The organism is Chryseobacterium sp. SC28, from assembly GCF_003932955.1.
Classification (GTDB): domain Bacteria; phylum Bacteroidota; class Bacteroidia; order Flavobacteriales; family Weeksellaceae; genus Epilithonimonas.
Window position 1 is genome coordinate 1 of sequence record NZ_QOVY01000001.1, and the last position, 115,343, is coordinate 115,343.

Here is a 115,343-nt window from a genome sequence, read left to right on the forward strand (position 1 = left end):
TCTGATTTTCAGATAAATATACGAAAAATTATTTGAAAAACCAAATATAAAACCCTGAATTTCAGCAATTTAATGAAAATTATTTGAAATATTTTTTAATGCGTTTGGCCTGATTTCTTGAAGGAAAAATTTTTCCGACGAAAAAAAATTGCTACCTTTGCACACCCGTAAGGGAAAATTATGTTTAATCGTAAACGATAAATTGTGAATACATTAAGTTACAAAACAGTATCGGCAAACAAGGCTACAGCAAATAAAGAATGGGTTGTTGTGGACGCTGCTGAGCAACCGTTGGGAAGAATAGCTTCTACCGTTGCAAAGATTTTGAGAGGTAAGCACAAGACGAACTTCACACCTCACGCAGATTGCGGAGACAATGTGATCGTTTTGAATGCCGGGAAAGTGACCCTTTCCGGAAACAAGTGGGCAGATAAAACTTACATCTGGCATACAGGATATCCTGGTGGTCAGAAGTTTATGACGGCTGAGGAGCTTAAGAAAAAAGACGAACTGAAAGTTTTGGAAAGATCTATCAAAGGGATGCTTCCTAAGAACAGACTTGGTTCTGCTTTGTTCAAAAACCTTTATTTATATGAAGGAACAGAACACAAACACGAAGCGCAGCAGCCTAAAGTAATCAATCTAAACGAATTCAAATAATTAATATGTCTACAGTACACAAAATCGGAAGAAGAAAAACTTCTGTTGCAAGAGTTTTTGTTAAGCCGGGAACCGGCCTGATCAACATCAACGGCAAAGATGCTAAAACTTATTTCTGTACCGATGTTTTGGTTTACAAAGTGAATCAGCCATTTATGTTGACAGAAACCTTGGGTCAATATGATCTGAAGGTGAATGTTTTCGGAGGCGGAATTACCGGACAGGCCGAGGCTATCAGACTGGGAATTTCCCGAGCACTATGCGCCATCAACGAGGAATACCGATTGGTTCTGAAACCACACGGATTGCTTACCAGAGATGCAAGAATGGTCGAGAGAAAGAAATTCGGTCAGAAAAAAGCAAGAAAGAGATTCCAATTCTCAAAACGTTAAATTTCGAGATTCAAGACTTCAGACACCTTGGTGCTCGATTCTTGCTTCTATTTATCAACAAAAAATATTGCCCGTTACGTTTAGCATCCAAACCTTACTCCCATCTAAAGTAAGGTTGATTGCAGAAAAGCGGAAAGTAAACTAACAAAAAAAGAAAACATGGCAAAAGCAAATGTAAAAGACCTCCTAGAGGCTGGCGTACACTTCGGTCACATGACCAGAAAGTGGAATCCAAACATGGCTCCATACATCTTCATGGAGAAAAACGGTATTCACATCATCGATTTACATAAAACAGCAGTAAAACTGGACGAAGCTTGTGCAGCTTTGGAAAAATTAACTTCTGCAGGCAAAAAGGTTCTCTTTGTAGCAACTAAAAAGCAAGCCAAAGAAGTGGTAGCGAAGCACGCTACCGAACTTAACATGCCATATATTACAGAAAGATGGCCCGGCGGGATGCTTACAAATTTTGTCACCATCCGAAAAGCCGTCAAGAAAATGAATCAAATCGACAAAATGAAGAAAGATGGTACTTTCGAAACTTTGTCCAAAAAAGAAAGACTTCAGGTTGATCGTCAAAGAGCAAATCTTGAGAAAAACTTGGGTTCTATCGCAGATATGGTTCGTCTTCCTTCCGCCATTTTCGTGGTAGATATTATGAGAGAGCACATCGCAGTCACAGAAGCCAAAAAATTGGGCATCCCCGTCTTCGGAATCGTAGATACCAACTCGGATCCGAGACAAGTGGACTTTGTAATCCCGGGGAATGACGATGCTTCCAAATCGATTGATATGTTGCTGAGCGTGGTTTCGGACGCTATCAAAGAAGGCCTATCCCAAAGAAAAGCAGATAAAGAAAAATCCAAAGAAGAAGGCGAAAAAGTTTCTGCAGACGCAGATGCAGACTTCGATGCTGAATAAAATCAAAAGATTTTTTCTGAGAAATACAAAAGCGGTTTCAAATTTTTGAGACCGTTTTTTTGTATCCATACTGTGCGGCTTTTACGTTTTTTTCTGTTTTGCTTCTCCGGTAAAACTTAAATTCATTAATTTTAAAGTTCAAATTTAGAAGATGAAGATTTATACAAAAACAGGCGACAAAGGCGAGACCGGACTCTACGGAGGCGATAGAATATCCAAAGCCAGCGCAAGAGTCGAATCTTATGGCAACATCGATGAACTGAATGCGCACATTGGCGTTGCCAAATCTCATATTGCCGACGAAACGGTGATTGCCCAGCTTAAGAAAATCCAGTTTCACCTCTTCACCATTGGTTCGGAAGCATCCACACCGATTGACAAGTTATTTTTGGCCAACGGTAAAGCCAGATTGCCAATCCTAATTTCGGACAAAGAAATTGAAGAATTGGAAACTTGGATGGATGCGATGGAAGAACAACTGGAACCTTTGCAATATTTTATTTTGCCGGGTGGCGGGACAGCAGCAACTTTTCTTCACGTAGCCAGAACCGTTTGCCGACGTGCCGAAAGAAGCGTGGTTTTCCTCAGTCAATCGGAAGAAGTACGACCAGAATTAATCAAATATCTCAACCGTTTGTCGGATTATTTGTTCGTTTTGGCAAGATTTATGTGTAAACTTCAAAAAGAAACGGAGGAATATTGGATTCCGCGATTATAATTTGAAGACTTATAACATTAATTTTAAACTATACGACAATGAACAGATTATTTGCAACCTCATTATCATTCGTACTGGCATCGTCTGTCGTCCATCTATCTGCGCAGTACAAACAAGAAGAGTATCAAAAATATCCGGTACAGAAAATCTTCCCTAAAACAAAACTGGATTCAGCGGAAGCCAAAGCAGCAATTGCTGTGGGCGAAACCACGATAAAAGGAGTGGCTTTCACGAAACCAAAAACCATATACGGCTACAAAGCACCGCTTGCAGAACGCATCTACGCAAATCATATATTGATAGAACTTTTCCCGCTGACACCGTACTATCAAGAATGGTATAACCTGAAAAAAAATGAAGAAAACCTGAAGAAAAATAAAATCGTTTATATGGACAGAGCTGCATATAAATACCGCGTCACTTGCGAGACCAATTCTAAAGGCGAATTCACATTTCCTAAAATGAAACCCGGCAAGTATCTTATTGTAGGGACTTTGCCGTGGTACAATACAAAATCTTATGACCAATATACAGGAAGCGGATACGGAAACAATGGCTCGGTCACAGATTATTACCAAAGACAATATTACTCTACCACCCATAGCGATTTTTTGATGGAAGTCGTAGAAGTGCCGGCAGACAAGAAGGAAGTGAAAGTCAAGCTTAACTAAAGCGATAGATGAAAGCCCTTCTTTTCATCAACGGAGAACCACCAACAGCTCTTCCCGATCTGCCGCAATATGATCTGATTGCCTGCACAGACGGTGCTTTTCATTATTTGAAAAAGCTAAAGTTTCCTTTCGAGAAACTGACTTTTATTTCAGGAGATTTCGATTCTCACGACATAGAAGAAGAGATTCTTCAACAAGCTCGGAATGAAGATTTTGACATCCTCAAAACACCCGATCAGAACAAAACCGATTTTCACAAAGCCTTGGAACTCATGCTGGAAAAAGGTATAAAAAACGTGGATATTTTCGGCCCAAGTGGCGCGGAACAAGATCATTTTCTCGGAAACCTCAGCGTCGCTTTTTTCTTCAAAGACAAACTGAATATTCGCTTTTTTGATGCTTATTCATCTTACTATTTCATACCAAAGGAGTTCTCAATCTCTGGTGTCAAAGACAAAATGATTTCATTAATCCCTTTCCCTGTGGCAAAAAGCATCGAAACCAAAGGACTGAAATGGCCATTATACAACGAAGATCTGATACTTGGCGAAAGAATCGGAACCCGAAATGTTGCGGAGCATCTGGAAGTTTCGATCCAATATAAAGAAGGCGATTTGCTGATTTTTGTTGGTAAATAAAAAGATTTTCCAAAAGCAAAAAAGATTTCTCCAAAATACTTATCTTAATCCAATATTTAAACCGGTTCGACAAATTTTCAAGCTTTGCAACTTTGTGGTTTCACAATAATATTCGCATATTGACGGCAAAATACCGCATCGATTTTTTATGGATTTATTAACGTAGAAATCCACTTTTTTTAATCATTTTTGTACCCGTAAAACAAATTAACATTTTTTAGCCGAAAATGAAAATAAAATATTCTGAACTGATTGACCAAACCTTCTATTTCCCAACAGAAGAATTCGACGTGGAAGAAAATCATCTGAAATTTCACAATATCGATATGATGGAGGTGGTCGAAAAATTCGGGACACCGCTGAAATTCAATTATTTACCGAAGATATCTCAGAATATTGAAAGAGCAAAGTTCTGGTTCAAAGAAGCTTTTGAAAAGAACGATTACCGGAAAACTTACAGATATTGCTACTGCACGAAATCCAGCCATTTCGCCTTCGTATTAGAAGAGGCGCTGAAAAATGACATTAGTGTGGAAACCTCCTCTGCCTATGATATGGACATTGTAAAAGCCCTTTACAACAAAGGAAAAGTAGATAAAACCATTGAAGTAATCTGCAACGGCTTCAAAACCGACGATTATTTGGAAAAAATTTCGGATTTGATCAACAGCGGCTTCGAGAATATTACGCCCATTCTTGATAATTATCGAGAGCTTGATAAGCTGACAGAAAGCATCGACAGGACTTTCGACATAGGAATCAGAATCGCAGCAGAGGAAGAACCAAAATTTGAATTTTACACCTCCAGATTGGGAATTGGATACAAAGACATCATCCCATATTACAGCCAGAAAATTGCGGAACATCCCAATGCTCGGCTGAAAATGCTTCACTTTTTTATCAATACCGGCATCAAGGACACGGCTTATTATTGGAACGAGCTGTACAAATGTCTGCGGGTTTACGCACGCCTGAAAAAAATTGCGCCCGAAGTGGATTCGCTTAATATCGGCGGCGGCTTCCCCATCAAAACCTCGCTCAATTTCGATTACGACTATCAATATATGGTGAACGAAATTGTCTCTCAAATCAAAAAATTCTGCGAGGAAGAAGGCGTTGAAGAACCAAATATTTATACCGAATTCGGAAGTTTCACCGTGGGCGAAAGTGGTGGTCATCTTTATAAAATCATTTCTCAAAAACGCCAAAACGACAGGGAAAAATGGAATATGATTGATTCGTCTTTTATGACCACTTTGCCCGATACTTGGGCCATTTCCCGGCACTTCATAATGCTGCCGCTTAACCGATGGGAAGATTCTTACGAGCGGGTTTTCTTGGGCGGATTGACTTGTGATTCAGACGATTACTACAATTCTGAGCAGCACACGAATGCGATTTATCTGCCCGTTTACAACGATACAAAGCCAATGTATATCGGATTTTTCCATACTGGAGCTTATCAGGAGACGATTGGCGGTTACGGCGGCGTGCATCACTGTTTGATGCCCCAACCCAAACATATTTTGATAGACAAGGACAAAGACGGCAACTTCACCTATGAGCTGTTCCGCGAGGAGCAAAAGCCCGAAGATGTTTTGAAGCTGTTGGGATATTAAAATAGAATTAGATTTTATAGTTTCAAAATCATTCTTACTAAAAAACAATATCGACCTGAAATTTCAGGTCGAAAGAAGTATAATTTAATGCTTTATTATTGACGCAAATGATTTGATAAAATAACTTTCCTTCAATTATATGGCCTCAAAATAGTTATTTCTTCGTTATTTTCTCGCTCGTTTTGTTTCCATTGATATCGGTCATCATCAACAAATAGTTTCCGCCGGAGATGTTCGAAAGATTGAATTCTCTATCAGAAGCATTAAAACTTTTTATGATTTTGCCAGAGTAATCCACCAGTTTAATTTCTAAGAATTGTTTATCTGTATCGATTTTCAGATAGTCTGATGCAGGATTAGGATAAACCGTGATTTTGCTGGGTTTAAGGAGATTCTCTACGGTGAGTGATTTGTCTTTTACGATAACAATCTTTCCTGATGTAACCGATGTGCTGTAATTATAATTATAAGTTGTAAAAGCATAACATCCAGCTCCACAAGAGGTCATAGATTCCGTGGATCCAAAAACATTTGGAATAGGCGTGCTGTCTTTCAGGAGGAAGGTGTTTGGATTAAATCTTTTGAAAGTGATGGCATTCGTAGAATACTCATAACTTGCATACGCCACCGATTGGGTTGCAGAATCAAAAGCGTTGGCGCCTACTGTGTTGAGAAACTGACCCAGAAGAAATGGCGTTCCCGTAGAAGTATCCACCACTTTCCCGTCTGTAGAATATAAAAAGTTACTTTCTCTTATAAAATCAATACCAAAATCTGAAAAAAGATGAGCATAGACGGCTCCTTGCACCGCTCCGGAGGCTGTAACGTTAATTTTTCTTAAACCAAACTCAGTCGATTCGTTATTATAACCCCACAGTTGATTATTGCTTGCAAACTCGATTCTATTGCTGCCCGTATGATCTTGGGTCGTAGTTGGTCTTAGAACATCGTTGTCATAGATGGCCACCCCTTCGTGCTTTGGAGAAAAACCAATATTTCTTCTAGAAATAGCGATTGTATTGGGATTTCCCGGCATCACCTCCATATCTTCCACAAAAAAAGGTCCAAGAGAGGGATCTGCACCCAGCGAAAACTGCAAATTTAAAGACTTGCTTGCGATGTCCCATCGTCTTACCAATGATGCCGTTTCAAAACCCACATAAAGGTATTGGTTGTTATCAGAAATTGCCAAAACGCTTGGCTCGCTACCAATGAAGTAAGTACTTTCGAGCGTCTGTGTTACCGGATCTATGATACCAATGCTGTTTCCGTTAGCGCCATTTGCACTGGGAATGCTGGCATAGATTTTTTTTGCGTTAGAGTCGTATACCACTTGATTTGCAATAATGTCAAGTACTTTCACCTCTAATTGCGCATTGCAAAACGATGCCGAAAGAAGCGATAATAAAAAGAGAGATTTATTCATAAAATTTTTGGCAAAAATACATTTTTTCAGTTGTATTGAATGATACCAATTCAAAATTTTGTAAAATTTTTGTTCATTGTCAGAGCTATTTAAAATATAATCCAAAAAAAATGTCCCAATTTAGGGACACTTCTACTATTTTATTTCTATGACGAATTCTTCTTTCGGCGTTCTGTATTTTTTGAGGTTTACCAGCCAGTCTCCGCCGATGTCCCGATAACCTAAAGGGAGAATCACTACACTCTTCAAACCTTTTTCGGGAAGACCAAGGATTTCATCAAGTGCTTGATTGTCAAAGCCCTCCATTGGCGTCGCATCTACTTTTTGCTCCGCCGCTGCCGCTATGGCCATCCCGAAAGAGATGTAAGCTTGCTTTGCAGCGTGTGCTGCCTGCCATTCTTTGCTCAAGGGTTCGTACATGCTCCACAAGCTGTTTTTGTAATCATCCATCACGCTACTCGGAAGTCCTCTTTCTTGCGTTGTCTTCTCGAACACCTCACCGATTCTGCTGAGCGAATAGCCATCCCACGCTGCCCAGACCAAAAGATGAGAGCCATCGGTAAGCTGAGACTGGTTGTTGGCAATTGATTTTATTCGTTCCCGCAACTCTTTGTTGGTAATTACAAATACCTTATAAGGTTGCAAGCCCGAGGATGAAGGCGCCATTCTCGCCGCTTCCAAAATGTAATCTACTTTTTCTTGAGGAACGGGTTCGCCATTCATTTTTTTCGTAGCATAACGCCAGTTGAGGTCATCTATCAAACTCATTTTTTATATTTTTTTTAATTAGTGTTGCAAATTTAAGTCAAGAAAGTTTATTTTTGTAATAGACTTACAAAAAGTTATCATTACCCAACGGTAACTTATTTGACAATCAATTAATTGTAAAATAGACAATCATCATTTATTATCATAGGATAACTTGTGAATGCCTTAAAAAAATACAACCAATGAAGATTAAATGTTGCAAAACCAATCTGATGGCCGTTCACGATACAATGGACGTGCTGAAAGGCCGATGGAAAATCCAAATCATCGCGGCACTGTGCTATGACAAAATGAGATTTTCGGAGTTGCAAAAGGAGATCGACGGCATCTCTGCTAAGATGCTCAGTAGCGAACTAAAAGAATTGGAATTTAATCATTTGCTGAAGAGAACTGTACTGCAAACCCAGCCAATAACCGTAGAATATGAATTGACGGAGTATGGTCTTACTTTGAAGAAAGTCATCGAAACACTTGCCGACTGGGGCATAAAACACAGAAAGCAAATTGTCGGAGAAATAGCGGACAACTAAAACAAAATTTTAAGGCCGAAAGTTCAAACTTGGATCACACCGAGATTAAATTTTTCCGTTATCGGCGAATGATTGGCCGCCTCAATTCCCATACTGATCCATTTTCGGGTTTCCACAGGATTGATGATGGCATCCGTCCAAAGTCTTGCAGCAGCGTAGGTAGATTGCGTTTGGCGCGTGTAGTCTTTTAGTATTTTATCGAGAATTTCTTTCCGATCTTCTTCCGTAATCTCTTTCCCTTGCTTTTTAAGTGCAGATTCCTGAATCTGGAGAAGAACTTTTCCCGCTTGCGAACCGCCCATAACGGCAAGTTCTGCCCAAGGCCACGCGACAATTAATCGAGGATCGTAGGCCTTCCCGCACATCGCGTAATTCCCCGCACCATAGGAATTTCCCATAATCACCGTAAATTTCGGAACTACAGAATTGGAAACGGCATTTACCATTTTTGCCCCGTCTTTGATGATGCCGCCTTGCTCGGATTTGGATCCGACCATAAAGCCTGTGACGTCCTGCAGGAAGATCAATGGGATTTTCCGCTGGTTGCAATTGGCAATAAAACGGGTCGCTTTGTCCGCCGAATCCGAATAAATGACCCCGCCGAACTGTAACTCGCCGGTGCCGCTTTTTACCATTTTCCTTTGATTGGCAACGATTCCGACACTCCAGCCGTCCACCCGAGCATTGCAACAGATAATGCTTTTCCCGTAATCGGGCTTGTATTCCTCATATTCGGAATGGTCCACAAGACATTTGATAATTTCCAAGGTATCATATTGCTCGGACCGGTTGACAGGCATTATTCCGAAAATATTCTCGGGATTTTCTTTCGGAGGCGCACTTTCTATGCGGTCGAATCCGGCTTTTTCAAAATCGCCGAGAGACTTCATTATCTTTTTGATTCTGTCCAAGGCATCTTGGTCATTTTTTGCTTTATAATCGGTTACGCCGGAGATTTCGCAATGCGTGGTTGCGCCGCCAAGTGTTTCATTATCAATATTTTCGCCAATGGCAGCTTTTACCAGATAACTTCCTGCGAGGAAGATGCTTCCCGTTTTGTCCACAATGATCGCTTCGTCACTCATCGCCGGGAGATAAGCGCCGCCGGCAACGCAGCTTCCCATAATGGCCGAAATCTGAACAATTCCCAAGGCACTCATTTTGGCATTATTACGAAAAATCCGTCCGAACATTTCTTTATCCGGAAAAATCTCGTCCTGCATCGGTAAGAAAACTCCCGCTGAATCTACAAGATAGATGATTGGCAACCGGTTTTCCATCGCAATTTCCTGGGCGCGTAGATTCTTCTTCCCTGTGATTGGAAACCACGCTCCCGCTTTCACTGTTGCGTCGTTGGCCACCACAATGCACTGTCTGCCAGAAACATAACCCATCATCACCACCACGCCGCCGGCTGGGCATCCGCCGTGCTCTTCGTACATTTCATAACCCGCAAAAGCGCCAATTTCTATAGACGCAGTATTTTTATCAAAAAGATATTCCAATCTTTCTCGTGCCGTCATTTTCCCTTGATCGCGTTGTTTTTGCAGCGCCTTCTCGCCGCCACCCATCTTGATTTTTGACAAGATTTTTTTGAGGTCGGAATATTTTAGTTTGTTGATATCTTCTCTTTTATTGAACTCTATATCCATCGGATTTTCTTTGTTGTAAAGATAAAATATTTTAGATAATTAAAAGGGCGAAACAGTAATTTCTGATTTTTGAGGATTCCGGCACAATATATTGGCTTGCTTGCCGTTTAGAATTACGATAGAATAATTTTTTAGTTAGTTGATGTTATTTTTAATAAGTGCTTTGTCAATAATCCGTTCCGGCATCCTGAACGGATTTTTTGTTTTAGCATCAGTCCCAATATTGATTATCTGACTTCGGATCTGTCAGATTTTATCCTAATTTTGCCGCTGAAAAATCAATATTCCTAATGAAGAATTCTTATTTGCTGAGGCTGCATTTTATCGTATTTTTATGGGGCTTCACGGCGATTTTAGGAAAGCTGATTTCGGCCGATGCACAAGTTCTCGTTTTTTACCGAATGATGTTTGCGGCAATTTTTCTTTATCTGTATCTGAGATTGATAAAAAAAGAAAGCATCAAAGTGTCGAAAGTTTTGTTATTCCAGCTCATCGGTATTGGAACCATTATGGCCTTTCACTGGTTGTTCTTTTTCCACTCGATTAAGGTTTCAAACGTATCAATCGCTTTGTCTTGTCTGTCCTTATCCACCTTGTTTGCGGCGTTCGCAGAACCTTTGGTCTACCGCAGAAAGCCCGATTGGGTAGAGGTTATTATAGGTCTTATTATTGTAGTCTGTATGTCTTTGATTTTCAATGCGGAACTGAAGTATAAAGAAGGAATCTTCTACGGCATTTTGTGCGCTCTTTTTGGAACCATATTTTCAGTTCTTAACGGAAAAATGTTCGGCAAAACCAACTCTGGAAATATTATTTTTTATGAAATCGGCGGCGGATGCTTAGTAATCGGTTTGTTTTTGCTCCTGACGGGACAAATTTCTTCTGTAAGCGAAATAAGTTATGCCGATATTGCGTTAATATTACTGCTGGCTTCTGTATTTACCGCCTATCCAATGTTAGAAAGTGTCAAACTGATGAAGTTTATTTCTCCGTTTACCCTCATTCTGACGGTCAATCTCGAGCCGGTTTACGGGATTATCTTTGCTTTTTTTATCTTTGGAGCATCAGAACAGATGAGTCCCGTTTTTTATGGTGCTTCCCTCGTGATGATCGCCGCGATTGTCGTCAATGGAATAATCAAAGCGAGGAACAAAAAGAGGTGATTATTGCCGAAATAAAACCTCTGTAACCACACATTAATGAAAAGAATTTTATTTTTATCCATCATTATGTTATGCCCATTTTCTGACGCCCAGATCATCAGAAAATATTCCAACGAGTTCCTGAACATCGGTGCAGGAGCCCGAGGTCTTGCGATGGGAGGCGCTGTGGTTTCCAGTCAAGATGATGTCTATTCGCCGATGTGGAACCCGGCAGGACTGGTAAAGATCGACCGCGACTGGCAGCTGGCAGCGATGCACGCAGAATATTTCGAGTCTATCGCCAAGTACGACTACATTTCCTACGCCAAACCTTTGGATAATGACAACGGTGTTTTCGCCATTTCGGTCGTTAGATTAGGCGTCGATAATATCCTTAATACCACCCAACTTATTGATTCCGAAGGTAATATCGATTACGATAAAATCAGTTCTTTCTCTACGGCAGATTATGCTGCATTATTCTCGTACGGGTTTCATCCCAACGGCAATCAGAAATTAGATCTTGGTGCGACGGCGAAAGTCGTTTACAGAAATGTGGGAAAGTTTGCCAGCGGCTACGGATTTGGATTTGACCTCGGCGCAATTTATCACACCGATACCGATTGGAATCTCGGTTTTATGTTGCGAGATGCCACTACGACGGTCAACTTCTGGACTATTAATCAAAAGGAATTATCCGCCGTTGTGAATGGCGAAGAGTTCAACCCCGCACCCACGGACAAGATGGAAATCACGATGCCAAAACTGAACCTCGGAGTCAGCCGCATTTATGAGCTCAACCGGGATCTGAAACTGTTGCCCGAAGTAGGTCTTAATGTCGATTTTGCAAAAACAGCAGCCGTTATTTCCACCGATTTCGCGAGTATCACGCCTTATGCGGGTGGCGAATTGGTTTTCCAAGACATGATTTTCATTCGATTAGGGGTCAACAGATTCCAAACAGTTTCCGATATTGAAGACTTGAAGAGAAAAGTATCTTTCCAGCCCAGCGGCGGGATCGGAATCAAATATAAAGGCTTAACTTTGGACTATGCAATTACCAATTCCGGGATCGGCGGCTCCAATTTCTATTCCAACTTCTTTTCTTTGAAACTGGATATGCAAGGTTTTCGAAATTAAATAATTTAAAGTTTTATCATGAAAAAATTTTTCACTTTTTTATCGCTTATTTTGATAATAATCATCAAAAGTCAGACTGTATCCGATTACAAATACATCTTGATCCCCGCAGAGTTCAACGATTTTAAGGAAAATAGATCCTACGGACTGCGATCGATGATGCAAAAATCTTTGGCCGGAAAAAAATATACCGTCCTGTCTGAAACTAAAACCGATTGGCCTACAGAGGCGCTTACAAATCCTTGCACCGTTCTGACGGCAGACCTATCGAATGAAAAAAGCATGTTCCGAAACAAAATAATCCTACAGTTCAAAGATTGTAATAATCAAGTTCTTGTTACCGAGAAAGGCAGCAGTATGATTAAAGAATTTGAACCCGGATTTCAGGATGCTCTGAAGCAGGCATTGCTCAAAATTCCCGTCTCGAATCCCAAAGAACAAAGCGTCGGAATAGCACAGCAGAACAAGCCGGCAGTAGCAACGCAGACCTCGCAGGAATCTAAACCCAACGAAGCGGCCGCTCCCATAAAAGCGGCACAAAAATTCAGAAACGGAAACTCCAGTTTCCAAAAAATCCAGATAGACAGCAATCAGTTTATCTTGATAGATGGCGTGAGTTCGGTTCCATTTGCAAGCTTCCGAACGACTACAAAATCTGATGTTTTCCGAGTCAAACTAAGTTCCGGCGAATCGACCATCGGTTACTTTGAAAATGGAAATATCGTGATTGAAATGCCCAGAGCTAACGGAGAATATTCCAAAGATGTGTTCTTGGCTGATTGATTTCGTGTAAATTTGGAGGAGATACAAAAAATGGCCGGAACTGAGTTTCGACCATCTTTTTATGAAAAATCATTTGTTGGGCTGCGGTGTATATCGTAGATAAGGTTTCACGACTTTTACACCTTTGGGGAATTTTTTCTCGGCATCTTCCGGGGAGATAGCAGGCGGCACGATGACGTCATCGCCGTCTTTCCAATCCACCGGCGTTGCAATGCCATAATTGTCTACCAATTGCAAAGAATCTAAAACACGCAAGATTTCGGTAAAATTCCTTCCAGTAGAGGCCGGATAAGTAATTATCAATCTCACTTTTTTATTGGGATCGATGATTAGCAAAGATCTTACCGTCGCAGATGTGCTGGCATTCGGATGGATAAAGTCGTATAATTCGGAGATTTTTTTGTCCGGATCGGCGATGATTGGGAATTCTACATTTGTATTTTGCGTCTCATTAATATCCGAGATCCAACCTTTGTGACTCTCGACACCATCGACACTTAGTGCAAGGACTTTCGTATTTCTTTTGTCAAATTCCGGCTTCAGCTGGGACGTCTTTCCCAATTCTGTGGTACAAACCGGGGTATAATCTGCGGGGTGCGAGAACAAAATCCCCCAAGAATCCCCAAGATAATCGTAGAAATTAATCTTTCCAAGGCTGCTTTCTGCATCGAAATTAGGCGCTGTATCGCCAAGTTTAATAGACATAATTTTATTTTTTGTGGTTAATGGACAACAAATTTAAAAAATAAAAACTTTAATTCATACTATTTTAGTAGTATTTATTTTCAGTCGTGAAAAAAAAACCGCAGATTCGAGCGGTTTTCAAATTTATTTTTAATTGGAAGAATGATTAAAGTGTTTTTACTTTGCTGTCGTCAATATTATATTTCGCAATGATTTCTTCATAAGACATTTTGGAAAGGTCGGCAAGGTTGGTCGGTTTCCCGCCAAAAACCGCCGGCACCAGAACCACTCTGAATTTTTGATTGTTCAGGTATTGCGGTGTGGTACTTAGATCATAGGTTCCTCCGGCATAGATTAGAAAATCGAATTTGGTGAAATCAAAATCATAGTCTAATTCGCCCTCTGCAAGATACAAAGTTCGGGGAATCTGTTGCCATACGATGGCTCCGTTTGAGGTTCCGCTTTGTCGGAAAATGGTTACATAATCCTGATCTAATAAGGGTTGATTAAATTTCTGATAGTAATTCCATCCATCTGTGGTATTAAAAGAAAAATTGACATTGAGGTCATAAACTGTCGGATAATCCACTTGTACTTCGACATAATTATTGTCGTCATCGTCATTATCGCAACTAAAGGCAAACCAGCCGGCACAAACCAACAGCATAAGGGAAAAGAACTTTTTCATAAGTTTTAATTTATTTACATTATTATTACATTTACAAATTACAGACCACAAAAATAGTCATTTTCCAAGGATTCAATATCTTTATGGCAAGTTTCTAAGGGGAAAAATTTCTAAAAATTTAGATATCAAAAAAATGAAAAGGTTAAGCCTGCTTTTTATAATTCTCTTTTCGCAAAATTTCTTTTGCCAATATCAGCCAAAAAATCTATCTAAATCGGATCTCAAGAAAGCTGATGATTGGGTAGATCAAACCTACAATTCCCTTTCACAAGATGAAAAATTGGGTCAGCTTTTCATTGTGGCGCTGTACACCAACAAAGATGAAGCGCACATTAACCAAATCCGAAATATCGTTTTGAATGACAAAATTGGCGGTTTGATTTTGATGCAAGATGATGCCGAGCGGGAAATCAATTTGGTAAACGAGTTCCAGTCTAAATCAAAAGTACCGCTGATGATCGGGATGGATGCAGAATGGGGCGTGTTCCAAAGGATTGCAAAAGCGCACAAATATCCTTGGGCCATCACTTTGGGGGCAATTCAGGATAAAAATCTGATCTACGAGATGTCTTACAAAATTGCTGAAGATTGCCAAAGAATGGGCATCAATTGGGATTTTGCGCCCGTTGTAGACGTCAATACAAATCCCAACAACCCGATTATCGGGAATAGAAGTTTCGGGTCGGATGTCGATAATGTTGTGAATTCTGCTTTAGCTTATTCCAATGGTTTACAAGATCATCAAATTCTGGCCGCGATCAAGCATTTCCCGGGTCACGGCGACACGGACAAAGATTCTCATTTGGATTTGCCGGTGGTTTCTCACAATATTGAACGGCTGGAAAAAATTGAATTGGCGCCTTTCAAAGCGTTGATGAACAAAGGGATTGGCGGCGTAATGGTCGCGCATCTTTATGTTCCAAGTCTTGAAAATGAAAAAGGAATTCCGGCCTCGGTTTCCAAGAAAATTGTGACTGGACTTTTGAAAGAAAAATATGGTTTCAAGGGTTTGATTATTACCGATGCGCTTAATATGGGCGCTGTTGCCAATAAATTTCAGGCGGGTGAATTGGATGCGATGGCTTTCAAAGCCGGGAATGACATTATGTTGTTCTCGCAGGATGTTGCAACGGGCAAAAAGCTGATTCAGAAAGCGATCGACGACGGCGAAATTCCCCAAAAGAGAGTCGAAGAAAGCGTGAAAAAGATTCTTTTGACCAAATATTTTCTTGGTCTCGATAAATATTCCAATGTCAATCCGGAAAATATTAATGAGGATTTGAATAACGCTTCACATTCCGAAATCGTTCAGAAAATGTACGCCAACGCTTTGACTTTAATTAAAGATGATAAAAAATTGTTGCCGCTGGATTGCAGAGAAACTTACTATTATGTTCCTCTGGAAGAAGCCGATTACGTAACTTTTCTCTACCAATTGAATACAGGAACAACTGTAATTCTTAAAAAAGTTTCCGAAATTAATTCAATTCCGGCCAATTCAAAAGTGATTGTTGGATTTCACAAAGATAATTCCAGCGCTTACAAACCTTATAAAATTTCAGATTCAAGTAAAAAGATTCTATCAGATTTAAGCAAAAATCAAACTGTGATTCTGGACGTTTTCGGAAGTCCGTATGCTTTGAAAGATATTGATATTTCCACAGTTTCCACAGTCTTAGTTTCTTACGAAAATAATGACGATGCGATGAAAGCCACAGCCAACGCAGTTTTGGGGCGAACAAAAATCCGGGGAAGACTTCCGGTTTTGGTCAATGACAATTTGAAATATGGAATGGGAATGGATCTTGATGCAAAAAATTCATCAAATCAAACTGATAGAAAAAATAGTTCAGAAACCAAAAATTCTAAGGTCGTAATTGAGTAAATTTGAACCACAAAAGTCACAAAGTTTTAAGGATTTCAAAAATTGATTTAGTTAGATGATAACACATTCTTATTTGACCGATTTAACCTATAAAATAAATGGTGCTTCTTTAAGACGACATCAATATTCTTAAATAAATCTTTTGTCACTTTTGTGGTTAAAAAAATAAATATAAAAAATGAAAATAGGCATACTTTGTTACCCAACATACGGCGGAAGTGGGATTGTAGCAACGGAATTAGGAATGAGTCTGGCAGATAAAGGCTACGAAGTTCATTTCATAAGTTCGGCTTTGCCGGCTCGGTTGGACGTTACCAACCCGAACATTTTCTTCCATAAAGTGAATGTTCAGACATATCCGCTCTTCCAATATCAGCCTTACGATATTGCGTTGTCATCGATGATTTATCGCGTGGTCAATCTTTACAAACTCGATATTTTGCACGCACATTATGCGATTCCTTACGCTTACGCAGCGTTTACAGCGAAGCAAATGTTGAAGGCGGAACACAAAGATGTGCCTTTGGTAACGACGCTTCACGGGACAGATATTACTTTGGTTGGGCAACATCCGAGTTACAAACACGCGGTGGAATTCTCTATTAATCAAAGTGATGCGATCACTTCAGTTTCCGAAAGCCTAAAAAAAGACACGCTCCAGTTTTTCAATATTCAGAAAGAGATTCAGGTGATTACCAATTTTATTGACAATTCGGCTTTTGAAGATTGCAAAACTTGCCAAAGAGAACAATTTGCCGCCGATGACGAAAAAATCCTGATTCACGTTTCCAATCTCCGACCCGTCAAGCGAATTCAGGATGTGCTCCAGATTTTTAAAAATGTACAAAAAAAAGTAAAATCAAAACTGATTATCATCGGCGAAGGTCCCGAAATGGAGGAGATTTCTGAATTTATGCAGGATAATCCCGACCTTATTGGGAAGATCAAACTCCTCGGAAAAGTGAATGACCTTTATCGCATTTTACAACTTTCGGACGTCTTCCTTTTGCCTTCCGAGCAAGAAAGTTTTGGACTGGCAGCCTTGGAAGCTATGGCCGCAAAAACACCTGTGATCAGCAGTAACGCCGGCGGAATCCCGGAAGTTAATATCCAAGGCGAGACGGGTTTTTTGGCAGAAGTAGGGAATGTGGAAGCAATGTCCAATTACTGCATCAAGCTCCTGAGCGACGAAAATCTGCTGGCTCAGATGAAAAAAAATGCGAAAGCACGAGCCTTGAAATTTGACCTCAAAAATATCCTGCCGCTTTACATCAATATGTATGAAAATACGATCGCGAACTTTGAAGAAGCGAAGTTGATTGACGCTGGGAATTAAATTTATTTGGACAGCTTTATCTGTCTTCGACTCCCAAACCCAAGCGGTATGGTTCAACGAAGTCAAACTTTTTTGCCGACGATTTCATTTTAAATAGAAATTGTGTCGAAGCAAAAAAAATTTCCGATCAAGCCGGGCTGCGAGCAATTCGCTGTAAAGAAAGCATTTAACAATTAATTGAAATATTATTTTTTTCTTTGCTGAGTTTTACGCCTTTGCGATTCTTAAAAATATTTTCGACAATTAAAAAGAATCTTGGTGGACGTTGCGTTAAATTTTTGATTTAAATTCTAAGTTTTGGTGTTAAAGTATTCAAATATTTTTTATAACTTAACTCTTTCGAAGTCACGTACTTGAAAAGGTTTTTGTTTAACGAAAATCAAACACACCAATGAATGAAGAAATATTGCAATATCTCTGGAATTTTAAGAAGTTTAGGCGTTTGGATTTTGTTTCCGTGGATGGAAAGAATATCGAAGTCTTAGAGTTTGGCGAATGGAATAAGAATTCTGGACCGGATTTTCTGTTTGCTAAAATTAAAATTGACAACATCATTTTCGCCGGAAACATCGAGATTCACACCAAAGCTTCCGATTGGTTTTTCCACAACCATTCCGGAAATCCCGAGTTCGGCAATCTGATTCTTCACGTTGTTTACATCAATGATTGTGACATTCCGGAATTGGAAAACCAGCAGATTCCGACTTTGGAACTCAAGGATTATATTGATGAAACCTTGATTCAGAAACATCAGAATCTTTGCAAAGAACATTCGTTTATTCCCTGTGAAGATTTGTTTGACAAAGATAAAATTCCCTTGCTTTTCGAAGAAGAAGTTTTGCTCAAGAAGTTAGATTTCAAATCCGAATCTTTGGAATTGTCATTAAAGAAAAATCAAAATAATTACGAAGCGGTTCTGTTTCAGCAGCTGGCGTACACCTTCGGATTGAAAGTGAATGCCGAAATTTTTCTCCAATTAGGTGAAAGTTTGGACTTTTCTGTCATTCAAAAAATCAAACAAAACAAAACTCAGTTAGAAGCTTTATTTTTTGGGATTTGCAACTTCCTCGATGAGCCAAAAGATGAAATGATGACAGTCTGGAAACGCGAATTTGATTTTTTGAAAGTCAAATTTAATTTGGAGCAAGTTCCCGTCCATCCCAAATTCTCCAAACTTCGACCTCCAAACTTTCCCACCATTCGGCTGTCCCAATTGGCAAATCTCTATCATTCTCAGCCAAATTTATTTTCGAAAATTATTGCAGCGAAGAGCATTGATGATTTGTATTCTACTTTCGACGATATTTCTGCTTCGGAATATTGGGATCATCATTTTAATTTTGGGAAGATTTCTCCGGTTGAAAGTCAAAAATTATTGAGCAAAGATTTCATTGATTTAATCATTATTAATGCGATTTTACCGATGAAATATTTTTATCAGAAGAATCACAATCCGGAAGTCGTAGATGATATTTTTGAATTTTATAAACAGTTGAAACCCGAGAGGAATTCGCTTTTGGACGAATGGAAAAACTTAGGCGTAGAATTCCGAAATGCCCTGCAGACGCAGGCTTTTCTTTATCATTACAAAACTTTCTGCACTCAGAAAAAATGCTTAAATTGCGCTATCGGTTTTCAGCTTCTCAAAAGCGAAGCATAAAAATAAATAAAGATTACCAAGATTTTTGTAATGAAAGAGCCTCGATTTTTTAATAATCTGCGCCACAATATGGAAAGAGAATGGTTTGGCGTGCTCACCCGATACGGCACCAAGCTTGGAATCCCGGTTTCCAAACTACGTGTATTCTTCATTTATTCTACGTTTGCAACCGCCGGTATTTTTTTCTTGTTTTACCTTGGATTGGCATTTATGCTTTGGGTAAAAGACTGCATTATTACCAAGCGTCCTAGCGTTTTTGACTTGTAAAAAGCCGGTATAAAGCCTTTAAATCAAACCTATTTTTTTACGAATCAACCGGTTTCTCTAAAAGTACTCGTTTTATTGATGCCCGCTGGTCTCAGAATTCCATTTGAACTTCCAGCTTTTCGGCTATGAGTTGAGAAATTTTGGCTTTCAAAGCTTCGATGTCAATGTTTTGCATCGCATCATTGGCAAAAGCAAAAAGCAGCAACGCTCTGGCTTCTTTTTTAGAAATGCCCCTGGCTCTCAAATAAAACATAGCCTCTTCGTTCAGTTGCCCAACCGTACAGCCGTGCGAACATTTGACATCATCGGCAAAAATCTCAAGCTGAGGTTTGGTATCGATGCTGGCGCCTTCGTCCAGAAGAATGTTGTTATTTTGCTGATAAGCATTGGTTTTCTGCGCGTTTTTATTCACAAAAACTTTCCCGTTAAAAACGCCGTGGGATTTATCCTTGTAGATTCCTTTGTAATTCTGGTAAGATTCGCAGTTTGGCGTGTTGTGATGCACAGCCGTGTGGTGATCTACCAATTGGTCTTTCCCGATGATCGTGATACCGTTCATAAACGAATGGATATTTTCACCGTTGTGAATGAAATCCAAATTGTTACGAACCAATTTGCCACCGAAGGAGAAAGTGTTCACCGTCGTCAGGCTGTCCCTTTCCTGCTTCGCAAATGTGTGATCAATGAGGTAAGAAGTGTCGTTGTCATTCTGCAATTTGTGCCAATCGGTTTTTGCATTTTGCGCCGTGAAAATCTCTGTTACAGAATTGGTTAGGACGAAAGTCTCATCCAAGTTATGATGGCTCTCGATGATTTCTACTTTCGAGCCTTCTTCCACGATCAAGAGGTTCCTGGGGTTGTAAAAAGTATTTTCTTCCTGATTTTGAGACAGATAAAAAACGTGAATGGGTTTCTCAATCACGACATTTTTAGGAACTCTCAAGAAGAATCCGAATTGGCAGTAAGCAGAATTCAAGTTGGTGAAAGCCAGCTCTTTGTTGGCGATTTTGTTGAAATAATAATCAAAAACTTCCTTGTGAGCCGGATCGTTGAGAGCAAAATCAAAAGAAAGAAACTCAGCGTTTCCGATGGAGAGCTTAGAAAATTCTTTGTGAAGCTTTCCGTTGATGAAAACGATTCGGTCAAAATTTTCTTCACCCAGATGAAGTGCATCCAAATGCTCCCTCGAGATGTGATGCTCTTCTGTCGGGAAAAAATTGTAATTTTTTTCCGTAATCTCTTTCAAATTTGTGTATTTATATTCTTCGTCTTTTTTGGTTGGGAAGCCTTTCAAAGCGAAAACCTCAAGAGCGGTTTTTCTCTCTCTATCCAAAAATCGGTGATGAAGGGTTTCCAAAAAATCCGAATGTTGATTGATGATTTGGTCCAATAAAGCCATTGTAATGGTTTGATTTTGCATCTGTTAGAAGATTTATATTTAGTTTAAAAGCCAATCGTAGCCTTTTTCCTCCAGTTCCAGAGCCAGCGATTTGTCGCCTGTTTTAATTATTTTTCCATCTGCCAAAACGTGTACGAAATCGGGCTGAATGTAATTCAAAAGTCTTTGGTAATGCGTGATGAGAAGCACCGCATTGTTTTCATTTTTGAAATGGTTCACGCCATCTGCCACAATTCTCAAAGCATCGATGTCAAGACCGGAATCGGTCTCGTCCAGGATTGCCAACTTCGGGTTCAGCATCAGCATTTGGAAGATTTCGTTTCGTTTCTTCTCGCCTCCGGAAAAACCTTCGTTGAGTGAGCGCGAAAGGAAATCTTTTTTGATGCCCAGTTGTTCGGATTTTTCGCGGAACAATCGGAGCATTTCTTTAGTCCCCATATCTTCCAGTCCGTTTGCTTTTCTGGTTTCGTTTAGCGCTGCTTTGATGAAATTGGTAACGGAAACGCCGGGAATCTCCACCGGATATTGGAACGAGAGGAAAATGCCTTTGTGCGCCCGATCTTCCGGCGCATCTTCGGCGATATCTTGGCCTTCGAAAAGGATATTTCCTTCGGTGACTTCGTAATCTTCTTTCCCTGCGATGACAGAAGAAAGTGTTGATTTTCCGGCACCATTCGGTCCCATAATGGCGTGAACTTCGCCCGGTTTGACTTCCAGGTTGATTCCTTTTAATATTTCCGTGCCGTCTTCCAGCTTGGCGTGTAAGTTATTGATTTTTAACATTTTTTAATAATATAAATGATCCACTTTCCAGTTAATAGTTTAAAACATTAAGGATTTAAGCTTATGTTTTCCTGTTACTTCTTTATTAAGAAAATCAATAAATTGATTCAAATTAAGTTTTTTAAGTGTTTTATTTTTCCGAATTTCGAATGGTACAATTTTCACTCTGACAGTTTTGAAAAATATTCATTGACTAAAGGAATCATTGATTTGGTAATATTATCTGTATAAAAATTAATCAAAAGTCCTTGGGGTTTTTTCAAAATTTTCATATAAGTCATAAGTTGAGCCTGATGAACGGGTAATAATTTTTCAACAGTTTTGATCTCTATGATAATTGTGTCATTCACGAGCAAGTCCACTTTTAAGGGCGTTTCAAATTCTATTTTGTCGTAATGGATTTTGGTCGTCATTTGTTGTCGAACAATAAATCCATTTTTCTTTAATTCATAGGCCAAACAGATTTCGTAAACACTTTCCAATAATCCAGGTCCTAGTTCTTTATGAACCTTGATTGCGCACCCTACGATGTCATAAGAAAGTTGAGTTACTTCGGCTTTAGTCATATTTAATTTCCTTCAATAGAATTGATTTATCAATTCCTTAATTTTTTATGTTCAGAATTCTAATCAACTTAACTCCTTAATGTTTAATATAACTATTCCACACTGCCTTCAATAGAATTGATTTATCAATTCCTTAATTTTTTATGTTCAGAATTCTAAAATCCGCTTAACTCCTTAATGTTTAATATAACTATTCCACACTGCCTTCAATAGAATTGATTTATCAATTCCTTAATTTTTTATGTTCAGAATTCTAAAATCCGCTTAACTCCTTAATGTTTAACATAACTATTCCACACTGCCTTCAATAGAATTGATTTATCAATTCCTTAATTTTTTTAGTTCAGAATTCTAAAATCCGCTTAACTCCTTAATGTTTTATATAACTATTCCACACTGCCTTCAATAGAATTGATTTATCAATTCCTTAATTTTTTTAGTCCAGAATTCTAAAATGCGCTTAACTCCTTAATGTATAATATTATCCCACACTTCCTTCCAGCGAAATTTCCAATAATTTTTGAGCTTCAATGGCAAATTCCATCGGGAGCTTGTTCAATACTTCTCGACTGAAACCATTGACAATCAATGCGATAGCTCTTTCAGTATCAATGCCTCGCTGGTTGCAATAGAAAATCTGATCTTCCCCAATTTTCGAAGTGGTGGCCTCGTGTTCCAATTGTGCCGTCGGATCCTTGATCTCGATGTAAGGAAACGTATGTGCGCCGCATTCGTTGCCCATCAATAATGAGTCGCATTGCGAAAAATTACGCGCGCCTTTTGCCGTAGGCATTACTTTCACCAATCCGCGGTACGAATTATTGGATTTTCCGGCAGATATTCCTTTGGAAATAATAGTGGATCTTGTATTCTTTCCGATGTGAATCATTTTGGTTCCCGTATCTGCATATTGATGATTATTGGTAACTGCTATCGAATAAAATTCTCCGATAGAATTATCACCTTTCAAGATGCAAGACGGATATTTCCAGGTAACCGCAGAACCGGTTTCTACCTGAGTCCACGAGATTTTTGCATTTCTTTCGCAAAGCCCTCTCTTGGTCACGAAATTGAAAACGCCACCTATTCCTTCTTCATTGCCGGGATACCAATTCTGAACAGTCGAATATTTGATTTCAGCATCATCCAAAGCAATCAGTTCTACAACTGCGGCGTGCAGCTGATTCTCATCTCTCGAGGGCGCTGTGCAACCTTCCAAATACGAAACATAACTTCCTGTATCGGCAATCACCAAAGTTCTCTCGAACTGACCCGATCCCGACTGATTGATTCGGAAATACGTGGACAATTCCATCGGGCATCGCACGCCTTTCGGGATGTAGCAAAAACTGCCATCCGAAAAAACAGCGGAGTTGAGTGCCGCATAGAAATTATCGCCTCTCGGAACAACTTTCCCAAGATATTTCTTTACAAGGTCGGGATGATTTTTAATGGCTTCGGAGATGGAACAGAAGATAATCCCTTTTTCCATCAGGGTTGCTTGGAAAGTCGTTTTTACAGAGACAGAATCCATCACGATGTCTACAGCAACTCCGGAAAGTCTTTTTTGCTCCTCGATGTTGATTCCCAGTTTTGCAAATGTCGCCAGCAATTCCGGATCTACCTCGTCCAAACTTGCCAATTCCGGTTTCGCTTTTGGTGCCGCATAATATTTTATCGCTTGGAAATCCGGTTTTTCATACTTGACGTTGGCCCAAGTCGGTTCGGTCATTTTTTGCCAGATGCGGAAGGCTTCCAGGCGCCATTCCGTCATCCATTCGGGTTCTTCCTTCTTTGCAGAAATAGCGCGCACGATATCTTCATTCAGCCCCGTTGGGAAATCTTCGTACTCGATGTCCGTTTCCCAGCCAAATTCGTATTTTTTATTTTCGAGATCGACGCGTAAATCGTCTTCGGTATATTTTGCCATTTTATTTTTAACGCCAAATGCGCTAAGATTTTAAAATTTATTTCTTTTCTAAGTACAACAAGACTTAAGAAAAGCAAATGTTCTTGAAAATTTGATTCAGTTCATACTACAAACTAAAACTTTCGCCGCAACCACAAGTTCTGGCCGCGTTGGGATTATTGAAAACAAACCCTTTTCCATTCAGGCCGCCGGAATATTCGAGCGTAGTTCCCGCCAAGTACAGAATGGATTTTTTTTCCACGATCACCTTAAGGCCATTGTCTTCAAAGACTTGGTCGGTTTCGTTTTTTACATTGTCAAACTTGAGAACGTACTCCAAGCCGGAACATCCGCCGGATTTCACGCCTACTCTTATATAATCTGTTTCAGGGTTAAATCCTTCTTCGGTCATTAGCTGAGCCACTTTTGATTTTGCCTGATCGCTTACTTTTATCATTATTTTTATTTAGAATGATTTGAGAATACAAAAGTACGAACTAATTTCTGCAATTTCAAATCGACGCTATCTATTTTGATAATTTTTAAGGAGCTTCAATTATGGCTTTCTATGCTATGCTTTTAATGTTAAAATTGTGTCAAAAAAAACTAATTGCTGATTCTACTATTTCTAATAATTAACTTTGTCTGAATTTGCTCATCAAACCATCAGTTTTATATTATGAAGAAGTTATTTTTTCTGTTCGTTACCTTGTTTTGTTTTGGAAAAGTTATGAGCCAAACGGATCGCTACATTTACCAAACGGAGGTGAATCCGGACACAATCAATCTGGTAAATATGAAGGTAGAAACCACCTATCTGGATATCAAAGGCAATCAATCTCTGTTCATAAGCGAAAGTAAATTGCTACAAGATTCTTTGAGAACGGTTTTGAGACAACAGGAGAATACCGAGGTTAAAAAGTCAAAAAAGGACAAGTCTGCCTTCCCAAAGATGCCCAATGGAAAATCCATCCAGCCTACTTTTTTCGACTACTTCATTATCAAAAATTTGGAAGACAGATCTGTACAAATGGTAGAAAATATCGGCTCCAAACAAGTTTACTATCAGGAAGACAGAAAAATGGACTGGGATATTTCTCCCCAAACGGCGGAGTTTAATCATTATAAAGTTCAAAAAGCAACGATGACATTCGGTGGGAGAAATTGGACGGCGTGGTTTGCTCCTGAAATTAAAATCCCCGACGGACCATACAAATTCTTAGGGCTTCCCGGATTAATTTTGAAATTGGAAGACGACAAAGGCGACTACCGCTTCAGTTTTGTGAAGAAAATTACCATTCCTAATTCTTTTTCTGAAAGCATCAAACCGGATGCAAGAAAATCAACGAGAATTAATTTCCGAGGCGACAAGGCATCGGTAAGAATGGAAATGGTAAAAAATAAGGATTCCGAGATTAATTTTGACAGCTTCAACAGAATGAATCAGAGGAATGGCACGATGAATGGCGGATTTGGCGCACAACCCGGTATGAACGGTGGAATGCCCAACGACATAATCGGAGGCCAACCCAATCTGCAACCGGGGAATCCTTTGGAGCAATCGGTCGGCAAGAATGCCAATCTGATGAATATCGGGAATAGCAATCCAATCGAATTAAGCAATAAATAATCGAACTAAACAATAAATATGAATATGAAAATTTTAAAAATAATAAGCCTACTGGCGATGCCACTCGCAATGGCGCAACAAAGCACAAGATTTGTCTATCAAGTTACCGCAACTCCGGACTCTACCTCTGCGGAGAAAAAAACCGAGCTGGCCTACCTAGACACAGATGGAAAAAAATCTTTTTTCTACGCAGAAAATACTTTGAAAAGAGATTCGGTAATGGCAAGAATGCGAGCCACCAAAACTTTTGACAGAAGCCAAATGCAGAATCTGAGAAGCAATCTGCTATTTACCATCGAGAAAGACTTGACCAACCAAACTTTGGTGTACAAATCAAGAATCGGAAGAGATCAATATTCTTACAACGAAACGCCTGCCTTTGCTTGGAAAATATTGCCAGAAACCATGAAAATCGGGGATTACAATACCCAAAAAGCAGAGACGAAATATGGCGGAAGAACTTGGTACGCGTGGTTTACGCCACAAATTCCTTTGCAAGATGGACCGTACAAATTCGGCGGCTTGCCGGGACTGATTGTGAAAGCGCAGGATGCAAAAGGCGATTACTCATTTGACCTGATGCAGACCAAAAAAATTGCGGAAATCCAGCAGCCACAATCGCGAGGGCAATACATCACGATTCCAAAAAACAAATACACCGATCTGGAGAAGAAATTCCAGAAAGATCCGATGTCTTTTTTCAATGCGCAAGGTGGCGGAATTGCACCTCCGATGAGAATGTCGGGCGGAGGCGGTGCCGGCAGATCAGCGATAGATCCAAAGCAGATGCAGGAAATGCAGAAACGAATGGAAGCCGATATAAAAAGTAGGAACAACCCTATCGAACTGAAATAAACAAATCCGTTCCGAAAATGTCAGAGCGGATTTTTGTAATCGGTATTTTTCGTCTTTCGATTTTAATCGATATTTTTAACCGATAGGATTGCGTCCTATCCTTTAATAAGCCGTCCCTTCGGGACTTTTCTGGATTCGCATTAAGATAAATAAAGGACTGCCTATCCTTGTTCTTGGCTCAATTTAACCGAATTTTTAATCGATAGGATTGCATCCTACCCTTTAATAAACCGTCCCTTCGGGACTTTCTGGATTCGCATTTACGTAGATAAAGGACTGCATCCTATCCTTGTTCTTGGCTAAATTTAACCGATATTTTTAATCGATAGGATTGCGTCATATCCTTTAATAAGCCGTCCCTTCGGGACTTTCTGGATTCGCATTTAGATAAATAAAGGACTGCCTATCCTTGTTCTTGGCTCAATTTAACCGAATTTTTAATCGATAGGATTGCATCCTATCCTTTAATAAACCGTCCCTTCGGGACTTTCTGGATTCGCATTTACATAGATAAAGGACTGCATCCTGTCCTTGTTCTTGGCTCAACTTTTAACCGATAATTTTAATCGATAGGATTGCGTCCTATCCTTTAATAAACCGTCCCTTCGGGACTTTTCTGGATGCACTATCAAAAAACAAGATCATTTTTAAAGTTCAAGGGTTGCACTATGATTTTCTGATTTCCTTGACTTCCAAGATTTTTTGTTGATAATAATCTGCTTTTTCCGGATGTTTTTCGGAAAGCGCTTCATAGGCTTTGATGGCTTTGGAATAGAGTTTTTGCTCTACGTACAGTTTTGCCAGCGTCTCGGTCATCAGATGCGAGATGTCGTCCTTTTTCTCTTTTACAACAAAGTTGACCTCATCTTTCAGTTGTGATATTTTTGGGTTTTTCTCGATGAATTGGTCAATAATTTTTTCTTTTGCGACGGTTGTTTTTTCAGCGGGTTCTGCCGGTTTCTGTCGTTCTATTTTGAGCCAATTTTGCCACGTATTGATGAAAGACCCAACGTTGCTCTCTTCTTTCTGATTCGTTTTTTCTCCGATGGTAGGAATTTCTTTTTTTTGTTCTTTTTGAGAAATCGGGATTTCAGTTTTTGAGTTAGGAATTGATTTTTCCTTTTCAGTCGATTGGTCGATCAAGGCATCGGGCGTATTGTTGGAAAAAGACATTGGTCTCCAAGTAGAAGGTTGTTCTGAAACGGAAAGTAAATCATTCGCAACAGCTTTTTCGGATTTTGAGATTTCGAAAGTCTGTGTATTTTCGAAGGTGATTTTGTTTTTCTCATCTTCATTATCAGATGTTTCCGTAACTTTTGGCGCACGGTTTTGAGAAGTCGATGTCGGTTTTTCTTTGTCTGCAATTTCGGATTTTTTGCTTTCTTGTTTTGGCGGATTCAGATGATCCGAATGGTTTTTCGGAACCGAAAATTTGACTTGTGGCAGAAAATCATCGATGCTTGCAAAACTGATATCTGCCGAAGAATCTTCTTCAGGTACTTGTTTTTTGGTTTCTACTTCAGACATAGGATTTTCAGCGGCTTCTGAGATATTTTCAGCTTCGTTATTCTCGACAATTGTTTCTTCCGAACTGTTATCATCCGGAGCAATGAGATTTTCTTGATTTTCCAAATCATCTTTTATAGTAATGACGCCTAATTCCTTAGTGGTTTCTACGTCTATTTCGGCCAATTTTTCTTGGAGAAAGTTTTCTTCACCTTCGTAGAGCAAACGGTTTTTTTGACCATCGACGACGATAAATTCCGGTTTTGCTTCTGCTTCTTCGGTCGCAATAATTTTGCTGATATCGAATTTATTTAAAACAACCGATGCGTCTTCGACAGTTTTGGACTGGGTTTCCACTCTTTCGATGATATTTTCAGCCGTTGTTTGTTCATTAATTATTTGATTTTCATCTCCTTGCTCCAATTTTTGGTGAGAAGATTTTATTTCCTTAGCAGCTTTTTGTTCAGAATTGATGAACTGATATAGAATTTTTTTATCCGTAGTGTAGGCGGCGGTTACATAAAGGTTTTCTTTATAATTTTCCGGATGATAGCGATTGATCCCGTACAGATAAAGCGCGCGGATACTTTGCGCATACGGCATTTTTTCCGCCTCCGATTCCAAAATTTTCAGGTCAGATTCGGTGATGATTTTTGGATTTCTTAATAATTCTAAAACTCTAATATTCATACCTTTACCAGTTGGCCACGATGTCGTTATAAATTTTGTTGATGATTCTTTCGTTTACGATTTTGACCTGCGCTGTTTCGATGGTGTTGAGATCCAGATCACTGTTGAAAACGGCTTCGTCGCTGTAGGTTCTGTCGAAGTTCAGGGAGGGATCTATTTTGTTTTCGTAATGCACTTTTACGGTGATTGTGAGTTTATTTTGCATGGCTTCTATCGTAGTTCCCTGCGTGGTGGTAGTAGGACTACCAATGCTGGTGGGTGTGATGTTGTAATCCGTGATTTCGCCTTCTATCAGCAGATCGGGATTTTCTACGGCACCTTTCAGGGTTGTTCTTTGTAGGAATCGGTTTTGCAATGCTACGGTGAATTCCTGGCTCAAAGTTGGGAGATTGTTCGCCGCGTTATTCGGAAACGTGTTGATCTTCACGGTTTTCATCTCCGGACTGAGAGAGGATCCCGTGAAACTGTAACACGAACTTAGGAGACAAGAAACGAGCAAAAATCCAAAAGTTTTCAATGAAATTTTATTTTTTAACTTTTTCCAAACCATTATCTTCATACATAAAACTAATAAGTTGGCAACTCCCCTCCATTTTCGATTTGGGAAATACCATCTGCGAACGCAAAATATTGCGCGCAAAAAACAGATATAAAATTACCCTTCAGGAGTTCAAATCCTTGGCTGATATATTGGCTGAATTTGAAATCAACTTTTCTTGGTTTTAGCTGTACTCGCATTATTCTTCGAGATTATATTGTTTTATTTTTCTGTAAAGCGTTCTTTGCGAAATTCCCAATTCGTCCGCCGCTTTGTTTCTTCTGCCCTTGTGTTTTTCCAATGCTTTAATAATCAGCTCTTTTTCGTTATTTTGGAGCGACAAAGATTCCGGTTGACTTTCTTCAAGTTCGATATCTTCTACTTCGTTGTACTGGTCTTCATTTTCGGGAACCATCGTCGGATGATGAATCGGATTCCGATTATTTTCAAAATAAAGCAAAGAATTGGGACTTGCCGCCGCCGGAGTTTCCGGTGTATAAATCCGGTTGATCAGGTTTTTTTCCTGCAGACTTAGATCCGAATTACCTCTATTTTTTATCAGTTCCGAAGTTAAGGATTTTAAATCATTAATATCGTTTCGCATGTCAAAAAGGATTTTGTACATAATATCGCGTTCCGAACTGAAATCCGAGTTTTGCCCGTTTAATCCGTTTTTTTGCACCACAGCCGGCAGATTGGCGTTCATCGGGATATATTCTTCCAGTTTGGCAGCATTGACTTCCCGATTTTGCTCTACGACGGTCATCTGCTCTACCAAATTTCGGAGCTGGCGCACGTTTCCGGGGAACGGATAATTTTCTAAATATTGAACAGCATCATCGGTCAATTTCAGTTCCGGCATTCTGTATTTCTCGGCAAAATCTATTGCAAATTTTCGGAATAGCAGATGGATGTCGCCCTTTCTCTCCCGAAGTGGCGGCATATCGATCTGAACCGTGTTGAGACGATAATACAAATCTTCCCGAAAACGATTGTCTTGAATGGCTTTCATCATATTCACATTGGTTGCCGCCACGATTCTCACATTGGTTTTTTGAACCTGCGACGAGCCCACTTTCATAAACTCGCCACTTTCCAAGACTCTCAACAAACGAACTTGGGTCTGAAGTGGCAATTCACCAACTTCATCGAGGAAAATAGTTCCGCCATCTGCGACTTCGAAATAACCTTTTCGGGTAGAAGTTGCGCCTGTGAAAGCGCCTTTCTCGTGACCAAAAAGTTCGGAATCGATCGTTCCTTCCGGGATTGCGCCACAGTTTACGACGATGTAGGGCTGGTGTTTTCTTCTGGATTCTGCGTGGATGATTTTCGGGATAAACTCTTTCCCAACGCCACTTTCTCCCATTACTAAAACCGAAATATCGGTTGGTGCCACTTGGATTGCCTTTTCCAAAGCGCGGTTAAGCGCCGGGAAATTTCCGATAATTCCGAATCGTGCTTTTATGGATTGTAAGTCTGCCATATTAATTTTGATTTTAATGCTCAGAATTGCAATGAATTTGGTAACATCAAAAGAAAGTCTAATGATTTTCCGTCATCCAAAGTTTCATATTCCAAGCCAAATTGTCTTATATTTTTGATAATAATTTTGATGGTTTTGATAGTACATTTTTTCATTTTGCAGAAACCATGCTTCTGAAATTCACTGTAGAAATATCGGCCTCTTTCAATCGATCAAATTTGTCTTGAATATCTTGTACATTTTCAAGATACTTTTCGAAAAGTTGATTTTTGATGGATTGTAGGTTTTGCATTAAGGATAATAATTGAGTCTAATTTTCTTCTAAAATTTTAATAAAATCTTCTTGGGTCGGCAAAATCGTCAAGTATTTACTGGCGAAAATCTGTTCGTTATCTTCCGGTAATGTGTATTTTACCAAAGCTTCACTTTTATCCTGACAGAGAATAATACCGATCGTTTTGTTTTCATCTTCCAAACGAACTTCACGGTCGTAATAGTTGACATACATCTGCATTTGACCAATATCCTGATGTTTCAGCTCCCCAATTTTTAAATCGATTAAAACAAAACATTTCAGAATTCTGTTGTAAAAAACCAAATCTATTTTGAAATGTTTCTCGTCAAACGTAATTCGGTTTTGTCTTGCTACAAATGTAAAACCTGTTCCTAATTCCAAAAGAAAATGTTCTAATTTATCAATCAAACCGTTTTCCAAGTCGCTTTCGGAATAATTTGGCTTTTCCTGCAATCCAAGAAATTCTAAAATATAGGGATCTTTTATAACGTCCTTTGGTTTCTCAAAAACCTGTCCTTTTTCGGCAAGCCGAAGTATTTCTTCTTTATTTTTGCTTAAAGCCAATCGGGAATACAAGGCAGAATCGTACTGACGTTGCAATTCCCGCAAACTCCAATTGTTTTTAAATGATTCAATCTCGTAGAATTTTCTTTCATTCAAGTCTTTGATTCTCATCAATTTAAGATAATGAGACCAAGAAAGATTGAAATTATTATCCGAAGTTTTTGGGGTTTCTAATTTTAAATTTTCAGATTCAGCAGACAGTGTCTGACCTATTTTTTTGAATTCGTCAGAGGCCGTCTGACCAGTTGAGTACGACAAATAAAAAGATCTCATTTGTTTTAGATTGGTTTCGGAAAACCCTTTTCCAAACTTTTTCGTTAGATGAACTGCCAAATCTTTGAGTAAGGCTTTCCCATACTCTGCCCGGTTTTCGCCCTTTTGTTCATCTTCTACAATCATTCTTCCGATCTCAAAATAAGTCAGAACCATCGCCTGATTTACAGCAACAGCAACTTTTTTTCTGGCATTTTCCAATAAATCGGAAATGTTTTGAAGAAGTTCTTTTGATGGCAGATTGCTCATTGTTTTGTGAAATGAAGTTTGGATCTAAACCGTTTCCCCCAAAAGCGTTCCTTGCGTGTTGCCGTGAACGAAAACAGAGACCAAGTCGCCGATTTTCTGCCCATCCAATTTATCGAAAACGCAAACGGCATTTTGAGAATTTCGTCCTTTCCATTGGTTTTCATTCTTTTTGGAAGTGCCTTCAATCAAGATTTCGTGAACTCTGCCAACGTATTCTTGCATTCTTTTTCGAGAGAGTTCGCCCTGCAGCGCAATTACTTCTGATAACCGACGCTGCTTTACATCCGCCGGAATATCGTCTTCCAGTTTCTTGTGAGCCGGCGTTCCCGGCCGTTCGCTGTACGCAAACATATAGCCGTAATCGTACTCCACTTCTCTCATTAATGATAAAGTAAGTTGATGATCATCTTCCGTTTCGGTACAAAATCCGACGATCATATCGTGCGAAAACGAAATATCGGGAACGATTTCTTTTCCTTTTTTTATTAATTCCAAATATTCCTGACGCGTGTGCTGGCGATTCATCAACTGAAGAATCCTGTCGCTTCCGCTTTGAACGGGAAGATGCACGTATTTACAGATATTATCGTGCTTTGCAATCATTCGGAAAACCTCCTCCGTCATCTCGTGCGGATTGGACGTCGAGAATCTGATTCTCATTTTTGGAACTGCAACGGCTACCATATCAAGCAACTGCGCAAAATTAATAGCAGTCAGTTTCTGCATTTCTGAGGCTTTGGCAAAATCTTTTTTCGGTCCGCCGCCGTACCAAAGATAGGAATCGACGTTTTGGCCGAGAAGCGTGATTTCTTTGTAACCATTTTCCCAAAGACTTTTACATTCTTCAATAATCGAGTGCGGATCGCGACTTCTTTCACGACCTCTCGTAAATGGAACCACGCAAAACGTACACATATTATCGCAACCTCGGGTAATCGTCACAAAAGCCGTAACGCCATTTCCGCCCAAACGAACAGGATTAATATCGGCGTAAGTCTCTTCTTTTGAGAGGATTACATTAATGGCATCTCTACCGTCGTCGGTTTCTTTAAGAAGATTGGGCAGATCTCGATAAGCATCTGGACCTACCACCAAATCCACGAGTTGTTCCTCGTCTAAGAATTTGGTTTTCAACCTTTCTGCCATACAGCCGAGAACGCCAACCGTTATATTTGGGCGTTGTTTTTTTAGTTTTTTGAATTGTGCGAGGCGCATTCTCACCGTTTGCTCGGCTTTTTCGCGGATGGAGCAGGTATTTAATAAAATCAAATCGGCTTCTTCCACATTCAAAGTGGTATTGTAACCTTGCTCGCTGAGAATGGATGCCACAATCTCGGAATCGGAGAAGTTCATCTGGCAACCGTAGCTTTCCAGGAACAGTTTTTTGCCGTTCTCCGGTTTCTCTGCGATCGCCACAGCTTCGCCTTGTTTGGTTTCGTCTATATATTTTTCCTGCACTTTTGTAAGAAATTAGATTTTAAAAGTAAGATTTTTAGAATAAATTCTAAGGATAAGTTAGTTTGCAAAGATACAAAATATTGTGACAGAATGGCAGGATTATTAAAACTAAAAAAATAAATTATCCTGATTTGATTTTGTAAATTTGAATTTAATTTAAAAGAAAGATGAAGATAAAACTTAACCGTCTGAACGACGATTTTTTGTTCGAATGTACCAATGAGCAAGGAAATTCGATTTTATTAGACAATACTACTTTACCCGGCGCGAAAGGTGTTTCGCCCATGCAATCTTTACTCATGGCGGTTGCGGGATGTAGCGGAATCGACGTGGTTTCGATCCTGAAAAAGCAGCGCCAGCCAATAGATTCTTTTACTGCCGAAGTAGAAGGCGAAAGAGTTCAGGTAGATGAAGCTAAGCCATTCAAAACCATAAAAGTAAGTTTCTTCCTTCAGGGAAATATCGATCCGAAAAAAGCTAAGAAAGCGGCAGAATTATCTTTCGAAAAATATTGCTCGGTTTCCAAGACGCTGGCTCCCGACGTGGAAATTTCCTATGAAGTGAGCGTAAATGGTGAAGTTGTAGCGTAAAATTCAATAAAAAATCATATCAAATCTGATACGGTTTTCATTTTCATCATTCTATCTATTCTTCAACCTTGGCTGAATCAGCTTCGCCACCGTAGAAGTCCAGCCGGTCTGGTGGGAAGCGCCGACGCCCCGACCATTGTCGCCGTGGAAATATTCGAAAAACATAATGTAATCTTTAAAATAAGGATCTTTATTAAATTTATCCGCCTCACCATTGACTGCCCGATTTCCGTTTTCATCTTTTAGGAATATCTTGCATAGCCTGTCGCTGATGTCTCGGGAAACTTCTTCCAGATTCTTTTGAACGCCGCTTCCTTTGGGATATTCAATCTTAAAAGCATCACCAAAAAAGAAATGAAAACGTTGTAAACTCTCGACAATGAGGAAGTTAATCGGAAACCAAATCGGTCCGCGCCAGTTGCTGTTGCCACCAAACATCCGGCTGTCGCTCTCTGCTGGCGTGTAATAAACCACGTGCTCCTGGTCATGGACTGTAAATCTGAAAGGATTTTCTTCATACACCTTAGACAACGCCCGGATGCCGTAATCGCTAAGAAATTCGGTTTCATCCACCATTCTTGTCAAGACCTTTGTGAGCCTGGTTCTTCGCAGAATGCTGAGGAGACGCTTGTTGCCTTCGCCTTCTACATACCATTGCGAAACGAGTTTCGTGAGGTCTTGTTTGTTTTTCAGGATCCATTCCATCCTTTTTTTGAATGCGGGAAGTTTCTCCAGCATGCTGTGTTCCACCACTTCTACTGCAAACAGCGGTATCAGTCCCACAATGCTGCGGAGTCTGAGATTCACGCTATCTCCGTTCGAGAGCTGAAGCAAATCGTAGAAAAATCCATCTTCCTCATTCCAAAGACCCTGCTTCCCTTCTCCGATATTTTCCATAGCCTTAGCAATATAAAGGAAGTGCTCAAAAAATTTGATGGCCATATCTTCATAGACGGGATTATACGTTGCCAATTCCATCGCGATACGCATCATATTCAGCGCGTACATTGCCATCCAACTTGTTCCGTCGGCCTGTTCCAAATGTTCCCCTTCGCTGAACTCCATATTTCTATCGAACGCTCCGATATTATCGAGACCTAAGAATCCGCCTTCAAAAAGATTGTTCCCGTTGTAATCTTTTCGGTTGACCCACCACGTGAAATTCAATAATAATTTTTGGAAAACCCTTTCCAGGAAAGCCAAATCCGGTTTTCCATTATTTTTTTCATCGATTTTGAAAACCCTGAAAGTCGCCCACGCATGCACAGGCGGATTCACGTCGTCAAAATTCCATTCATAAGCCGGCATTTGCCCGTTCGGGTGCATATACCATTCTCGGGTGAGCGTCACCAATTGTTCTTTTGCAAATTCGGAATCTATCACGCAGAAACTCACGCAATGGAACGCCAGATCCCAAGTGGCGTACCACGGATATTCCCATTTGTCCGGTACCGAGATGATATCTTTGTTGTGAAGATGCTCCCAATCTCTGTTGCGTACGAATCCTTTCCTTTGGATCGGAAAATTGGGATCCCCTTTCAGCCATTTTCCGACATTATAATGATAAAACTGTTTGTTCCAAAGCAATCCGGCAAAAGCCTGCCGCTGCACGTTTTTCTCATCTTCGTTTTCTATGCCTTTTTGGATATTGGCGTAGAAATCGTCGGCTTCTTGCTTTCTGCGGTGGAAGATCTCTTCAAAATCGCCAAACGCATCTTCCATAATATGGGGAGACAAGCGAAACTCAAAACTCTTGTTGCCGTGTGCTTCGATGAGCGCTTCGCAATGTAGAGCAGCTTTGGTTCCCGTTTTTTGAGGATTGATGGTATCTAAACCTTTGGTAATATATTGGTTGATACCGTCCTTAAAGAAGCCGTCGGTTTTCGGAAGATTGAACAATCTTGCCCGATTGGTTTCATTCTCGCAGAACAATGCATCCACATTTCGGTTTCGCGAATATAATTTCTTGACGCTAAGGCTATTATGACGAATGTCGATCTCGCCTTGCTTGGAAAAACCGAGTTGTCCTTTGTAGTCATTATAGCCCCAAATCCAGTTGTTTCTGTACCAGACTGTCGGCAGAACCACGATTGGTGCCGGTTTGTCGCTGCGGTTGTGAACGTCTATCCGAACGAGGAAATCATCTTCGCCGGCCTTTGCATATTCAATAAAAATATCAAAATATTCATCCTTATCAAAAATCCCCGTATCGAAGAGCTCGTATTCGGGATCGGTTCTGGTTCGCAGACCATTTGTCTGGACAAGATCATCGTATGGGAACGCATTGATAGGATATTTATAAACCATCTTCATATAACTGTGAGACGGCGTGTTGTCTAAATAATAAAAAATCTCTTTGATATCTTCGCCGTGATTTCCCTGATAGTTGCTCAGTCCGAAAAAACGTTCTTTTATTCTGATGTCTTTTTTGTTCCAAAACGACAGTGCAAAACATATTTGTTGCTTGTCATCCGAGATGCCTGCGATGCCTTCCTCTGCCCAGCGGTAGGTCCAGGCTTCTGCAGTATCGTGCCCCGTAAATCCCCACGCATCGCCGTTGGTACTGTAGTCCTCCCGCACATTTCCCCATTGTCGATGGCTTACATAAGGCCCCCATTTCTTCCAACCAGGGCTCCTCAATTTTTCTTCCTCGGTCATATTGTTCTAATTATTTAAGAATAATCATCGTATTTTTATTTAGGAGCATCACGTTTCGACTTTTGTTCCACTTTTCCAACCCGCTGTCCACTATATCTTTTTTCTCCTCAGCCTAAATCCCTCTCCAAAAGAGAGGGACTTGCAGCCGCAAAAAAAAGGATGCCGTTCCCATCGGGGCTATGTTGACGTTTCGTCATTCTTTCAAGTTTTTAAAATTCCAAAAAACTCAAAACCATCAACCAAAAACCAAACTATCCGTTATCCGAAAAGCTTTCCAACGTCTTCATTCCGCCATCTACGTAGATGCTTGCTCCTGTAATGTAATCCGAATAATCACTCGCCAAAAATACGGCTAAATTTCCAATATCCTCCGGTTGCCCAATTCTGTCGTACGGAATCAGCGTCAGCAGGGATTTTAGAGATTTTTCATTATCCCAGGCTGCTTTGTTTATTGGGGTTTGGATGGCGCCGGGGCAGATATTATTCACCCGGATTTTTTGCTTTCCATATTCCTGAGCCAAGGTCTGCATCAGCATGCGTAGCGCGCCTTTGCTGGCGGCATAATTGGCGTGACCTGCCCAAGGAATTGTCTCGTGAACACTGCTGATATTGATGATTTTTCCCAAGGCTTTGGATTTCCCGTTCATTCCGCGTTTCAAAAATTCTCCGATGGCTTCCCTTGAGCAAAGAAATTGCCCGGTTAAGTTGACATCTATCACCTTTTGCCATTGTGCCAACGTCATATCGATAAATGCTGCATCTTGCTGCAGCCCTGCATTGTTTACCAAGATATCCACCGTTCCATATTTCTCAATGGTCTTTTGGAACATGTTCCGGACTTGGTCCTCCTTGCTCACATCACATTGGATGATAAAGCCTTCGCCGCCATTTTCCTCAATGGTTTTCAAAGTATCCTCAGCCTCCGGACGAGAGTGCTCCGACGAATGATTGACGATGATGATGGCGCCGGATTTTGCCAAACAGATGGCGATTCCTCTTCCAATGCCGCTGCTGGAACCGGTAACGATGGCCACTTGACGATTAAGATTGATTTCCATAAATTTATTTTTTAAAGAAAAATTTAGATGCAAATTCTGTACGCAAATTCTGTGGAAAATTAATATTAACAAATAATTATCTTAAAAACCCAGGTTTTCCGACATTTTAAATCTCTGATTTTTTGAAAATCAACCACAAAAGTATTCCTCTAAAATCACTTTAAACTTATGGAAATGATGTAAAAATCCAATAATTTATCTTTGAAATTTTTCTCAGCTTAAAAATATTTTACAAAAAATCAAAGGATAATAGGAAAAAAATGAATTATCTAAGCTATCTTTGCAATCAGAATTGTTCATTTACATCTTGAAAATGTTATCGAGAAAGGTGGAGAGATTAGACTCTGAGAAACCTTGGCAACCCTTCGGAAACGAAGAAGGTGCTAAATTCTATCCGCTCTGGCGGAAAAGATAACCCACATATATTCTACATTTTTCCCGTAGCATTTTCAATTTTTTTATCAAATCAAATTGGAAAATAAGTTACAACATCTTCAGACCCTACATTTCACGACAAAAACCGGAAAGGTTTACGATATTCCACTAAGTTATCAACTTTTTGGCAAGGCTTTACATTCTGCCCCCGTCGTGCTAATTAATCACGCTTTGACGGGAAATTCTGACGTTGCAGGGGATAATGGCTGGTGGAAAAGCTTGGTGGGAGACGGAAAGGTTATCGACACGGCTCGCGTGACGGTGATTTGTTTCAACATTCCCGGCAACGGCTTCGATGGGTTTTTCATCGACGATTACGAGAATTTTACCGTTGAAGACATCGCCAAAATTTTCTTGCAAGGTTTGAAACTTTTGAAAATTGACAAACTCTTTGCTTTGGTCGGCGGTTCTGTCGGCGGCTCTATCGGATGGGAAATGCTGGCTCTGGAAAATAATTTGGCGGAAAAATTCATCCCGATTGCTACGGATTTCAGGACTTCGGATTGGTTGCATTCGCAGTGTTTGGTTCAGAAATTTCTTTTGGAATCTAAAGAAAAACCCTTGGAAAAAGCCAGAATCCACGCCATGCTGTGCTACAGAACGCCGGAATCTATCAACACAAGATTCCGAAGAGAAAGAAATCCGGAAAAAAAAATCTTAAAATCACACGACTGGCTCAACTTCCACGGAAAGCGGCTGAGCGAAAGATTTACTTTGAAAGCTTACAAATTGGTCAATCAGTTGCTCATGAACATCCAAGGAAATGAAAATGATCTTGAAAAAATCAACGCCGAGATTCATTTGATCGCAGTAGATTCCGATCTTTTCTATCCGGCTTTCGAGATGAAAAATACTTATGATTTTTTACGACTTAAAAATAAAAATATCCATTATCACGAGATCAGATCTATCCACGGACACGACGCTTTCCTGATGGAATATGATCAACTGAATAATATTCTAAAACCAATCTTTGCAAGTATCGTAACGAAATCTTGGGAAGAAAATGAATCATAAAATTAATAAAAAACGGCGACAAAGTCGCGATAAAAATAAAAATGACTACAAATACCATTAACATATACAGAAACAAAGCCTTGGTAAACTTCGAAGGAAAGGACTTCCTGGGACAAATCGGCGTCGATTCCCGCATTTTCCAAACTTTGAATGGCGGCGGAATCAGCGTGGGCATCATTTCCCAGCAAGCCATCGAAAACGGAATTTCGATTTTGGTGGACGAAAGTGATGCGGAAAATGCCATAAACTTTTTAAAAAAAGAATTCGAAAAGGAAACCAAAGAAGGCCGCGTCACTAATATTTATAGCACAAACGATTTGACGGCCATCGGTTTCGTTTCGGATGATTACAACAAGATCTTGTCGCAGCTGCAATGCAACAAGATTTATCCCATATTGCTGAGCCAAATGGCCTCGGCAGGCAGAGTCAACATTGTGGTAACCGCCCACCAAACGGAAATCGCAAAAAACATCATCGAAACCGAAATCTACGGAAAGCCCAAAACCATCCATCTGGCATTGATCGGCCACGGAAATGTGGGCGGAACTTTGATTGAGCAAATCCTAGATTCTGCGCACGATATTTTGCTCAGAAAAAGCTTGGAACTCAAAATTGTTGCCATAGCCAATTCCAGAAAAATTGCTTTTAATCAAGCGGGTTTCGGAAGCGATTGGAGGCAGAAGATCAAATTTTCGAAAATAGAATCCAGCGTGGGAAAATTGATAGAGTTCGCCAACGAATACCAACTGGAAAACCTAATAATGGTGGACAACACCGCAAGCGCAGATTTTGTGAAAAACTATCCTTTTTTTGTAGAAAACGGTTTTGACGTCGTAAGTTCCAACAAGATATTCAACAGCCTACCCATTTCCCAATATCGCGACTTCCGAAAATTATTAGAAAAAAACAAAAAGAAATATCTCTACGAAACCAATGTGGGAGCGGGTCTGCCTTTGATTGACACGATTAAGCTGTTGCATCTCTCGGGCGAAAACATTACCCGGATCAAAGGTGTTTTTTCGGGAACTTTGAGCTACGTGTTCAATCATTTTTCTCTGCGAGACGACAAGTTTTCAGTCATTATCAAGGAAGCGATGGAAAAAGGCTTTACCGAACCCGATCCTCGCGAAGATCTTTCAGGAAATGATGTTGCCAGAAAATTGTTGATCCTCGCCAGAGAATTGGATTTGATTAACGAATTTCGGGATATTCGTATTCAGAATCTCGTTCCGCAACATCTATTTGAGCTCGATAAAAACGAATTCATTTCCAGATTAGAAGAATTAGATTCCGAATATCAAAGCATCAAAGAAAATCAGAAGCCAGACCATGTTTTGCGTTATGTGGGCGATTTGCACGGCAATCTTCAGGAAGAAAAAGGACAGTTGGATGTGAAATTGATTTCCGTTCCCGCCAATTCTGCTCTCGGACAGCTGAAGGGTTCTGATTCCATCTTCGAAATCTACACCGAGAGTTACGGCGAAAATCCGATCGTGATAATGGGAGCCGGAGCGGGAGCCAAAGTAACCGCCCGAGGCGTTTTCGGCGATATTTTAAGATTAAGCGAAACAAAATAACCGTATAGTTCCGTAGGAACGCCCGATTTAATAGCGTTGGAATTCATTCCAACGAAAAAAAATAAATATCGAAACGGCCGATTTAATAGCGTTGGAATTCATTCCAACGAAAAAAAAATAAATATCGGAACCAATTTAACAGCAATGGAATTCATTCCAACGAAAAAAAATAAATATCGAAACGGTCGATTTAATAGCAATGGAATTCATTCCAACGAAAAAAAATAAATATCGGAACCAATTTAACAGCAATGGAATTCATTCCAACGAACAAAATAAATATCGGAACGACCAATTTTAACAGCATTGGAATTCATTCCAACGAAAAAAAATAAATATCGAAACGGCCGATTTAATAGCGTTGGAATTCATTCCAACAAAAAAATTTAAACAATTCAAAATAATGGAAAATCAAAATTTCGAAACATTAGCCATCAGAACGCAAACTGAACGAACCCAGTTCGACGAGCATTCCACACCATTATTCCTCACTTCCAGCTTCGTCTTCGAAGATGCCGAAGATATGCGCGCCAGTTTTGCCGAAGAAAAAGACAAAAATCTCTACAGCCGATTCAGCAACCCCAATGTCACAGAATTCGTCGACAAAATCACGAAAATGGAAGGCGCCGAATCCGGTTACGCTTTTGCGACGGGAATGGCCGCAATATATTCCACATTGGCCAGCTTGCTCGATGCCGGCGACCATATCGTCAGCTGTCAGTCCGTTTTCGGTTCTACACACACTTTGTTCACGAAATATTTCCCCAAATGGAATATAGAAACCACCTACTTCAAAGCAGAAGACTCGGAAAATGTAGAACAATACATCCAACCAAATACCAAAATACTATTCTTAGAAACGCCGACCAACCCCGCGATCGAAGTTTTAGATTTAGAATTCTTCGGACAGATTGCCAGAAAACACAATCTCATTTTCGTTGTAGATAACTGCTTTGCGACGCCTTATCTGCAACAACCAATTAAATACGGCGCAGACATTGTCGTACATTCTGCAACGAAACTCATTGACGGGCAAGGCCGCGTTCTCGGTGGCGTTGCGGTGGGGAAAGCCGATTTGATTCGAGAAATTTATCTTTTTTCGAGAAACACAGGTCCCGCAATGTCGCCGTTCAATGCTTGGGTTTTGAGCAAGAGCTTGGAAACTTTGACAATTCGTGTAGAAAAACATTGTGAAAACGCCCTAAAAGTCGCCGAGTTTTTGGAAAATCACCCGAATGTGACGTTGGTAAAATACCCCTTCCTGAAATCTCATCCAAGCTACGAAATCGCCAAAAAACAAATGAAATTGGGCGGAAATATCGTCGCTTTCGAAGTCAAAGGCGGCATCGACGGCGGGCGCAACTTCCTCGACAAAATAAAGCTGTGTTCCCTCTCTTCGAATCTGGGCGACACCCGTACGATTGTCACGCATCCCGCTTCTACAACGCATTCCAAGCTTTCCGAAGATGAGAGAAACGAGGTAGGGATCACCGCCGGATTGGTGCGCTGCTCCGTCGGATTAGAAAATATTGACGACATTCTCAACGATTTGAGACAAGCTTTAGACTAAGTCATCCTGCGCGGAGTTTATACTGACGAGTTCCGTAGGAACGACCAATAACCCAACGTTAGAATTCATGCTGACGAGTTCCGTAGGAACGACCAATAACCCAACGTTAGAATTCATTCTGACGAGTTCCGTAGGAACGACCAATAACCCAACGTTAGAATTCATTCTAACGATAAAAAGAAAAAAAATGAAAAATACAGCTCAACTTTACAAAGCCATTTCCGAAAGAATCCTGATTTTGGACGGCGCAATGGGAACAATGATTCAGCGCTATAATTTCTCGGAAGAAGACTATCGCGGCGAGCGTTTCAAGGATTGGAAATATCCAGTAAAAGGAAACAACGATTTGCTGTCTCTCACTCAACCTCAAGCGATTGAAGAGATTCACAAAAAATACTTGGAAGCTGGCGCAGACATCATCGAAACCAACACATTTTCCGGAACCACGGTTGCAATGGCAGATTATCATATGGAAGATTTGGTCTATGAACTCAACTATGAATCTGCAAAAATCGCCCGCAAAGTATGCGACGAATTTACCGCTCAAAACCCTGAAAAACCCAGATTTGTAGCTGGTTCTATTGGTCCTACTAATAAAACGGCTTCGCTTTCCCCTGATGTGAACGACCCGGCTTTCAGAGCCATCACTTTTGAAGAATTGAGAATTGCTTACAAACAACAGGCAGAGGCTTTGCTGGACGGCGGTTCAGATATTCTTTTAGTAGAAACCATCTTCGACACACTGAATGCAAAAGCAGCCCTCTTCGCCATCGACCAAATCCGGGAAGAAAGAAATATCCAAATCCCGATTATGGTTTCCGGAACCATCACCGATGCTTCGGGAAGAACTTTGAGCGGACAAACGGCGGAAGCGTTCCTGATTTCTGTTTCTCACCTTAACTTATTGAGCGTCGGATTCAATTGCGCCTTGGGTGCAAAACAATTGACGCCGTATTTGGAAACGATTGCAAAACAGTCTGATACGTATATTTCTGCATATCCCAATGCAGGTTTACCCAATGCTTTTGGTCAATACGATGAAAGTCCCGAAATAATGGCGGAACAAATCAAAGAATATGCTGAAAAAGGATTAATCAACATCATCGGTGGCTGCTGCGGAACAACGCCGGAACACATCAAAGCCATCGCAGAATTGGTGAAAAATTACGAACCGAGAAAAATTAATGTAACAATATTAAAATGAATATTCTCATTCTGAATAAATCGAGATACCGATAAATCAACAATTGGCTATAAATGAAAAACAAAAAAACATTTCGTTTCGCAAAATGAATAAAGCCACGAAGTGGTGGAATCAAAAGGAATCAAAAGCATAGGGCAAAACCCTATGAATAATGAGATTTAGTTATTAATAAAGTTTCGCAAAATGAATAAAGCCACGAAGTGGTGGAATCAAAAGCATAGGGCAAAACCCTATGAATAATGAGATTTAGTTATTAATAAAGGTTCGCAAAATGAATAAAGCCACGAAGTGGTGGAATCAAAAGCATAGGGCAAAACCCTATGAATAATGAGATTTAGTTATTAATAAAGTTTCGCAAAATGAATAAAGCCACGAAGTGGTGGAATCAAAAGCATAGGGCAAAACCCTATGAATAATGAGATTTAGTTATTAATAAAGGTTCGCAAAATGAATAAAGCCACGAAGTGGTGGAATCAAAAGCATAGGGCAAAACCCTATGAATAATGAGATTTAGTTATTAATAAAGTTTCGCAAAATGAATAAAGCCACGAAGTGGTGGAATCAAAAGCATAGGGCAAAACCCTATGAATAATGAGATTTAGTTATTAATAAAGGTTCGCAAAATGAATAAAGCCACGAAGTGGTGGAATCAAAAGCATAGGGCAAAACCCTATGAATAATGAGATTTAGTTATTAATAAAGTTCTGAAAGACCGAAATCTATAGCATTAGATTTTCCTCAATGAAACAAAAACACAATTTTGAAATTTTTAAAAATGGGACAATCATTAAATAAAATATATGTTCATCTTGTCTTTAGCACCAAACATAGAAAACCTCTGATAACTGATTTAATAAAAGAAGAATTATTTAGTTATTTAGGCGGGATTTGCAAAAATTTGGAATGCAATCCTATACAAGTCGGTGGATATCAAGACCACATTCATATTTTATGTTTATTGTCTAAGAAGATTGCCTTAATGAAGTTAATAGAAGAAGTAAAATCACATTCTTCAAAATGGATTAAAACAAAAGGTGTTGCGTTTGAAAATTTTTATTGGCAAAATGGTTACGGCGCATTTTCTGTAAATCCAACTGAATTGGAAATTGTAAAAAAATACATTGTCAATCAAGAAGAACATCACAGAAAGAAAACATTTCAAGAAGAATTTTTAGCTTTTCTAAAAAAATATAATGTTGAATATGACGAAAAATATATTTGGGATTAAAGAATTTGGGCTATACCAAAAGCCATTGATTTCGCCCTTTCAGGGCTTCACATCATATCGCACATTTTTTCATTGGGCTTTGCCTAATGCTAATGATATAACCACTTCGTGGCTTTAATTGAACAAAACAAAATGAAATACTTAAAATTATCTGGTTTAGAACCTTTAATCATTACACCGGAATCCAACTTCATCAACGTTGGCGAAAGAACCAATGTTGCAGGTTCCAAAAAATTCCTTCGACTAATTAAAGAAGAGAAATTTTCCGAAGCGCTTGATATCGCCCGTCATCAGGTGGATGGTGGCGCCCAAATTCTGGACGTCAATTTCGATGACGGCTTGCTCGATGGAAAATACTGTATGGTAAAATTCTTGAATTTAATCGCCTCCGAGCCCGATATTGCGAGAATTCCGATAATGATAGACTCCTCAAAATGGGAAATTCTGGAAGCTGGCTTGCAAGTCGTTCAGGGAAAATGCGTCGTAAACTCCATCAGTCTGAAAGGTGGAGAAGAAGATTTCATCAGACAAGCGAAAATCATCAAAAGATACGGAGCGGCGGTGATTGTGATGGCATTCGATGAAAAAGGACAGGCCGACACTTATGAACGAAGAATTGAAATTTGCAAAAGAAGTTATCAAATTCTCACAGAAATTGTAAAATTCCCCGCCGAAGATATTATTTTTGATTTGAACATTTTCCCAGTGGCTACCGGAATGGAGGAGCACCGCCGCAATGCCATTGATTTCATAGAAGCCACGAAATGGGTTCGAGAGAATTTACCTTATGTCTCTGTTTCAGGCGGCGTTTCCAACGTTTCATTTTCATTCCGAGGAAACGATTCGGTGAGAGAAGCAATGCATTCGGTATTCCTTTATCACGCCATCAAAGCGGGAATGAATATGGGAATCGTAAACCCTACAATGCTGGAAGTTTATGACGAAATTCCAAAAGATTTGTTAGAATTGGTAGAAGACGTAATGTTCGACAGAAGAGAGGATGCTACCGAAAGATTATTAGATTATTCCGAAAGAGTAAAATCCACCAAAAAAGAAAAAACCGAAGATTTATCTTGGCGAGAAATGCCTTTGCAGGAAAGAATCACGCACGCTTTAGTGAAAGGAATCGACCGATTTATAGAAGAAGACGTAGAAGAAGCCCGAAAGCTCACCGCCAGACCGCTAGACGTGATCGAAGGAAATTTAATGACAGGAATGGGCGTAGTGGGCGACCTTTTCGGAAGTGGAAAAATGTTCTTGCCTCAGGTTGTAAAATCTGCCAGAGTGATGAAAAAAGCGGTAGCTTATCTTCAGCCTTTCATCGAAGCAGAAAAAGATGAAAAGCAAAAAGCCAACGGAAAAATCCTAATGGCAACGGTGAAAGGCGATGTTCACGACATCGGAAAAAATATCGTGAGTGTGGTTTTGGGCTGCAACAATTACGAAATCGTTGACCTCGGCGTGATGGTTCCTGCCGAAAAAATCATCCAAACAGCGATTGATGAAAAAGTAGATGTAATTGGCCTAAGCGGACTAATTACCCCAAGTCTGGACGAAATGGTACACATAGCCGAAGAATTAGAAAGACAAAATCTTGATTTTCCATTGATGATTGGTGGTGCTACCACTTCCAAAGCACACACCGCCGTGAAAATCGCCCCAAAGTACAAAAATACCGTAGTTCACGTGAACGATGCTTCCCGGGCAGTGGGCGTGGTTTCGCAACTGTTAGATAGAAATTCGGTGCAGTATCAACAAGAATTAAAAGCCGAGTCCGACGAATTTCGAGAAAAATTTTTGAACAGACAGGTAGACAAAGAATATGTTTCGATAGAAGACGCCAGAAAGCAAAAATTTAAAATAGACTGGGAAAACGAAACCATTTTCACACCGAAAAATACAGGCATTCAAATCATCGAAAACCAAAACTTAGAAGAATTAATTCCTTATATCGACTGGAGTCCATTTTTCAGAAGTTGGGAATTATTCGGAAAATATCCTCAGATTTTAGAAGATAAAATAGTTGGCGAACAGGCCACCGAACTTTTTGCAGATGCACAGAAAATGCTCCAAAAAATCGTGGAAGAAAAACACCTAACTGCGAAAGCTATTTTCGGAATTTTCCCCGCAAATTCGACAGAAAAAGACGACATTGAACTGAAAAAAGATGATGAAACTTTTGTTTTCAGAACGCTTCGTCAACAACATAAAAAAACCGAGGGCAAAGAATATATGGCTTTAAGCGATTTTATCGCTCCGAAAACTTCGGGAAAACAAGATTACGTGGGCGCTTTTGCCGTAACCACGGGTTTCGGAACTGATGAACTATCCCAGAAATACGAAGCCGAACACGATGATTACAGCGCAATTATGGTAAAAGCCATTGCGGACAGATTGGCAGAAGCTTTTGCGGAATTTTTGCACAAAAAAATACGAACCGAAATTTGGGGATATTCCGAGGACGAAACCCTGACAACTGATGATTTGATTTCCGAAAAATATGTAGGAATCCGCCCGGCGCCCGGCTATCCTGCGTGCCCAGATCATTTGGAAAAAAGCACGATTTGGGAACTTTTGAAAGTGAAAGAAAATATTGATTTAGAATTGACGGAAAGTCTGGCAATGTTTCCTACGGCATCCGTTTCGGGCTATTATTTTGCAAATCCAAAAGCAAAATATTTCGGTGTTGGGAAAATTGCACAAGACCAACTGAAAGATTATGCCGAAAGAAAAAATATAGATATCGAATTGGCTAGAAAATGGCTCGCTCCGAATTTGGCGGATTAATAAAAGAATTTTAAACCTTTAATTTTTAAATAAAATAATGAAAATTACCGACCATATAAAAAACGCCAACGGCAAAACGCTTTTCTCTTTCGAGATAGTTCCGCCACAAAAGGGCGTCGGAATCGCAGATTTATATCAAAACATCGATCCTTTGATGGAGTTCAATCCACCTTTTATTGATGTGACGACTTCGCGCGAAGAATACGTTTTCATCGAAAGGGGCAATGGCCTAATGGAAAGAAAGATCACCAGAATGCGTCCTGGAACTTTGGGGATTTGCGCCGCTATTCAGCATAAATATAACGTGGATACCGTTCCTCACGTTCTTTGCGGCGGATTTACCAAAGAAGAAACCGAATATCTTTTGGTAGATTGTATGTATTTGGGAATCAATAATATAGTGGCGCTTCGCGGCGATGCGATGAAAGGTGAAAAATATTTTGAACCCTCCAAAGGTGGTCACAAATATGCTTCGGAATTGGTAAAGCAGATTCACGATCTTGGCACGGGAAAATATCTTCACGAAGAAATCCAATGTGATGACAGCAGCAGTTTCTGCATTGGTGTAGCCGGCTACCCCGAAAAACATATCGAGGCGCCTTCTATGAAATACGACCTTCAAATGCTGAAGAAAAAAGTGGACGCCGGCGCAGATTACATCGTGACTCAAATGTTCTTCGACAACCAGAAATATTTTGATTTTGTAAAGCAAGCCCGCGAAATCGGCATCGATGTTCCGATTATTCCGGGGATCAAACCGATTGCTACCAAAACTCACTTGCAACTGCTGCCTCAGGTTTTCAATATCGATTTGCCCGAAACGCTGATCTCAGAAGTTCTGAAATGCAAAACCAACAACGATGTGCGCGAAGTTGGCGTGCAATGGGCTATCAGCCAATGCAAAGAACTTTTGGATTTTGGCGTGCCGGTACTGCATTTCTATTCGATGGGAAAAAGCGATAATATCCTTAAAATAGGAAGAGCGGTTTTCTAAAATGAAAAAAATGCAAATCTTTTTTTACTTATTCAAGAAAGTCACCAATTTAATAAGATCCGCTTCTTCGTTCATTTTTATTTTGTTGGTTTTGATAAAATCTTTGGCCACATCCTTTTTATCGGCCGGCAAAGCGTTGATGAGATCTTCTGCTTTCTTGGTAATCTTAATGAAATTATCTTCAGTTTTAATAAAATAAATCGGTTTTTGAAGATCAAATCTTGCAGGGGAGCCGGCAATCATAGTGTTGGGAGCAGGCATCTCCGGACTATAACTTACAGCCATTTTTTTAAGCAACGTATTCCTTCCTTCTGCTAAAAGCAAAAAATATCCCGCAACGCCTGCATCATCATTCAACAATATGAATGTTTCATTACTTGGTATGAAAGTAATTTTTGAAAAGGCATTATTCCTTGGAATAGCATAAATATCACTATCGTTCAAAACTTCAAAAGCGTCCTTATACATATTATATCTCACAGATAAAATATTTTCTGCATCACCTACTTTTGCTTTAGAAAAGCCTGATTTATAAAAAGGATCTCCTTGGATATCAGAATATTTTAAGACCGCTTCGCCATTATTAATTTCATCAATAACCTTGCTGAAGCGCGCTGTTCTTGCCATTTCGCCTACACTGATCTGTTGTGCCTGCACAAATATGACACCGAAAAATAAACTTGCCGAAATGATGATAGGTTTCATTTGTTTTGAAATTTCAGTAAAAATACAGTAAAGTTCGGGATAAAAAAAGAATTATAACAGGATTAATAAAAATTTATGACAATGATTTCCTGACTATGATCCTTAATATTGAAATTTATAAAACTTAAAGATTATCATTATTTTTACAGCTCAAATTTTACTATGAAATTATCAGGTCCTTTCAGGCAAATTGTTACATTAGACCATCTTCCATTGAAGGGAAAATTAAGAGACGAAAATCTCGAAATCATCACGAATGGCGGAATTCTGACAGAAAATGGACAAATTTTGGAAGTTGGAAATTATGATTTCATAAAACAAAAATTTCCTCAAAGTGAAATCGATTTGGTTGAAAATCAGCAAATTGCAATTCCGGCTTTTGTAGATGCGCATACGCATATTTGTTTCGGAGGCGGTCGCGCGAACGATTTTGCCATGCGGAATTCCGGGAAATCCTATCTCGAAATCGCAGAATCCGGCGGCGGAATTTGGAGCTCTGTTCTGCACACAAGAGCAGCTTCCGGAGGTGAACTCACGGATGGAATTCTCAAACGTGTGCGTTTTTTATTGAAGCAAGGCATCACCACCATCGAGATCAAAAGCGGCTACGGATTGAATGTTGACGAAGAACTCAAAATGCTGCGCGCCATCAAAAAAGCACAGACCAAAACCGATGCAACGCTGGTTCCTACTTGTCTGGCGGCGCATCTAAAACCAAAAGATTTCGAAGGATCTTCTCAGGATTATCTCAATTATATTATCGAAGAAATATTACCGAAAGTAAAAGCAGAAAAACTGGCCAATCGTGTGGATATTTTCGTAGAAAAATCGGCATTCCAGCAAGAAGAAAGCAAGGAATTCCTTTTGAAAGCGAAAGAATTAGGTTTCCAAATTACCGTTCACGCCGATCAATTTACATCAGGCAGTTCGCGAATTGCGGTAGAAGTGGGCGCCAAATCTGCAGACCATTTGGAAGCAAGCATCGACGCAGATATTGAATTTTTAGCCAACTCAGAAACTGTCGCAATTGCTTTGCCTGGCGCGAGTTTAGGTTTAGGTGAGCCTTTTTGTCCTGCAAGAAAAATCCTCGACAATGGCGGCATCCTAGCCATCGCCTCCGACTGGAATCCCGGCTCTGCGCCGATGGGCCAACTCGTGACGCAAGCTTCGATTCTCGCCACCTATCAGAAATTGTCCACCGCCGAGGTTTTGGCAGCTCTCACTTTTCGCGCCGCTTATGCTCTGGATTTGCACGATCGGGGTATTCTCGCAAAAGGGAAAAAAGCAGATTTCGCGATCTACGAAACGGACAATTTCCAAAATATACTTTACAATCAAGGAAGCTTGATTCCATCAAAAGTTTACATCAACGGAAAATCGGTTTTATGAAAAAAGAAAGAGACAGCATTATTTTTGACTTGGACGGAACGCTTTGGGATGCTTCCGAAACCGTTGTTTGCGCTTTTAATGACAGCATCAAGGAAATAGGTTATGAAGTTCATCTGGCGGCTTTGGACATCCGGAACTTTTCCGGGATGAAGATGGATGATATCTTTGCGCAGCATTTTAATTTTATCCCGAAAGAAAAACTACCCGAATTTATAGAAATCTACAGCAAAAAAGAGAAAGATTATTTGAGCAAAACGGGCGGAAAATTATTTCCCGATATCCCGGAAACGCTGGAAAAACTCAGCAAAAATTATAAACTTTTTATCGTCAGCAATTGTATGGCGGGATACATCGAAACCTTTTTGAATTACCACCATTTTAACAAATATTTCACCGATTATGAGTGTTTTGGAAACAACAAATTGCCCAAAGACGAAAATATACGGTTGATAATTAAACGAAATGAACTTCAAAATCCGGTTTACGTGGGCGATACCATCTGGGACAAAGAATCCTGCGACAAGGCCGGTGTAGATTTCATCTATGCGGCTTACGGTTTTGGCAAAATCGAAAACCCGGAAATTAAGATAGAAAAATTCGCAGATTTGCTAAAATTTTTCGCATCCCGATAACTTAAAAAGACGTAAAAATCGGATTTTAAGCGGATTTAAAAACTTTTTTGTTCCTCTCATATTTCTGCGGAAACGTACCGGCTCCGGCTCATGGTATTTTTTCGCCATTGAATAGTTGGTATTGGCGGAATGTTTTTTTAACCTCATCGAGGCTGTAAAACGCTTGCCTTTTGTTTAATTTTCAGATACTTTTATAATCTTTCCATTGTTTCACTTACATTCTCTGTGATGAAGTCTATAAACGGCTGTTTGCTGTTTTCCGTCTGAGCGGTTTCCAACGCACCGTAATATTTTAAACGACTTTCTGTATCGCCTTTCAGTATGGCAATAGGAAAACCGTTTTGTAATAAGATCAAATTCATCAAAAGGCGAGAAGTTCGTCCATTGCCGTCTATAAATGGGTGTATAGTTACCAATCTTTCGTGCATTTCTGCGGATAGTTCTATTTGTTGCTGTTGTGTCGTTACAATCTGACCCAGTCCTAAAAAGCCTAAGAATAATAGAATAATCAGGTAAAATTTTGTTTTCATAGTATGGTTTTTAGTTTATGAATTTTTTATCAAAGCGACCTTCGGTAATAGTGACTTTACTATTGTTACCATTTATATTGTTAGCGGTGAAACTAAAACTTCCAGAAATTATATTATTATCTTTATCAAATTTGGTGATATTTAATATTCCATCATTATTACCAATGCCAACATCAAACACTTGAGATTGATTTTCATATCGGCAGGCTGTAACAGAATATGTTTTAGAAGTAATCTCATTACTGTCAGAAATATTGATGACAATTCTGTTGCTTGTATCATTCACTTGTCTTAATACTATTTGTAGTTGATATGTATTATTTACAAATTCGTACTTGGTATTATTTCCTCCAGGGTTAAGATCTGGTGACTCGATTTTTGCTACCCAAATATTATTGTCTATTAAGGCTCCGCCAGTATTTTTACCTGATTGCGTTGCATCAGGAAGCGTGTTTTGGTTAGGGACATCATCATCTTTACAGGATGATAAAAGGCCAATACATAAAAGGCCTAAAAAAAGAAAGTTTTTCATGATATTATTTTGTTTGGATATTATGTTAAAGATAGATAATAATTACAAATAATAAATATTAAATTTTTAATAAATGAGAAAAATCATTACAGATTATGTTAATGGTTTCATTGTTTTAGTATGATGAAAAGCAATTTTATGGTAGTAAGATTGTAAAAGATATCAAGATGTATCGCTAGTGAAAAAAATCTAAAATATTTTTACTGTGTGCCTTGCAAAAGTAAGACAAAATTGTCGATGCGATGAAGAGCATCAATATTTTTATATCATATTTTGTGTCAAAAAATCTAATGTGCAAAACTATGCTCTGCAATAATGTATTACTATAAATTTAATTAACAAAAAACACACCCAATAAATTACTGGGTGTGTTTTTGGGTGTAAACACTGTAATTCTCTGATTTTAAGTGTTGAATGTGGAGTTGGAGGGATTCGAACCCTCGTCCAAACAAGCAATACGTAAGATTTCTACATGCTTAGTTTGCTTTTGATTTTCGGGTAAAAGCAGAGAGCAAACGCCCAACTTTTACCTTATCTTCTAAAATTTTCGTTCCCGAACCGAAGATTTTCGAGACTTATTTCTGCATTGCTATGCCCCAGAATCAAACGCCGCAGAACAGAGCGTTTGTGAGACATCTTGCTTCCCTACTGTCTTCAGGAAAACGCTTAGAATCCTACTAAACTTCGGATTAAGCTGCAAGAGCGAACTCTTCGTTGCCAGTTAAAAGTGTGTAGCAAGGGATTTAAGAGATCGCGCTACGGTTCTCTGCATGCTTACTTACCCATTGACCTTGCTGTCGAAACCAGTCAACCCCAATTTTCAAAATAAGACAACAAATTTACGCAAAATTAATTTACCAAAAACTATCAACCAACAACTATCAACTATCAACTATCAACCAACAACTATCAACTAACAACCAACAACCACGAACCATATTCGGGCGTATCCCTCGCCACCGCATAGTCACCCGCTCGGGTCGGGCTGTCCGTTGCAATCTTTTTATGTGGCAGCCGCTTAGATCAGAGCCGGAGCGCGGCCCAAGCCACATAAAAAGGATTTTCACTACCATCCCTTACGCAGCTTCGCAAAAATCCAGCCTTCCCAATATTTGACTTTTACACACACAACCAAAATATCAAAAAAATCTTTGCGCACTTTGCGTTAAAAAATAAAAACTTCAACCTTTTGCTGAGCGAAGCGCCCTTGCGAACCTTAAAAATATTTTCAAGAATGTCAAAAAAATCTTTGCGCACTTTGCGTTTAAAATAAAAACTTCAACAATTACTGAGCAAAGCGCCCTTGCAAACCTTAAAAATATTTTCAAGAATGTCAAAAAAATCTTTGCGCACTTTGCGTTTAAATAGAAACATCAACCATTTCTGAGCAAAGCGCCCTTGCGAACCTTAAAAATATTTTCAAGAATGTCAAAAAAATCTTTGCGCACTTTGCGTTAAAAAATAAAAACTTCAACAATTACTGAGCAAAGCGCCCTTGCAAACCTTAAAAATATTTTCAAGAATGTCAAAAAAATCTTTGCGCACTTTGCGTTTAAAAATAGAACATCAACCATTACTGAGCAAAGCGCCCTTGCAAACCTTAAAAATATTTTCAAGAATGTCAAAAAAATCTTTGCGCACTTTGCGTTTAAAATAAAAACTTCAACCATTGCTGAGCAAAGCGCCCTTGCAAACCTTAAAAATATTTTCAAGAATGTCAAAAAAATCTTTGCGCACTTTGCGTTTAAAAATAGAACATCAACCATTACTGAGCAAAGCGCCCTTGCAAACCTTAAAAATATTTTCAAGAATGTCAAAAAAATCTTTGCGCACTTTGCGTTTAAAAATAAAACTTCAACCATTGCTGAGCAAAGCGCCCTTGCGAACCTTAAAAATATTTTCAATAAGATCAAAAAAATCTTTGCGCACTTTGCGTTTAAAATAAAAACTTCAACCATTACTGAGCAAAGCGCCCTTGCAAACCTTAAAAATATTTTCAAGAATGTCAAAAAAATCTTTGCGCACTTTGCATTAAAAAATAAAAACTTCAACCATTGCTGAGCAAAGCGCCCTTGCGGACCTTAAAAATATTTTCAAGAATGTCAAAAAAAATCTTTGCGCACTTTGCATTAAAAAATAAAAACTTCAACCATTGCTGAGCAAAGCGCCCTTGCAAACCTTAAAAATATTTTCAAGAATGTCAAAAAAATCTTTGCGCACTTTGCGTTTAAAATAAAAACTTCAACCATTGCTGAGCAAAGCGCCCTTGAGAACCTGAAAAATATTTTCAAGAATGTCAAAAAAATCTTTGCGCACTTTGCGTTTAAAAATAGAAACATCAACCATTGCTGAACAAAGCGCCCTTGCGGACCTTAAAAATATTTTCAATAAGATTAAAAAAATCTTTGCGCACTTTGCGTTTAAAAATAGAAACATCAACCATTGCTGAACAAAGCGCCCTTGCGGACCTTAAAAATATTTTCAATAAGATTAAAAAAATCTTTGCGCACTTTGCGTTTAAAAATAGAAACATCAACCATTGCTGAACAAAGCGCCCTTGCGGACCTTAAAAATATTTTCAATAAGATTAAAAAAATCTTTGCGCACTTTGCGTTTAAAAATAGAAACATCAACCATTGCTGAACAAAGCGCCCTTGCGGACCTTAAAAATATTTTCAATAAGATTAAAAAAATCTTTGCGCACTTTGCGTTTAAAAATAGAAACATCAACCATTGCTGAACAAAGCGCCCTTGCGGACCTTAAAAATATTTTCAATAAGATTAAAAAAATCTTTGCGCACTTTGCGTTTAAAAATAGAAACATCAACCATTGCTGAGCAAAGCGCCCTTGCAAACCTTAAAAATATTTTCAATAAGATTAAAAAAATCTTTGCGCACTTTGCGTTAAAATCGGTTAAACTTTTTATTAGCTCATCATATCAAACTATTTTACAGTAATTTTGCACCAAACAAGATTTCTTGAAACTCAAAGTACTCTTTCTCCTATCAACTCTTTGCTCGATATTGGCATTCTCACAAACAGATTATGTGTTGGGAAACATCGCCAACGAAAATGGAGACAAATTGCCCAACGCCAGCATCGTGAACTTGCGGACAGAGCAAGTGGTAATCTCGGATTTTATGGGCAACTTCGTCATCGCCGCGAAACCATCCGATGAACTTCGGGTGGCGAGGCAAGGCTATGAAAGAAAAAATCTGATATTAAATGCCGAAGATTTCTCCAAAAGCATCAATGTCAAACTTTTCACCATTCCACAAGAAATTGAAGAAGTAAAACTCACATTCCGCCCGACGGGAATCCTCAAAAAAGACGTCACCAGACTCAATCCCCCGCCCAGAGTCGCTGCGCTCAATATGGCTATGAATCTTTATATGAAAACGCCGCCATACGGAGTTACTCCAAAGGCTACAACGCCTTCCGCCTTCAAACAGCCCGATCTATCCGCTGGGCAGCTGAATGTTTTAGGATTAGCAAATGCAATTGGTGGATTAATAAAAAAAGCGGGCGAATCGCCAAAAACCACAGCCAATTATTCTGAGAAGCAGGAGTTTTACAAGCGCGTCAAAGCGATTGTCAATATGGATTATTACCTTGGTTACGGATTAGACGAATACGACTTCGATATTTTTCTGGCGTACGCAGACGAATCTTATGACCTTGCAAAAAATTACCGGAAAAACTTTAACAAAGCAGCAATCGATTTTAAACTCAAAGAAGCCTTCGCCGAATATCTCAAGACGCACAACTTTTCCAAAAAAACCTCTGAAAGTTAATATTTTGGCCTCTTTACTTGCCACCTTCTTTCCCGAAATTCCACTATTCTTTTTTGGTTGTTTAATGAATAACCGCGTACTGTAATAGCAAATAGTGGCGTTGTTTACATTAAATCCGAGTGTTTTATATACTTTCGATCTTGCTATTGAGCACAAATTCCCTATTCATCCACGTTTTGGTCTAATGTGGAAAACTTTTGCTCATGATTGTCAGTTTTTTGACACATTTTACGCTTTTGCCCTTTCATTTATAGACTTCAATTTCTATTTTTGTATTCACTTAAAAGAATAGAAAGGGCATTTCTCGAGCAGAACTGTTCTTCTGCACATCACCTCTTTTCTTGAACATTTTTAAAAATAATTGATAAAAAACGACTCATAATGGGAATTTTCGATAAAAGAATAAGCTACAAACCTTTCGAATATCCGGAAGTAATGCAATTTGTAGAAGCTATCAACAAGTCTTATTGGGTACACTCCGAAGTGGATTTTACGGCCGATGTGCAGGACTTCCATTCCCAATTGGAACCCCACGAAAAAAACGCCGTCAAAAATGCCTTGCTGGCCATCGCACAGATTGAAGTGAACGTCAAAACCTTCTGGGGTAATCTTTATGACCACCTTCCAAAGCCGGAACTTAACGGTCTTGGCGCCACCTTTGCAGAATGCGAATTCCGCCATTCCGAAGCCTATTCCAGATTGTTGGAAGTGTTGGGCTATAACGACGACTTTTTGGAAGTGGTGAACGTGCCTGCCGTGAAAAGCAGAATAGACTATCTGGGGAAAATGCTGAAACACGCCAATTCTCAGGATCCCAAATCCTATGTTTCTTCATTATTGCTTTTCAGTATTTTGATAGAGAATGTTTCGTTGTTCAGCCAATTTGCGATCATCCTGTCTTTCACGAGATTTCAAGGCTATATGAAAAACGTGTCCAACATCATCGCCTGGACCTCCGTCGATGAGCAAATCCACGCCAACGGCGGTATTTATTTGATCAACAAAATCCGGGAAGAGCAACCCGACTTGCTCACCGATGCCGACATCGAAGCAATCTACGATTTGGTGGACGAATCTCTCGAAATGGAAGCTAATATTTTGGATTGGATTTTCGAACTCGGCGAGTTGCAAAAAGTATCCAAAAAGAACCTCCTCGATTTTATGAAGTACAGAGTGGATGACTCTCTGAACAAGATTGGCATGAAAACCCGATACAACGTTTCTCCGGAAGATTATCGCCCGATGGTTTGGTTTGAAGAAGAGGTTTTTGCCAACTCTATGGATGACTTCTTCGCAAAACGTCCGGTAGATTACACCAAACACGATAAGAGTATTACCGCAAACGATTTGTTTTAAAATTAAATTCCCCTTCCCTGAAGGGGTGGCAAAAATTCAGAGAATTTTTGACGGGGTAGTTGATAAGAAAATATATTGTTATTCTTGTTATAACAAATCAAAGTATAAAGTAATTTCACTTTAGTAAAAAGAAAATTTTGAGAAACGTTTTTTTATTCTTAGAATTTTCTTTTTTATGCGAAATCGTTAAAAATGGCGAAGCGCGCCCCGGCTTGAGTGGAGCTCTTTTTCTGGCATTGCGATGTGGAAGGTTCAGATGGATAAATTCCCGTCGTTCGCAATGCCAGAAAAAAGCGGGAACGGAAGACGGATAAAGGCGCCCAAACAATTAATAAAGTAAAAAATACCAATAGCAAAAAGCTAATTGCTATCGTAAAATAAGTTGCTAATTTCCCAAAAAATATAAAATTATGATGGACGAAAATATAGATATCTGGTGGCTCAATGAAGAGTCTGAACAAATGCTGAACAGAGGCTACCTTTTGAAAGGTGAAACCGTAGATGGCGCCATCGACCGTATTACCACGGCGGCCGCCAAACGCCTGTACAAACCGGAATTGCAGCCCGCTTTCAAAGAAATGATCGTGAAAGGCTGGATCAGTTTCTCATCTCCTGTGTGGGCGAATATGGGAACGCAACGCGGTTTGCCGATCTCTTGTTTCAACGTTCACGTCCCGGATAATATCGAAGGCATCACGCACAAGTTGGGTGAGGTGATTATGCAGACGAAAATCGGCGGCGGAACGTCCGGTTACTTTGGAGAATTGAGAAACAGAGGAACAGCGGTCACGGACAACGGAAAATCCTCAGGCGCAGTTTCCTTCATGAAATTATATGACACGGCGATGGATGTGGTGTCGCAAGGTGGCGTGAGAAGAGGCGCATTTGCAGCTTACCTGGACATCGACCACGGCGATATCGAAGAATTTTTGAGTATCAAAGATATTGGAAGCCCTATTCAGAACCTGTTTACAGGCGTTTGCGTTCCGGATTATTGGATGCAGGATATGATCGATGGCGATGCCGAGAAACGAAAAATCTGGGCAAGAGTTTTGGAAAGCCGCCAGCAGAAAGGCTTGCCATATATTTTCTTTACCGATAATGTGAACAGAAACAAGCCTCAGGTTTACAAAGATGCAGGATTGATGGTGAACGCGAGTAACCTTTGTTCCGAGATTATGTTGCCTTCCACGGCTAACGAATCTTTCATCTGCTGTCTGTCTTCTATGAACTTGGAATTATTTGACGAATGGAAAGATACCAACGCCGTGAAATTGGCAATCTATTTCCTAGACGCCGTTCTTTCGGAATTCATTGATAAAACTGAAGGCAATTATTACTTGACTTCGGCAAGAAATTTTGCGATGCGTCACAGAGCTTTAGGTTTGGGCGTTTTAGGATACCATTCTTATTTGCAGAAAAACATGATTCCGTTTGAGAGTTTTGAGGCCACTCAATTCAATGCCAGAGCGTTCCGTCATATCAAAGAACAATCCGAAATCGCTTCCAAAGAATTGGCCAACATCTACGGCGAACCCGATATGCTGAAAGGTTACGGATTGAGAAACACAACTTTGATGGCCATTGCGCCAACCACCTCCAGTTCTGCAATTCTGGGTCAAACTTCTCCCGGAATTGAGCCATTTGCTTCCAACTATTACAAAGCAGGTCTGGCAAAGGGAAACTTTATGCGTAAGAACAAATATTTGGCAAAATTATTAGACGAAAAAGGTTTGGATAACGAAGAAACTTGGAGAACCATTATGCTGAACCACGGTTCTGTGCAGCATCTTGAAGGCTTGACAGCTGAGGAAAAAGCAGTATTCAAAACATTCAGAGAAATCTCTCCGATGGAGATCGTTTCTCAGGCGGCTCAAAGACAGCAGTACATCGATCAGGCACAGTCGCTGAATTTGCAAATCCCGTCTACAATGCCGGTAAAAGACGTGAACTACGTGATGATAGAAGCTTGGAAAAAAGGGGTGAAAACTTTGTATTATCAAAGAAGTTCCTCGGTTTCCAAAGAACTGATGGTCAACTTTGTGACGTGTTCTTCTTGCGAAGCTTAAGCGACAGATACGCATAAGTAAAATAATAAAAACCATTTCGTTTAGAGCGAGGTGGTTTTTATGTTTTCAAGTACTAGTCTCGCGCATGAAAATCATTTTAATATTGTCCTTATAATTTTATTTCACCGTGTGAGCGGATTTTTTTAACTTCCGTCCCGACGCAAGACTTGCCCAAGATTCTCGGCACTGAGTAGTATTTTTTTCACTGGATGCGGGATCCTATTTAGAGCAATTATAAATTATTCAAATTTATAGCATTGTGACGAAAGTCAGTAATTTTCCTTAAATTTGATGACTGTTTTTATTTTAAATTTGTGGGTATTTATGGAGATTCTCTTTCTAATGATTATCTGCAGCGTTTCGCTGGCAGTTATTTTCCTGATTATTTTCATAATCGGCGCCAGAAAAGGACAGTTTGAAGATGATGAATCACCGGCAGTCAGAATGCTGTTTGACGACGAAATAAAGACAGAAGAGGAGCCCGCTGCTCCGCAAAAAAAATAAAAAGAATAATTGCTATTTGTAGATATGGAAACACAAAAATTTAGTTATGACAACGGGATCGTTCGCGCTTTTCTTATTGCGACGGTAGTTTTCGGTTTAGTCGGTTTTTTATTGGGACTTACGGCCGCGTTGTTACTATTTTACCCGGAATTGCCGGAATTTTTCTTGGGAACAGATGACCCGACCATCCGGACGCTTCGCAGCGATGGATTGCAGGGTTTGATCAATTCTCAAGGCGCATTTGGATTTGGGCGTATTAGAATGCTTCATACCAGTGCCGTCATTTTTGCATTTGTCGGGAACAGTTTCTTTTGTGGAATATATTATTCATTGCAGCGATTGCTGAAAACAAGAATGTGGAGCGATACACTGTCTTGGATTCATTTTTGGGGTTGGCAATTGATGATTGTCTCTGTAGTGATCACGTTTTTCATGGGTATCAATACCTCTAAAGAATATGCAGAACACGAGTGGCCTATCGATATTCTTATTACCGTGGTTTGGCTCGTATTTGGTCTCAATATGTTTGCGACCATTGCTATTAGGAGGGTGCGGCATTTATACGTGGCGATTTGGTTCTACATAGGAACCTGGGTTGCGATTGCAATGCTTCATATCTTCAACAACTTAGAAGTACCCCTTTCTTTCGCAGGTTGGAAATCTTATTCTGCCTATGCCGGTGTGAAAGATGCTTTGGTCCAGTGGTGGTATGGTCACAATGCGGTGGCATTTTTCTTGACCACCCCCGTTCTTGGGTTGATGTATTATTTCGTACCGAAAGCTGCCGATCGACCGGTTTTTTCTTACAAATTGTCGATTATTCACTTTTGGTCGTTAATATTCGTCTATATATGGGCCGGTCCTCACCACTTGCAATACACGGCTTTGCCGGCTTGGGCACAAGCCTTAGGTACGGGATTTTCTATTATGCTTATCGCCCCATCTTGGGGAGGGATGCTAAACGGTTTGCTCACATTAAGAGGAGCTTGGGACAAAGTAAGAGAAAATCCGGTTCTGAAATTCTTCGTTGTAGCGGTAACTTGCTATGGAATGGCTACTTTTGAAGGGCCGCTTTTGGCTACAAAAACGGTGAATAAGGTCGGGCATTTTACAGATTGGGTTATTGGTCACGTACATATCGGCGCTCTTGGTTGGAACGGATTTATGGCATTTGGAGTCATTTATTATCTTGTTCCAATTATGTGGAGAACCAAACTGTGGTCTGTGAAATTAGGCAACTGGCATTTCTGGCTGGGAACTTTCGGGATTATTTTCTATGCTGTTCCTTTATACATTTCAGGATTTACACAGGGATTAATGTGGAAACAGTTCAATCCTGATGGTACTTTGGTTTACAAAAACTGGCTGGACACCGTGACAGCAATTCTGCCATATTACAAACTGCGATTTGTAGGCGGATTGTTGTATTTTTCAGGGGCATGCTTGATGGTGGTTAATTTAATCGCAACAGCCAGAAAGGGCTCTTTCCAAAAAGAAGTACCTGCAGAAGCACCAGCTTTGGCAAAAATTAACGGTAACAGAAAAGAAGGCGAAACCTTCCATCTTTGGCTGGAACGGACTCCTTTTTACTTGTCGTTGTGCGCTTTTATTGCGTTGGCAATTGGTGGCGTATTAGAAATTATCCCTACAATATTTGTGAAAGATAATGTTCCTACCATCTCCGCTGTGAAGCCCTACTCCCCTTTAGAATTGGAAGGTAGAGATCTTTACATTCGGGAGGGCTGCAATGCGTGCCACTCGCAGATGATTCGGCCTTTCCGCGACGAAGTTGTACGCTTCAACGGCAAGAACGGACAATATTCCAAAGCAGGAGAATTTATCTATGACAGACCTTTCTTATGGGGTTCCAAAAGAACAGGTCCGGATTTGCAAAGAGAAGGTGGTGCAAGACCGGATTCTTGGCACTTCAAACATATGTACAACCCACGATCCACTTCTGCGGGTTCTATCATGCCAAGATATCCATGGCTGATTGAAAATACATTGGATAGAAGCAAGACCAAAGCAAAATTGGAATTGATGAAAAACACTTTTGATGTCCCATATACAAAATCGCAAATCGATTCTATGGATGCCTGGATGGATCATCAGGCTGATAGGATTGTGAAAAATGTTTTCTCGGAGGCAGACGATGTTAAAAAATCATTTGCCGAAGCTAAGGCCAACAAAGCCAAATCGGGAGAAAAATTTGTACCGCTTGAAAAGCGCGAGATCGTGGCTTTGATATCATATTTGCAAAGACTGGGAACAGATATCAAGACCACAGAAGTCAAAACAGCCAGCAATTAATTTAAAATCAAATGATTCCTCAAAGTTTTAAAGACATCATCGCCAATGTGGAAAATGCAGGTTTGTTTCAGACCATTGCAATGATTGTCTTCATTTTGTTCTTTGTTATAATGATCTACGTGGTAATGAGCAGGCCAAAGAAATATTATAAGGAAGAAGAAAATGCACCTTTGGAAAAAGATGATGAAGAGGATAAATTTACTTTATAATAAAAAAATAAATAATAAGTCATGAAAAGACGAACACCTATTTATATTAATATTTTAATCGTTTTGGGATTACTGCTGGTACTGTTCTACATGTTTGCTCAGACCTCCGATTTCCTAACCAGCAAGTTTTTCCTAGGAACCGCGCTGATCAGCATCATTGTCGTATTCATACAATCAGCCATTGGTGATCTGATCGAAAACGAAAAATTTAAGAAATTGACCGAGGAAGAGAAAGCCGCTTACCTTGCCGAGAAAAAAATCCCCTACCTCCGATATCTATGGAATGGTGCTTTCAAAAGCCAATCTGAAAAAGAAGAAAAGGACATCCTTATCGACCACGGATTCGACGGCATTATGGAACTAGACAATCAGCTTCCGAAATGGTGGCTGGGTCTCTTCTATTTTGGAATTGCCTACTGTGCTTTGTATATGGCATCTTATTTCTTAACAGACTTTGCACATCCGGAGAAAGAATACGAACAAGAATACAGAGAGCAAACTGCGGCCATCACCGAATATATGTCAACGGTAACGCAGCCCACTTTGGAAACCGCTGTCTTCTCCGAAGATAATGTAGAAGCCGGCAAAGCCGTTTTCGAGACCAACTGTGTCTCTTGCCACGGCGAAGGTGGAAAAGGAGGAATAGGACCTAACTTAACCGATAATTTCTGGATCAACCAAAAAGAAAAAACATTATTCAAAAATATTTTCTGGATGGTCGAAAACGGAAGTCCAAATAATCCGACAATGCAGGCTTGGGGTAAGAACGGCGTTCTTTCAGGATTTGATATACAAAATGTGGCTGCTTACGTCTACCATATCAATCAGGAACAAGCTCCCATTACGCCTGCACAAGGTGGCGCCGCTCCGCAAGGAACAGAAGCCCATTGGGAAAAAACCAAATAAAATCATATAAAAAAAGAGATTGTTAAAAATATCGTTCTCCTGAGAATGATGCAAAAATGAAAACGGATCCCGTTTCATTTTGATAAACAGTCTCTTTTTTACATAAAATATTATGAGTACTACAGAAAAAAAATACAACGAGGCGGAAAGCTGGGTCGTAGAAGCTGAAACATTCAGAGACTCTGTAGGTACAATGGACAATACCGGCAAGAGAAGGTGGGTATTTCCACGAAAACCTAAAGGAAAATATACCAATTACAGAACCCTGGTAAGCATCTTTTTATTAGCGATCCTGTTTACCGTCCCCTTCTTTAAAATCAATGGCAATCCGGTTTTGATGCTGAATATCATCGACCGCCAATTTTTTATTCTCGGACAACCGTTTTATCCTCAGGACTTTTTTATTCTTGCCCTCGGAGCCATTGTTTCATTAATCTTCATTATTATTTTCACCGTCGTATACGGAAGGATATTCTGCGGTTGGATCTGCCCACAAACGATTTTTTTGGAAATGATATTCCGCAAAGTGGAATATGCAATCGAAGGCGACCGGAATAAACAGATCCGGCTGGACAATCAGCCTTGGAACGCAGAAAAAATCTGGAAACGATCTTTGAAGTGGTTTATATTTATTCTGATTTCCGTTTTCATTACGCACATTATGTTTATGTACATCGTAGGCTATGAAGAGGTTTTAAACATCATGAGGCAAGGCCCTTTCGAAAAACCCACCAATTTTTTGGTGATGATTCTTTTCACCTCCGCATTTTACTTTGTATTTGCTTGGTTCAGAGAACAGGTTTGCACGATGGTCTGCCCCTACGGCAGGCTCCAAGCTGTCCTTATCGACAAAGAAACCATCAACGTTTTTTACGACTACAAAAGGGGCGAAAACCGAGCTAAATGGAAAAAAGGCGAAGACCGAAGAGCGGCTGGCAAAGGAGACTGTATCGATTGTAAACAGTGCGTCGTGGTCTGCCCCACCGGAATAGATATCCGAGACGGGCAGCAACTGGAGTGCGTCAACTGTACTGCTTGCATCGATGCGTGCGACGAAGTGATGGTGAAAGTGGGCTTTCCTCCCGGACTCATCCGCTATGCCTCCGAAAGAGAAATTGAAGAGCAGAAAAAATTCAATTTTTCCGGTAGGATGAAGGCTTATACAGTTGTCCTTTTGGCATTGGTAGTTTTCTTAGGCGGATTGTTGTACAACAGAGGTAGTATGGAGGCCAAATTCCTAAAACCGCCGGGTTCTACTTTCTTCGTAAGAGACGGGAAGATCACCAATACTTATAACTATACATTCCTTAATAAATCGAACGAGGACAAAACCGTTATCATAAAAATCATCGAACCTGAAAATGGCGAAATATCATCCGGCACTTCCAACAGAATTATTATGAAACGGGGTGTCATCAGCAAAGGAACCATCAATATCAGCTTCCCCGAAAGCCAAATAAAACTTTCAAAACAAAATCTGAAATTGGGAGTCTACGATATGAATGGCAACTTGCTGGATTCCTACACCACCTATTTTGAAGGACCCTTTAAATTCCAATTTTAATCAGTAATTCATGAAAAAACTAAATTGGGGGCACGGGTTGGCCATCGCACTCGGCTGTTTCATACTTTTCATCCTCTTTTTAATCTTTATTTTCCCCATCGGAAAGCAAAATGCAGAGATGGTGTCAGATAATTATTACGAAGAGGAACTAAACTATCAGGAGGTAATCGATGCAAAAAATAACGCAGCGAAATTAGAAAAAATACCCTCTTACCAAGCTACCCGCGAAGGCATCCTAATGACTTTCCCGGAAACTATCAAAGCGGACGACAACAAAGTAAACTTCATTTTGTTCCGCACAGACGACGCTAATCTCGATGTGAAAAAGGAAGTCACGCTGCAACACAATACATTCCTTATTCCTAAAAAAGTGATCTCTAAAGGATCTTACACTCTGAAAATCAAATGGAAAGAAAATAAAAAACCATATCAGGTAGATTATGACATCTTATGGAAATAGCACTCATCATATCGGCACTTGGTCTGGGGTTCGCATCCGGGTTCCATTGCATCGGTATGTGCGGTCCGATTGCTTTATCAATGGGATTGGCGAAAAATCAGAAAGCTAATTTTTACCTTCAGAATTTGACTTATCAATTCGGAAGGATTCTCACTTATTCTGTTCTCGGCGCTATCTTGGGGATCATCGGTCAAAGTTTTGAATTGGCCGGATTTCAAAAATATCTGACCATTTTGGTCGGAATTTTATTGATTGTGATGGCAATTTTTTCTTTTGGAGGAAAGGATTTTGCGGCAAGAATCCCTTTTGTTTCAAGAGGTTTATTGAAGGTAAAAATGAAACTCGGTAAGATTCTTCAACGCCCTGATTACAAATCGCGCTTCACAACCGGGATTCTGAACGGGCTTCTGCCTTGCGGAATGGTTTATATGGCTCTCACAGCTTCCTTAGCCGCAGGCGGGATCTGGCAAAGCTCCCTTTTTATGTTTCTTTTCGGATTGGGAACTTTCCCGTTTATGTTCGCGGTCGTTTACTTAGGAAATTTCATCACGACAGCTTTCCGAGTAAGGATTTTAAAAGTCATTCCCGTGATGATGATTATCTTGGGTGGATTATTCGTTTTGAGAGGCTTGGAATTGGGGATTCCTTACGTTTCTCCACATTCCGAATCTTTACACGTCAACCATTCTACTGACGGTTTTCATACGGATCATACAAATTGTCATTAGAATTCCAAATTATTACAAAAAAAATCGGCCAGTTGACCGATTTAATTTTTTTAGAAAGTAACCTCCGCCGTTTCTTTTCCTTTCTGGAAATTGAGGGTTTTCAAAGTGCCTTTGTAAGTGATATTCACGATATTGACTTGTTTTGGAAACTGCCCGATTAAAATACTGTTTCTTATTTTCAAACTTGAAATGTCGGAAATGCCATTCGCTTCATAATAAACCCAAACGGATTCTCCATTGACTTGGCTTCCCGTGAAAGTTAATTCTTTGGCAGCGCCGTTGATAGCAATATCGACATTATTATTAACATATTTTTTCACTTCTGCTTCAAAGCCTGCTGTTGCCGGATCTATTTTCACCGCTTGCGCGATATGAGAAGTATTGAGTTTGGTGGTGAATTTCAAAGTTTTGGTGCCATCGATGTAATCTACCTTGGTCATCGAGGAAAAGAAATCCGAAGCGGCAAAACTGAGAACAGAAACCAACACAATCCCGAGAGATAATATAAGTAGTAATTTTTTCATTTTAATTTAATTTAAAATTAATATTGTTAAGGATTTATGATTAATAGGGTCAAATAATATGCCACCGCTTAGAAATTGACGCTCACCGAATATTTGTCATAGAAAGCTTTGATGTGGGCAACCGCATCGTCGGCATTATCAACGATTCGGAAAAGTGACAGATCGCGCTCCGCAATCAAACCTTCTTTCAGCAAAGTAGTTGTGAACCAATCCAACAGTCCGTTCCAAAACTCGCTTCCTACCAGTACAATTGGGAATCTGCCTATTTTGTTGGTTTGGATTAAGGTCAATGCTTCAGACAGTTCGTCCAAGGTTCCGAAACCGCCCGGCATTACCACAAATCCCTGCGAATATTTCACAAACATTACTTTTCTTACAAAGAAATAATCGAAATTAATCGCATAACCTTTGTCCACGTACTGATTAAAATGCTGTTCGAAAGGCAAGTCGATATTCAGTCCGATGGATTTTCCTTTGCCGTGTGCGCCTTTGTTCGCCGCCTCCATGATCCCCGGCCCGCCTCCGGAAATGACACCAAAACCGATTTCCGTGATCTTCCTTGCGATGTCGACCGCCATTTTGTAATACATATTATCTTCCTTCAGTCGGGCAGAGCCGAAGATGGACACGCAAGGCCCTATGCTCGCCATCTTCTCGTAGCCGTCCACAAATTCGGACATTATGCGGAACACCATCCAACTGTCTTTGGTAATGGTTTCGTCCCAAGTTTTCTGCCTAAAACTTTCCTTTAGTCTTTTGTCGTCTCTGTTTTCTGTCATTTGAATATTCTTTCTGCCTCGATGATGGATTCCGGTCTGCCAACATCCACCACATTCGAGCTGTGTTGGTAGCCAATGATGAGGTCTTCTTTCATCAGATCCATATATTCGTCCATAATAGAGAATTTTCCGGTTCGGGTTATCTTGTCAAAAATCTCCGAATTCACACAATGAATACCGCTGAATGCCAATTCTCTCAACTTGAAAATCCCGCCCACCACTTTTTTTTGGTTCGTCAATAAATTTCTCCAGCCTTTCAGGAACATTTTCTCATTGAACATCAGTTTTCTCGAACTTTCTCTGTCCGACACGGCCAAAGTTACCATTGCACCTTTCGTTTCGTGAAGCCGGACAAAATTGCTGATATTAAGATCCGTCAAAATATCGACATTCGTGATTAAAAATGTTTTCTCATTTTCCAAAAATTTTTTCGCAAATAATAATCCGCCGCCGGTTTCCAGAAGTTCTTCGTGCTCGTTGGAGATTTCTACATTCGCCCCGAAGTTGTCGTTCTCCGCCAAAAAAGCCAAAATCTGCCCGCCGAAATGGTGAATGTTGATTACAAAATCATTAATGCCAAAACTTTGCAGATACTTGATATTTCTTTCGAGAAGCGGAACACCGTTCACTTTTGCCAAAGCCTTCGGATGTTCATCGGTAAAAGGTTTCAGCCGCGTCCCCATTCCTGCAGCAAATATTAATGCTTTCATATTTTAAAAATAGCCATAATAATTGATGGTTACAAAATAAGAGATTAAGAATCGATTTCTAATTGTCGCTTATCGGTGATAGATTGTGATTGAATTGCTCATCGTGAAAAATCGAAACTTCCGTTTCGGGATATTTTTCCTTAATAAATTCGGCCGTTTTGAGAGCCGAATAAACGGAGCGATGCTGCCCGCCGGTGCAGCCAAAATTAATTTGCAGATGCTGAAAACCGCGACTCAAATAATTTTCTATACTGATGGAAATAAGCTCATACACGGCTTTTAAGAAGTTTGGCATTTCGGTTCTGGTTTCCAAGAACTTCTGCACATCGATATCTATTCCGGTCTTTGCCTTGTATTCTTCTATTCTTCCGGGATTCAGGATTCCGCGACAATCGAAGACGAATCCGCCGCCATTTTCGGTTTTATCCTTTGGGATACCTCCTTTTTTGTAAGAAAAACTATGAATCTCTATTTTGAGTTTGTTCTGCATCCAATCTAATTTTTCCGTAAAGTTACTTTTTTTAATTTTCTTTGAAAAATCTAAGTATTCTGAATTTAAAATTTAATTTTGCATATTAATTGATCTCAGAGCGTCAACATCAATCAAAAAGCTTACTTTTAAAATAAATTACAGCTAAAAATGAAATTCCTAAAATACTGTCTGTTAGCAAGTTTACTCATCTTTACAATAAGCTGCAAAAAAACCAAAGTCGATGGCACCAACCGGATGAGCTTCCAAGAAAGTATCAACGATATGGCTTCCAGCTTACCCACTTTGAAACAAGTAAAATTCAATGAGGCTCTGTACATCCTGAAAACCTTCGGTGTAGAAGCGGATGGCGACGTTGCAGAAATCGCCGCGCTCGGTAAACTTCTGCACGGAAAAACCACTCAGGAAATACTGGCCATGGCAGACGAAGTTGCCCGGAAAAACGGCATTGCGTGGAGTAGCACGGCACCGCCAAGCCTGGGGCAAATGAATATTTTCGGAAACGATACCGCTACCGAAAAAGACGTGAACGACATCGATGCTGCCGGATTGAACATCGTGATCCGAAATATTGCCGGCGACAGTTTGACAGGTCCCAAAGGATTGATCGTCATTCCTCAACTGATTGATAACAATGGAAGAAAAGTGGACTTTGAAGGCGCGGCTTTGGAAACCATTTTGGAAGTTTCCAGCGGAGGAACCAAAATCGCAACCTTCAAAAATCTAATGCAAGATAATGCATTCCGAGGATTTACTATCAGATATGCTTCGCTGCCAAAAGATAAAATCTTTGAAGATAAAATCGATATTAAATTGTCTGTAAAAACGACCAAAAAGCTTTTGCAAATGACCAAAATGGGAGTTCCGGTGAATGCGAATGCGCTGTACAGCCCGCCGGCTCCGCAAGTGGTAGATTCCTTGCAGGTAGCGCAGCCGGAAGTGGATCCCGACACCGGAGAAATCATTGCGCCGCCGGCGCCAAAGCCATCCAATCCGGATCCTAAGACGACGGTAAGCAAATTTCTCAACAACCTTTCCAGCCAGAATTTCAAAGCGGCTTATGATATGGCCGAAAATCCTAATTGGGGCTCGTACGACAAATTCGCAAATCCCAATTCCGGTTTCGGATCTGTGAAGAAAATTGTCGTTAAAAACATTACCGTGCCCTACAACAAAGATAATTCTGCGAATGTAAACGTTACCTATGAGGTGACAGACAAAAACGGAAAAGTCAACTCCTTGAATGTGACCTACGGCCTGAAAGCCGTGAACAACAATTGGAAAATCACAACCTACAAAATCAACAATCCTTAATAACAATGGCGCCTGCAGAACTCATCCAAAAACTTGAAAATACGATAGAGACCATCCCCGACTTTCCGCAGCCCGGAATTCTTTTCAAAGATATCTGCCCCATTTTCCTGCAACCCAAGCTGTATGAAGAAGTGATTGCAGATCTCGCTGCGTTCAGCCGGGGCAAAGTGGATGTCGTTTGCGGCATAGAGAGCCGCGGCTACTTGTTCGGGATCGCTATCGCTATTGCACTGGACGTTCCTTTTGTCTTAATCAGAAAAGCAGGAAAGTTGCCGCCACCCTTCATCGGCGAAAAATACGACTTGGAATATGGCTCTGCAGAAATCGAAATGAAAACGAATCATCTGAAAGCCGGTCAACGCGTCCTGATCCACGATGATCTGCTGGCTACAGGCGGCACCACGGAAGCCGCGGCCAAATTGGTATCCAAGCAAGGTGCAACACCCGCACAATTCAGTTTTTTGATCAACTTAAAAGATCTGAACGGCGAAGAGCGACTCAAAAAATTTGGAGCAGAAGTCTATTCTATTCTTAATTATTAAATAAAAATTTCATCCCAATAAAGAAGTATTTGCAAATCAAAAGGAAAGCACTAAATTTGCAGTTCATTACTAAAAAAATTATGGCAAAAAGACCTAACAACAAAAAACAACAAGAGGGCAAAGAAACGGTAGAATTCTTCAAAGACCTTGATAAAGAAGCACTTAGCATCGAGGGATTTTTAGAAAAAAATGCAAGAGCGCTCAGCATTGGTTTCGGTATTTTGGTGGTAGCAGTTTTAGGCTGGTTCGGTTATCAGCAGTTCATCCTCGGTCCCAAAAATGAAGAGGCGACGAAGAGCTATCTCTCTGCCCAGAAAAACTTGGCAGAAGGCAAAGAAGATCTTGCTTTGGGCGGAAAATCTGTTGCAAACCCCGGATTCTTGGGAACTTATGAACAATATGGCGATACAAAGGCCGGCAAATTAGCCGCTTACAACGCGGGATTAATTGAGTTCAAAAGAGGAAATTATCAAAAAGCTTATGATCTTTTAGACAAATTCAGTTCGGGCAACAAAGTTTTGATGGCGCTTAAATATGGTGCGATGGCAGACTGTCTTGCTAATCTCAACAAAAGCGAGGATGCGCTGGCAATGGCAGCCAGAGCGGCTTCTGCGTCGGATGATGCTTACACAACGTACTATTTCACAAAGAAAGCGGGAATGCTGGCTCTTGCACTTAAGAAAAATGCCGATGCCAAAAAATATTTCGCCACGATCGACGAGAAATATCAGGATTACGACAACGGCCAGTCCGACGCCTTTATAGAAATGACCAAATATTATTAAAAAATGGCAACTGTAAATCTTTCAGATTACAAACCGCTCAACATATCCAATGCCGATGAATATTCAATCGGCATTGTTGTTTCTGAGTGGAACGACTTCATTACCCACAACCTGCGGGATGGCGCTCTCGAAACGCTGAAAGCCGAAGGAATCCGGGAGGAAAATATCCACATTTATTACGTTCCCGGTGCATTTGAATTGAGTTTTGCCACGATGAAGCTGTGCCGCTCCGGCAGATTTGCCGCAGTAATTGCCATAGGGAACGTCATCCGCGGAGAAACCCCTCATTTCGACTATATTTGTTCCGGCGTTGCGCAAGGCATCAAAGACTGCAATATTCTGACGGAAACCCCGGCCATCTTTTGTGTTTTGACGGATGACAACAAAGAGCAATCCCTTGAAAGAAGTGGCGGCCGGCTTGGCAACAAAGGTGTAGAAGCAGCCATCACGGCACTCAAAATGATCGACTTCAACAAAAAGTCCATTTAATATGCCCTCTTCTTTTCAACTAAAAATATAAGTTTTTTTTCAAAGCTCGAAAATTGAATTGGGGATTTTTGCCATAGCACTGCAAGATCCATCTGCCTTATGCCTCTGGATTGCACAAATCCTCTCGTGTGGTGCAGCAGTAATCTGCGATCTGATTTTTTAAATCAAACCTTATTATTAATGTAACCCTCAGTAGCATTCAGTTTTGGAGTAATCACAGCAGGATTTCCCACAGCAATAGAATTATCGGGAACATCGGTATTCACATAAGCGTTCGGAGCAATTAGGACATTATTCCCAATTGTAATTTTACCCACTATCACAGCGTTTGGACCAATCCAGACTTCGTTGCCGATGACCGGGACACCTTCATTTTTCCCACGGTTAGCCTGCGCGATGGTTACGCCTTGCGCAATGTTGCAGTTTTTGCCAATCTTAGCTTTCGGATTGATGACGAGCGCGCCCCAATGCCCGAGATAAAGACCTTCGCCAATCTCCGTTTCCGGATAGATCTGAAAACCGTATTTGATTTGATAATGGCGGAGAATCAGGCGGTAGAATTTGCCTGTTAATGAGGATTTCGGATGTTTCTGAGCATTCCGAAGCCAGTAAATATAATGCAGATTGGGACTGAAACACTTTTTCAACATTTGAAAATGCGATAGGTATTTTCCGCTTTCTCTGTAAAAATCTTTTTGAAGAATGCTGTAAGCCATTTTGTAAAATTAGGAATTTGAAATTATAATCTGTGATAAATTTAATTGCGGAAAAAGTACTCTCGCAGATTAATTTTGATCTAACATCTAAACTCTAATATCTAATCTCTTGCTAAAGATTATCAATGATTTCCATAATCTTAAGGACAGAATTTTTCAGGTTGAAAGGCATTTCGTAATTCTCAAGATTTTCCTGATACATTTGGAAATATTCCGGATTGGTCAAGGCTTTTTTCATTCCGAGATAAATTCCTTCTTCGGAGTTTTCCGTAATCAAACCTAATTTTCCATTTTCCAACAGTTCTGCCACGCCGGAAACGTCGGTTGCTATGATGTTTTTTTTCAAAGCAATAGCTTCGAATAAAACGGTTGGGAACCCTTCGTAGCGGGAGCTGAGAATATAAAAATCCGCCGCTTTGAAGTATGGATAAGGATTGTCTGTAAAGCCCAACATTGTAGCAGTGTCATCAACGCCCAATTCAGTTTTCAATTTCTTTATGTTTTCGAAATCATAGCCGTCGCCCACGATCAGAACTTTGTGCCGGAAACCTTCATCCAAAAGTCTTTTGTGAACTTTCAACAATCGGTCAAATCCTTTCTGCGGAAAAACGGTTCCTACGGAAATGAACGTCGGAACCGTTCTATCGAATTGATAATTAAGAACAGGTTTTTTAGATTTTGTAAGAATCTCATTAGTGTCCAGAGGATTATAAATTCTTACGATTTTATTTTTTTCGATTTCAGTTTTTGCTAAATCCAGGAATGTCTGCTGAATTTTCTCAGAGATCACCATCACTTTATCATAAAGGAAAAAATGTCTGATCTTTTCCGGCGTATATCCGCTGACTTGCGTTAGATCGTTGTGGATCCACATCAGTTTTTTAGAAGATTTCAGCGGACTGTTTAAGATTTCATCCTGGAAACCGTGGATGGCGGCAAACTCGATGTCGTAAACTTTGTTTTTGAGTTTTCTTTTGTAAAGAATTTTCGGATATTTTTTCAGAAGATTTTGATAGACTACGCGGTATATTTTTTTAGGAATGTCTTTGGGGCGGTTGGTAGTGATCATCTCGCCGCGGTTCAGGTACATCACGTTGACCCAATTCGGAACATCAGTCAGATATTTACCCGAATATAAATTTAATAAAAGATCAATTTCGTATTTGTCTTCTGGAAGATTTTTGAGAAGAGTCACCAGCACTTTTTCTGCGCCGCCGTGGCGAAGAGAACCAATTCTGATAAGGATCTTCTTTTTCAAACAAAGTGGTTTTTAAAATTCCAGAATCCCCGCTCCCCAGGAATAGCCCACGCCGAAACCTGCCACCAGCACTTTGAAACCCGCTTTTATTTTGCCCTGATTCAGTGCTAACTTCAATGCAATCGGGATGCTTGCTGAAACTGTATTGCCGATGTCTTGCATTTCCAAAAAGAATTTTTCCTCCGGGATGTTACACAGCGTCTTGAGATAATTCAACATATAAGAACTCGCTTGGTGGAAAACAAAAAGATCGATATCTTCCAGTCTGAGTTTGTTTTTAGCCAGCGTCTCAGAAATCAATCCGGGAACATTTTCTAGTGCAAATGTAAAAATTTTTGGACCTTTCATAAAAAGCACGGGCTTCTCCGAACTGTTTCTCGAAGCACCATTTTCTACAATCAAATTGTTGTATCCGGAGCCATCGGTACCCACAACGAACTGAAAATCTGCCTTGGAATCGTCTTTTTCTATGATGGTTACAGCGGCGCCATCGCCAAAGATGCTTCTGTTGGACTTGTCATTTTTGTCCAAATATTTGGTATAAGTATCAGAGGTAACCAATAAAATATTTTTCGCTAAACCAATAGCAATCAATCCTTTAGCCAAGGTCAGTCCGTACACAAATCCAGAGCAACCGAGGTTAAAATCCAATGCGCCAATGTTTTTTTGAAGACCCAACCTGTCCTGCAGAAGGCAAGCGGTGGTGGGAAGAAAATAATCCGGACTCTGCGTGCAGAACAAGATAAAATCTATCTTGCTCCGGTCGTAATTTGCAAAAAGATTTTCACAAGCCTCGACGGCCAAATCCAGTGCAGTTTGCGACGGATCTACAAAATGTCTGGAATCTACGCCTATTTTGGATTTGATTTTTTCTGCATTCCACTCCGGGAATTCATTGGCAATATCGTCGTTGGTTAATATATTGTTTGGCAAATAGAAATCTATTGCCGCGATTTTGATCATGCGAACGCGGGATAATTTCCACAAAGATAAGCATCTTAAAATAAAATACTCTGCAAAGCATAGGGACGATCGCATAAAAACTTGCTCCTGTACGCCGTTTATTTGACAGGTTTATATTGGTGCGGCAGATTTTTTTTGATATAATGGTCCAACTCAGCCCGGTTCTTTTCCAGCTCCCGCGGATAGAGTGTGTTGGCCCGGAGGGCTTTGTCGCCATATTCTTCTATACTGCAAATGTATCGGGCAGGAGTGCCGGCATAGACCGAATTGTCGGGCATCGAGGAATTAAGAACCGATCCTGCGCCGAGGATGCAATTGTTTCCCATTTGCGAGCCCGGCAAAAAGATGCAATTATTGCCTACAAAACAATTCGCTCCGATTTTGATTCTGCCGAAGTTGCGGGCATCGGCATATTTTTCCATATTACGAATGACGTACATTGCGCCATCGTGATTGATGAAGGTGCAGCCGGCCGTAATTTTGGTGCGGTCGCCGATTTCTATCAAATATGGTTCGGAACCGAAAGAAGGTGCCTCTACGAAAATGACGCCCTTCCCTACTTTCATTCCTCTCGCTTTACAAATTTCGATGTAAGCTTTTTTGTAAATCAAATTCCCTATCGTATGGATTTTCAGAATTAATCTGTAAATAAAATTCATCTTTTAGTTTTTTGCTAAGTTAGTGATGATCTGCTCCACCGCATCGAAGATTTTTTGGTTGTCAAAAAGATCTTCCGCTTTTTCAAGATTTTTACCAAGATGCTGAATTAAATCTTTATTCGTAAGGAATTCCTTCATACCATTGTATATTTCTTGCGAATCGTAATTGATCAAATAACCGTTTTCTTTGTGCTCAATCATTTCAGGAATGCCGCCAACAGCGGTGGCTAAGATTGGTTTTTGAAGAATCAATGCCTCTGCAACAATAAGTGGCCAGCCCTCCGACTCGGATGGCATTATGAAAAAATCGGCGTTCTTGACGTACGGATAAGGATTGAGGAGCGAGCCCAGCAGAATAAACGATTTTTCGACATTTAGATCGTTGATTAGATTTTCGAGGTTTTCTTTTTCCTCGCCGTCGCCGATGATGAAAATCTTGTGCAGGAAGCCGTCCTTAATCAACTCCGAATGCACCTCGGTCAACTTTCGAAATCCCTTTCTGGAGTGTAGCCTTCCGACTGCGACAAAAACGGGATCTGCCGTTGCGAAGTCCGGAACAAATTCTGCCGCTTTTTGTTTGACCTCATCGATTGGAATTGCATTTAGGATTACCTGATTTTCAGGGAGTTCCAAATCGGGATAAGTCTTGGTCAAAATATCCTTGGTCTGCTGCGAGCCAAAAATGAAATAATCAAACTGAGGAATTTGGTTCAGAATTTGGGGAACAGCAGGCTGTAGTTTCGGAAAGGTGATATCGGAATGGAACCAACCTATTTTCTTAGACTTTCTGTTGGAACTGTTGAGAACCGGCGCGAAATCGGCATAAGTGGAAGCGATTTCTATATCATATTCTTTATCCAGATAGAATCTGTCCGAGATTTTTTGAAAACGGTCGAAAAATCTGATTTTCAAGTTTCTCAACACCAGTTGGATCTTATGGAGCACCGGGTTTTTAGAAAAATCCTCTCTTCCGCTATTCATTTTCAAATACCGGACGTACTTAGGAATCTGATTCCGAAGTTCACCTTGATAAAGACTGACGAGGAAGCTGATGTCAAATTTATCCTTATTCAGATTTTCCAAAAGACTCAGGATGACTTTTTCTACGCCGCCCATTTCCATCGAGCGGTGGCGGAAAAGCACATTTATTTTACGGTTCATTCAATTTTTTCAGAAAATTCGCAAACAAATATAAGCATTATCGTGGCCAATCCGCGCTGTCACTCCAGTTGGCAACCCAGATTTCTGTATTGAACTTTAAACTGATCTACCCATTTTTCAAATTCCGCGAAGTTGATTTTTTCTGCAACAAAGGATTTCAAATAATCCAGCGAGAAATCTTTAGGAAAATTTTGCATCGCATCAAAATCGTCATTTAGCCAAGCTTCGTTGATCAGATAATTAAATTGATTGACGTCGAAGTCGAAACCATATTCGTGGTAAGCGTTGGTTGCGGAGGATTGGAAAGTGGTTTTCATCGCTTCTGCTTTCAGTCTGGAGATGAAATTCGGATTGTTTTTGTGCTTTTTGTAAACTAACGAAGCATTGACGAGCTGTCTTTTTTCGTCCACTTTGCCATCCATTGTTTTCCAGATTTCCAGCCAATATTCTTTGTTGAAAAAGCCCATCAATATGGAGTTCAGCGCCCAGTATTTTCTTTGGGTGTAATTATCTACCAATCCTAATTTGTACAGAACGGAGAAGAATTTGAAGTGATTGTAGAAAAAGGCTTCCATAAGTTTTTTGGGCAAGAAGATCAAATCTTTGGGCTGCGCAGATTCTATATTTTCACTGATAGATTTCAGATGCAGATCTTGGCGCTCTTCTAAATTTCCAAGCCAGCCGAGTTTCAGCAGATGAATATCGAGTTGCTCTGCTTGAGCAGCAAGTTCATTCAGATTTAGAGGCTGTGTAAACCAGACATCATCTTCGGTGACGATTACATATTTGGACGACTTTTGGACATTTTGGTACCAGAATTTTGTCGGGATTTTCATACCATCAATAGGTTTTCCGGAGGCTAAATTTTCAGCAATAGCTTGGCTTTTACTTTCATAATTATCAGACAGAAGAACCTTCACATTGGGATATTTTGTCCGGATTTTATCAAGATATTTCTTTGGCGTGCCATCATCCAGAATTTTAATTGTAAAATCCCCCGTAATATTTTTAAAGATCGAGGCAACACATCTGTCGAGATAAAATGCGCGGTTGAAAGATTTGATAAAGATCTCTGTCATCTCAATTTTCTTTGAAGTTTTTTAAAGAAAGAGTTTTGTTTTTGGTAGATAAATGTGGCCAGATTATCGATCTCTTCTACATTTTTGCCATATATTTTTGTGATGTTTCGGCGTCTTAAAGTTTCTTCCAAAACCCTATTCCAAGCCGCATATCTCTGAACAGTCTTGTTTTGGTCGCGCGAAAGTCCCTTGGAATGAAGTCTGTAGAACAACAGCGGTTTTTTAATAAATTTAAAATCTCCAAATTCGTACAATTTTAAATAAAGCTCCTGATCTTCCGCAATCCTGTAATGTGGACTTATTTTACTGGTTTTCAGATAAATATCTCTTCTAAATGTGAAAAAATGATTCGCGGTAAAGAAGATATTCAGAAAAAGTGGATCGCCGTTTTTGATCTGGTAAGAATCTCGGAATTTTCTAATTATTTTTAAAGATGAGTCGCAAACCCAAAATTGTGAATAAGTTGCCACGGTTTTTTCCGAGTAGCTTGCGATAGAAATTTCGATGGCGTCTGGTGTCAAAACATCATCCGGGTCCACAAAACCGCAGATTTCTCCTTTGGCAAGCTCAATTAACTTTCCTTTGGTAAAACCCACGCCTTCGTTTTTTTCATTTCTGAAAACCCGGAACCGGGAATCATTTTTTACCAAATCGGAGACTTTTTCAAATGAACCATCCGTAGAACAATCATCTACAATGACTACTTCAAAATTGTCATAAGTTTGATTCAAAATGCTTTGGTAGCAATCCAAAAAGAAGTCGTAATTGTTGTAATGGGCAATAAGCAAAGAAAACCGCATACTAAAAATAATCACAAACTTAATAAAATTTTTTATCGTGTTAGAAGAAAAAATAAACAGAGAGCGTCCAAGTTCTCCTTTGTTAACAGAAGTTTATTGCAGGCAGAAATCCAATGGTTTGAAGCTGGGGATTTTTTTATGAACCAGCATCGTCTTGATAATGAAAAGAAACGGTTTCAAAATTTGTACAATCATAAATGCCTTCGGGAAAGTCTTTTTTTATTTTGAAGCCTACAAAAAACTCCGGAGCCAAAATTCTGTTGGCCGTCTTGCTAAGATAAGCCGCCCACCAGCTGAACGTGCTGTTGGAAATAATGAGGGCAGAAGCATTCATCAGAAGCTGAAAATCTATGATCTCGCTTTCTGAAAAAAAATCGATATTGTCCAAAAAACCAAATCGCCGTGTGGCCATCTCTCTGTCATCCGTTACGACTATTATCTTGTAAGAATCCAGATTGTCAAATTTTTTAATGGCATTTTTATAATAAGCTATGGGTAAAACTAGATTTTTGCCGCCAAGGCTTGCGTTGCCCCAATTGACATAATCTCCCAATCTGCAGTGAATGGCTAATATTTTGTTTTCTTCAAAAAGTTTTCCATATTTTTCCTCAAATTCGACTTTGTATTTTGCTTTGATTTTGAGCTTTTGTTTGATCACATCTTCCTGTCCTTCAAAAAAAATTAACGATTGGAAATAGCCTTCTAAAAAAATATTTTGCTCTATTCCTTTCTTTACGTCTTGGACAGGTTCAAAATCATATTGAGAATAGATTTTCTTAGGAAACAGCCCTTTTAATCGATGAATTATTTTGCGGACATATTTTGAATCTTTTGCCGAAATTTTTTCAAAATATTTCTGAAAACCGGGATCCCAGCCATAAACGAAAACAGGTGTTTTATATTTTTTTTTTAATGTTAAATACATCGCATATTGAAAAAGATTGTTACCAATTCTTCCTTTCAGTTTGATAAATTTCATGACTTGAATTTATAATAGACATTGTAGGCATGGCTTATCATCAACCGGTAATAATACTTACAAGAACTAATGATAAGGTAATATTTAATATTGAAACGGCTTGTTTGTTTGGTCACAAAACTCAACATCGACCGATTGCTTTTTCTCACGTATAGGGCGTCTCCCCAAAAATTTCCAGTAACGAAAGTTTCTTTTCTTACAAATCCCCGCTGGAGCAGAAATCGATCCAGCTCTTTTAGAAGAGTACCGTTCTTATAAAGTTCTTTCAGGTTAATTTCCGTCATTATGAAGTCGAAATTTTCCAGTAGGTTGCCAAAACTTTTTAATGCAGGCAGTTCGTAACCCTGCAAATCGAGATTGACTAATTTGTACCCGGATAATGAAATTTGGTTTTCCTGGAAATAATCTTCAAGCCTTCTTCCAATCACTTTCTGAGTTTTTACCACCGTGGTTTTGTGGAATTTCTGAGTAAGAGCAGGCTCGAGTATTGATGAACTTTGATCAAAATCCGTAATGTTGAAGATGATTTCTTCCTTGTCTTTTTCAGAGATCATAATATTATGAATCTGGCTGTTCATCTCATAGTTTTCAAGTTTGGTTTTCAAACCATCGATAAGCCCGGCATTGCCCTCCACCCAGATGACGTCGGTAATGCCATTGGCGCCATAGTCATCCGCTTCTTCGGCAAGGTGCGCTCCCAAGTGAAGAATTTTGGTGGGGAAATTGGGGTATTTATTCTTTAAATGTGAGAATGATAGGAGCATAATATTATTTTTTTTGCGCAGCGATACAATTGCAATTCATGAAAATTTCCAAGGAGACCTGATATTTTGCTATTTCAACAAGCGACGCATCGTTAATTCGGTCAATTTGTTGTGTAGCACTTACTCACCAATAGCATCCGCCTTCAATTTTTTTATAGTTTTCGGGGATTTCGTCAGCGTAAATCCAATGATCACCCTTGTTTTTTCTCAGATCTCTGTAATGTTGCCAATCTTCCCATCTTTTCCCCTTGATTCCAAATAGAAGTTGGGTCACGCCGCCCAAGTGGATGGCCTGTTTGCCCATTTCTTTGACAAAAGAAGCCAGCGGAAAACCGTATGCCCCGCAACCGATAATCGCAATGTCAAAATCCGTTTTTAAAATCTGATCTTTCATCGAATCTAATGCATCAAACCAAGTTTTGAAATCCGATTTTTGTCCCGCGATGGTCTGTACGGCTTTGATGGTCTTTAGATCAAAATCCGGAAGAATCTTTGGATTTTTGTAAAGAAAATCTTTCTGTGCAAACTGGCGCCGGATAGATTCCTCAAAAGGGTGCACCACAAGAACTTTTTTGCCTTTCAATTCATAAGACCAAGGATCGTCGTAGAACCAAGGTTCCAGTTCTCTTATTTTGCACAAGACGGTATTTTGAGGTATGATCTTATCAAAATGGAACTCGGTTTCATTCCAAATCCCTAAAACATCTAAATTTGTCATCGACTGATGGTATTCATCGACGAATTTTTCTGTTTTGGAATAATCTTTCGGAAAAAAACCGGCGTTCATGCAGAGCTGGGAAAGAAACTGCTCATCATCTTTCCAAAAAACGTTGATGGAACCGGTTAAGGTCTTTGCAATTCCTGAAAGATCCGAACCAATCATTTTTTGTAAAGATTGATTTACTAAAAATCTGGTCTCGATGCTGCCTAGTCTTGCCACCATACAAGGTTTTCCATGCTTTATCATTTTCGATATCAGCAGGTTTGTATCTCCGTTTTTGTCACGATCCATAACACGATCAAATCGGTTTTTATTATGAAGAAGTGGAACCGTTCTTTTCGCGAGCCGATGCAGATAATGGTAGTTTTGGGCCGTGATCATTTGTGTTTTATTACAGCAAATATAAAGTTAATGCCTGATTTTATTTCTATTTTTGCCTAAATTTAATAAAATAAAACACTTTGGATGAATCCTCTTGTAACCATCATAATCCCGATTTTTAAGGTTGAAAAATTCGTCGTAAGGTGCCTTCAATCGGTTGTCAATCAGTTATATAGTAATATTGAATGTATTCTGGTTAATGATGCGTCGCCCGATGCTTCTATAGAAATGGCGCAGGAGTTTATTTCCAAATATCCCGATTTTGATTTTAAAATTATCAACCAACCCTTCAACCAAGGCCTTTCTATGGCGAGAAACGCCGGGATGGATGCTGCAAGCGGAAAATATATCTATTTCCTCGACAGTGACGATGAAATCACGAATTATGCCATCCAAAATCTGGTACAATTAGCCGAAGAAACCGGCGCAGAAATGGTCTTGGGGCAGAGCGTCTGCATCAATGAAGAAGAAGGCTGGACGAGAAATTATTTCCCCATCGATGCTGAAAAAGATATTCTCGAAAGCAATCAAGAGATCGTCTGGAATTTTGCAAAAGGAAAATATCCCGTGATGGCTTGCGACAAGCTAATAAAGAGGGATTTCTTGATGAAAAATAAACTCTATTTTGTAAAAGACCTTTTCTCGCAAGACGTTCTCTGGAGTTTTCAAAGTATGCTGAAATTTGAAAAAATTGCTTTCTTAAGAGAGGATACTTATCTCTATTATTTCCACAGCGCTTCTATCATCCATAATCGCGGTGAAAAGCATTTCGGGAACTGGATTACGATTGCTGAATATATGGACAAGGCTTACCGAGAGGAAAAAAATCAGTATAACAAAAAATTAATCTTAGAAAATCTGGTGAACTTCAAAGCGACAACTTTGGAAATGAACTGGAAAGCCCAAAAAAATGAGGCTCTTTGGAAAAGAAGTTACAAAGCCTACAATCAATTATCCGGTCTTAGCTTGCCCCATTATTTTTCAAAAGACTATTCTGCAAAATTGAAAAAACAGGACTTGTTTTACCGCTTGCCTTTGTTTATGGGTTATCCATTTTTCCGATGGCGTTTTGAACGATAAATTTGGTAGGACTCAAGCCTGCATCGCAGAATTCGCTCTTTTTACAATCTGGTCACGCCATTTTCTTTTGCAAGAATGCCTTTCACATCATAAATTATTCCGTTTTCCGACAGCAGGTTTTTGATGTTTAAGGTTTCAAATTCCTTGTGAGAAACAGCCAGAACAACCGCTTCGTATTTTTTAAATGGCATTTTGGTGGAAGTTTCGATGCCGTATTCGTGCTTCACTTCATCAGGATTGGCCCAAGGATCAAAAATGCTGACGTTGATACCATAATCCTCAAGATTTCGCACCACATCCACCACTTTCGTATTCCTCACGTCGGGGCAATTTTCTTTGAAAGTGAAGCCTAAAACCAAAACATTCGCGCCATTCACTTTTAGATCCTGTTTCAGCATTTGCTTCACCGTTTCGCTCGCAACGTACTGGCCCATAGAGTCATTCATCCTTCTCCCCGCAAGGATAATTTCCGGGTGATAGCCAAATTCTTGTGCTTTCTGCGCCAGATAATAAGGATCTACGCCGATGCAATGACCGCCCACTAGACCCGGTTGGAAAGGCAAAAAATTCCATTTTGTTGCTGCCGCTTTCAGAACGTCGTGCGTATCGATGCCCATCAGATTGAAAATCTTTGCCAACTCATTCACGAAGGCGATATTGATGTCGCGCTGAGAATTTTCGATCACCTTTGCCGCTTCTGCCACTTTGATGTTCGGCGCGAGATAAGTCCCCGCTTCGATGACAGACTTATAAAGATCATCCACAATTTTACCAATTTCCGGCGTCGAGCCTGCTGTCACCTTCAGGATTTTTTCTACCGTATGCAATTTATCTCCCGGATTGATTCTTTCCGGAGAATAGCCAGCAAAGAAATCAGTATTGAATTTTAAACCTGAATTTTTTTCCAGAACGGGAACGCATTCTTCTTCGGTAACACCGGGATAAACCGTGGATTCATAGATCACAATATCACCTTTTTTCAGAACCTTTCCGACGGTTTCGCTGGCTTTGTAAAGCGGCGTGAGATCCGGGCGGTTGTTTTTGTCCACCGGCGTCGGAACGGTGACGATGTAAACATTGGAATCGGCGATATCTTCGATTTTATCAGAACAGAACAAGCCTTTTTCTCCAGATTTCGGATTTTTGGAAACCAAAGACGCCTTCAGTAACGCATCGGAAACCTCCAAAGTATCGTCTTTCCCGGACTTGAGTTCGGCGATTCTTTTTTCATTTATATCAAATCCGACGACGGGATATTTGGTGGAGAATAATCGTGCCAATGGCAAGCCCACATAACCCAATCCGATGATTGTAATTTTATGATTCATAATTCTATTTTAAATTTTCCCAGTACCAGCTAACCGCTTCTTTCAGGCCTTCCTGCATAGAATATTTTGGCTGATAATCCAGTAGCTTTTTTGCCTTTTCTATGCTTGCAAGCGAATGAGGCACATCGCCTTTTCTATAATCGCCGTAAATAATCTCTACATCGGCAATTTTTGGATCAAAATCTGCCAAATATTGTTTCAAATATTTTACAAGATCATTCAGTGTCGTTCGTTCTCCAAAAGCCGTGTTGTACACCTGATTCTGAGCTTCCGGATTTTCCGAAGTCAGCGCCAGAATATTCATGAGAATCACATTATCGATGTAGGTAAAGTCCCGCGAATATTCGCCGTCGCCGTTGATGACTGGAGCTTCGTGATTCATCAGTTGCATCACAAATTTGGGAATTACCGCGGCGTAGGCACCATTCGGATTTTGTTTTCTGCCGAAAACATTAAAATATCGCAAGCCAATCGTATCAAAATCATAAGTTCGCTTGAAAACCTCGGCGTAGAGCTCATTGACATATTTGGTAATGGCGTACGGGGAAAGTGGTTTTCCGATGACATCCTCTACTTTCGGAAGACTTTCGGAGTCGCCGTAAGTGGAAGAGCTAGCGGCATAAACGAATCTTTTGACGCCCGAATCCCTTGCCGCAACCAACATATTGAGAAATCCGCCGACATTGACCTCGTTGGTGGTTATCGGGTCGTTGATGGATCTCGGAACAGAGCCCAGCGCCGCCTCGTGTAGCACGAAATCTTGGTTTTCGCAGGCTTCTCGGCAGGTTTCCAGATCGCGGATATCGCCTTCTCTTAATTTGAAATTCGGGTTGTCTTTTATTGCTTCCAGATTCTCGCGAAATCCGGTGGAGAAATTATCAAGACAAGTGACCTTAGCGCCAAGATTCAGAAGTTCTTCGCAAAGATTGGAACCGATAAACCCTGCGCCTCCGGTTACCAAAATATTTTTATGACTCAGCTTTTCTTTGAAGTTCATCTGTTAAGAGTAATATTTTTCCAAGATCCTACAGAGGTAGAATTCTTTGTTTGTAAGGGCGTTGCGTCGGAAATAATCTTCCACATCGGGTATATTGATGTCGTATCCGGAACCGCTTTTGATGAGGTTTAGATCCAGTTTCTTATTGTAAAAACGCTCGATAATTTCAAGGATTTCGATGATTGTATAATTCTGAACATAGGCGACATTAATAATTTTATTGAAGTTTTGGTTATTTAACAATTCAAATGTAATATTTTTTATATCATCGGTATCTATGAGGTTGCGGGTTGCTTTGGTATGGACATTGATGGTTTCGTGGTTTTTGATAGATCTCATCAGGTAATTCATGAGTAGATTAGGATTGCCGCCCTTCCCCACAGCATTGCTGACCCGCAGAATGAGATATTTTTGACAAGAATTTTTTATGATTTGCTCCATTTTGAGTTTGTGCAGCACATAATCGCTTCCGGTTTTGGAAGAGTCGTAGATGCTGCAGGTGGAGAAATAAACAAAAATTTTTTCGGGATTTTCTCGAATGGTTTTTGTGATCAGATTTTCTTCTCGTGAGAATTCTTCCGCTCTCTTTTCCAGCGAGTTGGAGACGCCTGAGGCGAAGAAGACGGTATCTCCCCGGTCGTTGCCTATGAAAAGCGATGCTATAAGTCCTTTGCCGATGATCATTTTCTATGGTTGTAATAATTTTTGGGAGATGAGTTTTTCTCAATTCTCAGATAAGTTGCAGGAGAAGCAAAAATTTTCCGGCTCGCAATTTTGGTTTTAAAATTCCTTTTTATGACTTGTAGATGTTGCTGAATAAATATCAAAATTTAATTTGTAAAAGTACAAAAAAAGCATAATTTAGCGGGAAATAAGGTTAATTATAATCGGTTACAGCAACTTTTTTAGCCGGATCCGAAGCAGACAATATAAGAAGTTTTGGCTCAATTTCTCAGCCTTCCGAAGTTGTCTTTTCTGTCGATCACTCTTTTATAAATTTTTGGTCTTGGATTCACAGATATGGAAAAATTTCTTACCGTTTTTACCCCAACTTTTAATAGGGCATATATTCTTCCAAAATTATATCAAAGTCTGGCTAATCAAGCCAATAAGGATTTCCTTTGGCTCATCGTTGACGACGGCTCTTCGGACGGAACTCAAGAGTTGGTTGAGGCTTTTCGGCAGGAAAATAAAATTGAAATCCAATATATTTTTCAGGAAAACAAAGGGAAACATGTTGCGATAAATCACGGACTCCAAAATACCACCACCAAATTTTTTGTAGTGATTGACAGCGATGACTTCATTGCCAAAAATGCGATTGAAGAAATGAAAATCCTGGCAGATAAAATCCGAAAAGATGGTGAGGTTGCAGGATTTACTTTTATAAGATTTTCAGAAAAAGTCAACTTTGACCGAGAAAAATACGGCAAAAAGGAGTGGCTCGTGAGCGGCAGAAACGATTATGAGTGGGAGTTTCAGGGCGAAATGATCTATTGTTTCAAATCAGAAATCCACAAAAAGTTTCTTTTCCCTGAATTTGAAGGTGAAAAATTCTGCCAAGAATCTTTGGTTATCAGAAGAATAGAACGGCAGTATAAAATTCTCTTTACAGACAAAGTCCTTGCTCACGGAGATTATTTGGAAGACGGATTGATGAGCAACTTCTATGCGCTGCTAATCAAAAATCCCAAAAGTTCTCTACTAAAGCTACAGGAGCTCTATCAAGATGAGCTGACGGCCGCGGAAAGGTTTTATTTCGCGAAAGTATATTGGGACATTGCATCGAAATCGGGGGCGTCTTTCAGAACCAAATTTTTCGGCATCAATCCGTTTCTTATAATGAAAGTGCTCTTTAACAAACTCAAAAAATGACAAAAATCTCCATCATCATCCCCGTTTATAATGCCGAAAACTACATCATAAGGTGTCTGGATTCTATTAGAAATCAGACGTACAAAAACTATGAAGTGATTATTATCGATGATGAAAGCAAAGATAATTCTTGGAACTTGTTGAGCGAATATGCAGCTGATAATCAACCTATTAATTTTAGAATATTCAAGAACGAAATTAATCTTGGCCTCAGTAAAACCCGAAATCGAGGAATGGATCTTGCGATGGGAGATTACATTTTTTTTATGGATATTGATGATGCATTGGTCGATAATTTCTCATTGCAGCATTTTGCAGAAGCCACAGAAAACAATCCCGACATTGTGATTGGAAAGACCCGTTTTCTGCAGAAAGACGAGCCCAAAGAAAGCAACTATCACACACTGAAGAATACTAAAAACACTTATCAAGACAACGAAGTTGTCGATGGCTTTTTGTCCGGCCAATGGGCGGTTACGGCGTGGAATAAACTATACAAATCGTCATTTTTGAAAGACAATCAACTCCGCTTTCCCGATAATCTTTTGCACGAGGACGAGCTTTGGGCTTTCGAAACGGCCATTGCTGCCAGAAAGGTCAACTTTTTGGATTTTGAAACTTACAATTATTATTCCCTATCCAATCCCGGATCGATTACTGCAACGATGGATCTGAAAAACATCGAACATTATCTTATTATCCTGACCAAAAAACTTGAAATCGCACAGAAAAAAGATCTTTACCAAAAGACCGAACTGATAGGAAATTACCTCAAACATTTCGCCAATGTTGTGATTATAAGCAGAGTATGCAAAACAGACTTTTTTGTTTTCAAAAGTTTCTATGAGAAAATAAATTTAGCTTTTGAACAACATTTTCCCAAAAAAGGAGAATTCTCATTAAATCCGCGACTCGCTTTCTATCTTTACAAAATGAGGTATGACGAAGGCTTTTTCTTGTATCGGAAACTTCCGAAATATGTGAACCGACTGCTGAAAATCTAATCCACGAATTTTCTTTCGTAGTTTCTTTTTCGATAGATGAGCTTGTAGATTTTGTTTTTAAAATTTCTCAGCATTGTGCCGGGTTTGCTATGGTAAAATTGGGCATATTCGTCAAAATGTCTTGCCATATTCTGGATTTCTAAAGACACATTCTCGGCCAGATATTTTTTTTGCTCGCCAACGCCCAGTTCGTGATTGATCGTGCTGATGCCGGTTTTCTCAAAAATACTGATAAACTGATCGATATATTTCTGCGAAATATTGTGATGAATAAAAAGATCCATCATAAAAGTCCAGTCCGATGCAATTTTGTTTTGCTCATCATACATCCCGAATTTTGTAAACAATTCCTTTTTGAAGAAAGCTGACTGATGGCAGATGGGCTCTTTCAGAAGCGAGCCGATTGTTATTTTGGAGGGGATTCTGTATTCATATTTTTTGCGGTTTTCCAGTTCGTAATACGCATTTCCGTACACGATGTCTTCGTTCCCAAAATGAGGCGCGATCTTTTCCAGAATTTCGGGCGAAGAGAACCGGTCGCCGCTGTTCATGAAGATGAGGTAGTCTCCGCTTGCCTTTGCAATGCCTTTGTTCATCGCGTTGTAGATGCCGTTGTCCGGTTCGCTCACCCAATAATTGATCTGCTCGGAATAAGTTTCCAAGATTTCCTTGCTGCCATCATTAGAACCACCGTCTATTACAATGAATTCAAAGTCCTTATAAGACTGATTGACAACGCTTTTGATGGTCTCTTCCAAGCCAAATTGGTTGTTGAAATTAATGGTAATTACACTGATCATTTGTCAAAAATAAGTTTTTCTTGTTTGGAAATTTGCTGTTTTAGATTATTCTTTTCCAATTAGTAAAAGCCGGGCGATTTTGTTTCTGTTTATTATATCTATAACGAGCATTATAATTTGTATAATGACTATTGAAACGATTGGTAAAATGACAAGTGATGTAAGCCACCGGTTAAAAAAATAAAAATCAATGTATTGAGTCAAAAATTATAGTATTTGACATCGGCATTGCGGAAGATGCGCTGATCTTTTCGGAAGCGTTTGTAATCTGCAACGGTGCTTTTTATGCTGGTTTTAAGGCTCAATTATAATATTTTAAGATCCTCTTGTACCATTTCTTTTATCAGCGCTTTCAGGTCGTATTGGGGTTCCCAGCCAAGTTGCGTTTTGGATTTTGTGGGATCGCCGATTAAAACATCCACTTCAGTGGGTCTGTAATATTGCGGATCGATTTTCACCACCACTTTTCCGACTTCGAGTTGATAATGCGGATGCTTGCATTTAGCAACTTTTGCCACTTCGTTTTCATGTTCACCTTCGAAGTTCAGTTCAATTCCGGCTTCTTCAAAAGCCATCCGCACGAAATCTCTTACCGAGGTGGTTTTTCCCGTAGCGATGACGTAATCCTCCGCAACGTCTTGCTGCAGGATTCTCCACATCGCTTCTACATAATCTTTCGCGTGGCCCCAATCTCTTTGCGAATTAAGATTTCCGAGATATAAAGTTTCCTGTTTTCCTTTCGCAATTGCAGCGACAGCCCTCGTGATCTTTCTCGTGACGAATGTTTCGCCTCTTCTCGGAGATTCGTGGTTGAACAAGATGCCGTTGCAGGCGTAGATTCCATAGGCTTCGCGATAGTTTTTTGTGATCCAGAAGCCGTAGATTTTGGCAACGCCATACGGTGATCTTGGATAGAAAGGCGAGTTTTCGTCATAGAAACCGGCTGCGTTTTTATTTTGTTCCAAACCGCCATAAAGTTCGGAGGTCGAAGCCTGATAAATTCTGGTTTTCTTCTCCAAACCAAGAATCCTGACGGCTTCCAAAATTCTCAAAGTTCCTATTCCATCGACGTTGGCAACATACTCCGGCGAATCGAAGCTGACTTTCACGTGAGACATCGCGCCGAGGTTGTAGATCTCATCGGGTTGCACTTCTTGGATGATTCGGATAATATTGGTAGAATCTGTCAAATCGCCATAATGCAATTTGAAATGCACGTGTTTCTCGTGCTGATCTACATATAAATGGTCGATTCTCTGCGTGTTGAAAGAAGAAGCTCTTCTCTTGATCCCGTGGACCTCATAGCCTTTTTCCAAAAGCAATTCTGCCAGATATGATCCGTCTTGTCCCGTGACTCCCGTTATTAATGCTGTTTTCATCTTATTTTTGTTTGTATTTGTAACCTCTTATTTCTTTAATTATTTTGTCTGCTGTAATAATTTCCTGCGGTTCATAAATGTGATAATAAGGAACTTCTCCCATCACACTCGCCCAGTGAGAAAATGTTGACGGGGCGCCCAGAAGATAGTCTGTTTGAGAGATCAGAAATTGATCTTCAACTGGTCCTTCCTGCGACTGCTGCACATTCCCGAATTCGCTTCTGTACCTTTCCAAATCCAAGTTTTCGTCATTGGTACAGATCAAAAATTTATATTTTCCCTGTGGAATTACTGCCAGTAATTCTTTAATTTTTTTGATATAAATATCATCATCAAAGAAATATTTGCCACCCAAAAATTCTTTGTAATCGCCCCGCCGGATATGGACGCTGATGATCTTTTCGTTCGGCTTTTTTTGAAGATATTTTTGCGTCAGTTGCGCTTTATCAACCATTGGGTCGAAAAGATTCTGATAATATCTGATGTCCTCTTCCCGATAAAAATCATTGTTGAAAAACCAACCGTAGCAGAACGTTACAAGATAATCCTTCTTGATTTGTGCTCTGTACTCCGGGATTTTTGTTTCCTCTGTAAATCCTAAAATACAATTGGGATTCAGTTTTCTGTAATACTGGTTGTACAGCAACTTTTTAATTATTGTTGGTATTTTCGAAGATGCCGGAAGATTCGGAAACTGTGGACAGTATTTCTCATGAAAACTTGGCGAATAGAATCGCACGCCGTTTCTTCTGCAAAACGAGTCCAGATGCATAAACTGGAAAAGATCATTGCCGCGACCGCCGCCTAATATGGAAAGACAGATCAGCATTTAGTTTTTAAATTTCTTCTCGTAAACATCTCTTATTCCTTCTTCCAAACCGATTTTCGCTTTCCAACCAAGATTGTTAATCTTCGTAACGTCCATCAATTTTCTCGGCGTGCCATCCGGTTTTGAAGTGTCCCAAACCAAATCGCCCTCGTAGCCCACAATTTTCTTGACCAACAAAGCCAAATCTTTTATGCTGATATCCTCGCCCACACCCACGTTCACGTGTCCAAAATCATCGTAGTTCTGCATCAGAAAAATGCAAGCTTCCGCAAGATCGTCGGAATGGAGAAATTCTCTCAAAGGCTTTCCTGTTCCCCAAACGGTAACATTCGGAAGATTCTGTTCTTTGGCTTCGTGAAATTTTCTTAATAAAGCCGGTAAAACGTGCGAATTATTGAGGTCATAATTGTCATTCGGACCATACATATTCGTTGGCATTGCCGAAATAAAGTTAGAATTGTATTGGCTTCTGTACGCATCGCACATTTTGATGCCCGCGATTTTTGCAATGGCGTAAGGCTCGTTTGTAGGCTCCAAAGGTCCTGTCAAAAGCGAATCTTCTTTCAAAGGTTGCGGCGCCAATTTGGGATAGATGCAACTGGATCCCAAGAACAACAATTTCTTGACCCCGTTGATATGAGCCTGATGAATCACATTGTTTTGAATCATCAGATTTTCATAGAGAAACTCGGCTCTGTAAGTATTATTGGCCTGGATTCCGCCCACTTTTGCGGCTGCGAGAAAAACATATTGCGGCTTTTCTTGCGCAAAAAATTCGGCCGTGCGGTGCTGATCGCGCAGATCCAATTCTTGTGAAGTTCTGGTCACAAGATTGGTATAGCCGTGCTTTTCCAAGGCTCTTAGAATGGCGCTTCCCACCAAGCCTCGGTGACCGGCAACGTATATTTTCGAGTGTTTGTCCATCATTTTTTTATTTTGTAATAGGTCTTTTTTAAAAAAGAAGTGAGGCTGTTTTCTTCCGATTTATCAACCCGTCTCGAGGCGAGCACAATTTGGTCGGGATATTCGCCTTCGCTTTCTTCATCGCTGATTTCGATATTGATTTTTGTGTCATAATATCTCACAATGGCCGAGAGAATCGTCTGATCATACCGATGCGAGGCAAATCCTTCCAATTGATTGTCCCTTTCAAAAATCAGCGGATCGGTTACCAAATCTGGTCTGTAAACCATCACATCCAGCCAGTCTTTTACAAGTTGAACGGTTTCGGGTGTTTTTTTGAGAATGATAAATCCAGCCCAAAGTTTATTTTTTTCCAGCCATTCTTCGTCATTTTCAAACAGATTTTGGAATTGTTCTGCAGCAGATTTTTTGATCCAATATTTAAGTTTTGGACTATCTGTCAACTTTGGATTGAAGGCCTTCCAGCCATAGTCTTTTCCGTCTCGATACTGAAAAAAAAGCGCATCAGAATTTTTTAATTTATCAAACTGAAGCTGCCATCCGGCGGGATTTTTCAGCTCGCTGCCACAATCTACATAAACCAGAATATCGCCGTTATTGAGCTTGGACAGGCTGTCAAAAATCAAATAGGATTTCCAAATCCAATGACCGCCTTTTTTCTTATCCAGAAAAAGTGGAGACACTTTCAGGGCAAATGGCAAGTCGGAATATTCATAACGCTTGGTTTCGTCAAAAATATTCAAAGATTTGGCTTCCTCCAGAATTCTTTTGGACGATTGAAGAAAAGCGTTGCTTCCGTAGGTAATGAATTTCTTTTTCAAAATTTATTTTAAATATAAAAGACCCGCACTATCGATCTGGAAAACCCAACCGGTCTGCATTCTGGTGCCTTCGAACTCGACTCTTATTTTGCTTTTCAAATCGGTGTACATTTTCTTTCCGGGATCTGCGAGATACGCATTCATATAAAGATTCCCTTTGTTGATGCCTTCAGGAAGCTGAATGGTTCTTTCCAACACGAATTTCCCTTTCGGATATTTTTTCGCCCCTTCGTAATGTCCCGGAGCATAAAACATCATCGGGATATCAAAATTATTAAAAAAACGAGCTTCTAATTCAAATTCTGCATCGTCGGTCAACTCGCCTTCTATTCGGATATTGATTTCGTTGTTATCAAAATTCATCGGAACAAGCGTTCCCTTGATGCCATTGGCGGAGAAATGCGAAATGCTAAGGTTTGGATCTTTGATATTCAAAACATCCAAAATAGAAGCGTCTGCAGAAATGTTGTCATTTGAGTAAAGATTGATGCATTCATCAATGTTTCCGTTGTATTTTATGCTTCCTTGCTCAAGGAAAATTCCTTTGTTGCAAAGCTGTTTGATGGCCGCCATATTGTGGCTTACGAACAGAACCGTCCTCCCTTCGCCACTGCTGACATCGCCCATTTTTCCAAGACATTTTTTCTGAAACTCGAGATCTCCCACAGCAAGCACTTCGTCCACAATCAGGATTTCGCTTTCCAAATGCGCCGCCACCGCAAAGGCCAATCGGACGTACATTCCTGAACTATAACGCTTTACTGGCGTGTCGATGTATTTTTCAACACCGGAAAAATCGACGATCTCGTCAAACTTTCTGGTAATTTCTTTACGGGTCATTCCAAGGATGGCGCCATTGAGGAACACGTTTTCGCGGCCCGTCATCTCCGGATGGAAGCCCGTTCCCACTTCCAACAACGAAGCGATTCTTCCTTTGGTATAAATAGTTCCCGTCGTTGGTTTAGTGACTTTACTCAGTAATTTTAGCAAAGTTGATTTTCCGGCGCCGTTTCTGCCAATGATTCCCACAGCATCGCCTTGTTCCACTTCAAAGTTGATATCTTTCAGAGACCAAACATAGTCGCTTTGGCTTTTCACCGTTCGGTCATTCACTTCGCCAATTCGCAAATAAGGATCTTCTTTGCCTCTTATTTTATGCCAAAAACGGTTGAGATCGTGGGACAGCGTTCCTGTACCGACTTGACCAAGACGGTATTGTTTGGAAATATTTTCTGCCTTTATGGCGATGGGTCTTGTCATTCCCTGTGTTTAACGAATTTTGCCGGCACGCCGGCGACTACTGTATTTTCTTCAACGTTTTTTGTAACGGCGCTTCCGGCGGCAATCACAGCGCCACTGCCGATTTTGACGCCGGCCATAATTTGGACAGAACAGCCGATCCATACATCATCGCCAATTTCTACACCCCGGTTTTCAGTTTTCCAAGGCTGATCTTGTATATTGATTCCTTTTTTAAAAGTGTGATCCGAGCCGATAATGCTGACTTGCTGCGAGATCAGGCAGTTTTTGCCGATTTTTATAGTCCCGCCGGCTGCTCTTATATTATTTTGTTCGCCGATGTATGTGTTCTCACCAATGATCAGTTTGCAGTCTTTTTTATCATTCTCATTCAGTACATAAATGACGGTAAATGCTCCTAAATAAACATTTTTTCCGATTTCGAGATTATTTATATCATCAAATGAAATCTGAGTGCGATGATCGATTTTGCAGCCAAATTGACGGTTAAGACGTTCTGCTTTCCTGTACTCCGTGATGAATCTATCAAAAGCAGGCTCCAGATAATAATACTTTCTCAGTGTCTTGAAAAATTTAAACCAATTCATAACAACAAATTATACCGTATCCATAAAGCCTTTCTCCACCTTGTTGAAAATCACCGTTCCCAAAGCTAAAGTGACCAAAATAATTGCAGTGCTGATGCCCAACATCACCGGACTGAAGTCGCCAACACCCAGCCAAGCGTATTTGAAACATTCGAAAATCCCGGTCAAGGGATTGTAATAGGAAAGCGTTCTGAAAACGCCTTTCAAGCTCGAAGCAGGATAGATCACGGGCGTTGCGTACATATACAAACTAATTCCAAATGATAAAAGCATCTGAAGATCGCGATATTTGGTAGTCAATGAGGAGAAAATCATTCCTAATCCTAAAGCAAAAATCGCCATCAACGCAATGAGCAAAGGCGTTGCCAAGATCCACCAGTTGGGTTGCACTTCGCCCAAGTATAAATAATAAAAAAACACGACCAAAAACAAAAGCATCTGCACGCCCAGCTTCATCAGGTTCGAAAAAACAATGGAAATCGGCATAATCAATCTGGGAAAATAGACTTTCCCAAATATTCCTGCATTGGCGGTAAACACATTGGATGTGGAGGAAAGACAAGTCGAGAAATAATTCCACAGCGTGACACCCGAGAGATAGAACAGGATTTTAGGCGCACCGTCCGTCGATAATTTGGCGATATTTCCAAATACAACAATGTAAACAACAGTGGTAAAAATGGGATTGATGAAAAACCAAATGGGTCCCAAAATGGTCTGTTTGAAACTGGAAACAAAATCCCGCTTCACGAACATATAAACCAAGTCTCTGTAGCGCCAGACTTCCTTCAGATTGAGATCCAAAAGCGAATGGCTGGAGCCGATGGTCTCTGTCCACTGATGATTTTGAGTGTCGCTCATTTGTGTTTTTTGTTTTTTTTCTAATTATTGGATTAGCATTTTCAAGTAGTCGCCATAGCCACTTTTGCCATATTTTGCAGCCGTTTCCAGAAGTTTTTCTTCGTCGATGAAGCCATTTCTGAAAGCAATTTCCTCGATGCAGCCGATTTTGAAACCTTGTCTTTTTTCGATCACGCTTACAAATTCCGAAGCGTCTTGAAGAGAATCAAAAGTTCCCGTATCGAGCCAGGCCGTGCCGCGGTCGAGAACGCCGACTTCGAGTTTACCTTTGCTAAGATAAACATTATTGATATCGGTGATTTCCAACTCGCCTCTTGCAGATGGTTTTATATTTTTCGCAATTTCAACGACCTCATTATCATAAAAATAAAGTCCAGGAACAGCGTAATTGGATTTTGGTTTTGTGGGTTTTTCCTCAATAGAAAGCGCTTTCAGATCTTTGTCAAATTCTACCACGCCGTATCTCTCGGGATCGGAAACGTGATACGCGAAAACCACGCCTCCATCGGGATTGGTTTTGTTTTTTAGTAACGTTCCCATCTCGGAACCGTAGAAAATATTATCGCCCAAAACCAAAGCTGCAGAATCATCACCAACGAACCGGTCACCCAAAATAAATGCCTGCGCCAATCCGTCCGGACTTGGCTGGACCACATATTCAATATTACAGCCAAGTTGCGATCCATCGCCCAAAAGCTTGATGAAACCTGCCTGATCGTGTGGCGTTGTGATGATCAAAATATCCTTGATTCCGGCCAACAATAAAGTCGAAAGCGGATAATAAATCATTGGTTTATCATAAACCGGCATCAGCTGCTTGCTGACGGCAATTGTTAATGGGAAAAGTCTGGTTCCGGATCCGCCGGCTAATATGATTCCTTTCATTTATGCGTTTGTGTTTTTACGAATATTGACTGTCGTAATATTTCTGATACTCGCCGGAAGTTACATTCTCCAGCCATTCTTGGTTTTCCAAGAACCAATCAATGGTTTTTGCAAGACCTTGCTCGAAAGTTACAGACGGTTTCCAGCCGAGATCTCTGTTGAGTTTCGTAGCATCGATGGCATAGCGCTTGTCGTGTCCCGGTCTGTCTTTTACAAACGTGATCAGTTTTTCCGAGTATCCGGCCGGTCTCCCCAACTTTTCATCCATTTGTTTGATTAATTCTTTTACCAAGTCGATGTTCTTCCACTCGTTGAATCCGCCGATATTATAGGTTTCTCCAGTTTTAGCTTCATTAAAGATCTGATGAATAGCTTTGGCGTGATCGACCACGAACAGCCAGTCTCGGGTATAATTTCCGTCGCCGTAGATTGGCAATGGTTTTTCATTAATGATATTCAAAATACAGAGCGGAATCAACTTCTCAGGGAAATGATTTGGTCCGTAATTGTTGGAACAGTTTGAAAGAATAAAAGGCATTCCATAAGTATTTCCGTAAGCTCTTACCAAATGATCGGAAGCCGCTTTGGAAGCGGAATATGGCGATTGCGGATCATAAGGCGTTGTTTCTAAGAAGAAACCAGTTTCTCCCAAACTTCCATAAACTTCATCTGTAGAAACGTGATAAAATAAGTTTTTTCTTGGTTCATCCGGGAATCTGCCGTGCGTGTGATCCGGGTTAAGAGTCCAAAATTCCACACAAAGGTTGAGAAGATTTGCCGTTCCGTTTACGTTGGTGTTGATGAATGCATTCGGGTCTGTGATGCTTCTGTCCACGTGGCTTTCGGCGGCCAAATGAACTATTGCATCCGGATTGTATTTTTCGAAAACTTTTCTAAGTTCTTCCGGTTTGGTGATATCTGCTTTTTCGAAAACGTAGTTTGGTTCGTTTTCGATGTCTTTTAGATTTTCAAGGTTTCCGGCATAGGTCAATGCATCAAGATTGATGATGGTGGAGTCCGGATTATTTTTTACAAATTCTCGTACAACGTGCGAACCTATGAAACCGGCACCTCCGGTAATGATTATGTTTTTCATTGGTGATATTATTGGATAATTAGTTTCCGGCCGATGCTTTTGTAGAAAAAATGATGTTGCTCCGCCACTTCCAGCGGGAACATATTTCTACCGTCAAAAATGGCTTTGTTATTCATTTTTTTCGCCATCAGATTGAAGTTGGGATTTTTAAATTCCGGCCATTCGGTGGCTATCAACAAGGCGTCTGCGCCATCAAGTGCTGAATACATATCTTTCGCGTAAGTGATCTTTTCACCCAATATTTTCTTTACATTTTCTTCAGCGATAGCGTCATAAGCTACTACTTCAGCGCCTTTTTCTAATAATAATTTGATATTGTCGAGAGAAGACGCCTCGCGGATGTCGTCTGTATTAGCTTTGAAAGCCAGTCCCCAAACCGCAATTTTTTTACCTTGCAGACTTCCTCCGAAATATTTTTCCAATTCGGGAATCAAGATGACTTTTTGAGTTTTATTAATATTTTCAGTGGCCTCCAGAAGTTGGAAATCGTAGCCTTCCTGCTTTCCACTGTTTAGTAACGCTTTCACATCTTTCGGGAAACAGCTGCCGCCGTAACCAATGCCCGGGAAAAGGAATCTGTGGCCGATTCGGTCGTCGCTTCCCATTCCAAGCCGCACCAGATCTACATCGGCGCCCACTTTTTCGCAGAAATTGGCAATCTCATTCATAAAAGTGATTTTCACGGCAAGGAAGGAGTTGGCAGCGTATTTAGTGAGTTCCGATGATCGCTCGTCCATATTAATAATAGGAACACCGATATTGCTAAAGGGCTGATACAATTTAGCCATGATTGTTCGTGCTTTTTGAGACGACGATCCGATGATGACTCTGCTGGGATTCATACAATCTTCCACGGCAAAACCTTCCCGCAAGAATTCTGGATTAGAAACCACATCAAACGGAATATCTGTTTTTGCGGCAATCGTTTGTTTCACTCGGTCTGCTGTCCCAACCGGAACTGTGCTTTTGTTGACAATGACTTTATATTCCGTCATCAAATCTCCGATATCATTGGCAACTTTCAAAACGTAGGAGAGATCGGCAGAGCCATCTTCGCCGGGAGGCGTGGGCAAGGCCAGAAAGATGACTTCACTTTTTTCCAAAGCTTCTTTCAGATCGGTCGTAAAAAAAATTCTTTCTGCCTGAATATTTCTGAGAAACATCTCTTCGAGACCCGGTTCGTAGATGGGAACAATGCCGTTCTTCATCGCTGCGACTTTTTTTTCATCGATATCTACGCAATAGACCGAGTTTCCTAATTCTGCAAGGGTGGTTCCGGTAACCAAGCCCACATAGCCGGTGCCAACAATTGTAATATTCACCAAGAATAATTTTAAATTCAGGGCAAAAATAAGAAATTTTAGAAGAAGTATCTGTAAATGGAACAGGAGCTTTTGTTTGTTATAATAAATTTGATTATCTTTGCATCGGATTTACGGGAAAATGGGAAGGCTTTCGCAAGAATGCCTTTTTTCGTAAATGAAATCAGGAGGAATATTATGGATTTTAAAACAGAATTGAGCCGCTTGCTTAATGAGTTTCTAAAAACAAGGCCAGATCTTTTTTTAGTAGACCTGAAAATCTCTGCAAGCTCCGATGTCACCGTGATTTTGGATGGCGATCAAGGCGTCACACTCCAAGATTGTCTGGATGTTAGCAGGGCGGTAGAATTCAATATGGATCGCGAGATTCACGATTTCAGTTTGCAGGTAATGTCTGCCGGGCTGGGTGAGCCTCTAAGGTTTCCGAGACAATTTAGAAAAAATATTGGGAGAGAGCTAGAAGTCACCCTGAACGATAACTCAGAAGTCCAAGGCGAGCTTATGACCGCCGATGATGAAAAAATCGTTTTGAAACGGGCATACAAACGGCCAAAAATAGTTGGAAAAGGAAAAGAAACCGTGATAGAAGAACGAGAAATCCCGTACGCCGACATCAAAAAAGCATTAGTAGTAATTAAATTTTAACAATCAGATGATTTGATTTTAGATCATTCATCACTTATCAATTATATATTAGGATATGGATAATTTAGCTTTAATAGAAGCCTTTGGTGATTTTAAAGAAATAAAAAATATCAGCAAAATAGACTTAATGGCTATTATCGAAGACTCTCTCAAGACTCTTCTCAGAAAAAGGTATGACTCCGATGATCATTTCGATGTTATCGTGAATCCGGACAAAGGGGATTTTCAAATATTTCTGAACAAAACGATCGTCGAAGACGAGATGTCTGAAGATGATGATTTGGAAATCGAAATCTCCGAAGTCAGGAAAATCGATCCCACCTTCGAAGTTGGAGAAGAATTTACGCAGGAGATCGACATTGACAAGCTGGGCAGAAGAAGCATCCTGACGCTTAAGCAAATCTTGGCTACAAAAATCCAAGAGCATTTCAATGCCGCGTTGTACGACCAATTCAGAGACAGAATCGGCGAAATCGTCATCGGCGAGGTACACCATATCCGTCATAAACACGTGATCCTGCTGGATGATGATGATAACGAATTCATCTTGCCAAAGGAAAATCAGATCCCGTCCGACTTCTTCAAAAAAGGAGAAACCGTGAGGGGCATTATAGAAAGTGTGGATTTCCGAGGTTCTAAACCGCAAATTATTATTTCCAGAACGGCACCGAAGTTTTTGGAACAATTGCTAGAACTAGAAATTCCCGAGATCCAAGACGGCACCATCATCCTGAAAAAAGTAGTAAGAATCCCGGGAGAGAAAGCCAAAATCGCCGTGGATGCGTATGACGACAGAATAGATCCGGTGGGCGCATGTGTCGGCGTGAAAGGTTCCAGAATTCACAGTGTGGTGCGGGAACTGAGAAATGAAAATATCGACGTCATCCAATGGTCAAAAAATCCTGAAATCTTTGTAAAAAGAGCCTTGGGAAATATCATCATCAATAAAATCGAAATCAACGAAGATTCTCATTATGCCTTGGTTTACACACCAGTCGAAGAGATTTCTAAAGTCATTGGCAAGCAAGGTCAAAATATCAAATTGGCATCCTGGTTGACGGGTTACGAGATCGATGTGTACAGAGAAACTTCTGACGATGACGATGTCGAGTTGCGAGAATTCTCTGATGAGATCGAAGTTTGGATCATCGATGAGTTCAAAAAAGTGGGGCTTACAACGGCAAGAAGCGTCTTAGACAAAGACACGGAAGCGCTATTGAAAATCGTGGATCTGGAGGAAGAAACCATCGAGGATGTAAAGAATATTCTAAGAGAAGAATTGGAAGGATAAAAAATAGAAAAAATAGAAAAATTCGGAATTGACTTCTGAAGCACTAAAATCCAAAAAAATAAAAAAAATAAAAAGCTTAAAACGCTAAAAGCCAAAAGCAAATTTATATTTATGCCAAACATACGATTAAATAAGGCCGTTAAAGAACTGAACATTTCTATCCCTAGAGCTGTGGAATATCTGCAGGGAATAGGGATAGAAGTGGACAGTAATCCTAACGCTCTATTAGAAGAACAGGCATTTTCTGCATTGGAAGCTGAGTTCCGAAAAGATGGCGAACAGAGAAAGGCTTCTCATGAGGTGGTGATTTCCAAAGTTCCTGATGAAAAACTGGCAATCGAAGAAAGTATCCCCGAGGTGATAAGAGCCAAATCCCACACAAGACCCGAAACCCGAATTCTCGGCAAAATAGATCTGAACACAGGAAGTCCGGTCGAAAAAGAGACCCCCGCTCCTGCCGCAGACGAGAATAAAAAAGAGGCGTTGCCGGAAGTGGCAACAAACGAAGAAAAACCAGCCCTGACAGTTGTAGACAAAATTGATCTTTCAAGCATCGGCAGTACAAAAAAGAAAGTTTCTGACCGACAAAAAGAAGAGCCAAAACCACCAATCAAAACCACTTCAAAGCCGGCTGCTAAGGTAGAAAAGCCCATTGCCAAAACGGATGAAACCGTTCCTAAACCCGATTCTGAGGAGTCGCAAAAAATAGAAACCGTTTATCAGAAATTAGACGGTCCCAAAATAGTCGGGGACAAAATTGACCTTACCCAATTCGACCGAAAGCCATCTTCCAATTCAAACAGCAACGCTGCCAAGAAAAAAAGAAAGCGCATTGCGAAAGATGTTCCGGGCCAAGCCAGCCCCAACCAAGCAGGAGGCAACAGACCTGCCGGACAAGGCAACCCTAACGGAAACCGCCCATCGGGACCAGGCGGTAATAATAATCGCCCGAGCGGCGGCAATAACCGCGGAGGACAACACGCGCGTACAATGCCGGTGGAGCTAAGTGATGAACAAGTCAAAAACCAAATTAAAGAAACCTTAGAAAAATTAACCAACAAAGGCGGTAAATCTAAAGGATCCAAATACAGAAAAGATAAAAGATCGTGGCGACGAGAGCAGGATGAGATCCAGCAAGAAATAGACGCACAAGACAGAACGCTGCGAGTCACAGAGTTCATTACCGTAAGCGATCTGGCCAGTTTAATGAATGTAAGCCCTACAGAAGTGATCTCCGCCTGCTTCTCTCTGGGTGTGATGGTAACGATGAACCAGCGCTTGGAAGCCGACACCCTTCTGTTGGTCGCAGACGAATTCGGATATAAAATCGAATTCTCCGATGCCGATATTGAAGAAGCCGTGGCAGACGATGTAGAAGATCAGGAAGAAGATCTCTTGCCGAGAGCACCAATCGTAACGGTGATGGGTCACGTAGATCACGGGAAAACATCCTTGCTGGATTATATCAGAAAAACCAACGTCATTGCGGGAGAATCCGGAGGAATCACGCAGCACATCGGTGCCTATAACGTGAAATTGGAAAACGGACAGAGAATCACGTTCTTGGATACGCCGGGTCACGAGGCCTTCACGGCGATGAGAGCCCGAGGCGCGCAAGTGACCGATATCGCAATCATCGTTGTAGCAGCAGATGACGACGTGATGCCGCAAACCAAGGAAGCCATTGCTCACGCGCAAGCTGCCGGCGTGCCAATGATCATCGCTATCAACAAAGTGGATAAAGCCGGAGCCAATCCGGACAAAATCAGAGAGCAACTCTCCGCAATGAATATCTTGGTAGAAGAATGGGGCGGCAATGTACAGTCCCAGGAGATCTCTGCCAAATTTGGGAACAATATCGATTTGCTGCTGGAAAAAGTTTTGCTTCAAGCAGAAATGTTGGAGCTGAAAGCAAATCCAAATAAGCCCGCAAGCGGCGTCGTAATAGAAGCCGCCTTAGACAAAGGGCGCGGATACATCGCAACGATGTTGGTCCAAAACGGTACTCTGTCCGTCGGCGATTATGTATTGGCCGGGAAAAATCACGGCAAAGTAAAAGCAATGCTCGACGAGCGTGGCAAATCTATGGATAAGGCAGGCCCCTCGATTCCGGTTACCATTCTCGGACTTGACGGCGCACCAACCGCGGGCGATAAATTCCGGGTTTTCGAAGACGAAAAAGAAGCCAAAAGCATTGCCAACAGACGAGAGCAACTCCAAAGAGAGCAATCTATCCGAACCAAAAAACACCTGACGCTGGACGAGATCGGCCGACGTATTGCTTTGGGCGATTTCAAGGAGCTGAATATTATCCTGAAGGGCGACGTCGACGGATCCGTCGAAGCATTAGCAGATCAATTGCAAAGATTGTCCACAGAAGAGATACAAGTCAACATCCTGCACAAAGGCGTGGGCCAGATCACCGAGTCCGACGTGCTATTAGCAGCGGCATCGGATGCCATTATGATCGGGTTCAATGTGCGGGCGAGCGCCAATGCCAAAGAAATTGCGGAGAAAGAAGAGGTGGAGATCAGAACCTATTCTGTAATTTACCGCGCCATCGACGAAGTGAAGGAAGCGATGGAAGGCATGCTATCTCCGGAGATTCAGGAACAGGTGATTGGCAACGTAGAAGTGAGAGAAGTATTCCGCATTTCCAAAGTCGGGACTATTGCGGGCTGTATGGTGCTCTCCGGCAAGGTTACCAGGAATTCTAAAATCAGACTGCTAAGAGATGGCATCGTAAAATTCGATGGCGAGCTCGACAGTCTGAAGCGTTTCAAAGACGATGTGAAAGAAGTAACCAAAGGATACGAATGCGGACTTAGCATCAAAGGCTATAATGACATCGAAGTGGGTGATATTCTGGAAGTTTACGAGGAAGTCGCCGTGAAGAAAAAACTGAAGTAACATATATTTTTCTATAATGAACCCGTCGAAAGGCGGGTTTTTTTGGCTTCTATTTATTATTTATATTATTTCTAAATAATTATTTTTATGTTAACTATTTTTTATGATATTAGCCTATTTTGCAATATACAGAAAACATTTTAAAGAGAAATTTTCAGTAAAAATCAAAATTCATTGAAATATTCGGACACTTTGAGGCGAAGTATCACAAATTTTGCAAATGAAGCTGTGTTAAATTCTTTTGTTTTGTTAATATTTTTTAACATATTTGCAGATTATAATTAAATAGTGTTAATATGAATGTAAAATTACGATTGTTATCCGTTGGCGTTCTCTTCTTCACGGGACAAGCATTAATGGCACAGAGAAACAAACAAGATAGTACTGAAACTAAAAATATTCAGGAAGTTGTTCTTGTCGGTGGAATCAAATTGGATCCAGCTGTTAAATTGGGATCTTATACAGTTGTGTCCAAGGCGAATTTTGAATCGACACCTGTGGCCTCAATTGATGAAGTATTAAATGGTAGAGTGGCAGGCTTGGTTTTTTCTACTAACGGAGGAGATCCAGGCTCTACCAATCTAATTACAATACGAGGGGTGGGTTCATTAATAGGAACTCCAAACCCCTTATACGTTATTGATGGAGTTGTCGTAGGTAAAGGTTCCGATAATTCACAAGTAATGGAATCTTGGAATCCATTGGCCAGCATTGATCCAAATGCTATAGAGAAAGTTGCAGTATTAAAAGATGCATCTGCTACAGCATTATATGGTGCAAGAGGGGCGAACGGAGTAATTGTAGTTACGACAAAAAGGGGTAAATACAATCAAAAAACAAGATTCAATTTGTCAAGCGATATGTCGGTCCAAGATATCGCCTATGACAAACAAAAGTATATGAATGCAAGTGAATATCTTCAATGGGGCGGATTAATGTATGTCAATAGAGAATATAGAGCGGGACAGACTTTAGACATGCAGACAGCAATCAGCCAATTTGCAGCGGATAATAACTATGATGGAGTTACTAATGAAAACTGGCAAAAAGCGGTTCAAAGAAACACCTCTACTGTCAACACCTACAATTTTTCTGCTACAGGAGGTAGCGAAAATACTTCTTTCCGTCTAGGAGGCTCCTACTATCAAAATGAACCTTTAGTATTAAATAGTAAATTTGATAGATTAAGTTTAAATACGGCAATAGATCATAAAATATCCGACAAGTTCAATTTAGCATTTAATGCAAATTTCACTAATGTAGAGAGAAAAACATATGATGATGGAGGTGCTTATAGAAATCCTTGGTTAACTAACTGGTATATCGCTCCTATTTATCCCGTATACAATGCGGATGGCACCTATAATCAGACAAACTTGGGTAATGGAAACGATTATTTTAATCCTGTAGCGATCCAGAATATGGACTTTATGACAGGCTCGATTAAAACATTTGTTTCATCAGTAAACGGGGAATGGCAATTTGCAAAAGGGTTTTATGCAAACTCATTATATGGAGTTCAGTATCAAGCCTTAGATGAAAAGCAATTTTGGCATCCTTCGATTGGCGATGGACTCAATTATGGTGGGTACGTCTTAGAAAGTAGAACGAGTGCATTTGATTGGAATTGGAATAATTCTATTAGTTATAGAAAAATTTTAGGAGATAAGCATGACATTCAGGCATATGTAGGAATGGAATATCAAGAGCATAAATATTATGTATTAGGCGCCCAAGCTGACAAATTATCTAGCCCTCTGCCATACATCACATTCGGTACACCTGATTTTCTGCCCTCCTTTTCTTCTCGAGAAAAATGGACTCAAATTTCGTATTTTTCTAGAGTAAATTACACATTTGATGAAAAATATTCATTTTCTGGACAAATCAGACGAGATGGAAATTCTACCTTAGGTGATTCCAAATTTGGTAACTTCTGGTCAGTCGCAGGATCTTGGAACGTTAAAAATGAAGATTTTTTACCCGATCTTTTTCATCAATTATCTCTTAGAGCTAATTATGGTGAAATTGGAAATATACCCTATGCGGATCAATGGGGGGCTTCATATAACTCACTAGCTTTGATTAGCCCCTCGTTTTTATATGGTGCGGAAACTGCAACCAATATCACGCAAGCGGGTAATCCAAATTTAGTATGGGAGGTTTCGAAACAGTTGAATGTGGGATTGGATGTAGCAGTACTTGATGGAAATTTGGGAGCAACGATTGACGTGTATAATAGAAAAACAGTAGATGCAATTTGGCAAAAACAAACGGCATCGACAGCCGGATCTTTGGATACTTATTTTGCGAATGTAGGAACTGTACTGAATAAAGGTGTTGAAGTTACATTGAGTGCAAGACCATATACAAAAGGTGACTTTAAATGGTTTATGGATGGAAATTTCGCATACAATAAAAACACAATCGAAAGCCTCTCAAATCCTACCGAAATAACACTTTCAGGTACTGCAAATAGTATGAGAGCAACTGCTGAAGGTCACCTCTTAGGAGAGTACTACACATATGATTGGGCCGGTGTTGATCCTACAAACGGTGATGGATTATTTTGGACAGATGGTTCGCATACAGAAACAACAAATAATAGAGCTTTAGCAAAAAGAGTATGGCAAGGAAAATCTCCTTTTCCGAAATATACGGCTGGTTTCAAAAGTGAATTTAGATATAAAAACATTTCTTTAAGTGTATTTTTCACAGGGCAATTTGAATATTCAGTTCATAATAGATGGCAGAACTACATTTTAGGCGATGGATCTTCAATAAATAACCAAATTACAGATGCATTATACGACAGCTGGACACCCACAAATACCACTGCCTCCAATCCTATCCAATTGCCAGGCTCTAGCAATCCTTATAATGCATCGGGGCCGTCCACAAGGTGGATGAGAGACGGCGATCATATTAGACTGAAAGAAGCGAAATTAGCATACAGCTTTGGATCTGTATTGAAGGACGCAGGCATAGAGAATCTAACAGTATATCTACGAGGATTTAATCTATGGATATACACATTTGATAAGGATCTTACCTTCGACCCAGAAGCCAACTCTAATGCGGCTGGTGCTTCTTGGCAAGGTAAAGGATTGTACGATTACACATCTCCAATTATGAGAAGTTTTTCTTTTGGAGTTTCTTTAGATTTTTAAAATTATTTGATTATGAAATTACAAACAATATTTTTTAGTATATTAGTGGGGACACTTTCAATAATATCTTGTAGTGAAAATAGATTAGAAGAAAGTCCTGTCGATCAGTTTCCACTTGAAAGTCCTCTAACAAGTGAGTCCGACATGTTATATCTTTTAAATGGAGTATATGACCAATATTCTACCGCAGCAGGTTTTGGAACAGACATCCTTGTTTTTGGAGATTTAATTTCCGATAACGTATTTATAACTTCTCAAAATACTGACGTTGCCTATCGTACAACAGGATTTTTAAATTGGTCACCAGACGTTTCCGATTTCGGTATGCTAGACGATCTCTATGATGGCATAGTTTTAGCAAATGCCGTTATTAATGATCAGTCTTTAGCAGAGACACCCACTGTTTTAAATTACAAAGGCGAGGCAAGAATTGCAAGGGCTATAGGTTATTTTTACGCTGTAAGTTTTTATTCTCCAAATCCAACAGCGGGAGTCAATCAAGAATACGGCGTTCCATTAAACGTAGGTATTTACAATCCGGATAACAACTTACCCCGAGCTAGTGTTGCAGAGGTCTATGACTTAATTATTTCGGATCTGACCAGCGCGTTGAGCATGATGACCTCGGAAGTACCTTTAAACAAAGGCCACTTAAGTCCTACTGCAGCGAGATTGTTGTTGTCAAGAGTTTACTTGACACGAGGTGCTGCAGGAGATTATCAAAAAGCTTTAGATTATGCAAATCAAGTAATTAATTCTGCAGGAAGTAATACTTTTGATTTCGTTTCCAAAACCAATTATGTTAATTATTTTACTTCCTCTGATATTGCGATAAGCGAAAATCAACCAGAAACTGTTTGGGAAATCAACATGACCTCCACTCCATCCGAAAATACGTCCGTCAATAATTCCCTATCATCTTTCTACGCCAGTAACGGATCAAAGAAAAGATTCCTATTTACTCAGAATTTCTATAGTTCTTTCCCATCTACAGATGTTCGTAGATCCTTATTTACTTCGTCAGCGGTGCCTACTCAAGATAATCCCACCGGTTTATGGACAAGAAAATATATAAGATTAACATCTGAAGGCAACTTTACTCAAAATGTTAAAATTCTTAGGATGTCAGAGGCTTATTTAAATAAGATAGAAGCCTTAAATAAATTAGGAAACCTAACTGCTGCGTTGACAGAACTAAATTCTTTTGCTACAAAAAGAGGAGGCTCTACATATACTTCTGCAAGTATAGAAAATATCTTGACCGAAAGGAGAAAAGAATTTTTTGCAGAAGGACAAAGATTTTTTGATTTGAAAAGAAATAACTTAGGATTCTCTAAAATCACAAATTGCTATAGTAGTATTTGTGACGTTCCTGCAAACAGCAGATTATTTATAATACCAATGCCGCTGAGAGAGATGAATATTAATCCCAATATGACACAGTATCCTGATTGGAAATAAAAAATTCTAAAATTAAAATAAGGAAAAATAAACCACCTCGTGATTTTAATTAGATATATTTTCTAACTCCCAAACTATCAATTTTTATTTTTAACTTGACAACTTTGTGAAAAAGTTTTATCTTTACATTAAATATAACAAAAAAAGGTTTTATTATGAAAAAAGTTTTACTTACTTTAAGCGTAGCTGCACTTTCATTTAGTGCAAATGCTCAGTATTCTTGGACACCTCAGGCAACCAATTTTCCTGTTAATTTCGGTGTCGATGAAATTTCGATTGTGGATGCCAATACGGCTTGGATTTTTGCATACGACGGCTCAGGAGCGGGAACATATCCCAAAATCGTATCAAAAACCAGCAATGGCGGTAATACTTGGACTGCCAGTACTATCACTGGGCCGGGCAGTAATGCTTTGATATCCGACATAGCTGCCGTTGATGCCAATACAGCTTACATCGTTACTGCACAATTTACTATAGGCGAAAATGCCAATAGAATTTGGAAAACCACAGATGGTGGCAGTACATGGGTAAATCAGACTTCAGGATATTCCAGTGCATCTTTCGGTAATCAAATTTATTTTTGGGATGCTAACAATGGATGGACGGCAGGAGATCCAGTAGGCGGTAAATTCGAAATGTATAAAACTTCAAACGGTGGTGCCACATGGACAGCTGTAGCTGGCGCTCCGGCACCTTTTGGAGGTCAAGGCGGTGAGTATAGCTATGTAGGGGTAAAAGATGTTGTTGGGGATCACATCTGGATTGGGACAGATAGCGGACGTATTTTGCATTCCCCGGATAGAGGTAGTACGTGGACGGGCAATTTTAGTCCGGTAATTGATTTTGGTGGAGTTAAAGAACCAGGCTCTTTCGGTTCTTTCGCTTTTAAAGACCCTGCCAATGGTCTTCTAATTGCTGTCGATGGAGATGTGAATGCCACATTGTGGTCTACTTCAGATTCCGGCGTTACTTGGGATCCTGTGGAGGCTACAGGAACTTGGTTCTTTGGTGATATCGCCTATGTGCCGGGTACCGCAAATACTTATGTGACAACAGGTATTAATTCTAACGCTGCTCAAGGAACAGGTTCTTCCTACTCAACGGATGGCGGACTTACTTGGACTATCATAGATAACATACCAGGTTTACAAGGCGGGCAAAGAGGGAGAGTAAAATTCTACAATTCCACAACAGGCTGGGCAGGATTCTTCAGTGATGGTCCTGGCGGTTCGGAAGGAATATTCGAATTTTCCGGAGATCTTTCTCTTGCAGTTAACGAAGCTGCTGCAAAAAGTAATTTGAAAATTTATCCAAATCCTGCTGTTGACGTTCTGAATCTTACTTCTAATAAAAAAATCGAATCCGTCACTATCTACGACTTAACCGGTAAAAAAGTGAAGTCAACGACAGATACTCAACAGATTAATGTCTCTTCATTAGCTAAGGGTACATATATTCTTCAGGCATACTATGGAAATGGTGCCGTAGAAAATACCAAATTCATCAAAAAATAATCCCAATTATTTTTTAACCATAAAATCCCGCCACCCGCGGGATTTTTTATTTCGGTATATCTTACTATTTTTGTACTCAAATTTCCTTGATGAAATATTTTTTAGCGCTGGCATTCGTTTGCAGTATTTTTGCAAACGGACAACAAGTGAACAAAACTGATTCCAACCAAATCCCTTCCGACACCCTCAGAGTAGACTCCGGAGAGAAAGATTCAATGGAAATCTACAAACCTACCATCAACGATTATCAGGTCAAAACCAGATTTTCCGAAAAGAAAATCTTCGATACCACTTTTACGATTGAAAGATCCTACATCGCAACGCAATACAACAAAAAAGATAATTTCGGAAAGATCCAATTTGCCAACATCGGCTCCGGATTTCAAAATCTGATGTACTCCAAAAACCCCGAGCAGAACCTGAGTCTATTGCCGGAAAACAAATCTTTTTTCATCAAAGGCGAAAACGACATCCACTATTACGACGTCAAAACGCCCACCACCACTTTTTATTACAACAATGCCATGCAAAACGGTGGACAATTGCAAACCACCTACACACAAAACATTGGCAAAAGCTTCAATTTCGCGATAGAATATATGGGACTGAGATCCCAGGGCCTTTACCGGAACAGCCTCGCCGCCAGCAACAACACCATATTCAGCGGTCATTACATCTCAAAGAATGGCAAATACGAAGCCTATGCCCACTTCATCCACCAGAACGTAGATAATCAGGAAAATGGCGGAATTGCCGATCTGACGGTCTTCCTCAGCGGAGATTCCCGATTCAACAACCGGCAAAATATAGAGACCAACCTCTCCGGCACAGATTCGAGATATTCCTACAGAAGGTATTATTTCAGCCAAGAATTTTCTCCTTTCGATCCCGCAAAATATCCCTTCAAGCTGAGGCATACGATCTTTCATCAAGGCAATAAATATTATTTTACGGAGACCACTGCCAATACAGAATTCTTCGGCTCAGAAGATATTCCCAACTTCCCACTCTCCAATAAAAAATTCTCCAATAATCTTAGCAATACGCTAAGCTTGGTTTGGGACAACGACAAATTCAAATTAGATGCCGGTTTCCGACACCAATCTTTGGAGTTTGGCAACAAAAATGCGTTTCCACTTCTGAACATTCCCGGCTATTTCAAAGAGCAAAGAATCGGCGCAGTGGGCAATTTGCAAATTAAATTGTGGGACAAAATCCAACTGAAATCGTTTCTCGAAATCTCCAAGGGCGATGACTTTGGAGATTATGTCAAAACCACCAACGATTTGATTTTTGAGCCGATTAAAGGCTATTTGGTCGAAGGCCGGGTCAACTTCCAGTCTGCCTATCCAAGCTTCAACTATCTCGTCAACTCTTCGCATTATCAGAATTACAATTATTACCTGCAGAATCCCGATAACGAAATCGTGACCCAGCTGGGAGGCACGCTAAGATTGGCAAAATGGTTTGACACCCAAGTTTTTGTCGATTTTTTCAAGATCGACAATTACACCTATTTTGACGCGTTTTCGAAACCTCAACAGAGCGCGTCGGCGCTCAATATTTCGCAGATCGGCGGCGAAAGCACCCTGAAATATGGCAAATTCAATCTCAACGGGAAAGTGATTTTTCAAAAGGCACTCAGCAATCAGGAACTGCTGCCGATGCCGGATTTCATTGGCAGAATCAACGTTTTTTATCAAGCACCGGCTTTCAAACGAGCGGCCGAGGTGCAGGTGGGCGTCAAGCTCTATTATTTTTCCAAATTTGACTCCAGAGAATATTCGCCCATTCTCAATGAATATATTTTACCGGGAAGCAATCCTTATTCCATTGGTGGCCAGCCTATTGCAGACGTTTATTTCAATATGAGAGTCAAGCGGATGTTTTTCTACATCGAGGGGCAACACATCAATCAGACTTTTATGCAGAACAAATCTTTCACCGCGCCGGGCTACCCGATTTACGATTTCAGGCTCAATCTTGGCGTAGTCTGGTATCTTTTCCATTAATTTTGCAAATAGTGATGGTGGCCGTTTTCATTTTTCCCTTCCGCAAATCCATACCATAAACCAACTGACAACCGACAACCCAATGAACATTGACTTCCAAAATATAGCCAGCATTCCGCCGCTCATAAAAGATTTTTTAGGAAAGAATCTCGACGGATTTCAGGATAAAATTTTTGATTTGGATCATTTTAAAAATCAAATATTAGCAAAGCAAAAGTCATTTTCTGAAGATAAAAGGCAAATCCTTTGCGAAACTATTCTATTGCAACATCAGGCTGAACCGATGTCCGAAAAACAGCGGGAAACTGTTGCTCTTCTAAAAAAGCAAAACACTTTCAGCGTCACAACGGGTCATCAGCTCAATCTTTTTACCGGACCGGTTTTCTTTGTTTATAAAATATTGCAGACGATAAAAACCGCTGACTTTCTAAAATCCAATTTCCCCGATCACAACTTCGTCCCGATTTTCTGGATGGCAACGGAGGACCACGATTTCGAAGAGGTCAATCATTTCAAAACCCGCGAAAATTATTATGAGATCAAAGGTCATTCGGGAGGTGCTGTAGGGAATATCAAGGTGGAGGATCAGTATTTTATTCAGGAATTTGAAAAGGAATTTAAAGATTACATTTACGGCACAGAACTCATTCTCTGGCTCCGAAATGCTTATAAAAAAGGAAATTCGCACACGCAGGCCATTCGCTATTTGGTCAATCAATTATTTGCAGATTACGGCTTATTGACGATCGATGGAAATTCCAGAGCGTTAAAATCTCAAGTCAAGGATATTTTTAAGAAAGAATTACTGCACAATCAGCTTTTTGAAACCACCCAAATTCAACGGGCATTTTTGGAAAAGCAATATCATAAAGTGCAGGTCAATCCTCGGGAAATCAATTTGTTTTATCTTTCGGAAACCAGAAATCGTATCGAAAAAATTAATGACGAGTATGTGGTTCTCGACACCGATTTGAAGTTTTCGGAGGAAAAAATATTGGAGGAATTAGAAAATCACCCGGAGAAATTTAGCCCAAATGCTGTGCTTCGTCCGGCTTATCAGGAATCTGTTTTGCCCAATTTGGCCTACGTTGGCGGCAATGCCGAAATCATGTATTGGATCGAACTCAAAGATTATTTTGCGGCCATCGATATCCCATTTCCCGTTTTGATTCCAAGAAATTCGATGCTGTTCCTCGAAGAAAAGACGATGCGAAAAATCGAAAAAGCCGGACTGGAGGTTGAAAATTTCTTCGAAAATTTTGCCGAAGTCTTGAATCAGAAAATACTGGAAAACAATGAGATTAGGTTGCTCCTTGCCGAAAAAGAAGTGCAACTCATCGGGTCTTTTTCCGAACTCAAAAACAAAGCTTCGGAAACCGATCGAAGTTTTTTCAATCTTGTAGAAGCAGAAGAAGCCCGGCAGTTAAAATCTTTCCGGCGGATGCAGAAACGCCTTCTGAAAGCGGAAAAAATCAAACAAGCAGAAAGGTTTGATCAGATGCAGCGGCTTTTCCTCGAGGTGCATCCGGGTGGGAACTGGCAAGAAAGGGTTTTTAATTTCAGTGTGTTCTATGCAGATCGGGGCAGGCAATGGATCGACGACTGCTACGAAAAAATCAATGTTCAAAAATCCGAACTAATAATTTCGCCCATTTAATCTGAAAGCATTATTTTTGTATGATTATTAAATAAAAATGATAAACAAAATTTTCATTTTATCCGCCATCACGGCGTTTTTAGGCTTATCTGCCCAAAAAACACACACTGTAGCGCCAAAAGAAACCATCTACGGAATTTCCAGACAATACGGTCTGTCCATCGATGAGTTTTATCAATTGAATCCTTCCAAAAAAGAAAGCGGCTTAAAAATAGGCGATGTTTTGACGGTTTCAAAAACCGGAACGCCAACCAAAACTGCCACGCTCAAATCAACTCCCGCAAAAACGACTCCTGCGGCAAGTGGCTCGGCCTCCGGCAAAACAGGAAGCATTACCTTGCAGCCAAAGCAAACCATCTACGGCATAACCAAACAGTACAAAATATCGGAAGCCGATCTTCGGAAACTGAATCCAGAGTTGGATTCTCATCTCAAAATCGGCGATAAAGTGACGCTGCCTTTAGACCGTATTCAAAAATATGGAGGCTCTGCACCGGATAACAACGCTACAACTACAATTGCCGAGACCAAGCCGGCCACACAACAGCAAATGCCCGCTACGGCCACAGCAGAAGGACTGTACACCGTCCAAGCAAAAGACAACTATTACAAAATCTCCAGACAATTCAACCTTACTCAGAAACAATTGTTCGCACTTAATCCGGGCTTGGAAGCCTCAGGTTTGAAACCCGGCGAAACGATTAAAATCTCGGGAGGTACCACGATAAACATTGAAGATAACTCCAAAAACAATACGAAATCGGATCCTGCGACAGCGCCCATCCCATCCTCAGAAACTTCGGCCTCCAATAACGCTTCCAGCTCAGCAAATACCTTGACATCAGATGATGATTATATCACCTACACTGTTCAAAGTGGCGACACGATGTTCAGTATTATGAACCATTTCAACGTGACACTGGATCAGCTATTGACCCTGAATCCCAATCTTGCCGACGGTCTCAAAACCGGAATGGTTTTGAAAATCAAAAAGCAAGATCCGATGTACTCCAAAAAATCGGGCGATGTTCTGAGCGTGGTTCTGATGCTGCCCTTCGGATTTGATGCCAATGATGCCAAATACAGAACATTGTCTATGGATTTTCTTACCGGCGCAAAACTAGCGGCCGAGAGAAATGCCGGATTAGGTCAAAAACTGGACATCAAAGTCGTAGATGCAGGAAACGAAAATACGTTTAAGAACAGCCTTTCGCAAATTAATCAAGATAATACCGATCTAATCATTGGGCCTTTTTTCAAATCGAGTGTTTTGGAAGTCCTCAATTATGTGAAGCAGAAAAACATTCCGGTGGTGGCACCTTTTGCCAATTCGCCCGACCTTTTTGATTATAGCAATTTAATCATCGTTGAAACCGAAAATTCTGTTTATTCGGATCGGATTGTGAAAGAGGTGGCGCAGGTTTATCAAGGTCAAAAAATCTATATCGTGGCCGATAGTTCCCGAGCTCACGCCAACGCTATAAAAACAGGTCTGGAGAAATCTTTGTCGAATCCGACTGTCGTCATCGTCAATACCCCCGCCGACATCCAGTTGGAAACCAATATGGTAACGGGACAGTCTGCTCCGGTGATTGCAGTCTTGGCAGACGACAATGATGCTGCGGGTAGCGCCTTCGCTTCAAAAATAATAGCACTCGCCAAACAAACCGAAGGTGTCAAAGCCTTTAGTATGTTCTACAGCCCCAGCTTCGAGAAAAACGTGGATGAACTTTCCAAAGCGAGTCTCGTCTATCTGATGGACAGAAAAATCAATTACGACGGCGATTTCGAAAAAGAAATATTAGCTGCTTACAAATCAAAATATTGTAAAACGCCATCGAAGTATGCGGTCATCGGTTTCGACGTGATGAATGATATGCTGATGCGAGAGAATAAAAAAGGGGAAATCTTCAAACAAATCGACAAATCGCAA

Annotated in this window: 105 protein-coding genes, 1 other RNA gene and 1 riboswitch (1 of these 107 running past the window's edge); of the genes, 55 read left to right on the forward strand and 51 right to left on the reverse strand. The window is 40.1% G+C overall.

The features are described from left to right. The first annotated feature begins 204 nt into the window (after positions 1–204). The 7 genes from rplM to DTW91_RS00035 all read left to right on the forward strand — a co-directional run bounded on the left by rplM (position 205) and on the right by DTW91_RS00035 (position 5,619). On the forward strand, positions 205–660 hold the full coding sequence (rplM, locus tag DTW91_RS00005; protein ID WP_125201370.1) for a 50S ribosomal protein L13: 456 nt from the start codon (positions 205–207) through the stop codon (positions 658–660). A gap of 5 nt (positions 661–665) precedes the next feature. Continuing rightward, on the forward strand, positions 666–1,052 hold the full coding sequence (rpsI, locus tag DTW91_RS00010; protein WP_125201371.1) for a 30S ribosomal protein S9: 387 nt from the start codon (positions 666–668) through the stop codon (positions 1,050–1,052). A 159-nt stretch (positions 1,053–1,211) separates the two neighbouring features. Continuing rightward, complete coding sequence (gene rpsB / locus DTW91_RS00015; RefSeq protein WP_125201372.1) at positions 1,212–1,973, forward strand: 30S ribosomal protein S2; 762 nt, start codon at positions 1,212–1,214, stop codon at positions 1,971–1,973. Between the two features lie 151 nt (positions 1,974–2,124). Beyond that, entirely contained in the window at positions 2,125–2,691 is a 567-nt protein-coding gene (locus DTW91_RS00020) for a cob(I)yrinic acid a,c-diamide adenosyltransferase (RefSeq protein WP_125201373.1), read from the forward strand. Positions 2,692–2,729: 38 nt separating this feature from the next. Continuing rightward, positions 2,730–3,362 carry a hypothetical protein gene (locus DTW91_RS00025; protein ID WP_125201374.1) on the forward strand — a complete coding sequence of 211 codons (633 nt, stop codon included), beginning with the start codon at positions 2,730–2,732 and terminating at the stop codon, positions 3,360–3,362. Positions 3,363–3,370: 8 nt separating this feature from the next. Beyond that, positions 3,371–4,000 (forward strand): thiamine diphosphokinase, encoded by a 630-nt coding sequence (locus DTW91_RS00030; protein ID WP_125201375.1) that lies wholly within the window; start codon positions 3,371–3,373, stop codon positions 3,998–4,000. 227 nt (positions 4,001–4,227) lie between these two features. Then, positions 4,228–5,619, forward strand: a complete 1,392-nt coding sequence (locus DTW91_RS00035) for an arginine decarboxylase (protein WP_125201376.1) — start codon at positions 4,228–4,230, stop codon at positions 5,617–5,619. A 154-nt stretch (positions 5,620–5,773) separates the two neighbouring features. On the opposite strand, the gene DTW91_RS00040 is transcribed toward DTW91_RS00035, so the two are convergent. Continuing rightward, positions 5,774–7,045, reverse strand: coding sequence for a T9SS type A sorting domain-containing protein (locus DTW91_RS00040; RefSeq protein ID WP_125201377.1), 1,272 nt, complete (start codon positions 7,043–7,045; stop codon positions 5,774–5,776). A 135-nt stretch (positions 7,046–7,180) separates the two neighbouring features. Beyond that, complete coding sequence (locus tag DTW91_RS00045; protein WP_125201378.1) at positions 7,181–7,813, reverse strand: NAD(P)H-dependent oxidoreductase; 633 nt, start codon at positions 7,811–7,813, stop codon at positions 7,181–7,183. 182 nt (positions 7,814–7,995) lie between these two features. On the opposite strand from DTW91_RS00045, the gene DTW91_RS00050 reads away from it, so the two are divergent. Next, a complete protein-coding gene (locus tag DTW91_RS00050) occupies positions 7,996–8,343 on the forward strand; it encodes a winged helix-turn-helix transcriptional regulator (protein WP_228412598.1) in 348 nt (115 codons plus the stop codon). Positions 8,344–8,366: 23 nt separating this feature from the next. Here DTW91_RS00050 and DTW91_RS00055 read toward each other — a convergent pair whose 3' ends face one another. Beyond that, positions 8,367–9,995, reverse strand: coding sequence for an acyl-CoA carboxylase subunit beta (locus tag DTW91_RS00055; protein WP_125201379.1), 1,629 nt, complete (start codon positions 9,993–9,995; stop codon positions 8,367–8,369). Positions 9,996–10,285: 290 nt separating this feature from the next. Between DTW91_RS00055 and DTW91_RS00060 the strand changes: the two genes are divergently transcribed. From DTW91_RS00060 to DTW91_RS00070, 3 genes are read left to right on the forward strand one after another with little or no spacing between them, the layout of a single operon-like run. Beyond that, positions 10,286–11,158 carry a DMT family transporter gene (locus DTW91_RS00060; RefSeq protein ID WP_125201380.1) on the forward strand — a complete coding sequence of 291 codons (873 nt, stop codon included), beginning with the start codon at positions 10,286–10,288 and terminating at the stop codon, positions 11,156–11,158. 36 nt (positions 11,159–11,194) lie between these two features. After that, on the forward strand, positions 11,195–12,277 hold the full coding sequence (locus DTW91_RS00065) for a PorV/PorQ family protein (RefSeq protein ID WP_125201381.1): 1,083 nt from the start codon (positions 11,195–11,197) through the stop codon (positions 12,275–12,277). A gap of 18 nt (positions 12,278–12,295) precedes the next feature. Beyond that, positions 12,296–13,060 (forward strand): hypothetical protein, encoded by a 765-nt coding sequence (locus DTW91_RS00070; RefSeq protein ID WP_125201382.1) that lies wholly within the window; start codon positions 12,296–12,298, stop codon positions 13,058–13,060. 69 nt (positions 13,061–13,129) lie between these two features. Here the strand turns inward: DTW91_RS00070 and DTW91_RS00075 are convergent, their stop codons facing one another. Both DTW91_RS00075 and DTW91_RS00080 read right to left on the reverse strand, forming a co-directional pair. Continuing rightward, positions 13,130–13,765 (reverse strand): peroxiredoxin, encoded by a 636-nt coding sequence (locus tag DTW91_RS00075; RefSeq protein ID WP_125201383.1) that lies wholly within the window; start codon positions 13,763–13,765, stop codon positions 13,130–13,132. 145 nt (positions 13,766–13,910) lie between these two features. After that, a complete protein-coding gene (locus DTW91_RS00080) occupies positions 13,911–14,432 on the reverse strand; it encodes a hypothetical protein (protein WP_125201384.1) in 522 nt (173 codons plus the stop codon). A 133-nt stretch (positions 14,433–14,565) separates the two neighbouring features. Between DTW91_RS00080 and DTW91_RS00085 the strand changes: the two genes are divergently transcribed. The 4 genes from DTW91_RS00085 to DTW91_RS00100 all read left to right on the forward strand — a co-directional run bounded on the left by DTW91_RS00085 (position 14,566) and on the right by DTW91_RS00100 (position 19,580). Beyond that, positions 14,566–16,317, forward strand: coding sequence for a glycoside hydrolase family 3 protein (locus tag DTW91_RS00085; protein WP_125201385.1), 1,752 nt, complete (start codon positions 14,566–14,568; stop codon positions 16,315–16,317). Between the two features lie 178 nt (positions 16,318–16,495). Continuing rightward, positions 16,496–17,653 (forward strand): N-acetyl-alpha-D-glucosaminyl L-malate synthase BshA, encoded by a 1,158-nt coding sequence (bshA, locus tag DTW91_RS00090; protein ID WP_125201386.1) that lies wholly within the window; start codon positions 16,496–16,498, stop codon positions 17,651–17,653. Between the two features lie 391 nt (positions 17,654–18,044). Further along, the gene (locus DTW91_RS00095; RefSeq protein WP_125201387.1) at positions 18,045–19,313 is read left to right on the forward strand and encodes a DUF2851 family protein; all 1,269 of its coding nucleotides are present in this window, start codon (positions 18,045–18,047) and stop codon (positions 19,311–19,313) included. Positions 19,314–19,343: 30 nt separating this feature from the next. Further along, positions 19,344–19,580, forward strand: coding sequence for a PspC family transcriptional regulator (locus DTW91_RS00100; RefSeq protein WP_125201388.1), 237 nt, complete (start codon positions 19,344–19,346; stop codon positions 19,578–19,580). 91 nt (positions 19,581–19,671) lie between these two features. On the opposite strand, the gene sufD is transcribed toward DTW91_RS00100, so the two are convergent. From sufD to DTW91_RS00125, 5 genes are all read right to left on the reverse strand, one after another. Beyond that, the gene (gene sufD / locus DTW91_RS00105) at positions 19,672–20,979 is read right to left on the reverse strand and encodes a Fe-S cluster assembly protein SufD (protein WP_125201389.1); all 1,308 of its coding nucleotides are present in this window, start codon (positions 20,977–20,979) and stop codon (positions 19,672–19,674) included. A 39-nt stretch (positions 20,980–21,018) separates the two neighbouring features. Further along, positions 21,019–21,762 (reverse strand): Fe-S cluster assembly ATPase SufC, encoded by a 744-nt coding sequence (gene sufC / locus DTW91_RS00110; protein ID WP_125201390.1) that lies wholly within the window; start codon positions 21,760–21,762, stop codon positions 21,019–21,021. 161 nt (positions 21,763–21,923) lie between these two features. Beyond that, entirely contained in the window at positions 21,924–22,328 is a 405-nt protein-coding gene (locus DTW91_RS00115) for a GxxExxY protein (protein ID WP_125201391.1), read from the reverse strand. A 481-nt stretch (positions 22,329–22,809) separates the two neighbouring features. Continuing rightward, positions 22,810–24,258 carry a Fe-S cluster assembly protein SufB gene (gene sufB, locus DTW91_RS00120; protein ID WP_125201392.1) on the reverse strand — a complete coding sequence of 483 codons (1,449 nt, stop codon included), beginning with the start codon at positions 24,256–24,258 and terminating at the stop codon, positions 22,810–22,812. 106 nt (positions 24,259–24,364) lie between these two features. Next, entirely contained in the window at positions 24,365–24,694 is a 330-nt protein-coding gene (locus tag DTW91_RS00125) for a HesB/IscA family protein (protein ID WP_125201393.1), read from the reverse strand. A 222-nt stretch (positions 24,695–24,916) separates the two neighbouring features. Between DTW91_RS00125 and DTW91_RS00130 the strand changes: the two genes are divergently transcribed. Then, entirely contained in the window at positions 24,917–25,867 is a 951-nt protein-coding gene (locus DTW91_RS00130; RefSeq protein ID WP_125201394.1) for a GLPGLI family protein, read from the forward strand. Between the two features lie 24 nt (positions 25,868–25,891). Continuing rightward, complete coding sequence (locus tag DTW91_RS00135; protein WP_125201395.1) at positions 25,892–26,722, forward strand: GLPGLI family protein; 831 nt, start codon at positions 25,892–25,894, stop codon at positions 26,720–26,722. A 666-nt stretch (positions 26,723–27,388) separates the two neighbouring features. Here the strand turns inward: DTW91_RS00135 and DTW91_RS00140 are convergent. The 7 genes from DTW91_RS00140 to miaB form a co-directional block, all read right to left on the reverse strand. Beyond that, positions 27,389–28,918: a hypothetical protein gene (locus DTW91_RS00140; RefSeq protein ID WP_125201396.1), complete on the reverse strand. Its 1,530-nt coding sequence runs from the start codon at positions 28,916–28,918 to the stop codon at positions 27,389–27,391. 4 nt (positions 28,919–28,922) lie between these two features. Then, positions 28,923–29,468: an LptE family protein gene (locus DTW91_RS00145; RefSeq protein ID WP_125201654.1), complete on the reverse strand. Its 546-nt coding sequence runs from the start codon at positions 29,466–29,468 to the stop codon at positions 28,923–28,925. Between the two features lie 187 nt (positions 29,469–29,655). Continuing rightward, the gene (locus DTW91_RS00150; RefSeq protein WP_125201397.1) at positions 29,656–30,939 is read right to left on the reverse strand and encodes a sigma-54 interaction domain-containing protein; all 1,284 of its coding nucleotides are present in this window, start codon (positions 30,937–30,939) and stop codon (positions 29,656–29,658) included. Positions 30,940–30,959: 20 nt separating this feature from the next. Beyond that, entirely contained in the window at positions 30,960–31,094 is a 135-nt protein-coding gene (locus DTW91_RS12915) for a hypothetical protein (protein ID WP_262696652.1), read from the reverse strand. Beyond that, positions 31,091–31,231, reverse strand: coding sequence for a hypothetical protein (locus tag DTW91_RS12635; protein ID WP_185144709.1), 141 nt, complete (start codon positions 31,229–31,231; stop codon positions 31,091–31,093). Before DTW91_RS12635 ends, DTW91_RS12915 begins: the two co-directional genes overlap by 4 nt. An 18-nt stretch (positions 31,232–31,249) precedes the next feature. After that, positions 31,250–32,320 carry a YhcG family protein gene (locus tag DTW91_RS00155; RefSeq protein ID WP_125201398.1) on the reverse strand — a complete coding sequence of 357 codons (1,071 nt, stop codon included), beginning with the start codon at positions 32,318–32,320 and terminating at the stop codon, positions 31,250–31,252. A 24-nt stretch (positions 32,321–32,344) separates the two neighbouring features. Next, positions 32,345–33,778: a tRNA (N6-isopentenyl adenosine(37)-C2)-methylthiotransferase MiaB gene (gene miaB / locus DTW91_RS00160; protein ID WP_125201399.1), complete on the reverse strand. Its 1,434-nt coding sequence runs from the start codon at positions 33,776–33,778 to the stop codon at positions 32,345–32,347. 167 nt (positions 33,779–33,945) lie between these two features. On the opposite strand from miaB, the gene DTW91_RS00165 reads away from it, so the two are divergent. Beyond that, the gene (locus DTW91_RS00165) at positions 33,946–34,368 is read left to right on the forward strand and encodes an OsmC family protein (protein ID WP_125201400.1); all 423 of its coding nucleotides are present in this window, start codon (positions 33,946–33,948) and stop codon (positions 34,366–34,368) included. A 51-nt stretch (positions 34,369–34,419) separates the two neighbouring features. Here the strand turns inward: DTW91_RS00165 and DTW91_RS00170 are convergent, their stop codons facing one another. Together DTW91_RS00170 and DTW91_RS00175 are read right to left on the reverse strand one after the other, a co-directional pair. Then, positions 34,420–37,026: an MGH1-like glycoside hydrolase domain-containing protein gene (locus DTW91_RS00170; RefSeq protein WP_125201401.1), complete on the reverse strand. Its 2,607-nt coding sequence runs from the start codon at positions 37,024–37,026 to the stop codon at positions 34,420–34,422. Between the two features lie 251 nt (positions 37,027–37,277). Next, complete coding sequence (locus DTW91_RS00175; RefSeq protein ID WP_125201402.1) at positions 37,278–38,084, reverse strand: glucose 1-dehydrogenase; 807 nt, start codon at positions 38,082–38,084, stop codon at positions 37,278–37,280. Between the two features lie 313 nt (positions 38,085–38,397). Continuing rightward, positions 38,398–38,502: riboswitch (SAM riboswitch) on the forward strand. 53 nt (positions 38,503–38,555) lie between these two features. Here DTW91_RS00175 and DTW91_RS00180 point away from each other — a divergent pair. The 7 genes from DTW91_RS00180 to metF all read left to right on the forward strand — a co-directional run bounded on the left by DTW91_RS00180 (position 38,556) and on the right by metF (position 48,896). After that, on the forward strand, positions 38,556–39,536 hold the full coding sequence (locus tag DTW91_RS00180; RefSeq protein ID WP_125201403.1) for an alpha/beta fold hydrolase: 981 nt from the start codon (positions 38,556–38,558) through the stop codon (positions 39,534–39,536). A gap of 41 nt (positions 39,537–39,577) precedes the next feature. Then, positions 39,578–41,113: an ACT domain-containing protein gene (locus DTW91_RS00185; RefSeq protein WP_125201404.1), complete on the forward strand. Its 1,536-nt coding sequence runs from the start codon at positions 39,578–39,580 to the stop codon at positions 41,111–41,113. Between the two features lie 403 nt (positions 41,114–41,516). Next, positions 41,517–42,683, forward strand: a complete 1,167-nt coding sequence (locus DTW91_RS00190) for an O-succinylhomoserine sulfhydrylase (protein ID WP_125201405.1) — start codon at positions 41,517–41,519, stop codon at positions 42,681–42,683. Between the two features lie 187 nt (positions 42,684–42,870). Further along, the gene (locus DTW91_RS00195) at positions 42,871–43,887 is read left to right on the forward strand and encodes a homocysteine S-methyltransferase family protein (RefSeq protein WP_125201655.1); all 1,017 of its coding nucleotides are present in this window, start codon (positions 42,871–42,873) and stop codon (positions 43,885–43,887) included. A 775-nt stretch (positions 43,888–44,662) separates the two neighbouring features. After that, positions 44,663–45,115 (forward strand): IS200/IS605 family transposase, encoded by a 453-nt coding sequence (gene tnpA, locus DTW91_RS00200; protein WP_125201406.1) that lies wholly within the window; start codon positions 44,663–44,665, stop codon positions 45,113–45,115. Between the two features lie 132 nt (positions 45,116–45,247). Then, a complete protein-coding gene (gene metH / locus DTW91_RS00205; RefSeq protein WP_125201407.1) occupies positions 45,248–47,902 on the forward strand; it encodes a methionine synthase in 2,655 nt (884 codons plus the stop codon). A 37-nt stretch (positions 47,903–47,939) separates the two neighbouring features. Beyond that, the gene (gene metF, locus DTW91_RS00210) at positions 47,940–48,896 is read left to right on the forward strand and encodes a methylenetetrahydrofolate reductase [NAD(P)H] (protein WP_125201408.1); all 957 of its coding nucleotides are present in this window, start codon (positions 47,940–47,942) and stop codon (positions 48,894–48,896) included. 24 nt (positions 48,897–48,920) lie between these two features. Here metF and DTW91_RS00215 read toward each other — a convergent pair whose 3' ends face one another. Further along, positions 48,921–49,601, reverse strand: coding sequence for a hypothetical protein (locus tag DTW91_RS00215; RefSeq protein WP_125201409.1), 681 nt, complete (start codon positions 49,599–49,601; stop codon positions 48,921–48,923). 162 nt (positions 49,602–49,763) lie between these two features. Between DTW91_RS00215 and hutI the strand changes: the two genes are divergently transcribed. Together hutI and DTW91_RS00225 are read left to right on the forward strand one after the other, a co-directional pair. Further along, entirely contained in the window at positions 49,764–50,990 is a 1,227-nt protein-coding gene (hutI, locus tag DTW91_RS00220) for an imidazolonepropionase (RefSeq protein WP_125201410.1), read from the forward strand. Continuing rightward, on the forward strand, positions 50,987–51,622 hold the full coding sequence (locus tag DTW91_RS00225; RefSeq protein ID WP_125201411.1) for an HAD family hydrolase: 636 nt from the start codon (positions 50,987–50,989) through the stop codon (positions 51,620–51,622). The genes hutI and DTW91_RS00225 overlap by 4 nt, the downstream gene beginning before the upstream one ends. Positions 51,623–51,813: 191 nt before the next feature. On the opposite strand, the gene DTW91_RS00230 is transcribed toward DTW91_RS00225, so the two are convergent. From DTW91_RS00230 to ssrA, 3 genes are all read right to left on the reverse strand, one after another. Beyond that, the gene (locus tag DTW91_RS00230) at positions 51,814–52,152 is read right to left on the reverse strand and encodes a Fic family protein (protein WP_125201412.1); all 339 of its coding nucleotides are present in this window, start codon (positions 52,150–52,152) and stop codon (positions 51,814–51,816) included. A gap of 10 nt (positions 52,153–52,162) precedes the next feature. Then, complete coding sequence (locus DTW91_RS00235; RefSeq protein ID WP_125201413.1) at positions 52,163–52,684, reverse strand: hypothetical protein; 522 nt, start codon at positions 52,682–52,684, stop codon at positions 52,163–52,165. A 414-nt stretch (positions 52,685–53,098) separates the two neighbouring features. Beyond that, positions 53,099–53,499: a transfer-messenger RNA gene (ssrA, locus tag DTW91_RS00240) on the reverse strand. Positions 53,500–54,353: 854 nt separating this feature from the next. On the opposite strand from ssrA, the gene DTW91_RS00245 reads away from it, so the two are divergent. From DTW91_RS00245 to DTW91_RS00300, 12 genes are all read left to right on the forward strand, one after another. Then, positions 54,354–54,629, forward strand: a complete 276-nt coding sequence (locus tag DTW91_RS00245; protein ID WP_125201414.1) for a hypothetical protein — start codon at positions 54,354–54,356, stop codon at positions 54,627–54,629. A gap of 788 nt (positions 54,630–55,417) precedes the next feature. Then, positions 55,418–55,642, forward strand: coding sequence for a hypothetical protein (locus tag DTW91_RS00250; RefSeq protein WP_125201415.1), 225 nt, complete (start codon positions 55,418–55,420; stop codon positions 55,640–55,642). A gap of 21 nt (positions 55,643–55,663) precedes the next feature. After that, positions 55,664–56,479 (forward strand): hypothetical protein, encoded by an 816-nt coding sequence (locus DTW91_RS00255; RefSeq protein WP_125201416.1) that lies wholly within the window; start codon positions 55,664–55,666, stop codon positions 56,477–56,479. Between the two features lie 381 nt (positions 56,480–56,860). After that, positions 56,861–57,835 (forward strand): ribonucleotide-diphosphate reductase subunit beta, encoded by a 975-nt coding sequence (locus DTW91_RS00260; RefSeq protein ID WP_125201417.1) that lies wholly within the window; start codon positions 56,861–56,863, stop codon positions 57,833–57,835. A 413-nt stretch (positions 57,836–58,248) separates the two neighbouring features. Beyond that, on the forward strand, positions 58,249–59,904 hold the full coding sequence (locus DTW91_RS00265) for a ribonucleoside-diphosphate reductase subunit alpha (protein ID WP_125201656.1): 1,656 nt from the start codon (positions 58,249–58,251) through the stop codon (positions 59,902–59,904). A 324-nt stretch (positions 59,905–60,228) separates the two neighbouring features. Beyond that, positions 60,229–60,408, forward strand: a complete 180-nt coding sequence (gene ccoS / locus DTW91_RS00270) for a cbb3-type cytochrome oxidase assembly protein CcoS (protein WP_125201418.1) — start codon at positions 60,229–60,231, stop codon at positions 60,406–60,408. A gap of 24 nt (positions 60,409–60,432) precedes the next feature. Next, positions 60,433–62,718, forward strand: coding sequence for a cytochrome-c oxidase, cbb3-type subunit I (gene ccoN, locus DTW91_RS00275; protein WP_125201419.1), 2,286 nt, complete (start codon positions 60,433–60,435; stop codon positions 62,716–62,718). Between the two features lie 11 nt (positions 62,719–62,729). Next, positions 62,730–62,927: a CcoQ/FixQ family Cbb3-type cytochrome c oxidase assembly chaperone gene (locus tag DTW91_RS00280; RefSeq protein ID WP_125201420.1), complete on the forward strand. Its 198-nt coding sequence runs from the start codon at positions 62,730–62,732 to the stop codon at positions 62,925–62,927. A gap of 21 nt (positions 62,928–62,948) precedes the next feature. Then, complete coding sequence (locus DTW91_RS00285; RefSeq protein WP_125201421.1) at positions 62,949–63,833, forward strand: c-type cytochrome; 885 nt, start codon at positions 62,949–62,951, stop codon at positions 63,831–63,833. A 112-nt stretch (positions 63,834–63,945) separates the two neighbouring features. After that, positions 63,946–65,397 carry a cytochrome c oxidase accessory protein CcoG gene (ccoG, locus tag DTW91_RS00290; RefSeq protein ID WP_125201422.1) on the forward strand — a complete coding sequence of 484 codons (1,452 nt, stop codon included), beginning with the start codon at positions 63,946–63,948 and terminating at the stop codon, positions 65,395–65,397. A gap of 10 nt (positions 65,398–65,407) precedes the next feature. Continuing rightward, positions 65,408–65,857, forward strand: a complete 450-nt coding sequence (locus tag DTW91_RS00295) for a FixH family protein (protein WP_125201423.1) — start codon at positions 65,408–65,410, stop codon at positions 65,855–65,857. Then, positions 65,848–66,585 carry a sulfite exporter TauE/SafE family protein gene (locus tag DTW91_RS00300; RefSeq protein WP_125201424.1) on the forward strand — a complete coding sequence of 246 codons (738 nt, stop codon included), beginning with the start codon at positions 65,848–65,850 and terminating at the stop codon, positions 66,583–66,585. Before DTW91_RS00295 ends, DTW91_RS00300 begins: the two co-directional genes overlap by 10 nt. Before the next feature lie 50 nt (positions 66,586–66,635). Here the strand turns inward: DTW91_RS00300 and DTW91_RS00305 are convergent, their stop codons facing one another. The 4 genes from DTW91_RS00305 to DTW91_RS00320 all read right to left on the reverse strand — a co-directional run bounded on the left by DTW91_RS00305 (position 66,636) and on the right by DTW91_RS00320 (position 69,088). Further along, positions 66,636–67,109: a DUF6702 family protein gene (locus DTW91_RS00305; RefSeq protein WP_125201425.1), complete on the reverse strand. Its 474-nt coding sequence runs from the start codon at positions 67,107–67,109 to the stop codon at positions 66,636–66,638. 68 nt (positions 67,110–67,177) lie between these two features. After that, complete coding sequence (locus tag DTW91_RS00310) at positions 67,178–67,888, reverse strand: TIGR00730 family Rossman fold protein (protein ID WP_125201426.1); 711 nt, start codon at positions 67,886–67,888, stop codon at positions 67,178–67,180. Then, entirely contained in the window at positions 67,885–68,598 is a 714-nt protein-coding gene (locus DTW91_RS00315) for an NDP-sugar synthase (protein WP_125201427.1), read from the reverse strand. Before DTW91_RS00315 ends, DTW91_RS00310 begins: the two co-directional genes overlap by 4 nt. 58 nt (positions 68,599–68,656) lie before the next feature. After that, positions 68,657–69,088, reverse strand: coding sequence for an RNase adapter RapZ (locus DTW91_RS00320; protein WP_125201428.1), 432 nt, complete (start codon positions 69,086–69,088; stop codon positions 68,657–68,659). A gap of 150 nt (positions 69,089–69,238) precedes the next feature. Here DTW91_RS00320 and DTW91_RS00325 point away from each other — a divergent pair, with 150 nt between their 5' ends. From DTW91_RS00325 to ribH, 4 genes are all read left to right on the forward strand, one after another. Continuing rightward, the gene (locus DTW91_RS00325; protein WP_125201429.1) at positions 69,239–70,402 is read left to right on the forward strand and encodes an NTF2-like N-terminal transpeptidase domain-containing protein; all 1,164 of its coding nucleotides are present in this window, start codon (positions 69,239–69,241) and stop codon (positions 70,400–70,402) included. Between the two features lie 5 nt (positions 70,403–70,407). Continuing rightward, entirely contained in the window at positions 70,408–70,944 is a 537-nt protein-coding gene (locus DTW91_RS00330; protein WP_125201430.1) for an adenine phosphoribosyltransferase, read from the forward strand. Positions 70,945–71,024: 80 nt separating this feature from the next. Continuing rightward, positions 71,025–71,729, forward strand: coding sequence for a tetratricopeptide repeat protein (locus DTW91_RS00335; protein WP_125201431.1), 705 nt, complete (start codon positions 71,025–71,027; stop codon positions 71,727–71,729). A 3-nt stretch (positions 71,730–71,732) separates the two neighbouring features. After that, positions 71,733–72,218 (forward strand): 6,7-dimethyl-8-ribityllumazine synthase, encoded by a 486-nt coding sequence (gene ribH, locus DTW91_RS00340; protein WP_125201432.1) that lies wholly within the window; start codon positions 71,733–71,735, stop codon positions 72,216–72,218. Between the two features lie 164 nt (positions 72,219–72,382). Here ribH and DTW91_RS00345 read toward each other — a convergent pair whose 3' ends face one another. The 10 genes from DTW91_RS00345 to DTW91_RS00390 form a co-directional block, all read right to left on the reverse strand. Further along, on the reverse strand, positions 72,383–72,934 hold the full coding sequence (locus DTW91_RS00345) for a serine acetyltransferase (protein WP_125201433.1): 552 nt from the start codon (positions 72,932–72,934) through the stop codon (positions 72,383–72,385). Positions 72,935–73,046: 112 nt separating this feature from the next. Then, entirely contained in the window at positions 73,047–74,192 is a 1,146-nt protein-coding gene (locus DTW91_RS00350) for a glycosyltransferase (RefSeq protein WP_125201434.1), read from the reverse strand. A gap of 12 nt (positions 74,193–74,204) precedes the next feature. Next, a complete protein-coding gene (locus DTW91_RS00355; protein ID WP_125201435.1) occupies positions 74,205–75,155 on the reverse strand; it encodes a 3-oxoacyl-ACP synthase III family protein in 951 nt (316 codons plus the stop codon). Between the two features lie 98 nt (positions 75,156–75,253). Further along, complete coding sequence (locus tag DTW91_RS00360) at positions 75,254–75,814, reverse strand: acyltransferase (RefSeq protein WP_125201436.1); 561 nt, start codon at positions 75,812–75,814, stop codon at positions 75,254–75,256. A gap of 3 nt (positions 75,815–75,817) precedes the next feature. Then, complete coding sequence (locus DTW91_RS00365) at positions 75,818–76,975, reverse strand: glycosyltransferase (protein WP_125201437.1); 1,158 nt, start codon at positions 76,973–76,975, stop codon at positions 75,818–75,820. 59 nt (positions 76,976–77,034) lie between these two features. Then, positions 77,035–78,054: a glycosyltransferase gene (locus DTW91_RS00370; protein ID WP_125201438.1), complete on the reverse strand. Its 1,020-nt coding sequence runs from the start codon at positions 78,052–78,054 to the stop codon at positions 77,035–77,037. Further along, positions 78,051–78,854 (reverse strand): glycosyltransferase family 2 protein, encoded by an 804-nt coding sequence (locus DTW91_RS00375; protein WP_125201439.1) that lies wholly within the window; start codon positions 78,852–78,854, stop codon positions 78,051–78,053. Before DTW91_RS00375 ends, DTW91_RS00370 begins: the two co-directional genes overlap by 4 nt. Before the next feature lie 136 nt (positions 78,855–78,990). After that, positions 78,991–79,833, reverse strand: a complete 843-nt coding sequence (locus DTW91_RS00380; protein ID WP_125201440.1) for an alpha-1,2-fucosyltransferase — start codon at positions 79,831–79,833, stop codon at positions 78,991–78,993. Further along, the gene (locus tag DTW91_RS00385) at positions 79,830–80,597 is read right to left on the reverse strand and encodes an FkbM family methyltransferase (protein ID WP_125201441.1); all 768 of its coding nucleotides are present in this window, start codon (positions 80,595–80,597) and stop codon (positions 79,830–79,832) included. Before DTW91_RS00385 ends, DTW91_RS00380 begins: the two co-directional genes overlap by 4 nt. 124 nt (positions 80,598–80,721) lie before the next feature. Continuing rightward, positions 80,722–81,699, reverse strand: a complete 978-nt coding sequence (locus DTW91_RS00390) for a hypothetical protein (RefSeq protein ID WP_125201442.1) — start codon at positions 81,697–81,699, stop codon at positions 80,722–80,724. 84 nt (positions 81,700–81,783) lie between these two features. Between DTW91_RS00390 and DTW91_RS00395 the strand changes: the two genes are divergently transcribed. Then, complete coding sequence (locus tag DTW91_RS00395) at positions 81,784–82,779, forward strand: glycosyltransferase (protein WP_125201443.1); 996 nt, start codon at positions 81,784–81,786, stop codon at positions 82,777–82,779. 41 nt (positions 82,780–82,820) lie between these two features. Here the strand turns inward: DTW91_RS00395 and DTW91_RS00400 are convergent, their stop codons facing one another. Genes DTW91_RS00400 through DTW91_RS00410 form a run of 3 tightly spaced genes read right to left on the reverse strand, consistent with a single transcriptional unit; the run spans position 82,821 to position 85,788 of the window. Next, complete coding sequence (locus tag DTW91_RS00400) at positions 82,821–84,107, reverse strand: nucleotide sugar dehydrogenase (protein ID WP_125201444.1); 1,287 nt, start codon at positions 84,105–84,107, stop codon at positions 82,821–82,823. A 4-nt stretch (positions 84,108–84,111) separates the two neighbouring features. Beyond that, entirely contained in the window at positions 84,112–85,104 is a 993-nt protein-coding gene (locus DTW91_RS00405) for an SDR family oxidoreductase (RefSeq protein ID WP_125201445.1), read from the reverse strand. Between the two features lie 3 nt (positions 85,105–85,107). Continuing rightward, the gene (locus tag DTW91_RS00410; protein ID WP_125201446.1) at positions 85,108–85,788 is read right to left on the reverse strand and encodes an NAD-dependent epimerase/dehydratase family protein; all 681 of its coding nucleotides are present in this window, start codon (positions 85,786–85,788) and stop codon (positions 85,108–85,110) included. Between the two features lie 336 nt (positions 85,789–86,124). Between DTW91_RS00410 and DTW91_RS00415 the strand changes: the two genes are divergently transcribed. Together DTW91_RS00415 and DTW91_RS00420 are read left to right on the forward strand one after the other, a co-directional pair. Next, positions 86,125–86,979 carry a glycosyltransferase family A protein gene (locus tag DTW91_RS00415; protein WP_125201447.1) on the forward strand — a complete coding sequence of 285 codons (855 nt, stop codon included), beginning with the start codon at positions 86,125–86,127 and terminating at the stop codon, positions 86,977–86,979. After that, positions 86,976–87,983, forward strand: coding sequence for a glycosyltransferase family 2 protein (locus DTW91_RS00420; protein WP_125201448.1), 1,008 nt, complete (start codon positions 86,976–86,978; stop codon positions 87,981–87,983). Before DTW91_RS00415 ends, DTW91_RS00420 begins: the two co-directional genes overlap by 4 nt. Here the strand turns inward: DTW91_RS00420 and DTW91_RS00425 are convergent. The 11 genes from DTW91_RS00425 to DTW91_RS00475 all read right to left on the reverse strand — a co-directional run bounded on the left by DTW91_RS00425 (position 87,980) and on the right by DTW91_RS00475 (position 98,747). Next, positions 87,980–88,783: a glycosyltransferase family 2 protein gene (locus DTW91_RS00425; RefSeq protein WP_125201449.1), complete on the reverse strand. Its 804-nt coding sequence runs from the start codon at positions 88,781–88,783 to the stop codon at positions 87,980–87,982. The genes DTW91_RS00420 and DTW91_RS00425 overlap by 4 nt on opposite strands. 305 nt (positions 88,784–89,088) lie before the next feature. Beyond that, on the reverse strand, positions 89,089–90,162 hold the full coding sequence (gene gmd / locus DTW91_RS00430; RefSeq protein ID WP_125201450.1) for a GDP-mannose 4,6-dehydratase: 1,074 nt from the start codon (positions 90,160–90,162) through the stop codon (positions 89,089–89,091). A 1-nt stretch (position 90,163) separates the two neighbouring features. Continuing rightward, entirely contained in the window at positions 90,164–90,991 is an 828-nt protein-coding gene (locus DTW91_RS00435; RefSeq protein ID WP_125201451.1) for an alpha-1,2-fucosyltransferase, read from the reverse strand. Next, positions 90,992–91,915 carry a GDP-L-fucose synthase family protein gene (locus tag DTW91_RS00440; protein ID WP_125201657.1) on the reverse strand — a complete coding sequence of 308 codons (924 nt, stop codon included), beginning with the start codon at positions 91,913–91,915 and terminating at the stop codon, positions 90,992–90,994. Then, positions 91,915–92,736 carry a hypothetical protein gene (locus DTW91_RS00445; protein ID WP_125201452.1) on the reverse strand — a complete coding sequence of 274 codons (822 nt, stop codon included), beginning with the start codon at positions 92,734–92,736 and terminating at the stop codon, positions 91,915–91,917. Before DTW91_RS00445 ends, DTW91_RS00440 begins: the two co-directional genes overlap by 1 nt. A 3-nt stretch (positions 92,737–92,739) precedes the next feature. Continuing rightward, positions 92,740–93,996: an ABC transporter ATP-binding protein gene (locus DTW91_RS12770; protein WP_228412599.1), complete on the reverse strand. Its 1,257-nt coding sequence runs from the start codon at positions 93,994–93,996 to the stop codon at positions 92,740–92,742. Next, entirely contained in the window at positions 93,993–94,583 is a 591-nt protein-coding gene (locus tag DTW91_RS00455; protein ID WP_125201453.1) for an acyltransferase, read from the reverse strand. Before DTW91_RS00455 ends, DTW91_RS12770 begins: the two co-directional genes overlap by 4 nt. 9 nt (positions 94,584–94,592) lie before the next feature. Next, positions 94,593–95,444: an ABC transporter permease gene (locus DTW91_RS00460; protein WP_125201454.1), complete on the reverse strand. Its 852-nt coding sequence runs from the start codon at positions 95,442–95,444 to the stop codon at positions 94,593–94,595. Positions 95,445–95,468: 24 nt separating this feature from the next. Beyond that, the gene (gene rfbA / locus DTW91_RS00465) at positions 95,469–96,329 is read right to left on the reverse strand and encodes a glucose-1-phosphate thymidylyltransferase RfbA (protein WP_125201455.1); all 861 of its coding nucleotides are present in this window, start codon (positions 96,327–96,329) and stop codon (positions 95,469–95,471) included. Between the two features lie 16 nt (positions 96,330–96,345). Beyond that, entirely contained in the window at positions 96,346–97,425 is a 1,080-nt protein-coding gene (rfbB, locus tag DTW91_RS00470) for a dTDP-glucose 4,6-dehydratase (protein ID WP_125201456.1), read from the reverse strand. An 8-nt stretch (positions 97,426–97,433) separates the two neighbouring features. Further along, positions 97,434–98,747, reverse strand: coding sequence for a UDP-glucose dehydrogenase family protein (locus tag DTW91_RS00475; protein ID WP_125201457.1), 1,314 nt, complete (start codon positions 98,745–98,747; stop codon positions 97,434–97,436). Positions 98,748–98,924: 177 nt separating this feature from the next. On the opposite strand from DTW91_RS00475, the gene rimP reads away from it, so the two are divergent. The 9 genes from rimP to DTW91_RS00520 form a co-directional block, all read left to right on the forward strand. After that, positions 98,925–99,392, forward strand: a complete 468-nt coding sequence (gene rimP, locus DTW91_RS00480; RefSeq protein WP_125201658.1) for a ribosome assembly cofactor RimP — start codon at positions 98,925–98,927, stop codon at positions 99,390–99,392. 55 nt (positions 99,393–99,447) lie between these two features. Continuing rightward, positions 99,448–100,683 (forward strand): transcription termination factor NusA, encoded by a 1,236-nt coding sequence (gene nusA, locus DTW91_RS00485; RefSeq protein WP_125201458.1) that lies wholly within the window; start codon positions 99,448–99,450, stop codon positions 100,681–100,683. 111 nt (positions 100,684–100,794) lie between these two features. Continuing rightward, positions 100,795–103,593, forward strand: a complete 2,799-nt coding sequence (gene infB, locus DTW91_RS00490) for a translation initiation factor IF-2 (protein WP_125201459.1) — start codon at positions 100,795–100,797, stop codon at positions 103,591–103,593. Positions 103,594–103,889: 296 nt separating this feature from the next. Further along, on the forward strand, positions 103,890–106,763 hold the full coding sequence (locus tag DTW91_RS00495) for a SusC/RagA family TonB-linked outer membrane protein (protein ID WP_125201460.1): 2,874 nt from the start codon (positions 103,890–103,892) through the stop codon (positions 106,761–106,763). Positions 106,764–106,775: 12 nt separating this feature from the next. Beyond that, positions 106,776–108,224: a RagB/SusD family nutrient uptake outer membrane protein gene (locus DTW91_RS00500; RefSeq protein ID WP_125201461.1), complete on the forward strand. Its 1,449-nt coding sequence runs from the start codon at positions 106,776–106,778 to the stop codon at positions 108,222–108,224. Positions 108,225–108,379: 155 nt separating this feature from the next. Next, positions 108,380–109,741: a T9SS type A sorting domain-containing protein gene (locus DTW91_RS00505; RefSeq protein WP_125201462.1), complete on the forward strand. Its 1,362-nt coding sequence runs from the start codon at positions 108,380–108,382 to the stop codon at positions 109,739–109,741. 89 nt (positions 109,742–109,830) lie between these two features. Further along, positions 109,831–111,753, forward strand: coding sequence for a putative porin (locus tag DTW91_RS00510; RefSeq protein ID WP_125201463.1), 1,923 nt, complete (start codon positions 109,831–109,833; stop codon positions 111,751–111,753). Between the two features lie 82 nt (positions 111,754–111,835). Next, complete coding sequence (gene bshC, locus DTW91_RS00515) at positions 111,836–113,410, forward strand: bacillithiol biosynthesis cysteine-adding enzyme BshC (protein ID WP_125201464.1); 1,575 nt, start codon at positions 111,836–111,838, stop codon at positions 113,408–113,410. Positions 113,411–113,447: 37 nt separating this feature from the next. Then, positions 113,448–115,343, forward strand: the 5' portion of a protein-coding gene (locus DTW91_RS00520; protein WP_125201465.1) for a LysM peptidoglycan-binding domain-containing protein. It continues 93 nt past the right edge of the window; the window shows 1,896 of its 1,989 coding nt (coding positions 1–1,896); it begins with the start codon at positions 113,448–113,450; its stop codon lies beyond the right edge, outside the window.

What these genes read in the sequence shown, in the direction of transcription:
- DTW91_RS12635 (WP_185144709.1), bottom strand. Translation starts at nt 31,231, where the DNA reads ATGCAAAACCTACAATCCATCAAAAATCAACTTTTCGAAAAGTATCTT.
- DTW91_RS00175 (WP_125201402.1), bottom strand. Translation starts at nt 38,084, where the DNA reads ATGGAAATCAATCTTAATCGTCAAGTGGCCATCGTTACCGGTTCCAGC.
- DTW91_RS00425 (WP_125201449.1), bottom strand. Translation starts at nt 88,783, where the DNA reads ATGATCAGTGTAATTACCATTAATTTCAACAACCAATTTGGCTTGGAA.
- DTW91_RS00020 (WP_125201373.1), top strand. Translation starts at nt 2,125, where the DNA reads ATGAAGATTTATACAAAAACAGGCGACAAAGGCGAGACCGGACTCTAC.
- DTW91_RS00335 (WP_125201431.1), top strand. Translation starts at nt 71,025, where the DNA reads ATGGCAAAAAGACCTAACAACAAAAAACAACAAGAGGGCAAAGAAACG.
- DTW91_RS00315 (WP_125201427.1), bottom strand. Translation starts at nt 68,598, where the DNA reads ATGAAAGCATTAATATTTGCTGCAGGAATGGGGACGCGGCTGAAACCT.
- DTW91_RS00230 (WP_125201412.1), bottom strand. Translation starts at nt 52,152, where the DNA reads ATGAAAACAAAATTTTACCTGATTATTCTATTATTCTTAGGCTTTTTA.
- DTW91_RS00130 (WP_125201394.1), top strand. Translation starts at nt 24,917, where the DNA reads ATGAAGAAGTTATTTTTTCTGTTCGTTACCTTGTTTTGTTTTGGAAAA.
- DTW91_RS00510 (WP_125201463.1), top strand. Translation starts at nt 109,831, where the DNA reads ATGAAATATTTTTTAGCGCTGGCATTCGTTTGCAGTATTTTTGCAAAC.
- nusA (WP_125201458.1), top strand. Translation starts at nt 99,448, where the DNA reads ATGGATAATTTAGCTTTAATAGAAGCCTTTGGTGATTTTAAAGAAATA.
- DTW91_RS00260 (WP_125201417.1), top strand. Translation starts at nt 56,861, where the DNA reads ATGGGAATTTTCGATAAAAGAATAAGCTACAAACCTTTCGAATATCCG.
- sufC (WP_125201390.1), bottom strand. Translation starts at nt 21,762, where the DNA reads ATGTTAAAAATCAATAACTTACACGCCAAGCTGGAAGACGGCACGGAA.
- DTW91_RS00265 (WP_125201656.1), top strand. Translation starts at nt 58,249, where the DNA reads ATGGACGAAAATATAGATATCTGGTGGCTCAATGAAGAGTCTGAACAA.
- DTW91_RS00385 (WP_125201441.1), bottom strand. Translation starts at nt 80,597, where the DNA reads ATGCTCCTATCATTCTCACATTTAAAGAATAAATACCCCAATTTCCCC.
- DTW91_RS00100 (WP_125201388.1), top strand. Translation starts at nt 19,344, where the DNA reads ATGAAAGAGCCTCGATTTTTTAATAATCTGCGCCACAATATGGAAAGA.
- DTW91_RS00060 (WP_125201380.1), top strand. Translation starts at nt 10,286, where the DNA reads ATGAAGAATTCTTATTTGCTGAGGCTGCATTTTATCGTATTTTTATGG.
- DTW91_RS00310 (WP_125201426.1), bottom strand. Translation starts at nt 67,888, where the DNA reads ATGACAGAAAACAGAGACGACAAAAGACTAAAGGAAAGTTTTAGGCAG.
- DTW91_RS00165 (WP_125201400.1), top strand. Translation starts at nt 33,946, where the DNA reads ATGAAGATAAAACTTAACCGTCTGAACGACGATTTTTTGTTCGAATGT.
- DTW91_RS00155 (WP_125201398.1), bottom strand. Translation starts at nt 32,320, where the DNA reads ATGAGCAATCTGCCATCAAAAGAACTTCTTCAAAACATTTCCGATTTA.
- DTW91_RS00215 (WP_125201409.1), bottom strand. Translation starts at nt 49,601, where the DNA reads ATGAAACCTATCATCATTTCGGCAAGTTTATTTTTCGGTGTCATATTT.
- DTW91_RS00075 (WP_125201383.1), bottom strand. Translation starts at nt 13,765, where the DNA reads ATGTCTATTAAACTTGGCGATACAGCGCCTAATTTCGATGCAGAAAGC.
- DTW91_RS00500 (WP_125201461.1), top strand. Translation starts at nt 106,776, where the DNA reads ATGAAATTACAAACAATATTTTTTAGTATATTAGTGGGGACACTTTCA.
- DTW91_RS00285 (WP_125201421.1), top strand. Translation starts at nt 62,949, where the DNA reads ATGAAAAGACGAACACCTATTTATATTAATATTTTAATCGTTTTGGGA.
- DTW91_RS00320 (WP_125201428.1), bottom strand. Translation starts at nt 69,088, where the DNA reads ATGCAGAACAAACTCAAAATAGAGATTCATAGTTTTTCTTACAAAAAA.
- DTW91_RS00065 (WP_125201381.1), top strand. Translation starts at nt 11,195, where the DNA reads ATGAAAAGAATTTTATTTTTATCCATCATTATGTTATGCCCATTTTCT.
- DTW91_RS00235 (WP_125201413.1), bottom strand. Translation starts at nt 52,684, where the DNA reads ATGAAAAACTTTCTTTTTTTAGGCCTTTTATGTATTGGCCTTTTATCA.
- DTW91_RS12770 (WP_228412599.1), bottom strand. Translation starts at nt 93,996, where the DNA reads ATGACAAGACCCATCGCCATAAAGGCAGAAAATATTTCCAAACAATAC.
- metF (WP_125201408.1), top strand. Translation starts at nt 47,940, where the DNA reads ATGAAAATTACCGACCATATAAAAAACGCCAACGGCAAAACGCTTTTC.
- gmd (WP_125201450.1), bottom strand. Translation starts at nt 90,162, where the DNA reads ATGAAAACAGCATTAATAACGGGAGTCACGGGACAAGACGGATCATAT.
- rimP (WP_125201658.1), top strand. Translation starts at nt 98,925, where the DNA reads ATGGATTTTAAAACAGAATTGAGCCGCTTGCTTAATGAGTTTCTAAAA.
- DTW91_RS00125 (WP_125201393.1), bottom strand. Translation starts at nt 24,694, where the DNA reads ATGATAAAAGTAAGCGATCAGGCAAAATCAAAAGTGGCTCAGCTAATG.
- DTW91_RS00360 (WP_125201436.1), bottom strand. Translation starts at nt 75,814, where the DNA reads ATGAATTTTATTTACAGATTAATTCTGAAAATCCATACGATAGGGAAT.
- ribH (WP_125201432.1), top strand. Translation starts at nt 71,733, where the DNA reads ATGGCAACTGTAAATCTTTCAGATTACAAACCGCTCAACATATCCAAT.
- DTW91_RS00400 (WP_125201444.1), bottom strand. Translation starts at nt 84,107, where the DNA reads ATGAATCATAAAATTACAATCATCGGATTGGGTTATGTGGGCTTGCCA.
- DTW91_RS00505 (WP_125201462.1), top strand. Translation starts at nt 108,380, where the DNA reads ATGAAAAAAGTTTTACTTACTTTAAGCGTAGCTGCACTTTCATTTAGT.
- DTW91_RS00025 (WP_125201374.1), top strand. Translation starts at nt 2,730, where the DNA reads ATGAACAGATTATTTGCAACCTCATTATCATTCGTACTGGCATCGTCT.
- ccoS (WP_125201418.1), top strand. Translation starts at nt 60,229, where the DNA reads ATGGAGATTCTCTTTCTAATGATTATCTGCAGCGTTTCGCTGGCAGTT.
- rfbB (WP_125201456.1), bottom strand. Translation starts at nt 97,425, where the DNA reads ATGAAAAACATAATCATTACCGGAGGTGCCGGTTTCATAGGTTCGCAC.
- DTW91_RS00045 (WP_125201378.1), bottom strand. Translation starts at nt 7,813, where the DNA reads ATGAGTTTGATAGATGACCTCAACTGGCGTTATGCTACGAAAAAAATG.
- DTW91_RS00460 (WP_125201454.1), bottom strand. Translation starts at nt 95,444, where the DNA reads ATGAGCGACACTCAAAATCATCAGTGGACAGAGACCATCGGCTCCAGC.
- DTW91_RS00145 (WP_125201654.1), bottom strand. Translation starts at nt 29,468, where the DNA reads ATGGTTTGGAAAAAGTTAAAAAATAAAATTTCATTGAAAACTTTTGGA.
- rfbA (WP_125201455.1), bottom strand. Translation starts at nt 96,329, where the DNA reads ATGAAAGGAATCATATTAGCCGGCGGATCCGGAACCAGACTTTTCCCA.
- DTW91_RS00280 (WP_125201420.1), top strand. Translation starts at nt 62,730, where the DNA reads ATGATTCCTCAAAGTTTTAAAGACATCATCGCCAATGTGGAAAATGCA.
- bshC (WP_125201464.1), top strand. Translation starts at nt 111,836, where the DNA reads ATGAACATTGACTTCCAAAATATAGCCAGCATTCCGCCGCTCATAAAA.
- sufB (WP_125201392.1), bottom strand. Translation starts at nt 24,258, where the DNA reads ATGGCAAAATATACCGAAGACGATTTACGCGTCGATCTCGAAAATAAA.
- DTW91_RS00345 (WP_125201433.1), bottom strand. Translation starts at nt 72,934, where the DNA reads ATGGCTTACAGCATTCTTCAAAAAGATTTTTACAGAGAAAGCGGAAAA.
- DTW91_RS00420 (WP_125201448.1), top strand. Translation starts at nt 86,976, where the DNA reads ATGACAAAAATCTCCATCATCATCCCCGTTTATAATGCCGAAAACTAC.
- DTW91_RS00080 (WP_125201384.1), bottom strand. Translation starts at nt 14,432, where the DNA reads ATGAAAAAGTTCTTTTCCCTTATGCTGTTGGTTTGTGCCGGCTGGTTT.
- DTW91_RS00055 (WP_125201379.1), bottom strand. Translation starts at nt 9,995, where the DNA reads ATGGATATAGAGTTCAATAAAAGAGAAGATATCAACAAACTAAAATAT.
- DTW91_RS00375 (WP_125201439.1), bottom strand. Translation starts at nt 78,854, where the DNA reads ATGCGGTTTTCTTTGCTTATTGCCCATTACAACAATTACGACTTCTTT.
- DTW91_RS00225 (WP_125201411.1), top strand. Translation starts at nt 50,987, where the DNA reads ATGAAAAAAGAAAGAGACAGCATTATTTTTGACTTGGACGGAACGCTT.
- ccoN (WP_125201419.1), top strand. Translation starts at nt 60,433, where the DNA reads ATGGAAACACAAAAATTTAGTTATGACAACGGGATCGTTCGCGCTTTT.
- DTW91_RS00095 (WP_125201387.1), top strand. Translation starts at nt 18,045, where the DNA reads ATGAATGAAGAAATATTGCAATATCTCTGGAATTTTAAGAAGTTTAGG.
- ccoG (WP_125201422.1), top strand. Translation starts at nt 63,946, where the DNA reads ATGAGTACTACAGAAAAAAAATACAACGAGGCGGAAAGCTGGGTCGTA.
- DTW91_RS00050 (WP_228412598.1), top strand. Translation starts at nt 7,996, where the DNA reads ATGAAGATTAAATGTTGCAAAACCAATCTGATGGCCGTTCACGATACA.
- DTW91_RS00135 (WP_125201395.1), top strand. Translation starts at nt 25,892, where the DNA reads ATGAAAATTTTAAAAATAATAAGCCTACTGGCGATGCCACTCGCAATG.
- DTW91_RS00370 (WP_125201438.1), bottom strand. Translation starts at nt 78,054, where the DNA reads ATGACAGAGATCTTTATCAAATCTTTCAACCGCGCATTTTATCTCGAC.
- DTW91_RS00415 (WP_125201447.1), top strand. Translation starts at nt 86,125, where the DNA reads ATGGAAAAATTTCTTACCGTTTTTACCCCAACTTTTAATAGGGCATAT.
- DTW91_RS00085 (WP_125201385.1), top strand. Translation starts at nt 14,566, where the DNA reads ATGAAAAGGTTAAGCCTGCTTTTTATAATTCTCTTTTCGCAAAATTTC.
- DTW91_RS00070 (WP_125201382.1), top strand. Translation starts at nt 12,296, where the DNA reads ATGAAAAAATTTTTCACTTTTTTATCGCTTATTTTGATAATAATCATC.
- DTW91_RS00150 (WP_125201397.1), bottom strand. Translation starts at nt 30,939, where the DNA reads ATGGCAGACTTACAATCCATAAAAGCACGATTCGGAATTATCGGAAAT.
- DTW91_RS00040 (WP_125201377.1), bottom strand. Translation starts at nt 7,045, where the DNA reads ATGAATAAATCTCTCTTTTTATTATCGCTTCTTTCGGCATCGTTTTGC.
- DTW91_RS00115 (WP_125201391.1), bottom strand. Translation starts at nt 22,328, where the DNA reads ATGACTAAAGCCGAAGTAACTCAACTTTCTTATGACATCGTAGGGTGC.
- infB (WP_125201459.1), top strand. Translation starts at nt 100,795, where the DNA reads ATGCCAAACATACGATTAAATAAGGCCGTTAAAGAACTGAACATTTCT.
- DTW91_RS00305 (WP_125201425.1), bottom strand. Translation starts at nt 67,109, where the DNA reads ATGAAAAAATTACTACTTATATTATCTCTCGGGATTGTGTTGGTTTCT.
- DTW91_RS00330 (WP_125201430.1), top strand. Translation starts at nt 70,408, where the DNA reads ATGGCGCCTGCAGAACTCATCCAAAAACTTGAAAATACGATAGAGACC.
- DTW91_RS00355 (WP_125201435.1), bottom strand. Translation starts at nt 75,155, where the DNA reads ATGATCAAAATCGCGGCAATAGATTTCTATTTGCCAAACAATATATTA.
- rpsB (WP_125201372.1), top strand. Translation starts at nt 1,212, where the DNA reads ATGGCAAAAGCAAATGTAAAAGACCTCCTAGAGGCTGGCGTACACTTC.
- DTW91_RS00030 (WP_125201375.1), top strand. Translation starts at nt 3,371, where the DNA reads ATGAAAGCCCTTCTTTTCATCAACGGAGAACCACCAACAGCTCTTCCC.
- DTW91_RS12915 (WP_262696652.1), bottom strand. Translation starts at nt 31,094, where the DNA reads ATGAAAAAATGTACTATCAAAACCATCAAAATTATTATCAAAAATATA.
- tnpA (WP_125201406.1), top strand. Translation starts at nt 44,663, where the DNA reads ATGGGACAATCATTAAATAAAATATATGTTCATCTTGTCTTTAGCACC.
- sufD (WP_125201389.1), bottom strand. Translation starts at nt 20,979, where the DNA reads ATGGCTTTATTGGACCAAATCATCAATCAACATTCGGATTTTTTGGAA.
- metH (WP_125201407.1), top strand. Translation starts at nt 45,248, where the DNA reads ATGAAATACTTAAAATTATCTGGTTTAGAACCTTTAATCATTACACCG.
- DTW91_RS00295 (WP_125201423.1), top strand. Translation starts at nt 65,408, where the DNA reads ATGAAAAAACTAAATTGGGGGCACGGGTTGGCCATCGCACTCGGCTGT.
- DTW91_RS00495 (WP_125201460.1), top strand. Translation starts at nt 103,890, where the DNA reads ATGAATGTAAAATTACGATTGTTATCCGTTGGCGTTCTCTTCTTCACG.
- DTW91_RS00380 (WP_125201440.1), bottom strand. Translation starts at nt 79,833, where the DNA reads ATGAAATTTATCAAACTGAAAGGAAGAATTGGTAACAATCTTTTTCAA.
- DTW91_RS00390 (WP_125201442.1), bottom strand. Translation starts at nt 81,699, where the DNA reads ATGATCACGGCCCAAAACTACCATTATCTGCATCGGCTCGCGAAAAGA.
- DTW91_RS00170 (WP_125201401.1), bottom strand. Translation starts at nt 37,026, where the DNA reads ATGACCGAGGAAGAAAAATTGAGGAGCCCTGGTTGGAAGAAATGGGGG.
- DTW91_RS00325 (WP_125201429.1), top strand. Translation starts at nt 69,239, where the DNA reads ATGAAATTCCTAAAATACTGTCTGTTAGCAAGTTTACTCATCTTTACA.
- DTW91_RS00140 (WP_125201396.1), bottom strand. Translation starts at nt 28,918, where the DNA reads ATGAATATTAGAGTTTTAGAATTATTAAGAAATCCAAAAATCATCACC.
- DTW91_RS00300 (WP_125201424.1), top strand. Translation starts at nt 65,848, where the DNA reads ATGGAAATAGCACTCATCATATCGGCACTTGGTCTGGGGTTCGCATCC.
- hutI (WP_125201410.1), top strand. Translation starts at nt 49,764, where the DNA reads ATGAAATTATCAGGTCCTTTCAGGCAAATTGTTACATTAGACCATCTT.
- DTW91_RS00185 (WP_125201404.1), top strand. Translation starts at nt 39,578, where the DNA reads ATGACTACAAATACCATTAACATATACAGAAACAAAGCCTTGGTAAAC.
- rpsI (WP_125201371.1), top strand. Translation starts at nt 666, where the DNA reads ATGTCTACAGTACACAAAATCGGAAGAAGAAAAACTTCTGTTGCAAGA.
- bshA (WP_125201386.1), top strand. Translation starts at nt 16,496, where the DNA reads ATGAAAATAGGCATACTTTGTTACCCAACATACGGCGGAAGTGGGATT.
- DTW91_RS00035 (WP_125201376.1), top strand. Translation starts at nt 4,228, where the DNA reads ATGAAAATAAAATATTCTGAACTGATTGACCAAACCTTCTATTTCCCA.
- DTW91_RS00365 (WP_125201437.1), bottom strand. Translation starts at nt 76,975, where the DNA reads ATGAACCGTAAAATAAATGTGCTTTTCCGCCACCGCTCGATGGAAATG.
- DTW91_RS00405 (WP_125201445.1), bottom strand. Translation starts at nt 85,104, where the DNA reads ATGAACTTCAAAGAAAAGCTGAGTCATAAAAATATTTTGGTAACCGGA.
- DTW91_RS00440 (WP_125201657.1), bottom strand. Translation starts at nt 91,915, where the DNA reads ATGGACAAACACTCGAAAATATACGTTGCCGGTCACCGAGGCTTGGTG.
- DTW91_RS00195 (WP_125201655.1), top strand. Translation starts at nt 42,871, where the DNA reads ATGAAAAATACAGCTCAACTTTACAAAGCCATTTCCGAAAGAATCCTG.
- DTW91_RS00395 (WP_125201443.1), top strand. Translation starts at nt 81,784, where the DNA reads ATGAATCCTCTTGTAACCATCATAATCCCGATTTTTAAGGTTGAAAAA.
- DTW91_RS00190 (WP_125201405.1), top strand. Translation starts at nt 41,517, where the DNA reads ATGGAAAATCAAAATTTCGAAACATTAGCCATCAGAACGCAAACTGAA.
- DTW91_RS00455 (WP_125201453.1), bottom strand. Translation starts at nt 94,583, where the DNA reads ATGAATTGGTTTAAATTTTTCAAGACACTGAGAAAGTATTATTATCTG.
- DTW91_RS00410 (WP_125201446.1), bottom strand. Translation starts at nt 85,788, where the DNA reads ATGATCATCGGCAAAGGACTTATAGCATCGCTTTTCATAGGCAACGAC.
- DTW91_RS00435 (WP_125201451.1), bottom strand. Translation starts at nt 90,991, where the DNA reads ATGCTGATCTGTCTTTCCATATTAGGCGGCGGTCGCGGCAATGATCTT.